Genomic DNA, 114,991 nt, shown 5'->3' with positions numbered 1-114,991 from the left:
CGGTCACCTCTGTGACCACCTTGCCGGGCCAGAGTCCGGAGGCATCCACGTCGGCGATCGTGTCCTCGGCGACGCGTCGCTGCTCGTCGCTCGTATAAAAGATGGCCGAGCGGTAGCTTGCTCCGATGTCGTTACCCTGCCGGTTCTTCGTCGACGGGTCGTGGATCTGGAAGAAGAACTCGAGAAGGTCGCGGTAGGACGTCTTCGACGGATCGAACACGATCTCGATCGCTTCCGCGTGCGAGCCGTGGTTGCGGTACGTCGCGTTCGGTACGTCGCCGCCGGTGTATCCCACGCGTGTGGAGATCACACCCGGCTGCTTACGCACGAGTTCCTGCACACCCCAGAAGCAGCCTCCGGCCAGGACGGCGGTCTCGGTGACGTTCGACATTGTCCGTTCCCTTCATCGGGGCGCGAGTACACCCCGTGTCGTCTCTCCCCCTCCACAACACCGGCCGTCCGCATCTATTCCGCAGCGAGGTGCAGTCTGCTACGGCCCGGCGCCTTCCACAGCGCTTTCCAACTCGTCCAGGAATGCCACCTGTGCGGCGATCAGTCTGATCCGCGCCACTGCGACGGAACACCACTCGACCCGGTCGATCTCGGGGAACGACGTCAGCCGGCCCGATCGAGGCGGCCACTCCATCTCGAATTCGTTGCTCACCGCGTCGGTGAGGTCGAGGTCGCCGCGCACAGCAAATGCGCTGACCACCTTCCCCGCCCGTTGCCGGACCGGAGCAAGAGGAACTACCGCACCCTGCGGCGGATCGAGACCGACTTCCTCTCGAAATTCCCGCTGCGCCGCAGCCCACGGGTCTTCGTCGACGGCATACTCCCCCTTCACGATCGACCACGCTCCTGCGTCCCGCCGAGCCCACAACGGACCACCCGGATGGCAGATCAACACTTCGAGCACACCGTCCCGGATGCGGTATGGGAGCACCCCCGCACTCTGCTTCGCCACCACACCAGCATGTCACGGACGTGTGACGGCGCTGCGAATGTTCGGCCACACCCACGAGCTTCTTCTCCCGTTCCGCCGTAGCCGGCAGCCGGGGTGAGGTACGTATTGGGAGGACAGGGGGCCTGGCGATCGAGGAGGAGTTACAGATGAGCGATCAGGAAACCGGTGCGGTGACGGGAACGAAAGACAAGGATTACAACTTGATCTGGTTCGTCGAAGCGTCGCTGAGTAACGCTCTGCGTCTGGACGGCTACATCCGGGACGCCGAACGCGCCGGAGACACCGAGCTCATCGACTTCTTCCAGCGAGCAAAGGCCGTGAGCCTCAAGGGTGGCGAACTCGGAAAAGGACTCCTCGCAGCCCGGCTCGCTCCCAAGGACAGCTGACTCCGGCCTCGGAGACGGACATCGTCGCCGATTCGGGATGAGAAGTCGGTTCGAGGAAGGTGCGACCCAGGACGTACGGGACGCCCGCGCCCAGTGACCGGGGTCACCGCGTGCAGACGCCCGTCGGCGCTGTGAGAGTCTGTCACTCGTCGTACCGCATAACCGACCGAGCTTCCGTCTCCGCGGGGTTCTGTCCTGGAAAGGTCGCACAATGAGTGTGAACGCCGAAATTACCGAGGGGCCGCTGTCGGGACCGATTCTTCCGGAACCGGTCGGGCGAAGCCGGCCGGTCTTGCCGGGGGACGACCCCTTCTACGTCCCACCCGCCGGTTTCGCCGCCGCGGCGCCGGGTGCCGTGCTCCGCAGCCGCGAAGTCGAACTGGCTCTCCTCGGCGTCATCCCACAGAAAGTGTCGGCCTGGCAGCTGCTGTACCGCAGCTGTGACCTGCACCAGGCTCCCGAGGTGGCGGTCACCACCGTGCTGCTGCCGTTCTGCGCCGACCCGGACGAGGAGCGGCCGCTACTGGCTTACCAGTGCGCGATCGACGCCATCGCCGACAAGTGCTTCCCGTCGTACGCACTGCAGCGGGGTGCGTTCTCGCCCGGCAGCCTCCCGCCCCTCGAGATGCTGATCATCGCCAATGCGCTCGAGCGGGGCTGGGCCGTGACGCTGGCCGACCATGAGGGCATGGGTGGCTACTTCGGCGCACCCCGCGAACCCGGTTACCGGGTCCTCGACGGGATCCGTGCGGCGCTCAGTTTCCCGCCCCTCGGACTCGACGCCGCGACCAGAGTCGGCGTGTGGGGATATTCCGGCGGCGGCATGGCCTCGTCCTGGGTAGCCGAAATGGCCCCCGAATACGCACCCGAAATCGACATCGTCGGCGCAGCCCTCGGCGCCCCGGTCGGCGACCCGGGCGAAACCTACATCCGGCTCAACGGCACCCTCCACGCCGGCCTCCCCGCGCTCGTCGTCGCCGGACTGCGCCACCTCTATCCCGGTCTCGGGCGAGTGATCCGCGACCATGCCGACGACGAAGGAATTCGGCGACTCGACAAGATCGAAACGATGTCGACGGTGGAAGCTGTTGCACGTTTCGCCCGTGACGACTTCGACGACTACACCGACATCCCCCTCGCCGATATCCTGGCCACACCCGAGGTCCTGGAGGTGTTCGACGACATCCGGCTCGGCGGACGCATTCCCGAGTGCCCTTTACTGGTGGTGCACCCGGTCCACGACCAGATCATCCACATCGAGGACGTCGACGGGCAGGTCGAGCGGTATGTCGAGGGCGGCGCCCACGTCACCTATGTGCGGGACCGATTGAGTGAGCACCTGTCACTGATGGTGATCTCCGCGCCCGCCATGCTCGAGTGGCTGACGGACCGATTCGCCGGCACACCGCTCCCACCGTCCGGGACCACAACCGTGTGGTCGATCGCGTCCTCTGCGTTGTCCCCACTTCACGGGTTGCTCACCGTCGGACGGACCGCGGTGCGGGTGCTGTTCGCACGACCGCTGGGCCCGAACTGACCACAGACACCGGCAGCAATCCCCGGTGCCCCGACGTCGGAGCGCACGGCCGCCTAGGGTGGACGAAGGGAGACGGTTGCACGGCTGTCTCGTGACGGCGTCGACGGACAGAGGAGGCTGTGATGAACGGTTCGGGGAGCGGCGACATCGTCCGCACCATGGCTGACCTCGCACGCAGTTTCTCCACGCCGCGCTCGATCGAAGACAGTCTGTCCACCGTGACTGCCGCCGCTGTCGACTTGATGCCGACGGAAGCGTGTGCGGGCATCTTGATGGTCTCCGGGGGCGGGAAGAAGTTCGAGTCGGTTGCCCCGACCTCGGACCTCCTGCCCAAGCTGGACCACGTTCAAGAGGAACTCGGCGAGGGCCCCTGTGTCGCGGCGGCTGTGGCGAACCTGGTGGTCCGCTGTGACGACTTCCGCTCCGACGATCGATGGCCGAGATTCGCCGCCGCCGCCGTCGACGTGGGCATCTACAGTTCCATCTCCTTCCAGCTGTACACATCCGAGGGCAAGATGGGTGCGCTCAATCTCTTCGCCTTCGAACCCCACGCCTTCGGTCTCCAGGAAGAGTCGATGGCCGAGGTTCTCGCGGCCCACGCCGCGTTGGCCCTGATGGCCGCGCGCACCAAGGAACAATTGCAGTCCGCGCTGGTCTCCCGGGACATCATCGGCCAGGCCAAGGGCATGATCATGGAACGATTCGACGTCGACGCCATCCGCGCCTTCGAGATGCTCACGCACCTCTCACAGGAGACGAACACCCGCCTCCACGCCGTCGCGGAGCAAATCGTCGAACGCGGAAAATAGGGCACTCCCCCGGGAATATCCGGGCTACCGCCCTCGTTGAGAGTGTCGACGGTGTCCGACCCAATGCCCCGGGTACCACATTAAATATGTCGCTGCGAGCGACCACTTGCCGAGAGGCGCACTGGCGGGCACCGTCACCTTCCGCCGGGTCAGACCTACAGTGCGTAGCGTGCCCGACGCGAATGCGAAGCCGCTGACACCGACAGGTGCCGGCGGCTTCTCACGTTTCGATGCCTTCGCTCAGGTCGACAGAAGAGACAGTGGCCCGGGTGCGGCGGCGATGGCACTATCGGTTCTATGCGCAGACACCGGTGGCCGGCGCAGCCACCACCCGCCACCGGCGGGACCCAGGTGCACGGTCCGACAGTCCTGGCCGCCCATCAAGGCCTGACGCTGCAATTGAACGACATCACCGCCTATCAGAGTGGGATGCAATTGCGCCTCGTCCTGACGGCCACGGGGAGATGCGCCGAACTTGCCCACCACGAGACGCGCTCGCTGACCGACCCCGAGGACTACTCCGGACACTGGTCCTATCTGTCCGTGTTCGTCACTGTCGGCGACATCGAAGGGGAAGCAGATCCCTACCACCCGGTGACCAGATCGATCCGCGCGCGTCCTCCGACCGAGTATCGGACGCTGCCGCACTACTGGGTGGGGACCTGCCAGGATTCGGGTGCCCTCACCCTGACCGCCGGGTGGGAAGCGGTCGGCCTTCCGCCCACCACCACGACCATCGAGCTGGGACCCAACCCATATCTACCCTCGACCAGCCGCTCCGAGTGAGGGCCGTCATTCGACGCATCGAGAACCAAAAGAAATCGCATCAACGCCGCGAACGGCACACGGCCGAACGAACTGCAGGTCACATACCTCGACCGAGCGACACTTGCTTCTGAAAGGTTGGCCATCACCGCAAAGGCAAGCCCGACGGGTGCACGTCGGCCGCATCGATACCGTATTGTTAGGAGCTTCAAGCCGAGACACCAGCTGTGTAGCAGAGCGCAGACTTGTGTGGCCGGTCGTGGGGCAGTCGCTTCACGATCTTTCACAGAGACGAGACGCCCGTGCCCCTCGCCCATGCTTTCACCAATCGCTACGCAGATGAGCTCATGATGCTCGCTGCGGCCACCCATCGTCCCGCCAGCATCGTCAACATCGGTTGCGGCTACGCCATTCGCATCGATTTCGAGTACCAGCACTATCTCCTCGCCGTCAACGCCGAGGGCGTCCTCGCTGATCAACCAGATGCGGCCGCCCTCTGGCGGGTTACTCTCTTCAAGGAGAGCGACTCGGCCGAGTCCCCCGACCAACTCATCGTCACCGCCGAGTCCAGTTGGCTCGTGGACGCCTTCGACCTGGCCTTCGCCGAGGTGAAAGCCACCGGTCAATGGCCGTCGGCCGACCTCGCGTTCGGCTCCTTCAACCCTGCGGTGACCTGACCGCGCCGATGTCGGCGCGGTGAACCACACGAGCCTCCGCCAGTCGAGCGCCGAGATACGGCGTCACGCCTCGGCGACATTGGGTATCTGGTCCTGGACCACGAAGCTCGCGCGGGTATGGACAGGCGCGCCCGGACGACGGATGTAGGGAACGACGCGGAAGTCGTTGCGCCATAACTGATGGTCCAGCTCGACTCGCACATATCCCCGCTGAGCGTTGAAGAATTTCATGTCGGGATTGGCCGCCAGCAGGCGGCGCCCCGTGTCATTCATGTCGGCGCCGTCGCCACCCGAGGTGATCGACGTGCCCGAGAATTCCGACGCGACGACAGGTGATTCCGGGTCGGCATAGTCCCGGCGCAGGTCCGCGACGATGTTCTGGTGACGATCGCCGGTGATCACTACCAGATTGCGTACGCCGCGATCCGCTGCGCCGCCGAGAACGGCGTTGCGATCGGCGACGTAACCGTCCCAGGAGTCGGAGGAGAGCACCGCGTCCGAGCCTGGGTCGTTGTCGGTCTCACCCATCGCCACCTGATTGCCGATGATCTGCCAACGCGCCGGTGACCCGGTGAATCCGTCGAGCAGCCAGTCCCGTTGCTGCGCACCCAGTATTGTGCGGTCGGTGTCGAGCCGGTCGGTGCAATTCGCCGTCACGTTACCCCCGCACGCCTGCCGGTCCCGGTATTGCCGGGTATCGAGCATGGTGATGTGCGCGAGATCGCCGAAGCGGTAGCGGCGGTGTAGGCGCATTCCCGGCCCGGAGGGTCGCTGAGCGAGCCGCAGCGGCTGGTGCTCGTAGAACGCCTGGAAGGCGGCGGCCCGGCGCCGACGGAACAGTGCGGAGATTCGATAGATGTCGATGCCCAGTCCAGGCGCCTCCGCGGCCCAGTTGTTGTCGACCTCGTGATCGTCCATGGTCACGATCCAGGGGAACGCAGCATGTGCGTCGCGCAGTGGCTGCTCGGCTTTGTACTGTGCGTAGCGCAGCCGGTAGCCGGGCAGATCGACGGCTTCATCGCGGTCGACGCCCATCGACATGCCCTCGCGGCCGCGCCTCCACCCGCGTTCGTAGATGTAGTCGCCCAGGTGGACCACCACATCGAGGTCTTCGTCGCTCAGGTGCTCGTATGCGGTGTAGAAGCCGGAACTCCACGACTGACACGAGGCGAACGCGAACCGCATCCGCGCCGTGGGCTGTCCCGAAGCCGGGGCCGTGCGGGTCCGGCCCACCGGGGAGATCGCCGAGCCGGCACGGAATCGGTAGAAGTACCAGCGGGAGGGCTCCAGGCCGTGGATCTCCGGATGCACGCTATGGGCGAGTTCACGCGTCGCAACAGCCGTACCGCGCGTCACCGGGTGTCGAAAGTTCTCGTCGTGCGCGACCTCGTATTCGACGGTCACCGGATCCCAACCCATGCCGCCGCGACCACCCGGGGCAAGGGGATCCGGTGCCAAGCGTGTCCACAAGACGACACCGTCCTCTGTCGGATCTCCGGAGGCCACGCCGAGTCCGAAGGGGTCATCGCCTCGCCACCGCGGCGCAGGCAACCGCTCGCTGCTCACCGCTGACGTGCCCACCAGCACCGCAGCCGAGCCGGCCATACCTACTCGCAGCAACTGCCGACGGGAGAGGCGCATACACCACGGTATATCCGGCGGGGCGCGGTCGGGCCCCCGATCCGTCATCCGGCCTGCGCCCGCCGATATCGCTACGCTGACACGGTCGGTGCAGTAGACCTTGGGAGGAAGCGGTGGTAGCCGTACAGATACAGGTGGGTGATCTGGTGCAGGCATCCGGTCACGCAGGACCGTGGCTGGTGGTGGAAATCAGCAAGGGCCTCGCGTCACTGCAGCATCCCGACGGACACCGACTGTCGGTCAGGACGACGGCGCTGTCGGTGGTGCACAAGGCAACCAGCCCGGCCGGCGAGGTGAAGGCCGGTGACGGTGAACGGACCGGGACGGCCGCCGACGGCGAATCGGCGGGAGACGCACCCACACTCTTCGACTAGGCGCCGCCGGAACCCGGCGGCGCCTGATCGACCGAGGTCGGGCCGAGTATCACCGGCCTAGACGTTGGCGGTGCGCACGATCCGCCGACGCATCGCTTCCAACCCCACGACGATCGCGGCCGCGACCACGACGTGCATCAGTGAGAGTGAGATGGTGCTGGCAGCGTCGAAATCGGCCTGGATGGTCAGGATGATCGTCGCGAGCGCGAGAACGACCCCGATCACCTCTGCGGGACGGATGATGGCCGGCAATTTAACGGAGATGAGCGCGGCGAGTGTCATTCCGATGAGAAGGGGAACGACCGTCATGACGATAACGCCGCCGGGTGCCGCACTGGTGGTCTTCCCCGCATCCGTCATCTCGAACGACGCACCTGCGGGAAGTGCGAGCAACCACAGCACCAGGTTGGGGACGAGTGCGATCACGGCGGTCCAGAGCACGGCGGCGGGACGGCTCAGTTCGAGGGTGAGCGGATTGAACTTCGTGGCGGCGCTCGTCGCGGTGGCCGTGGTTTCGGTGCTCGACATGTTCGTTCTCCTTCGGTGAGATGCTGACTGACCTTGCTGACATGATCTTGCAACCTCAACCTTTGTCGAGGTCAAGGCATGGGCGCCATGGTTCTTCCGTCGAATCTGAAAGGTAGACCCGAGAGCAGCAGAAAACTCATCGGCGGCGGCGCGCGCACCCTGCCGCTGGGGGATGATGACGGACATGAATGCCGGTTCCTCGTCCTCCGCGCAGCCCCCTCGGCGCCGCAATCCTCTGGTCGCGCTCGCCCGTTGGCTCGGGACACAGGAGTGGGTCATGCGGCTGGCGCCGGTCATCATCTGGCTCGAATCGCATCTGCGCGCGTGGACGGGCAACCGGGTGAGCCTCATTGGCATCGCTGGATTGCAGTCCGTGCAGGTCACGGTTCCGGGACGCAAGAGCGGCACCCCTCGGACCACCGCGCTTCTGTGCATCCCGCACGGCGACGGGTACATCGTCACCGGTTCGAACTGGGGACGGCCCGAGCATCCGATGTGGTCGGCGAATCTACGGGACGCCCAGCAAGCCCGCGTAAGGGCGGGGTCGCACGAGCGCCGGATGAGCGTCCGGATGGTGACGGGCGAGGAACGCGAGCAGCTGTGGGCGTTCGTCACCGAGTACTGGCCCGGCTACCTCATGGAACACGCGCGGTCGGGCGGACGCGAGTTCCGGATTTTCCTCCTCCAACCCCTCTGACCCAAACCCTCCCGGTAGTTTCGCTGATTGCGGCGTGCGATATTGACATTGACGTCAACATCAATCAATACTGTGATCGTGACCACAAGCCAGGCACAGGAGCGGGCACGCACTGCGCGGAAGAACAACGACGGACCGCGGCGGCGGGAGCTCATCCGCGCAGCGGGCGCGTGCTTCGCTGAACTCGGCTACGACCGCACCACCGTCGAGGTGATCACCGGTCGCGCCGACGTCTCACGGGCGACGTTCTACGCGTACTTCTCGTCGAGGGACGAAATGTTCCATGCGGTGGCGGACGAGGTGTGTGAGGAGTTCCTCGAATCCCAGCACGTGGAAGGTCCCGCCAGCGAGGATTTACGTGAAGTCCTGCACACCACAACCAAAGCCTTCGTCGAGGCGGTGTACGCCAACGGACGTGTCCTCGAGCTGATCGAGCACCGCGCGCGTCTCGATCCGGAGGTCGGCCGAACATGGTCTGCCGTGCAGACACGGCTGATTCGTCGGTACACCCGCTTCATCGAGCGGATCAACGAGACCTGCGACGTAGTCCCGTGCGCGTCACCGGCACGGATCGCGCAGACACTGGCCGACGCCCAACTTGCCGGTGCCGCCCGGCTCGTCGACGCCACGCCCCGGGAGCGGCGTCGCTACACCTCCGACGTGACCGCCATCTCCGAAAGACTCATCGGCTTCATCTGAGCCGGAAATATCCGCACAGAATCGGGAGTTCGGTATGCCACCTCCACCTTCGAGTGACCATGCGGTGCTGGAAGCAGCCCTCGCCGACCTTCGCGCAATCCAGGATGCCGCCTGGCCACCGCAGGTACCGAAAGCCGTCGATTATCCGATCGAGGATCGAACGGTCGTCGGCTACCTACGCCATTGGGCGACACGGCGTCCGGACACCGTCGCAATCGATTTCTACGGACGCCGAATCACGTACGCGGAGTTCGACGACCTGTCCGATCGGTTCGCTGGTTGGCTGCTCGAACAAGGGGCCACAGCCGGTGACCGCGTCGGCGTGCACCTCGCGAACTGCCCGCAGTTTCACATCGCAATGCTCGGCATACTCAAAATCGGTGGAGTCCATGTGCCGATCAACCCACTCTTCCGCGAACACGAACTGAGCTACGAACTCAACGATGCCGGGGTCGAGATCCTGCTGACCCAAAACACTTTCGCGCCCATGGTCGAGTCGGTTCGGCGCGACACTCCCTTGCGCCACGTTGCGGTGACATCACTGTCCGACCTGTTGCCGCCCGTACCGAGCGTCCCTCCCCCCTTCCCTGTCGCCGACCCCGCGACCACCGACTGGGCCGAGATCATGGCGTCGCCCCGCGCGGAACCGGTTGCGACCGACCCCGACGCCCTCGCGGTGTTGAACTACACCGGGGGTACCACCGGAATGCCCAAGGGCTGTGAGCACACTCAGTGGCACATGGTCTACACCGCGGCTACCGCGACCGTCGCAGGCGGACGACGAGTCGGTGAGACACCACCGGTCGTTCTAGGTTTCCTTCCCATCTTCTGGATTGCGGGAGAAGATTTCGGAATTCTGTACCCGCTGCTCAACGGCGGCACCGTCGTCCTCCTCACCCGTTGGGATCCGGAAGCCGCGGTGACGCTGATCGAACGATGCCGAGTGACCTCGATGGTCGGGACGGTCGACAATTACGTGGAACTGATGGGTCTTCCCGGATTCGCCGACCGCGATCTGTCGACACTCCACAACGCCATGGCGGTGTCGTTCGTGCTGAAACTCGATCCGGCGATTCGTGCCCGTTGGCGCGACGCCACCGGACACGTGTTGCGAGAAGCCAGCTATGGGATGACCGAAACCCACACCGCCGACACCATCACCCTCGGCTTCCACACCGGCGACTTCGACCTTCTCAGTGAACCGGTGTTCTGCGGGCTCCCGGTACCCGGCACGGACATACTCGTCGTCGATGAGGCAGGCGTACCGGTTCCGATGGGCGAAGCTGGTGAGATCATCGTGCGCAGCCCATCCCTGCTGACCGGTTACTACGGAAAACCCGAGGCCACGGCTGAGGCGCTGCGCGGCGGATGGCTGTGGACCGGTGACATCGGCAAACTCGACGACAGAGGTGCTCTGCACTATCTGGCCCGCAACAAGGAAATGATCAAGACCAACGGTATGAGCGTGTTTCCCTCGGAGGTAGAGGCACTGCTCCTGCTGCACCCCGCCATTCAGTGCGCTGCCGTGGTGCCCAAACCCGACTCGGCGAGAGGTCAGGTTCCTTTCGCTTTCGTCCAACTACTGGCTGATCAGGACGTGTCGGGTGACGAACTTCGAGAGTGGGCAGCCCAGAACATGGCCGGCTACAAGGTGCCCACCGTCGAAGTCCTCGACACTCTGCCCATGACGGCGACAGGAAAGGTCCGTAAGGCCGACCTGTTCACCCTTGCCGAGGAGTACAAGTGACACTGCTCGTCGCCAACCGTGGCGAGATCGCGCTGCGCATCATCCGCTCCGCCGCCGAGATGTCGATCGAGACGGTGGCCGTCTACGCAGAGGACGATGCGGATTGCCCTCACGTGCGGGCCGCGACCGATGCGGCGGCGCTGAGCGGATCGGGCCCGGCCGCCTACCTCGACCACGCCGCACTTCTCGCAGTTGCGGAGAAATTCGGTGCCACCGTGATACATCCGGGGTACGGGTTTCTCAGCGAGAACGCAGAATTCGCCCGCAAGTGCGCACAGGTCGGCGTGAACTTCGTGGGCCCGAGCCCCGACCTGCTCGACGTCTTCGGGAACAAGTCGGCGGCCCGGGATGCAGCCGTCGCGGCGAAGGTGCCGGTGTTGCCGGCAACCAACGGCGCCACCGATCTCGACGGCGTCCGCGCCTTCTTCGCGAGCCGGCCCCAGGGCATCATGATCAAGGCACTTGCCGGTGGCGGTGGCCGCGGAATACGCGCCGTGCACAGCGCCGACCACGTCGACGACGCCTACCGGCTCTGTGCGTCCGAAGCCCAGCTCGGTTTCGGCAACCCCGCCGTATTCGCGGAAGCGCTGCTGACGGGCGCGCGGCACATCGAGGTTCAGGTGGTGGCGGCGCCGTCGTCCGAGGGCGGGCGCGCGCTGGCACTCGGCGATCGTGACTGCAGCGTCCAGCGTCGACATCAGAAGTTGATAGAGATCGCACCGGCACAGGGCCTCGACCCGACGTTGCGCACCGAGCTACACGAGGCGGCCGCCCGCTTGTGCGCCAGTGTGGGGTACCGAGGACTTGCCACCGTCGAGTTCCTCGTCTCTGCCGACGGGTTCTACTTCCTGGAAGTGAACCCGCGAATCCAGGTGGAACACACCGTGACCGAAGAAGTGACCGGTGTCGACCTCGTAGCGACGCAGCTAGCGATCGCCGCCGGCACCGATTTCGAGTCGTTGCTCCTCCCCCACGGAATTACCGCCATCGGGCTCGACACCTCCGGTGAGCCTGCCGCGTCCCGGGGTATCGCCGTGCAGGCGAGGATCAACATGGAGACGATGCGTTCCGACGGGCAGGCCGTTCCCGCCGCCGGCACCCTCACCGTGTTCTCCCCACCGACCGGACCCGGTGTTCGGGTCGATACCTATGGGCGGCCGGGACTCTCCCCGAGCCCGCGTTACGACTCCCTCCTCGCCAAGGTGATCGTCCTCTCCCGCGGACCCGCGTTCTCTGCCGCCGTTCGGAAAGCGGAGGCGGCGCTCGCCGAGTTCGAGATCGAAGGCGTCCCCACCAACATCGCGTTCCTGCGTGCCATCCTCACCGATCCGGATTTCGGCAGCGGGGTCGTCGGCACCGATTATCTCGGCGAGCGAATGAGCAGGCTGGTCGAGGACGCGCAGGCCCAGCAGGGTCCGCACGTTCCGTCCACCGCCGTCGAGTTGCGGGCCGGCGAAGAAGTGTTGCGGGCGGAGATGGCCGGAACCATCGTCGAAGTGGTCGACGAAGGCCGTAACGTCGACTCGGGCGCCGCGTTGGTGGTACTCGAAGCGATGAAGATGCAACACGCGATCGCCAGTCCCGCGGCCGCGATAGTGGAACGACTGCTGATCGCTCCGGGACAGACTGTGGCTACCGGGGATCCACTTGTCGTCATCCGCCGCACCGGCGCCGATTCAGCCCAGATGGCAGACATTGCCGTCGAGCTGGACGGTGCACGCGAGGATCTGGCCGAGATCCGGCGCCGGCACGAGGTAACCCTCGACGCCGCCCGTCCCGCAGCCATGGCCAAGCGGGCGAAGCTCGGTCGCCGCAGCGCCCGGGCGAACATCGAGGACCTCGTCGACCCCGGCAGTTTCGTCGAATACGGTCCCCTCGTCCTCGCGGCTCAGCGCAGCCGTCGCTCCGAACAGGACCTGATCGACAACACACCGGCAGACGGCCTGGTCGCGGGACTCGCGACCATCAACGGCGACGTGTTCAGCGCGGCTGCGTCGGAGGCGGTGGTGCTGTCGTACGACTACACCGTCCTCGCCGGTACGCAGGGGATGCGCAACCATGCGAAGACCGACCGGGTGATCGGATTGGCTGCGCGTAAACAGATTCCGTTGGTTCTGTTCGCCGAGGGCGGCGGTGGCCGGCCAGGCGATACCGACGCCGGTACCGCGGCCGGACTCGACCTCGACACGTTCCGGTCGCTCGCGGCCCTGAACGGGAAGGTGCCGTTGATCTCGATAGTGTCGGGCCGGTGCTTCGCAGGTAATGCCGCGCTGGCCGGGGTCTGCGACGTCCTCATCGCCACACCCGACGCAAATATCGGCATGGGTGGACCAGCCATGGTGGAGGGCGGCGGGCTGGGTGTGTACCGGCCGGAGGACATCGGACCCGTCGAGGTGCAACGACGCAACGGGGTGATCGACCTCCTTGCCCGGGACGAAGCTCACGCGGTGGAGCTGGCCAAACGGTATCTGTCGTATTTCCAGGGACCGCTTGCACAGTGGTCTGCCCCGGACGAGCGGATTGCCCGGCACGTCGTTCCCGAGAACCGGTTACGCGCGTATGACGTTCGCACTGCCGTCGACGCGATCGCGGACGTCGACTCGGTACTCGAACTGCGACCCGACTACGGGGTCGGCATCCTGACGGCACTGATGCGGGTCGAAGGGCACCCGTACGGAGTGGTCGCCAACAGCAGTCATCACCTGGGCGGCGCCATCGATGCCGTCGCGGCAGACAAGATGGCCGACTTCCTGCGACTGTGCGAGTCGTTCGGTCTTCCGGTGGTCTCTCTCTGCGACACACCGGGATTCATGGTCGGACCGGATTCGGAGAAGGACGCAACCGTACGCCGGTTCGGCGCACTGTTCATCGCGGGCGCGCGAATGACCGTGCCTTACGGCACGATCATCCTGCGCAAGGGCTACGGCCTCGGAGCGATGGCCATGGCGGGCGGATCGTTCCACGCCTCACAGTTCACGGTCGCCTGGCCGACCGGCGAAATCGGGGCTATGGGTTTGGAAGGTGCCGTCCGACTCGGATTCCGGAAGGAACTCGACGCGATCGACGATCCGGCCCAGCGCAATGCGGCGTTCTCTCAGCTGGTCGATGCGGCGTACCAGCAGGGCAAGGCACTGAACGCGGCCACGATCTTCGAACTCGACGATGTGATCGACCCCGCCCAGTCCCGCTCCTGGATCGTGCGCCTCCGCCGCCCGTGAGTACTTGTCAACCGCGCGATGTCAATAAGTACTCACGGGGGCGAAGCCCACGACGGCACGGCCCGAGTAGGACCCGGCCCGCACCTGGTCGATCACCGATACCACCTCGGCGATCGGGACGTCGTGGGTGATCGAGTCGAGGTGCGTCGGCGCCAGATCGGTGGCGAGACGTTTCCACAGGCGGCGGCGCTGCGCGATCGGGTACTGCACCGAATCGATACCGAGCAGGCTGACCCCGCGGAGGATGAACGGCAGCACCGTGGTGTCGAGGCCGGATCCACCGGTGAGTCCGCTGGCCGCCACCGAGCCGCCGTACTCAATGGTGCTGAGCACGTGTGCGAGGGTGGCACCGCCAACGCAATCGACCGCGGCCGCCCACTGCGTTTTGCCCAGCGGGCGAGGCTTGGTGTCGGGTTCGGGTAGCCGGCCGATCACCTTGCTCGCACCCAGGCTGGTCAGCAGCTCGGCCTTCTCGGGTTTCCCGCTCGATGCCACCACGTCGAAGCCGGCAGCGGCGAGAAGATCGACGGCAACCGTTCCCACACCGCCGCTCGCGCCGGTGACCAGCACCGGACCGTCGCCCGGTTCGAGTCCGCGGGACAGCAACGCCTCGACGCTCATCGCGGCCGTGAAACCGGCTGTCCCGATCGCGGCCGCGGTCCGGGTCGACATGCCGTCCAGACGCACCACCCAGTCGGCCGGGACCCGGGCGAACTGCGCGTACCCACCGTGGCGGGCGGTACCGATGTCGTACCCGTGCGCGACTACCTTGTCGCCGACCGCGAACTCCGACGACTCCGAGTCGACGACGGTGCCGGCGAGGTCGATGCCGGGCACGATCGGGTATGCGCGTACCACTCCGCCTTTCGGGGTGAGCGCAAGAGCATCCTTGAAGTTCACGCTGGAGTACTCGACCTGAATGGTGACCTCACCCGGCGGGAGAAACGACTCGTCGACCGTGTCGGGGGCGAGTTCGATCGTGCCCTCGTTCTCGCGAGCGATCCAGGCGGTGAAGTCCTTCATCAGTTGATCTCCTGACCTCGAGAATGGTGACGGTTCACTCACGGTACAGAAGCGACAGCGATCGGTCGGCGTCGAACAGTGCCTCGCGGTCGAACGTCGATGTGGACGCGAGAAGCTCATCCGCGCCGGTGCGGGCGAACAGGGAGTCGAGCTGCTCCCGCACCTCGTCCGCCGTTCCGTGGATCGACGACTCGATCGACGCGTCGATCTGTTCACGCATCCGCTGTGTCCACGGCCGATCGCGCAAGACCGAGACCGGTTCGAGGGCCGGAAACTCACCCGTCCGGCCCGACGACGCCAGCGCCCACGCCTCCGGTAGCAGGAGTTCGCGCGCCGCGTCGGTGCTGTCCGCGATCGTCACCTCGAGCGAGATCACCACGTACGGCTTTCGGTTCCCCGGTGAGGGCACGAAGTCGTCCCGGTAGCGATCGAGCTCTGGAATCCTGCCCTCTGTAGCGCCCAGTATCGGCCCGCCGACAACTACCGGCAGTCCGGCGCGCGCGGCGAAGTCGAGCCCCCGCCGGGTGGCGAGCACGAACATCGGGGGTGCTGCCTCCGCCCGGGGTCGTGCGGTGACCGGCGCCGCCCCCTCCAGATACCGCCGCAGCTCGTCGAGGTCGTCCGCGAACGTATCGGGTGCAGTGCGGTCGCGGCGCAGAGCGTCACGGACCGGTCTGGTGAATCCCAGTGACCGCCCCACTCCCAGATCGATCCGCCGCGGGTACAGGGCTTCGAGCATCAGGAATTGTTCCGCCACCACGAGCGGCTGATGATTGGGCAGCATCACGCCACCTGATCCCAGCCGAATGCGGTCGGTGCGGGCTCCGATTGCGGCGAGGAGTACCGGCGGGGAGCCACTCGCGATCCCCGGGACCCCGTGATGCTCCGCCACCCAGAACCGGTGGAACCCGAGCTGCTCGGCGTGCACCGCCCTGTCGATCGTCCCCGTCAGGGCAGCGGCATCGGGCACGCCGGCACGCGTGCGGGATCGGTCCAGGATCGACAACTTCACCCTCGACGCAACCGTCGCTCCGACCCAACTATTTCCCGCAGCTACACCGCGGACACTTGCGAAGACCGGCTGTCGCGCATGCTTCGGGACGTGAGGACGCCGACGAGCAGCACGACTCCCGCAGCCGCGATGAACCAGCCGGTGCGGTGCAGTCCGTCGTCACCGATGATGTGTCCGGCGGTGGCCTGGAGCACCACCGCCGACAGATTCGCACCGATGTATTGGACGGTGCGGTACATCCCGATTGCCGTGCCCACCTCCTCGACCGACGTCACCGAGCTGATCAGATTCTGGTTGCCGATGTTGTTGAAGCCATTCGGTATTCCGAGTACGGCGGCGACGAGCAGCAGCACCACGATCGGTGCGGTACTTCTCTCGACCGAGGCGAGGAGCAGGCCACCCAGCAGCAGCGCACACGTGCCGACGGCGAGTGTCCGCCGGGCGCCGTGCCGCCGGTAGATTCTCGACGCGAGCATCGTCGAGCCGATGCCAACCACTGCGACGGGCAGCATTGTCAGGCCCGCCTCGGTAGCACTCATACCGCGTGAATATTGCAGCCACTGCGGCACTCCGAAGAAAACACAGTAGAACGCCGTATAGGTCAACAGTGTGCGCGCAAGGGTCGCGCCGAGTGCGCGGTTACGGGTGAGCGCCCGGACGTCGATGAACGGTTCCGTCGCCCGCCGTTCCCACTGGACGAATGCGGCGAGAGCGAGCGCCCACACCGGCAGCAGCCACCAGAGCGGTTCCGACGTCGACGACAGCAGGAACAGCATCGTCGAAGACACCAGCACCAGGAACAACAGCACCCCGGCGAGGTCGAGTGAGCGCAGCAACTGCCGGTGACCGACCGACGAACCGCCGACGAACCCGACGTCGGCGAACCGCACAACGGCCAAGGCACTGAAGGCGATGATCGGGAGATTGATCCACATGATCGCCTGCCACCCGAAGGCGCCGACGAGCAGACCACCCAGCGTGGGACCCAGGGCGACGACCGCCTGACTACAGATGGCGAGTGTCGTGATCGCGGTACGCGGCTGCGCGTCGTACTTCTCCGCGTAACCCCGGATCATCGTCATGGCATTGGGATACTGTGTGGCAGTTCCAATTCCGACGAGTATTCGTGAGAAGATCAGCCAGCCGACCGACGGCGCCAGCAAACCCGCGATCGACCCCAACGCCACCAGCGCGAGACCGCCCAGATACACCCGCCGAGCGCCGAGCAGCGAACCCAGCTTGCCCGCCATCGGGGCAGTCACGGCGGTCGCGATGTAGAGGGCGGAGATCACCCAGGCTATTCCGGATGAGGGGCCGAACTGTGCGGCGATACCGACGATCGCGATGGCGATCATCGACGAGTTCAGCGGCTGGAGAATGCTGCCGGTTGCGACCGAGCCGCTGACCCGGAACGGTACCGGGCGGGCGTCCTGTGTCGGAGTGGCGTCGGTGACCGTCACGGAGTCATCAGTGACTCCTCACGCGAACCCGGCCTAGCAGAGTCGGGAAGCCGGCCCCGATCCGGGACGTCGGCGAGCCGCCTCAGCAAGCGGCCGGCGATGAAGAGTAAGTCACGTTCGGCGTCCGTGCAGGTGTCAGCCAACGCCGCCGACAACCATTCACTGCGTTGGGCCCGGTCGGCGGCCAGCATCCGATGCCCGGACTCGGTGATTGCGATGAGACTGGCGCGCGCGTCCTGTGGGTCCACCGTCCGCGAAACCATGCCCGCGCCTTCGAGCATGGTGACCGTGCGGGCGATGGACTGGGGAGTCACCTGCTCGAGGTCGGCGAGCGTCTTGGCGCTCATCGGTCCTTCTCGATCGAGGTGGGCGAGCGCCTGGAGTTGCGTGGGCGTAAGCAGGTGGCCTGCCCGTTTGGTGCGGATGCGCCTTGTGAACAGCACTATGTCTTCGCGGAGCTGATCTACTCGCTCGTCCATTGCGGCCTCCCTGCTTCAGTGTCATTAGCCAGTCTAGCTGTCTAATGAACCGTCGGCCAGGTGAGTTTTGTCTCGATGAAGTGAAGGGATATGGGACAGTTACACAGCAAACCTGGATAATTCAGGCTGAGACCGGCATGCGGCCGGTCCACCGCTTCAAGGCCACTCGCCACCCATCGGACGCACTGTCGCCCGCCCACGCGATGTACCCGTCGGGCCGCACGAGCAACGCGGGTCCGTCGCCGAGCCGGGTCACGGCGTGAACCCCGGAAGGCACGGGCACGTCCCGCTCGGCTATCAGGACGAAACCGCCGGAGCGCAGTACCTCGTGCAACCTGCCGGCGGCAGTCGGAATGTCCTCGGCCCGCCTGCCCACCAGTTCGCTGTCGCCGGTTCGGTGCTCGTACCGGATCCCGATACCCGAAAAAGTCTCGGCGACAGCACCACCGGTCGGCGGAAACCGCAGAAGAGTCGCGACCACCACATTCCGGATCTTCCGCAGCACCCACGGCCGGAGCGTCATCATTCGCATCGTGGTGCCGCTGGTCCGGAGAACCATCCTTCCTACCGGATGCCGTTCGGCGTGATAGGTGTCGAGCACGGAGTCGTCCGCCCCGCCGAGCACCGCGGCGAGCTTCCATCCGAGGTTGGCGGCGTCCTGTATGCCGGTGTTCATCCCCTGCCCACCGGCGGGTGAGTGCACGTGCGCAGCGTCGCCGGCAAGAAACACTCGCCCCGTCCGGTACTGCGGGACCTGCCGTTCGTCGCTGTGGAACCGCGACTGCCATTGCACCGCACCGAGGCCGTGGTCCGTACCCATGGCGCTCTCGATGACGTCGCGCAATTCGGCCCGGTCCACCGGAGCGCTGTCGTCCACCTGATGTCGCCGGTTCCAGGCGATCACCCGGAAGAGGTTGCCGCCGTATGGGGCGAGGAAGGCGAATCCGTCGCGCACCGCGTTGACGGTCACGATGCTGTCGGGCGGATTCCGGAGTTCGACGTCGGCGAGCATGATCGAACGGAGCACCGCCTTTCCGGGAAACGGCTGACCGATCATCTGCCGCACCGCACTGTGTGCGCCGTCGGCCCCCACCGCGTACGCCGCGCGAAACGCGTGTTCCACTCCCGACGTGTCCCGCCCGCGCACTGTGACACCGTCGCCGTCCTGGTGCACCCCGATCACGGTGATGCCGCGGATGATCTCGGCACCCTGTTCACGGGCGTGCCGCTCGAGGAGGGAATCGACATTTCGCTGGGGAGTGATGAGTACGAATGGGAATCGCGATGAGAGGCCGGCGAGATTCAATTCCGCACCTCGCCACATCTTCAACCCCGGAGACGGCGCGCCCGAGGCGACCAGCTCGTCAGCGAGTCCACGTGCGTCCAGCAACTCCAGGGTGCGGGCATGAACACCGAATGCCCGACTGAGCGGTGAGGGTACCGGCCGCTTGTCCAGAACGGTCACCGATCTCCCTGCGGCTGCCAACTCCCCGGCAAGCATGCATCCGGTGGGCCCTGCGCCGATCACCACGACGTCGGTGTTCTTCATGACGGTCCTCCGATCGAGCTCCGAGTCAACGCCTGTTGACTTCTACGGTAAGCGCCTTCGATCGCCAAGTCAACAACTGTTGACTACACTCGGAGAATGCCCGAACGACGTACCCGCTCCGCTGTCGCCACCCGCGCCGCGATCCTCGACGCGGCCCGCGCCCGATTCGGTGCCGAAGGCTACGACCGCACGACGATGCGGGCTGTCGCATCGGATGTCGGCGTCGATCCCGCCCTTGTGATCCGCTACTTCACCAACAAGGAATCGCTGTTCGCGGAGGCGGCCGAGTTCGAACTCCACCTTCCCGACCTCCACGACGTGCCGGTCGACTCACTCGCCACCGTGCTGATGCCGAGATTTTTCGCCGTGTGGGAGAACGACGGCGCGTTCCTCCCGCTGCTACGGGCGGCGTCCACCAGCACTCGGGCCGCCGAGACGATGCTCCAAGTGTTCGCCCGGCAGGTGGCCCCGGCACTCGCGGCGGTCGCGGTGGATCGGGCGGCGGAACGCGCGGCCCTGGTGGGATCGCAGATCCTCGGACTTGCGTTCGCGCGCTATATTCTTCGTGTTCCACCGCTGGCGGAGATGACACATGAGCAGTTGGCGCGGTGGGTCGGGCCAGTCCTCGAGCACTACTTGACCGCCCCGCATCTGCGAGACTGAAGACGAATGAGGGTCCCGCGGACGCAGCGACAGGCGGGCAACGCAACCGACTAGGAGGCGCTCGTGAGGTCACCGTCCGCGGAATGTGTCCAGCAGCTGAAAGCGATTGTGCCCGATCGGGTGCATCTCCCGGATTCGCCCTCCTACCGAAATGCGCTCGGGCGAGTCTTCTTTCCCGACGCCGCGAGACGGCGTCCAGCCTGTGTGGTGCAGCCGGTTTCCGCTGCGGAGGTCGCGACGGTCATGGCCATCGCGCACCGAACGGGCGGTGCGATCACCGTGCGGGGCGGCGGTCTCAGTTCCAACTGCGTTGCCGACGGTGCCGTCATGCTCGACCTCTCCGCACACCTTCATACCGCCCGCCTGGAGGGTGATCGCGTCGTGGTCGCGGGCGGCGCCACCATGGGAACGATGCTCGACGCCCTCGCGCCCGCCGACCGTGTGGTGCCGGTCGGCATCGTCCAGCACGCCGGCTTCGGGCTCGCCACTCGCGGTGGCTTCGGCTACCTCACCCGCAGCCTGGGCCTGACGCTCGATCATCTCGTCGAGGTCGAACTCGTTCTCCCCTCCGGTGAGATTCTTCAGCTGTCCGAGGCCAGTACCGGCGACGAGGCCGATCTGTGGTGGGCGGTGCGAGGATGTGCGCCCTGCTTCGGCGTCGTCACCTCAGCGGTGTTGCGCACCCATCGGGCGGGCCCGGTATGGGTCGACCGAATGATGCTGGGACTCGACGCCCTCGCCACCTACTTCCGTGTGGCACGGGAGCTTCCGCGCGACACGACCATGGGCGCCGTCCTCGGTTACAGCGACGAGTCAACCGACGAACCGGTCTTGTTCGTCTACACCGCCTGCGCGAGCCGGGACGAGACCACCATCGCCCGCGCCCGCACGTCGGCGTCCGGCGTGGCCGCGGCGTCGAAGAACGTGCTCTACCGCTCGGAGATGTCCGGTCGATACCTCGATGGTTTACCCGAGTTCACCCCGCCCGGTCTCGGCGGACGAGAACCCGAGCCGATCCGTCTGCCAATACCGGGCGAGCCGCGCGGATCCTTTTTCGGCAAAGCGGTTTTCACCGGTCCGACCCTCGATTCCGACCTTGCCGAGGCGCTGGCCGCTCAGATCCGCGGTGCTCCGACCCGTCAGTGCCGTATCGACTTCCAACACAGCGGCGGTGCCCTCGCCGACGTGGACGACACCGACACCGCGTTTTGGGGCCGCACCGGCGAATGGAACGTCCCCCTCAACGCGGTCTGGTCCGACCCCTACGACGGCGCCGCCTGCCTGGCGTGGGCAGGCGGTGCGCTCGACGCGCTCGCACCGCACACGATCGGCGTCTACAGCGTGGAAGTGCGGCCGGGGTTCCCCGAGACCGGCGTCGAGATCAGCGCGGCCTACGGAGGAAACCTCCGGCGACTCCGGACGCTGCGACAAACCCACGATCCGCGTGGAGTGCTTGCGCACTATCCGCTCTGAGCTGTGGAAGTGCCGCAGTCATCTACGGCAGCCACCCTGTCGAAACGTGCTGCGAGGAAATCGATCGCACCTTCGGCACCGGTGATCAACATAGTGTTGTGGCTTCCACCTGAGGGACGCATCACCTGCACGGTTGCGCCCGCGGCACAGGATTGACGGACGAACTCGTCGTGGACCGCGACGGGCACCAACTCGTCCTCTTCCGCGTGATGCTGTAGATCGGTGCGCTCGTCCCGACCGCGGTCGGACTGTTCACGGTCAGGGCGTCGCGCAGCGCGGGAAGGTCGAAGGGCCGAGGGTCGATCGTGTAATCGCGAAGCGACCGGAATGCATGTGTCGCAATCAGTTCGACGGCGCACGCTGCGCTACTTGCCTGCATTGCCGCCCGACCCTCGGGGCTGAACAATTCGCCCAGTCGCTTCTCGGGATATGCGCGGTCGATACCGGTCACTCCGCCGAAGGTGAGACCGAAACGGTACCCACCGTCGACGTTTCGCATTGTCGCTTCGAGATCGGCCGGTAATTCACCCAACGCCAGTGCGTCGACGCCTAATTCGGGAGCATGGAACTGCTGTAGCTGGGCAGCCCAGGCCGTGGCGAAGGCACCCCCGGAGTACCCCCACAGCCCCGTCGGCGCGTTCACGTCCAGTCCTGCCGGCTCGAAATTACGAGCAGCGCGGACCCCGTCGAGAACTGCGTAGCCGGCTTGCGGACCCGCGAGGACCCGGACTCCGGGAGGCGGAGCCCGTCGCCCGTCCACGGCGTTCTCGGTACCAGCACCGTGGCGACGTCGGCCACAGGTTCTCGGTGCGAGTCGAGCGACTTGTAGAGCAGCTGCCAGGAATCTACTGGGAGTGGCACACTCAGGGCTGTCGCGGTCACCGGTCGCGACCGCAGGATCGTCCCGTCCGGCCGCGCTTCATAGCCGGCTGGAGCTCCGTAGAACGGATCCTCGGACGGCACCGGCATGTCGGCGGCCGCAGGACCGGCGACTCCGACCACGCCGCTACTCAGCGACGTCACCAAGGCAAGACACACGAGCCACCCTGCTATGCGCATGGAAAACATGCTACCGTGCGAATGGTACGACCGAAAGGACTTTCAGTGGATGCCGTGGTACTACGCGAATTCGGGGAGCCCGACGTCCTGCGACTCGAGTCGGTCCCCGATCCTGCCCCGAGCCCGGGCTGGGTCACCGTCCGCCTGAAGGCGGCCGCACTCAACTGGCATGACGTGCTCGTCCGCCAGGGTAGGTATTCGTCACCCCTGCCGCACGTACTCGGCGCCGACGGCGCAGGCGTGCGCACCGACACGGGCGAAGAAGTTCTTGTCCTCCCGTCGCTGTGGTGGGGCGATCGAGAGGCCGCACCCAGCGCACAGTGGGAGATTCTCGGTGATCACCAGCGAGGCACGTATGCCGAGTCGGTACGAGTTCCCGAAGGATGCGTCGCCCCCAAACCACATGGCCTCAGCTGGGAGCAGGCCGCTGCGCTACCTCTGGTCGGACTCACCACCTATCGCGCCCTGTTCACGCGCGGGCGTCTGCGGGCCGGTGAGAACCTCTTGGTTCTGGGCGCCGGCGGCGGCGTCGCGACCATGGCCGTCATGCTGGCGTCGGCCGTCGGCGCAAACGTGACCGTCACATCGTCGTCAGCCGACAAGATCGCGCAGGCGCAGGAACTCGGTGCGGCCAACGGGGTGCTCTACACCGACTCGGAATGGCCGGCGGAGGCTCGCAGCCTCACTCCGAACGGGCAGGGTTTCGACCTCGTCCTGGACTCGGTGGGGACTTGGGAACCGTCCATCGCAGCACTGCGACCAGGTGGCCGGTTGGTCGTGCTGGGCGCGTCGCGGAGCGAGCACGCCACCCTCGACGTCCGCCGCTTCTACTTCGGCCAGTACGAACTGATCGGAACCACGATGGGCAGCCCCCGGGACTTCACGGGGCTACTGACCCTTCTGGACACCGAAACCGTCCCGCCCGTACCCATCAGCGCGGCGTTTCCGCTCGCCGAAGCAGCCGCGGCACACAAGTACCTGGAACAGGGAGGCGGGTTCGGAAAGATCGTCCTCACGCACTGCTGACCGCCGTTTACTATCTACCTCGACGCGGTTCGGTGACGACGAGAGGACGCCCAGTGGCGAGTGAACTCCCGATGTCGGCCGGCGATCATGGACACGACGTGGTCGACTGGATGCGAGCCGAATGGTCCGAGCGGCGGGATTCGGCCGACCTGGAATTCGGAACCACGATGGCGCTGCTCCGTGCCCATCAGTGGGTGGTGCGTGCCATGGACCAGGAACTGCGCTCACTTCGCTTGTCCCGCAATGCCTATCTCATTCTGATGTCGTTGCAGCTGTCAGAGCAGCGAACCCGCACGCTCGGCAAGTTGAGCAAGTACCTCACGGTCCACCCCACCACCGTGTCGATGGCGGTCGACCAACTCGTGAAAGCGGGCTTCGTCGAACGTCACGCCCACGCGACAGATCGCCGCACCGTTCTCGCAACCCTCACCCCCGCCGGCCTCGAGGTGGTCGAAGACGCGAATGATCGCCTTGCTGCGGTGCGCTTCGGCCTTGCGTCGGTCGACACCGAGACACTGGAAGCCTTGATCGAACAATTGCAACAGGTACGTCGCGCGGTCGGCGACGTCGAGACCGGGCTCTGAGCTACCGGACACGCTCTCGCGCAGTACATCTACCCGGCACACCCCCTGCATTATCTACCCGGAACACCCCTTGCACCGTGAGCTTTGACGCCCTACTATTCAAACCTAGAATAGTTTCCTGCGGCGAGGAGCGGCCGTCCGGCCTCCTGCACGACAGCACTCCCTCGCCGTGATCATCGATCCGAGCCACGCACAGGAGCACACTCCGATGGTTTCATTTGCATTCACCGACGAACACGAAGAGTTCCGAAAGACGTTGACCTCGTTCAGCGACCGAGTCCTACTTCCCGGCTATCGCGACCGCGCAGCGTCGACGGACTTCCCCTTCGACATTATGAAGAAAATCGGCGACCTCGGCTTGCTCGGCATCGGCCTGCCCGAAGAGTACGGCGGCACAGGAACCGAAGATCCTGTACTTCTCGGGATCGCCACCGAAACCCTCGCCTACGGTGACGTGAACATGGCATCCGCACCCGTCCAGATCGGCCTGGTGGCCTCTCAGCTGACCCTGTGCGGGAACGAAATCCAGGAGCGATACCTCCCACCCCTCATCAACGGTGAACAGACCATTGCCATCGCATTGACCGAGCCCGGGTCGGGCTCCGATGCCAGTGCGCTGACCACCACCGCAACGGCCGTCGAGGGCGGATGGCGCCTGAACGGCGAGAAGACGGCCATCTCCTGGGCGATGAACGCCACTGCCGCGCTCGTCTATGCGCGCGAGCCGGGCTCCAGCCGTTCCCGGGGCGTCAGTTGCTTCGTCGTACCGCTCGATGCGGACGGCGTCAGCGTCAGCCACATGCCCGGCATGGGATGCCTTCCCCTGGGGTGGGGAAGCATTCATCTGTCGGACGTGTTCATTCCGGAGTCCCACCTCGTCGGCGAACTCGGCAAGGGCTTTCACTCCGTCATGGATCACTTCGACTTCAGTCGAGCCGCCCTCGGACTGATGTGCCTCGGCGCAGCGAAACAGAGCCTGGAGGAAGCCGCCGCGTACGCACAGCAACGGGAGACGTTCGGGCAACCACTCTCCGAACACCAGGGACTTGCATTTCAATTCGCCGAACACGCAACGTACCTCGAAGGCGCACGATGGATCTGCTACCGGGCACTATGGCTCCGCGAGACCGCCCAACCCCACACGGCGCTGGCGTCGATGAGCAAGTGGTGGCCGCCCGTTGTAGCAAAGAACGCAATCGAGTTCGCCATGCGTGTCCACGGAAACCTCGGGTACTCCACCGAATCGCCTCTGCAGCAACGGTACCGGGATGTCACAGCCTACCTCGTGGCGGACGGCACCGCCGAGATCCAGAAGCGCATCATCGCTAAGGACATCTTCGCCCGCGGCACAGTATCCCTCTGACCCACATCACCCTGAACGGACCAGACAATGGGAACGCAAGAAATTTCACCACCGAAAGAACTGAAGGACAGTAGTGGTCTGATCGTGGGCGGCACCGCCGGGATCGGGCTCGCAACCGCCGTGGGCCTCGCCCAGGCCGGGGCACCCCGCATCATGGTCGTCGGACGCAATCCGGAACGCGGACAGGTCGCCGCCGAACGGATCTCGTCCGCCAACTCATCGTGTGAAGTGACCTTCTTGTCAGCCGACGCAACCACCGTCGACGGCGCCGCACACATCGCATCCGAAGCCGAGCGGATCCTCGACGGCGTCGATATCCTCGTTTCCACGACGGCCGCCGACACCCGGCCGGAACTGTTCGCGAACATTCCTACCGACGACATCGCGCGCATCTTCAATCAACTCGCGCTGCCGTGCATGTATCTCGCGAGTGAAATCGTTCCCCACATGACGGTGCGGAAGAGTGGCGTCATCATCAACGTCGCATCGGACGCAGCCAAGACCGCGACACCGGGCGAGTCCGTCATCGGAGCGGCGAAGGCGGCGATCGTCATGTTCACTCGCACCCTCGCAATCGAGGCAAAGCGCAATGGAATCCGGGTGAATGTCCTGACGCCGTCGCTGGTCGCGGGCACCGGGTCGACCGAACGCATCACCTCCGACGGATTCAGCGCGAAGCTGTTCGCCAAGGCAGCACAGCAGGCGCATCTGGGCGTCCCAGAATCCGAAGACTTGGCTGCGCTGGCCGTCTTCCTCGCTTCCCCCGCCGCACGTCGGCTGACCGGGCAGGCTATCAGCGTCAACGGGGGAATCTCCGCGGCCTGAGATCTGCCTTCGAACCGGGGGCGAAACCCCTCGTCCGGGTGACGCATGGGTGCCGTTCATGCGACCACGGGGACACAGTTGCCCGCCGCATCCACGCCTCCGAACATCACTCATCCCAACGGGGCAATTTTCCCGCCGTGAAGGATGAGTACGCGTTCGATTCCCTCCTCTGATCACCTTCCCAGACGGTATTATGGTTCGACCAAACCTTTTGTCCTCCTCCTGCCGAGGCAAGGCACCTGAAAGCAAGGATCCGCACATGGATGTCATGGAAAACGCGGGAGCAATCCTCCCCGAGGACCGATACAGTGCGAGCACCCTCGAGTTGTTCCGTTCGAACGGATACTGGCGCGACGAGACCCTGGCCCAGCATGTGGATCGCTGGGCGACGATCGACCCGGACTTCGTCGCTGTCACCGACGGCTACGGATCACTCACCCGGGGTGAGTTGCGGGCCCAGGCGTACCGCCTCGCTTCCTCACTGAAGAAGCTGGGCGTCACGCGCGGGGACCGAGTGCAAGTCCAGCTGCCGAACTGGAACGAATTCGTCGTCATCTATGTGGCGCTCGCCAGAATCGGCGCCGTACTCGTACCCACGATGCCGGTCTACCGGCACGACGAGGTTCGCTACGTACTGGAGCACTCCGGTGCGAAAATATCCTTCGTCACAGAGGAATTCCGGAACTTCCGGTACACCGACATGCTGGCCGAGGTCCGTCCCGAGGTGCCCGGACTCGAGCATGTGGTCGTCGTGCGCGGGACGGCGGGGGCCGACGAAATCGCGTTCGATTCCTTGACCGCCGGCGACCACGTCCCCGGTGACGACGAACTCGGGCCGCCGCCGTCTGCCGATGCCGCCCATGCCATCATCTACACCTCAGGAACCGAGTCGCGACCGAAGGGCTGCCAGCACACTTTCAACACGCTCTCCTTCACCGTCTACGGGTTGGGTAGGCAGGTGATGGGACTGAGTCCTGACGACATCATCTTCATGCCCTCCCCCGTGACACATGCGACCGGGCTCGCCGTGGGCGTGACGACACCATTGATTCTCGGAAGTGGGATCCACCTTCTCGACGTGTGGGAACCAGGCGAGGGCCTGCGGCGTATCGCGAAATTCAAGACGACGGTGAGTATGGCCGCGACACCGTTCCTTCAAATGGCTCTCGGGGCCATCGAGGCCGGTGCCGACCACGATGTCAGCTCGATGCGACTCTGGGTCAGCGCCGGCGCACCGATACCGGAAACGCTGCTGCAGGAATGGAAGAAGGCGCTGCCCGACTGCACGCTCCTCCCGGTGTACGGCAGCAGCGAAGGCCTTCTGGTGACGGCTGTCCGTGTCGACGATCCCGTCGAAAAGGTGCTTTCCTCCGACGGGCGGGCCTTCGATGGTGTCGCTCTCGAAATCCGCGACGAAGAGGGTGCTGTGGTTCCAGCGGGCGAGGAAGGCCAGATCTTCTACGGGGGACCGGGCATCTTCCTCGGATACTGGCGTGACTCCGAACGCACGGCCGCATCGGTCGACGACCGTGGGTTCCTCGCATCGGGTGACCTCGGCCGCGTCGACGAAGCCGGCTACCTCCGGGTCACCGGACGGATCAAGGACTTGATCATCCGCGGGGGCATGAACATCTCGGCACGGGAGGTGGAGGAACACCTCTTGGCGCATCCGCAGATCATCGCGGCAGCAGCTGTGTCGATGCCCGACGCCCGTCTCGGCGAGAAGGTGTGCGCCTTCATCGTCGTCAACGGACCCGCGCCGACCCTGCAGGAACTGGCGGACTTCCTCCGAATCGAGCGGAAAGCCATGATGCAAAAAATTCCCGAGAAGCTAGTGTTCGTCGATCAACTCCCCACCACCGCGACCGGGAAAATCCAGAAGTTTATTCTCCGGAAGCAAGCGGCAGAACAGGTCGCCGACGCCTAGGTCCGGCCGAGGCAGCAGCACCGCTGGACCGCATATGCGGCGTCGATATCGGTGACCCCGAGTAGGTCTGGCCGGTGACGTCCATGTCGGCGAACAGCACACCGAAATCGGGTTGATTCACACCGAGTTGTTTCTCGACCCCGGCACGCAGATCGGTATCCACGCCCACGAGAACCTCTCGCTGTCGGTGGCCAACAGCGTCGTCGCCGTCGAAGAAGGCGTCACCCGCGTCGACGCATCCCTCGCCGGGCACGGCGCGGGCGCCGGCAACTGCCCACTCGAGGCATTCATCGCCGTCGCCAATCTCCAAAGGTGGAAACACCGCTGCGACCTGTTCGCCCTCCAAGACGCCGCCGACGACCTGGTTCGCCCCCTCCAGGACCGGCCCGTGCGCGTGGACCGAGAAACCCTCACCCTCGGCTACGCCGGCGTCTACTCCAGCTTCCTCCGCCACGCCGAAACCGCCGCGAAGCAATACGGAATCGACGTCCGCACCATCCTCCAAGAAGTCGGCAAACGCGGACTCGTCGGCGGACAGGAAGACATGATCACCGACATCGCCCTCGACATGACGGCCCTGTAGGGCGGGTTCGTCATGACGGAGATCGACTCGCGCTGCCGTGCACGTATGTCGCGAGCGATACCGTTCACGGACGCGCCCTTCAGTTGTCGTCCGACGGACGGATCTCACTGATCGCAGGGGAAATCCTCCGAGCGGTCGCTCGCATCTGTGCGACGAGACCGGACCCGAGAGCGGCGTGGAATCGGATTGTCGGCATCGCGACGACCAGTGCCCCGAGGACCGCTCCATCGCCGTTACGTAAACAGATTGCCACAGAGGAAAGTCCGACCTCTACGGAGTCGACCGCTGTCGCATAACCGTTCTCGACTATCGTCCGCAGCTCCTTCTGAAGTAGTTCGAACTCTGCGGCCGACATGTGATCGGGCGCGAGAGCGTAATCCGAACGGTATAGCTGGGCGAGCGCATCCTCGTCGAGTTGGGCAAGCAAAATCTTGCCTCCGGCAGACATCCGCGCTAGCGGCACATGTCCTTGACGGTTTCCGACCCTGAGCAGTTTCTCGGATTCGACGGTACCGATCACACGGGACTCGACTCCGGTACGAACCACGAGATTTACTGTCTCGCCGGTGCAAGAGGACAATTGGTTCATCGGCTCGAGGCAAGCATCGCGGAACGTTCGAGTCCAAGACGAGCCTGTGGGGCCGACCCCTATCGACGGACCTGGAAGGTACCGTCGAGACTCGTCTTGAACGACGAAACCGTGATAGATCAGCATGGCCAGCAGGCGATGCGCCGTCGACTCGGCCACACCGATCTCCTCGGCAGCATCCTTGAGTCGGAGACTGCCATGGTCGCGGACGGCACTCAGCAACAGTAATGCGTTGTGCACGGATTCGATCATGTAAGTCGGCTTACTGATCGGCCTCGTCTTCATATCAGGATGGTAGTCCGACTTCGCGCCGTCCGGAATGTCTGCATACCGATCGACACCACCGGTCGACCGCTACGCTCAGACTTGAACGAGCCCTCGAGTCTCCGACTGCAACCGCCCGAGACTTCGGTTCAACTCGGACAGGTGCCGGGTACTCATGACGACTCCATATCCGTCGCGGTCCGCACACGTCCAGCGCATGAGTGCGTTGTGCACCATCGCGGTTGGAGCCGCGATCCAGGGTGCTCCAACGTGTGGTGTTGCTCGAAGCCGAAACTTCTTCCCGCGAATATCAGTCACAGTCATATCGATGCCGGTACACACCATCCCGAGGTGATTACTGGTCATCTCCAACTCGTCGGTGAGCCCATAAACCTCACTGTCCTCCATCACGTAGCCGTGGGAGAGCTGGAACGCGTTCGGATTTGCCACACCCGGATTCCACGGGCAGATCATGTGGAAGGCCAGATCCTCACCGAAAGTCGCGGATACGATGTGATTCGGCTTGCCGGCCTTCATCGGATCGCGAGGGCCCCAACTGCGATCCATGCGCTCGATGGAATCGACAATGTACTCCCGACCTCTGACGATCATCGTGCCGGTCGCCCGTCCAGTCGCGTCCGCATGACCCACGACCTGCTTCTTCCCTGACTCCAAGTCTGCGTGGATATCGAGGACCGAACCCGCCTGGGGGCTGTGCGTCGGATCGTGAATATCGAATGGGTCCATCAAATTCGTCCAGTCGACGTGAATCTCCGTGCCGTCGTCCGCAACGTAGTCGATCCGGAACTTACGCGGGGCGTCCACCGCATCGATCGACAGGCCGATCGGAGAGTCGATCCGACTGAATCGCACCGGCGCGGGTAGATGCGGATTCTCGTTGTAGTGCAGTAGTTCCGCACGAGTATCGGTAAGCGATCCGCAGACCATTACCTGGTTCCACATCACTCCTAGGCCAGGGCGCACGTTCGTGTAGATCAATGCATAGAGATCGGCCTCCGGAACCACGATCGGGAATAGGATCGTCTCGACCCACAAGTAGTCTGCCTCGGGCGGGTTCTGATATTCGAAGTGCTGAGCATCGAATGCCATTGTCGTTTCACTCCTCAGTTGTCGGTCGTTCGGTCAGTTGGGTCGGGGTTTCGCCAAGGTCCGGGCAGCGATAACGCCGGCGACGACAGTGATGGCAACGACACCGATCGCGTAGAAGGACGGTGCGGTCGCCCCACCGAGTCCGGCGATGGCCGCAAGGATGATCGGCGTCGGACCCGCGAATATCGTTGTGGCCGTCTGCCATCCAAGCGACAGTCCCGTGTATCGGGTGTCGGTCGCAAACATTTCCGACAGCAGTGGGGTCACCGCGGCGATGTTCGCCGCAACCACCGGGGTGACAACCACCATTGCGGCAACCGCAAGGGCAAGCACCCCACTAGACAGAAGCACGAGGGACGGGTAAATGAGCACGATCAACGTTGCCGAGGAGGCGAACAGGAGCGGGATCCGGCCCACCCGGTCCGACAGTCGCGCAAACGGTAAGACGGCGGTGCAGTAGGCGACCAGGCCGACGAAGGTGATCAGTTGAGCATCCGCAGACGAGAAGTCCGTGAATTCCTTCAACGCGGAGGGCAAGTAGATGAAGTACAACGCCATCATGCACGAGTTCGTCGCCGCGATGCCGATCCCGATCAGAACAGAACGGTAGTCTCGGCGCAGCGTGGTCAACAGCGGCGACTTCTGCACGCCACCTTCCCGGGACAGCACGGTGAACGCCGGTGTCTCCTCCAGCTTGAATCGGATGTACAAACCGATCAGCCCCAGCGGCAGCGACAGCAGCAATGGTAACCGCCACCCCCACTGCGACATCGACTCGGCCGACAGTGTCCGGGTCAGCACCATCGCCGTCCCCGATCCGAACAACATCGCCCCACCCACGGTCAGTGAGATAAACCCGACGAAGAACCCCCGCCGGGACGGCGGTGCGAACTCCGCAACCAGCGAGGCGGCTCCCCCGAACTCACCGCCCGCAGAAATACCCTGTACGAGGCGCAATACCATCAGCAGAATCGGTGCCGCGACACCGATCTGGTAGTACGTCGGCAGGACCCCGATTCCAGCCGTCGCGAGCGTCATCAAGAGAATGACGACGGAAAGGACGGTCCGCCGGCCGTACCGGTCCCCCAACGGTGCGAAAATCACCGCACCAAGTGGACGGGCCAGGAAGCTCACCGCGAACGCGCCGAACGTCAGCAGCAGGCTCACGAACGAGTTCCCGGTCGGGAAGAATGCCTGGGCGATGAACGTCGCCACATAGCCGTAGATGACGAAATCGTAATACTCGACGAAGGTTCCGAAGCTGGCAGCCACGATCGCTCGCCGGCGAACAGCGGTCGCGACCGTACTATCGGGTGTGGTGATCACCGCTGATGGCATATCTCCTCCTGATGCATGCGTATGAACGACGGGGCTAGTGCGCACTGTTCGTGGCTGTCGGGGCGCCGAGTAGGGAGCTCAGGGGCGGAACTGCATCCGGGTCCGGATCGACTCCCTGGGGAAGAAACCACGACCGCTGCATCTCCACGAGCGGTCGCGAGTGGTCGAGAACGAGCCGAGAGACCTCGGCGAAGATGCCCGAATCGGAGGTGTGTGCAGATCTCACGAAGTCGGAAATCGCTCGCGTCAGAGAGTCTGTCACCCGATCAAGAAGTCCATACTCCGGAATCGCGACTTGCTCAGCGGCATAAGCTTCCTCGAGTACATCGGCGAGCCGGACTCGCGCGCCATGCTCGACGTCATAGCAACTGAGGCACTCTGCCAGAACGCGATACGTCCGAAACTCGTACAGCTTCCGTGGATACTCGTATTGCGCCCGGTCTCGATAGAAATCGAGAACGCCGGTGATCACCCGTACCTGCTCGGCGGCCAGCGAGTTCGAGCCACCCAACGCCGGCGTGACCGTCAGGCGCAGCGAGCGAGAGGCGGCATCGAACGTGTTCGCAGATTTGTTCACCATCACAAAACCTCCTCGAGATCCTTACCGAGTTGAAGAGCCATCAGGTATCCGGTCGCCTCGAGCCCAGTCAGCAGTACGTCCTGATGTGTCTTTCCAAGCTTCGAAACGCGGTAAGCCGACCCCAGGGCGGTGACGACCGACTGGTACTCGTTCAAGATCCGGTAGAAAGTCAACTTCTCGGGATCGACGGTCAAGCCCGACGCCTTCTCGTACCGTTCGAAGAAGGCGGTGGTCGGCAGCAGCCCTGTAGCCAGGAATTCGGAGCCGTCCTCGGTCGGGTGGCCGAACGGGTATAGCGTTGCCCACGCAAGGTCTCGGTGGCGATCACCGAGGAAGCTGCGCTCCCAGTCGAGGATTGCGGTTATCCGTCCGGTGTCTTCGTCGAACAGGAAGTTCCCGCCGCGGTAGTCACCGTGGACGAGACTGACATGGTCGAGGGCCGGAAGGTTGTCCATGAGCCACCCTGCTGCCACATCGAGAAGCGGAAGATCTTCACCGCGATCCTCCTCCCACACCCGTCTAGCGCGGTTCACCTGCCATCGGGCACTTTCGCTGCTGCCGACGCTCGGCCATTCGTAGTGATCGAGCGACACCGACTCCAGGTCGAATGTGTGAATACGCGCCAAGAGGTCGACGAACTGTGGCGCCAGCGCGGCCCGCAGATCGGCACCGTAGTTGATGCCGATGCCGGCGATCCGGCTTTGCGCGCGACTCGGCTTCGCAGATCCAGGTACCCAGGTGTAGACGAGGGCGGGTTCGGGGAACCATCGACCGTCCTCGTCGACCCAGCGGACTGTAGGAACAGGCACTGTTCCTGCGAGGGCGTTGATGACCTCGAACTCGCGCATCCGACTCGTGGCGTTCAGAGACTCCGGCGGTTCCATACGGAGCACCAGGTGTTCGGTGACCGGACCGTCGTCGGGACCGTCATAGGTCAGAGTAAAACCCACCTGGATCTTCGAGGCACCACCGGTCAGCCACCGTAGGTCCTGAATCTCGAATTTCGACGGTAGAACGTCTCGCAGCATGGCTTCGAGTGCCTTCGCGAGGAGGCCGAGATCGTAGTTGCGAAATCCCGCCCCGGTCCGGCGCTCCATTTTGCGCGTAAGCATCCGGTCGTATTCGGTTTCCGTGGGAAACCGCGCTCGAATCCGCTGGATGAGATCCGGCATGGGTTCGTCTCGATCGGCGTCCGAGATCACTACGGGAGCGTGCCGATCCCAATTGACGGTTGCACTCATAAATTCCTCATCGCGCTCAGGGCGGGAAACGCCGTGATCGGAGACCTGCGTTTCGGCTCCGGGAAGTTGGCCTCGCAAGTCGGACGGTGATCGCCTCGACACACGAAACGCTAATGTGACCGGCCCCACAGGTACAGAAGGTTCTGCTGTGCAGAAGATGGGAGACCGGGCACTTCCACCAATCCGAAGGGCAGCAGCTCAATTGGAACTCGCCGGTTCGCGTAATCACGAACGGGCTCCGCCGCGAGCATCCACCAGCGGCAGTCCTTAACTGGACATGACACGGAGCATGCGTGCGAAGTAAAGAATTACTCTGGTGTCGTCCGCCTGATCTCCGAAGTGAGTCGGATCGACGGCCGATACACCCCGCACGCCTATCGGCGACCCCTCGTGGAGCGTTATCTGCAAATCATCGCGGTCCTTGCAACGGCCGTCTGAGCAGTTTATGGTCAGTCCATTCGCATGAGAGGAGATCAGCGTGTCGATCAGAGTGGGGTTGTCGGTCACTGATGCACTCCTCGTCCCGAAACCCGCAGATCGGCGGCTTCTTCTCGATTCCGCGGCCGAAGCCGGGCTCGACCACATCACCGTCGGTGACCACATCAGCTTCCACGGCGGTACCGGGTTCGACGGCATGGTGTCGGCCACAACCGTCCTGTCCAGCCACGACACTCTGTCGGTGATCATCGGTATCTACCTGCTCGGCTTGCGGCACCCGATGCTCGCCGCCCGTCAGATCGCGACGCTCTCGCAGATCGCGCCCGGACGGTTGGTCGTCGGTGCCGGCGTCGGCGGTGAGGACAGATCCGAGATTTCGAACAGCGGGGTCGACCCCAGCACCCGCGGCCGTCGGCTCGACGAAACCCTCGAGGTTCTGCGTGCCGTTCTCACCGGTGAAGAGGTCACCCATCACGGTGAGTTCTTTACCCTCGACCAGGCACGAATCTTGCCGGCGCCGCGGCCCGCGGTCCCGATCCTCATCGGCGGCCGAGGTGAATCCGCCATTCGCCGCACCGCCCGCTACGGCGACGGCTGGCTCGGAATCTTTTGCACACCGCGACGGTTCTCCGAGACGCGTACCGCAATCCTTGACGCCGCCGCACGGGAGAACCGCGCTCCCGACTCGTTCGGCGTGAACGTCTGGTGTGGCCTCGACACCGACGCCGATGTTGCGGATCGTCTGGTGGGCGAGAAGATGCAGGCGTTGTATCAGTTGCCGCGCGACAAGTTCCGTCACCTGGCACCTTCCGGAACATCCGAGCAAGTGGCCGAGTGGCTGAACTCGTTCGTCGAGGCAGGTGCCGACAACATCACCCTGGTCCCGGCAGCCACCTCTATGGAAGCGGCGATCGAGCACACGGCCTCGGTCCGTGCACTACTGCTCGAGCATCACAGCTGACCGGGCACACAGCACCACTCGTCCCACGACTACGCGACCATCCGTCGCTACACAGGGAAAGTCGTTGCGTCGAAACGAAGGAACACACGGTTCCACTTCCCGACGAACGGAGATCCGCATGACCGACCCGCACCGCCGCAAGGCATTGGTGACCGGTGCCGCGCGTGAGGGTGGAATCGGCGAAGCCATCGTCGCCCGGCTCGAGGCCGATGGGATGGAGGTGGTTACCCTCGACCGTGCACCCGGGTGCACGTACCAGGCCGACATGTCCACCGACGAACTGCCCCCGCTCGACGACATCGACGTCTACGTTGCGAATGCCGGTGTGACGACGATGTTCGGGGCCGCACACAGTATGTCGATCGACAAGTGGCGGAAGGATCTCGACGTCAACCTCACCGGGACATTCCGGTTGCTTCAGCAGTGCCTGCCCGGGATGCGCGAACGACGGTATGGCCGCGTCGTTGTCATCTCCAGTACCGCAGGCACGCAGGGCATGCCGGCTCAGGTGTCGTACAGCACCACCAAGGCAGGGTTGCTCGGTCTGGTCAAGACGGTCGCGGCAGAGAACATCGCTTTGGGCATCACCGCAAACGCTGTCCTGCCCGGAATGACCGCCAGTTCCGGAATCCTGTCCATGCCGCAAGACATCCAGGACGCCTGGCTCGCGTCGATGCCCAACGGATTCGTCGCCCCCGCCGACATCGCCGACGCCGTCGCGTTCTTCGCCTCCCCCACCGCCCGCAGCGTCACCGGCCAGTTCCTCACCGTCGATGCAGGTGACAGTCTCAACACCCGAACGGTCACCTCCTCGGTTGCACAGCACTGACGGAGTGCGCGCACGCTGACCGGCCATAGAACGACCTCTACCGCGATCTCAGGGTGCCCCGATTAACCCACTGCAGGCGTTCCTACCGTCCCACGCGTCGGTTCCCGACTCGGAGGACGCTTCGACTTCCCGCGCCGTCGCATGTAACCCCTTTTGGACAGTCCTTTACATTGGACTATCCATATGGTGTCATCTGTGACAGGCGCCACCCGGAGGGGGTCTTCCTCCGCGGCATCCCGCCCCCATTACAGATTTCGATCGACAGGAGCTTCCATGAGCGCAGTCGGCACGACTGGGTTGCAGGCGCCCACGCGGCATCTGAACCGCTGGTGGTATGTAGTGACGGGCTTTCTGACTCTGTTGTTCGGCACGACCGCGGTGAATGTCTTGTTCAACATCCTCGGCAAGCCGATGACCGAGGAATTCGGCTGGGAACGAAGCGTCATCAGCAACGGTCTGTCCATCGAAACGGTGTTCGTGGGTATCAGCATCGTCATCTTGGGCTTCCTCGTCGACCGGTACGGTCCCAAGATCCCGTCGGTTCCGATGTCGCTGGCATTCGGAATCGGTTTGATGCTGATGTCCGTCCTGCCGAACAACCAGCTCGCGTTCTATCTGCTCTGCGTGGTGATCGGCGCCGGAGCGGGCGCCGTGAATCCGGTGGCGCACTCGACCGTGGTGAGCGCGTGGTTCCAGGACCGTCGCGGTATAGCGCTGGGCATTCTCATGGCCGGCCTCGGCTCGTGCGGGGTGCTCATGCCGTATCTGGCCAACTGGGTGCTCGGGTTCGGCGGCTGGCGCATGGCGTTCCTGGTCATCGGCGCCCTCTGCACGGTGATCCCGGCCTCGGTCTACGCGTTCGTCACCCGGATGCCAGCCGAACACGAAGCCGAGCGTAAGGCGGCGCGTTCAGAGGGGCGGATGGCCGGAGAATCGCTACTCACCGTGGCGAGGAAGTACCGGCAATTCTGGCTGCTGTCCATCGCGATCTTCCTCGTCTCCTCCGCAACGTTCGGCCTGATGTCCCAGGTCGTGCCCATGACCACCGACAAGGGCATCAGCCAGGGGACTGCGGTCTCCATTCTGTCCGTCCTGAGCCTGGCGTCGATCGCTGCACGACTGTTGGTGGGCTACCTGCTCGACCGGTTCTACGCCCCTGCCATCGGCTCGATCATCTTCGCGCTGTGCGGGGTCGGGGTCTTCGTCATGATCTCGTCGTCGCAGACCGGCCTGCTGTTCGTCGGCGCGGCTCTGATCGGCCTGGGCCTGGGGTCCGAGGGTGATCTCGCCGCCTACATGGTGAGCCGATACTTCCCCAAGCACTCCTACGGCCGGGTGCTGGGATTCATCTACTTGCTCTACGCGCAGGGGTCGGCGTTCGGCATCTTCCTGCTCGGACAGGTGTACAGCGCCACCGGTTCCTACAGTGCCGGCGCGCTGCCGATCATCGTGCTGGTCGGAATCGCCATCGCCTGCCTGCTGATGATGGGTTCCTATCGCTTCACCCTGGACCATCGCGAGATCGGCGCCGACAATGTCACCGTCGAAGAAAAGGAGCACGTATGACCGACGGATTTCATGACGCCTTGGTGACTCGCGCCACTGAGGACATGCCGGAGAAATTCTTCGACCGATTCATGTTCAATCTCCATCCGGACGGAGATACCGCGCCGTCGGTGATCCTCGGTGCTGGCGTCTATCCGCCGCGAAACGTCGTGGACGGTTTCGTCGTTCTCACCACCGGGACCGAGCAGCGCAATCTCCGCTACTCCACCGAACACTCCGAGACCGACGGCGCCTCCGTCGGACCACTGAGGTGGGAGACGGTCGAAAACAATCGCACCTGGCGAATCCAACTCGGCGAGAACAAGACCGGACTCGAACTCAATCTGCTGTGGCATGCTCGCGCACCGTATTGGCTCGGGTCGGTGGACGTGGAGAACACCGACGGGAACGTCACCTCCTTCGATCACCTGTTCCAGCCCGGTCGCTACGAGGGCACGCTCACCCTCGACGGAACCACTACCGACGTCGGGGGCTGGTACGGACTGCGGGACCGCTCTCGCGGGGTACGCACGATGTCCGGGGGCCAGGGTCTACATATCTGGTACCAGGCCCAGTTCCCGGACCGCACGTTCGGATTCTTGCTGGTCGAGGACCGCGAAGGCGGCCGAATCCTATTGGAGGGCGCCGTCATGCACGACGACGGACGACTCGACGACGTCATCGACGTCCGGCACGACTTGGTGTTCACCGCGGGCAACGACCTCGCCAGTGGCACGGTGGAGGTCGTGACTGCCCGCGGCGCGACCTACCGCATCGATTCGGACGCCTCGGCCGGCGGCGGTTATATGGCGGGCGGCGGCTACGGCGGCCATCACGGCAAGGTCCGTGGTCGCGACCACGAAGAGTTCGACGTCTACCCCCTCGACGGATCCGTCGGCCCGAAGACTCTCGACTCCGCCCTCACCGACCGTTGCTGCACGTTCGGATGGAACGGGGAGACCGGCTACGGAATCTTCGAGTTCGCCCTGTCGCGATCGTCGTCGTACACCTACCGCGCCACGCTGACGCGCTGACCCACGCCGGCCACTGTCCCTGCACCGACCGAAAGGTGCAGGGACAGTGTTATTCGGGAGCAGAGCGCTATTGACGGAAGGCGTCCAGGCCCTCGGTCGCCATTCGCACCATGTGGTCGGCGAGCCCGGCCGTACGGGTCACCTTGGCGGGCCAGTACGCGATCGAGAAGATCATGCCCAAGCACGACTGGGTGGCCACGGAGACCTCGGCCGGTGACGCGGCGGGGATCGCCCGCGCGACCGCAGTCTCCCAACCCTGGACGTACTGCTTACGCCGGCGGTTGATCGCCTTCCGCCACGGATCGACCAGCGACCGGTCTTCGCGCTGACTGACGTTGACAAGGTGGCGGTGCCTCGCCGCGAAGAGCGCATGATGACGGATCATCCGCTGAAGATCGAGGTCCGCGTCGTCGAGTACCGGCTCGGTGGCGCCGATCAGCTCGTCCATCGCCTCACCGAACAGAGTAGCCAGGATCTCGTCCTTGCCGGAGAAATGACGGTAGATTGCGGGGCCACTCAGGCCGGCCCGCGACCCCAATTCGTCGACACTTGTGCCGTGAAATCCCTTCTCGTAGAAAAGCTCTGCAGCAGTGTCGAGAATCTTACGGTTACGGTCCACCGAGCCATTCTAGCACCGGACTGTGAACGATCGTTATGATGTGTCGATGACGTCACCAGCAGAAATCCCCTCCTACGTTCAGGTGATAGCACTGCCCCGCGAGTGTGGGCCGGTGCCCATCCCGTTCGCCTACGAGGACGAGAACGGCCATATGAATATCCGCCACTATTTCGATCTCGAGGCGCAGGCGATCGCCGTCGTGTTCGACAGAATGGGTATCACCGACGATTATCGCGCTACTCGGGAACAGGGCTTCTTCACCGCCGAGCACCACATCCGGTACTACGCGGAGGTGCACGTCGCCGACCAGGTGTCGGTTCACGCACGAATCGTCGAACGTTCCGACAAGATCGTCCACGCCATGGCGTTCCTCGTCGACGACACCACCGAACGCCTCGCGAGCACACTCGAGGTCACCGCGACCCACGTCGACCTCACCACCCGCCGGGTCGTGCCCTTCGCCGACGACGTCGCGGCCGCCGTCGACCAGGAACTCAACCGCACCGACGTCGACTGGCCCGCCCCGGTGTGCGGTGCAATGGGCATCCGAACCCGCGCCTGACCCACATTCCTTACGCAGCTCCCCTTTCACAGCGTCGGGGGCAGACGCCATCTTCTCGGTTCACGCACGCGTTCTAGGGGCCAAAACCGGTGCGTCTACCGACATCATGCGCGGCTGCAGATGCGCGGCTGCAGCAAGACGCGACCCGACGACAGCTCGGCGATCCGGCTGCGGACCCATCAACATCCGGCCGTGTTACCCCTTTTGCAGAGAGATCAGAAATCATCGTCGCAGGTGAAAGCCTTTTTCGCCATCACTCTTGAAAACGCTCGTTATCAGCGCTACCTTCGTCATAAGGTAAGACCAAAGCGAATTCGCGGACGGACTCCGCTCCGCGTGCAACACGAAAGGACCAACAGGTCGATGAGTGACTTCACGAGTGACTTCACGGATGTGACGTACGAGGTCGAGAACGGACTCGCCTGGATCACGATCAACCGGCCCGATCGGTACAACGCGTTCCGCGCGCGCACCGTCGACGAGTTGGTGAAGTCGTTCAAGAAGGCGTGGGGCAGCTCCGAGGTCGGGGCGATCGCGCTGACCGGAGCCGGCGAGAAGGCGTTCTGCTCGGGTGGCGACCAGAAGCAGCGCATGGAGACCGGCGACTACGGCCCGTCCGACAGCGGACTGTTCGAGGTCGAGGCGCTGCACCGCGTCCTCCGGGACGTTCCCAAGCCTGTGATCGCCGCGGTCAACGGTGTCGCAGTCGGCGGCGGCCATGTGCTGCACCTGCTGTGCGACCTGTCCATCGCCGCGGACCACGCCATCTTCGGCCAGAACGGTCCGCGTGTGGGATCGTTCGACGCCGGACTCGGCACCGGATACCTGGCCCGAGCGATCGGCGAGAAGCGTGCCCGGGAGATCTGGTTCCTCTGCCGCCGCTACAGCGCCGAGCAGGCCCTCGACTGGGGTCTGGTCAACAAGGTGGTGCCCGGTGACCAGCTGCGTGCGGAGGTCCGCGCTTGGGCCGACGAGATCCTGCAGCTCTCACCGACGGCGCTGAAGGTGCTCAAGCAGTCCCTCAACGCCGACACCGAGCACTTCATCGCGCAGGGCAACATGGCCTACTCGACCCTCAAGCTGTTCGGTGAGTCCGCCGAGGCCATCGAGGGCATCAGCGCGTTCAACGAAAAGCGCAAGCCCGACTTCTCCAAGTTCCGCGGCGCCTGACCCTGAACTTCCGGACGGCGGGGCTGTCTTCCGCCCCGCCGTCCTGCAACTCACTCCCCAGGACCCGTCACAGAGAGCAGTCGCCCACATGCGTTTCACCCGGGAGCAACAGGATTTCGCGGTGGCTGTCCGTGAACTCTGCGACTCCGAATGTAAGACACTCCAGCAGCGTGACGCCCTGACCGAGGGCGGCACTGTGGCCAACAGCTCCGCCCTGCTCGAGAAATTCGCCGGCCTCGGCTGGCTCGCCGTGTCGCTGCCGGAAGAGTATGGCGGGGGCGGCGCCGGAATGGTCGAGGAATGCATCTTCCTCGAGGAAACCGCGCGTGGGCTCGCCCCGATCATCGCCTATTCCACGGGACTTACGGCCGCACAGACCTATTTGCGCTACGGCACCGAGGAACAGAAGCGCACGATCGTGGGCAACATGGCATCCGGAAAGATCGAGGCGATCGCCCTCAGCGAGCCCGGTGCGGGTTCCGACCTCGGTGGTGTCCGGATCAAGGCGGAACTGGTCGACGACCACTACGTCATCAACGGTCAGAAAACGTGGATCTCCGCGGCACACGTCGCCGAGCACATCCTCCTCCTCGCCCGGACCGACGCGTCCGGGAACAAGCACCAGGGTTTGACCCTTTTCATGGTGCCTGCCGATTCGCCCGGCCTCGAGATCCACGGCATCGAGACCATGGAGGCCCGCACCTGCAATGACCTGTACTTCACCGATGTCGCCGTGCCCGCAAGCGCGGTGGTCGGTACACCGAACCAGGCGTGGCGTCACCTCATGCGGGGACTCAGTGTCGAGCGCCTCATCATCGCGACGATGGCGCTCGGCGGGGCCCAGCGCTCACTCGACGACGTCATCGCCTTCGTCACCGAGCGTGAACAATTCGGTCAGAAGATCAGCAGCTTCCAGGCCATCCGTCACCGCATCGCAGATCTCGCCACGGAGATCGCCTTCGCGAAGTCGTTCGTGTACGAGGTGGCCGAACGGATCGATGCCGGGGAGGAAGACAACCTCAACCGCGAGGGGTCGATGGCTAAGCTGAAATGTACCGAAATCGCGAAGAAGACCGCACTCGAGGCGATGCAGATGATGGGCGGCTACGGCTATACCCGCGAATACGGCATGGAGGAACAGGTTCGCCGCTCTCTGGCTCCGCCGATCTATGGCGGTACCAACGAGATTCAGCGCGAAATCATCAGCAAGAGCCTGGGCCTGTAGCCCTCGTTCCCGACCAGAGGACCATTCCATGACCACTTCTCCCTTCACTCCCGACGCCCTCGCGGGCAAGCGCGTGCTGATCACCGGCGGCGGCACCGGGCTCGGCCGCGGCGTCGCCCGGCACCTCGTCGATCACGGAGCCGAAGTCCACCTGTGGGGCCGTCGGCCCGCTGTCCTCGAGGAAGCCGCGGCGGAGGCGTCCGTCTCCCGGCCGGGCTCGGTCCACTGGCAGACCGTCGATGTCCGCAAGGCAGACCTCGTATCGGCGGCCATGGACGAGATCTGGACCCTTCACGGACCACTGACCGGCGTCATCAACAACGCCGCCGCGAACTTCATCGCCCCCACCGAATCGCTCAGCGCACGCGCCTTCGAGGCCGTCACCTCCACCGTGATGAACGGGTCGTTCAATACCACCCACGCCGCGGGCCGCCGCTGGATCGAAGGCGGTAACAAGGGCGTCGTACTGTCCACCCTGACCACCTGGGTGTGGAGCGGATCCGCGTTCGTCGTTCCCTCCGCGATGGCGAAAGCCGCCGTGCACTCGATGACGATGTCACTCGCGGTCGAGTGGGCCCGTTACGGCATCCGCCTCAACGCACTCGCCCCCGGACCGATCCCCACCGACTACGCATGGGAAATGCTCAACCCCACCGACAAGAGTGCAGTCGGCGCAACGCAGGCCGACCAGGTGCCGATGGGCCGAATGGGCACGATGGAAGAACTTGCCAACCTCACTACCTTCCTCCTGTCGGACGCCTGCGACTACCTCACCGGCCAGACCATCGCGATGGACGGCGGTCAGATGCTCGCCGGACCAGGCACTTTCGCCGGTCTGACATCGATGACCAACGAGGACTGGGCCACCGCCCGGGAAAAGAGCAAGGCCGCGAGCGAAGCAGCAAAGGCGCAGCGCGGAGTCTGACCCCACCTACGAGGCCTGCCTGCCGGTGACAACGAGGTCCCGGCGGGCAGGCCTCTTCTGTGTGAACTCGTTCCACTTCGCACCTACCGTCCAGGAGAGACCTGATGATCGAGAACATCACCGCCCCTCCGTTCATCGCGACCGGCGTCGAAGCGCTGTTCCAGGTAGCACCCGTGACCGGCGACGGCGCCCACGGCAGGTCGGAAATGCCGACCGGACCGTGGCTGTCCGACCACCGCGGACTGCCCTGCCGTGGCGCTCTCGGTGTTCTGATGGACGACGTGACAGGCTATCCGATCACCGCGCGATGTCCGGCCGGACACTGGTCCGTCACAACGGAATTACACATCGACTTCACCTGCAATCCACCGCTCGACGGATCGATCCTGCGCGCCGACAGCCAAGTCGTCACGACAGATCCGGTCGGCGGTCTGGCGAGCGGCCGAATCGTAGACGAGAGCGGGCGGATCGTTGCCCTCGGAAGCGCCCGCTTGCGATTCGTCGCGGCCGCCTCACCGTCGGGATCCGTATCCGACGACGTCATCCGATCTCGAGCGAACGCATCCTCGATCATCGAACTCCTCGGCGCCCACCAGCGCCGAGACAACGCTTGCGCCGGCCTGGAACTGGATCCGTCGGATTCGCTCTGCAATCCGCTGGGCAACGTTCACGGCGGCGTCCTTCTGTGTGCATCCGAGATCGCCGGCCACTCCGCGGTGGCGCCACACGCCGATTTCCAGACGACGTCGATTGCGATGACATTCGTACGGCCCAGCCCTGGAACCGAGCCGATCACCTTCGCACCCCGAGTGGTCTACCGCGGCCGCAGCTTTGCCGTCATCCACGTCGTCGGACGCAATCGAACCGGAAAGACCTGCACCACAGCGACGCTCACGTGCCATCGCACCTGATCCGATACGACTGAGGCGGTCGGTACTCGCGTACCGACCGCCCCAGTCTCGGAGTCACACTACCGACGGCGCCAATCCCGCTGCGCGGTGGGCGGCGCCGAGGAACGCACGCACGAGGGCCCCGTCTCGGTAGTACTGGTCGCCGACTCCGGCGACAGCTCGACGACGTCCGTACTCGTACAGCACCGCCAGCTTCCACAAGGCCAGCGCGGTATACCAGGGCAGGTTCGACAGGTCGGCTCCCGTGGCGGCCGCGTACCGCTGCGTCAGCTCGTCGCGGGTGGGATACCCCTCCTCGAGCACGGCTACAGCGAGATCCTCGGTCGGTGTGCGTTCCTCCCCCTCGACGGGATACGACGCGAGGAAGTATCCGAGGTCGAACAGGGGGTCACCGATCGTCGCCAACTCCCAGTCCAGGACTGCAGCAATGCGTCCTGGCGAATCGGGAGCGAGGATGACGTTGCCGATGCGATAGTCGTTGTGGATGATCGCCGCACCGGACTCTGCGGGCACGTGAGCGGCGAGCCAGGAGTCGATCTCCGCAAACTCCGGCGGCGGTGTTCCGTCCTCCGCTGCCACCAGTTTGCCCATGCGGCGCAGGTGACGCTCGTTGAACCCGTCGGGCCGGCCGATGTCCTCCAGACCGGCCGCCTGCCAGTCCACTGCGTGCAGTTCGGCGAGAGTGTCGACCAATGCCTCGCCGATCCGGCGACGATCCGCGGGGGCGCTCAACGCCGGCGGTGTCTCGGTAGTGACCACCGGACCGGGAAGGTAGTCCATCACGTAGAACGGGACGTCGAGCACGTCACCGGACTGGCCGACGGCGAGGACGTCCGCCACCGGCACGCCACTGCCGGCGAGGGCGCCGACAAGGCGCGCCTCCCGCAGCATGTCGTGGGCGCCCGCCGGGACGGGTGGTGGAGGCGGTCGTCGGACGATCACCTGACGAAACCCGTCGGAGACAAGGAACGTCAGGTTGGAATGCCCGTCGCCGATGCGCGCAGTCGTGAGCGGTCCTTCGGTGATCCCGCGCTCGCGCAGAAACGTCTCCAGCGCGCCGAGCGTGTCGGGCGTCCATTCCCAGGTCATGCGCTCGCCTCCATCCGTGTGGTCATTCGTCGATTCTTACTGTCCCGTGAAGCGCGGCGCCCGCTTCTCCTTGAAGGCGGCGAGCGCCTCCGGCATGTCGGCGCAGCGGGTGAGCAGCGCCTGACCCCGGTTCTCCAATTCCAGTGCCGCCGCATACGACGTCACTTCTTGGTTCCGCTGCAGCGCACGCTTCGACATCCGAATGCCGCCAGGCGAATTCGAAGCGATCGCCTCGGCCACCGCGATGGCCTCGTCGAACAGATCCTCACTGGGGACTACCCGGTTTGCCAGCCCGATCCGGGCAGCCTCCTCGGCGCCGACGAAACGCGCGGTGTACGCGATCTCCGCCGCCCGGCCCGGTCCGACGAGCCGGGTGAGCTTCCACGACGTGCCGAGTTCCCCGACGGACAATCCGACCTTGACGAACGCCGCGTTGAACTTCGCGGTCGGCGCCACGAGGCGGATGTCTGCGGCGAGCGCGAGAGCCAGCCCACCGCCCGCCGCGGCACCGTGAATCGCCGCGATAACCGGGAACGGCAGGTGGTACAAAGCCGCCAGCCCACCGGTCGCGGTCTCCTGGAACTTCAGGAAATCACGCACACCCATTTCGGTGATGACGTGGATTTCGTCCAGGTCGAACCCGGCACAGAACGACTGCTCGCCCGCTCCCCGAATGATCAGCGCCCGCGCATCGGTGTCGCGCAACGCGTACGCGGCAGTGTTGAACTCAGTGAACATCTTGACCGTCATCGAGTTCATTCGGTCGGGTCGATTGATCGTGAGGACCGCGATCTTGCCCTCGAGTACTTCGAGGGTGAGGGTCTCCAGCTGCGGCGGCTCGTAGTTGCTCAGCACCGCCGTATTCTCCCGCACTTCGGTCTGCGTCATCTGGCTCACCTTCCCGTGAACTTAGGGTTGCGCTTCTCTTTGAACGCAGCTAGTGCCTCGGGCATGTCCTCGCCACGGGTGAGCAGTGCCTGACCCCGGTTCTCCAACTCGAGTGCCGCCGCATACGACGACACCTCCATATTGGCGTGGAGCGCACGCTTCGACAGCTGCACTCCGGCAGGGGAATTCGCGCGGATGAGGCGCGCCATTGCGAGCGCCTCGTCGAGCAGCGACTCGGCGGGAACGACCGCATTGAGCAGTCCGAGCGACTCGGCCTCGACGGCCTCGATAAAGCGGCCCGTGTAGGCGAATTCCGCGGCCCGCGCCGGACCGATGAGCCGGGGCAGGTGCCAGGAGGCGCCTAGATCACCGGCGGACAGGCCGATCCGTACGAAGGCCGCGTTGAACCGTGCGGCCGGTGAGCCGATCCGGATGTCGGCGGCAAGCGAAAGGGACAGCCCTCCACCGGCGGCCGCACCGTTGACGGCCGCGATCACCGGGACGCGAATGCTGCGGATTGCCGAGAGCGCCCGCGCGGCCAGTTCCTGCTGGTCGAGCATGCCCATCGGTGTCAACGACGACAGTCCGTCGGCATCGTCGAGGTCGAAGCCACCGCAGAACGCCTTGCCGGCGCCAGTGAGGATCACGACGCGGAGGTCGTCCTCCTGATCCAGAAGCAGCGCCACCTTCTCCAGTTCGACGAACATGGTGTTCGTCATCGAGTTCATGCGTTCGGGGCGATTCAACGTCACGACGGCGATGCCGGGTTCCGGCCGCTCGAGCGTGAACGTTTCCCATGTCGTGGGCTCGGTCACGAGTTCACTCCTTCTCCAGTTCGGCGATCCCAAGCGATCGCCCTCAGTGCGTGGCCGGACGCGGCGCGTCCGGATGGTCAGGTCTCTGGGGAGGTCTTTCAGCACCGCACCCGCATCGGCTACCCGCCTCCGCTCGCTTTTTGGTCTGATAATAATACCTTGAATTCGGCCGCGGAGGAATCCTCCCGACCTCGCGTCCGGGCATGCGCACTGACGACCAACACGACAGACACAAGAACGATCGCTCCCCCGATCATCAAGGCGGGGGTCACGGGTTCGGAGAGAACAACGGACCCGAGTGCCACAGCCACCACCGGATTCACATAGGTATGCGTGGCCACCAGCGACAGAGGAGCGTGATGCAAAAGCCACGCGTACGCCGTGAAACCGATGATCGAGCCGAAGACGACGAGGTAGCCGAACGCTCCCCATGCCCGGGACCCGATCGCCCCGTCCAGCCTTTCGCCAGTCGCCACCGACGCGAGCGACATGGCCGCTCCGGCCGCCAGAAGCTGGTACGCCGCAGTCACATACACGTCCCCCGGCAACCAGACCCTCGGCTTGATCCACGACCCGAACGACCACGACAGGCTGGACAGCACGATGACCGCCACCCCGATGATGGGAAGACCGGACTGCCCACCACGGTGCGGCAACACCAGCACGGCGAGACCGATCAGCCCCACGCCGACACCTACCAACTCGAGCACCCGCGGGCGGTCACAGCCCAGCGTGCGATAGAGACAAATCCACAGCGGCACCATGGCGATGAGGAGCGCCGTCACGCCGGAGGGCACGCCGTGCAACTGGCCGACCGAGGTCAGGCCGTTCCCACACGCGAGCAGGAGCACTCCCAGGAACGCGGCTCCTGCCGCCTCGCGCCACGTGAGGCGCAGCCGCCCCCAGCCGCCGCGACAGGCCAGGAAGGCGGCCATCAGCGCACCGGCAAGGAGGAACCGCGCACCCATCGAACCCAGGGGCGGCACTTCCTCGATGACCAGACGGATCGCGAGGTAGACCGATCCCCAGATCACATAGACGAGGAACAGGGCGAACGCGATCGGACCCCTTCCGACACTCCCGGGCGACATGGCGCTCAGGAGAACCGCGGAGCGCGCTTCTCCAGGAAGGCCGTGATGCCCTCCTTCGCCTCTCCGTTCTCGAACAGATCCTGCTCCTGGGCCACCTCGAATCGGAAGCCCTCCTCGAGTGGCGTGTCGAACGATGCGTCGACCGTGCGGATGACGGCGCGCTGCGCGGGCGGCGACATCGTGCACAACTCGGCGGCGAGTGCCAGCGCGGCCTCCGTCGCGGCGCCCGCCTTGACGAGGCGATCGATCAAGCCGATCGCGTGCGCCTCGGGAGCGAGGACCTGGCGGGCACTCAGCATGATGTCGAGTGCTCGGCCACGGCCTACCAGACGCGGAAGGCGCTGCGTCCCACCTGCTCCGGGAATCAGCCCCAGTTTCACCTCGGGCAATCCGAACTTGGCGTCCGCACCACCGACCCGCAGGGTGCAGGCCATGGCGAGTTCGAGGCCGCCGCCCAGCGCGAGGCCGTCCACCGCGGCGATCGAGATGCGGTCGGCCGAGGCGAGCCGGTCCAGAGCACTCCGAAGCCGATCGCCGTACGCGGTAAACGACTCCGCGTCGACGGACGCCATGTGCTTGATGTCCGCGCCGGCCGCAAAGAAGCCGGGAATATCCGAGCGAACGACGACCACCTTCACGGAGCCGTCGGCGTCCGCCGCATCGAGTGCAGCGTTCAGACCGTCGATGATCGGCAATCCGAGAGCGTTCGCCGGCCTGCGCTGCAACGTGATCGTCATGACGCCGGCCTCGACGTCGCTCCACGCGACTGCGGGCGTTGCGGTTTCCGACATGCACACCATCCTTCTCGGTCCTGTATTGACCCAACCATACTAATTGTCGGACCGAAATGGAAGATCAGGGTCTACGCGGGAACTTCTCGAACTCGGGGCGCCGCTTGGCCTTGTACGCCTCGCGGCCTTCCTTCGCCTCGTCCGTAGAGTAAAAGAGCAGATTCGCGTCGTGCGCGAGCTGCTGAATACCGGCCATGCCGTCCTCGGCGGCGTTGAAGCTCGCCTTCATGAGCCGCAGCGCGAACGGCGAGAGTTGCAGCATCTCGCGGCACCACTGCACGGTTTCCCGCTCCAGGTCGGCGAGAGGGACAACGGTATTGACAAGGCCCATCTCGCGTGCCTGCTGCGCGTCGTACTGCCGGCACAGGAACCAGATCTCCTTGGCCTTCTTCACCCCGACCAGTTCCGCGAGCAACCCCGCGCCGTAACCGCCGTCGAACGACCCGACCTTCGGGCCCACCTGACCGAACCGGGCGTTGTCCGCCGCGATCGTGAGGTCACAGACCAGGTGCAGGATGTGCCCGCCGCCGATCGCGTAGCCGGCGACCATGGCCACCACCGGCTTCGGCAGGCGTCGGATCTGAATCTGCAGATCGGTGACGTGGAACCGTCCGACGCTGCCCGCCTTACCGGGCTCGGTGAGGTAGCCGGTGTCGCCGCGCACCCGCTGATCGCCGCCCGAGCAGAAGGCGTCAGGCCCCTCCCCTGTCAGCACGATCACGCCGACCGAGGAGTCTTCGCGGGCGTCGACCAGAGCGTCGGAGATTTCCATCAGCGTCTGTGGCCGGAACGCGTTGCGTACCTCCGGACGGCAGATCGTGATTTTCGCAATCCCGTCACCACTGTGTTCGTATCGGATGTCCTCGAACTCACCGACTGCAGTCCAGGACACGAAATCCGTTGTATCACCGTTGTTCATCATAGAGCGATCATAGGCACACGCGCTAACGATCGTTATCGGCCGAGCCTGCGAATGCCGAAGGTGCGACCCGGAAAACCGAGCCGCACCTTCGCGTCCTATATCCGCATTTCTGTCAGGACATTGTCAGGCCACCGCTGACGGACAGCGTCTGGCCGGTGACGAATTCCGCCGCGTCGGAGGCGAAGTAAGCCACCGCCGCGCCGATGTCTTCCGCCTTGCCGAGACGCTTCATCGGCACGGCGCGGGTCATGCCTCCGATCACCTTGTCGGCATCCTGGCCTGAGCTGTCGGCGAACTTGCGCAGCGCCGGAGTATCGGTGGGGCCGGGGCACACGGTGTTCGCGGTGACACCCTTGGTCGCGACCTCACGGGCGAGGGTCTTGGTGAAGGCGATGATGCCACCCTTGGCGCCCGAGTACACGGCCTCGAGCGAAGAGCCGACGCGGCCCGCGTCGGAACCGATGTTGATGACACGGCCCCAGCCGCGCTCGACCATGCCCGGGACAGTTGCCTGAATAACCCGAAGCTGGCCCTTGAAGTTGATGTCGAGGATCCGGTCCCAGAACGCCTCGTCCGTCTTCAGGAACGGCATGAAGTCGTCCCAGCCGGCGTTGTTCACGACGATCTCGACCGGGCCGAACTGCTCGGCGACCTGCTTCACCGCTGCCTGCACCGACGCGGTGTCGGTGACGTCGACGGGAACGGCGATCGCCTGTCCACCGGCGTCGCGGATGCCGGCCGCGGTCTTCTCAGCGACCTCCAGGTTGAGGTCGGCGACCGCGACGCGGAAGCCGGCAGCACCCAGTGCGTCGGAAATGCCCTTGCCGATGCCCTGCGCACCGCCGGTCACGAATGCAACTCGATTACTCATGTTCTTCTCCGATTGTGTGTGTCGTTGTTCGAGGTCCGGTCGATTTCAACGCAGGCTCGATGCCCACTCGATGGGGCCTGCGACGATCGAATGACTGGTGAGCTTGCGGCCGAGCACACTCTGCGCTTCCCGAGCCGCGTCGATGACGCGAGGAAGGTCGAGGCCCGTCTCTACGCCCATTTCGTGGAACATGCTCACCAGGTCCTCGGTGGCGATGTTGCCGGTCGAGCCCGCCGGAACGGGGCAGCCGCCGAGCTCCCCGAAGCTGGATTCGAAGCTGGCACAACCTGCTTCGAGGGCCGCGTAGGCATTGGCAATGCCCTGACCGCGGGTGTTGTGGAAGTGGGCGGTCACCTCGACGCCGGGCAGCCGATCGAGCGCTGCCGAGAAGAATTCCGAGGCATACGCCGGGTTGCACATGCCCGTCGTGTCGCCGAAGCCGATCTCGGTGGCGCCGGCTTCCGCGAACCGTTCGGCGAGGTCGAGCACCCGGGTCAGGTCGACCTTGCCCTCGAACGGGCAGCCGAACGACGTCGCGATCACGGCGGCGCAGTCGAGGCCCTCGGCGACGATCCGTTTGGCCATGACGTCATTGTCCGCCATCGTTTCGTCGACCGTCCGATTGACGTTCTTCTTGTTGTGGGTCTCCGACGCGCTGACGAAGATCGCGACCTCGTGGAACTTGTCGCGAACCTTCAGGGCGTTCTCGAGGCCCTTGCTGTTGGGGACGAGCACCATCAGCTTCGTCTCGTCGGGGACCTCGATGCGCTCTAGAACCTCGACGCCGTCCGCGAGCTGCGGAATGACGTCCGGCCGAACGAAACTGGCCACCTCGATCCGGGTGAATCCCGCCCGCCCGAGAGCATTGATCAACCGCACCTTGTCGTCGGTCGGGATGTGTTCCGGTTCGTTCTGGAAGCCGTCACGGGGACCGACCTCCCGGATCTGGACCCGCTGGGGACGCGTCATGGCGTCGACTCCTTTCCCCTCACTCCGCTGTGGATGCAAGGTCGTACTCCTCGAGATCGAATTCCAGGGTGGCGCGGTGCTCGGGTGCTGCCACGGCAATCATGCGGCGGGCGCGTTCACCGAGAGAACATCCGCGCAGTGCCGCGGCACCGTGCTCGGTGACCACGAAGTCGACGTCGGCGCGGGCGGTGGTCACCGCGCCGTACTCGAGGGCTGTCTTGATCGTCGACTCCCCGCGAGAATCCGCGCGCATCGCGATGATGGAGCGGCCGCCGGTCATCGCCGCGGCCCGGGAGAAGTCGACCTGGCCCCCGACCGCACCGGCGTAGGTCGTGTTGCGGAGCTCCGCGCCGACCTGACCGGTGAGGTCGACCTCGATCGCCGAGTTGATGGACACGAACGACTTCAGTTGCGAAAGAATCTGCGGTGCATGGGTATAGCTTGCCGGCCGGAACGCCACCGGAAGTCCGGGAAGCCGGTCGTAGAGTGTGGCCGTTCCGAGCGCGGCTCCCGTCACGTGCAGTCCAGGGTCGATCTCTTTCCGCGCCCCGGTCAGCACTCCTCGGTCGATCAGTCGCAGTGCCGCATCGGAGATCATGCCGGAATGCAGTCCGAGGTCCTTGTGTCCCGCGAGAGCGGTGAGGACGGCGGACGGCAACGTTCCGACGCCGATCTGGATCGTGTCGCCGTCCGCCACGAGATCGGCGACGTTCCGTGCTATCGCCAGTTCCACGTCCGCGGGCTCGCGGTCCGGTGCCTCGAGCAACGGCCGGTCGGTCTCGACCACCGCGGCGAACCGCGACAGAGAAATCTTCGGTGCGCCGAGAGTGACGGGCATGCGCCGGTTGATCTCGGCGATCAGGACCGGCGTGTGATCGAGGGCATCGGCGATGTAGTCGACACCGACCCCGAGCGAGCAGTTTCCGGCCGAGTCCGGCGGTGACACCTGCACGAAGCCCACGTCGCACGGCAACCGCCGTTCAGCGAACAGCCGCGGGAGGGCCCCGTAATGGCAGGGCACGACCTCGAGGTGGGCAAGGCGGCGCAGTTCACCGAGGCCACCATAGGAGACGATGGACAACTCGTCCGGCGGTTCGCTCGTCAGCCGCCGATTCCAGGTGAGCCCCACAAAGGCCCGGACGGGGCCGATCGACGGCACCTGGTCGAGTAGGGCGTGGACGAGCGGGGTGGGTTCCGCGCTCGTCTGGCTCCACCAGATCCCGTCGCCGGGCCGGATGTGCTGCGTCAGGTCGATCATCAGTCGATCCGCTGGATCAGGGTCGCCGTTCCCAGGCCGCCGCCGCAGCACATGGTCACCAGGCCGATTTCGGCGTCGCGCCGCTCGAGCTCGGCGACGATCGTGGCGATGAGACGCGCACCCGTCGCGCCGACGGGGTGCCCGAGCGCGATCGCGCCGCCGTTGACGTTGACGCGGTCCATGTCCGGCTTCAGTTCCCGCTCCCAGGCCAGGACGACCGAACTGAACGCCTCGTTGACCTCGAAGAGATCGATGTCGTTGATGCTCATCCCGTTGCGGTCGAGCAACTTCTGGGTCGCCGGGATCGGGCCGGTCAGCATAATGATCGGATCGACCCCGACTGTGGTCTGATCGAGGATACGTGCCCGCGCACGGAGTGCGTGGGTATCGACCGCCTCCCGGGAGGCGAGCAGCACACCGGAAGCCCCATCGGAGATCGGCGACGAACTGCCCGCCGTGATGCGACCGTCCTTCCGAAACGCAGTCTTCAGGCCCGCGAGGCTGTCGAGAGTCGTTCCTGGACGGACCGTCTGGTCGGTGGCTCGTGTCTCACCGGCGAGGTCGAGAGGAATCATCTCGGCGTCGAAGCGACCGGCCTCGATGGCCTCGGTCGCGAGACGATGTGACCGGACAGCGAACTCATCCATATCCTGCCGGGAAATTCCCCACCGATCCGCGATGAGTTCGGCGCTCTCACCCTGGTGTACGAAGTCGTAGCGCTCACGCAGCGCTTCCGGCCATGGGTCGCCGTACAGTTCGGAAATCTTCGCGGGTGAGGTGATCGGCACGTGTCCCATGTGCTCCACACCACCGGCGAGGACGACGTCGTGGGTGCCGGAGCCGACCAGCGCCGCGCCCATCTCGACCGCGGTCTGCGCAGACCCGCAACGGCGGTCCAGCACCACGGCCGGGACCTCCGGCGGGTAGCCCACCTGCAGCCACGCGTTGCGGCCGATGTTTCGGGACTGCTCGCCGAACGGTGCCGTGCAGCCGATCACGAGGTCCTCGACGACGGCCGGGTCGAGCCCGCTGCGGCGGATCAGGTCCGTGTAGACGGCGCCAAGCATGTCGTTGGGGTGGGTGTCGCGGAACCAGCCACGCTCGGGGTGCGACTTGCCCATCGGAGTGCGGGCCGCTTCCGCGATGATCACTTCGCGGGCGGAGCGCTGGAAGGGGTTGCGCTTCTCAGCCATCAGATCACCGTTCCTCCGTCGACGGGCAGCACCTGGCCCGTGATGTACGCCGCGCCGTCGGACGCGAAGAACACGAAGCTGGCCGAGATCTCGTCCGGTTCCGCCCAGCGGCCCAACGGGATCCGTGCGAGCGTTTTCGCGGCGAGCTTCTCGTTGCTGCGAATGTTCTCGGTCATCTTGGTGGCGGCCAGCGGGGCGAGCGCGTTGACCGTCACCTGCTTCTTGGCGAGCTCACGCGCCAGCGACTTCGTGAGACCGATGATGCCCGCCTTCGCGGCACCGTAATTGGCCTGCCCGACGGTGCCCACCAGGCCCGCGGCGGAGGTCACGTTGATGATGCGGCCGCTGCCGTCGGACGGCAGGTACGGCAGGGCGGCCTTGCTGCAGACGAAGCTGCCGACGAGATGAATGTCGACGATGCGGCGGAAGTCCTCTTCTTCGAGGTTCGGGAACATCGCCGGCGCGATGGCACCCGCGTTGTTGACCAGAATGTTCAGGGTGCCGTCGTTCAGCGCAGCGGCCTGCTCCGCCGCAGCCGCCGCCTGATCGCCGTTGCGGACGTCGAGGGCCGCGGACTTCGCGGCACCGCCTGCTGAGGTGATCTCCGCTGCCACGGCCGCCGCGGCATCGGCGTCGACGTCGGTGACGAGCACCGCCGCACCTGCTCGCGCGTAGGCATGCGCCACCGAGGCGCCGATTCCACTACCCGCACCGGTGACGAGTGCGGACTTTCCGGTGAGTTCGAACATCAGTAGCTCCTGGGGAGGCCGAGGACATGCTCGCCGAGGTAGTTGAGAACCATCTCCTGGCTGAGCGGGGCGATCTTGGTCAGGCGGGCTTCGCGGAAGTACCGGGCCACGTGGTACTCCTCCGAGTAGCCCATGCCGCCATGGGTCTGGAGGGCGCGGTCGGCGGCCTGGAATCCGGCGTCGGCGCACAGGTATTTGGCCATGTTGGCTTCGCGGGCGCACGGCTTTCCGTTGTCGTAGAGCCACGTCGCCTTACGCAAGACGAGTTCGGCGGCGTCGAGGCGAGCGAGGGAATCCGCGAGCGGGAACTGCAGACCCTGATTCATGCCGATGGGGCGACCGAACACCTCACGCTCATTCGCGTACTGGACGCCCCGGCGAAGAGCGGCCCGGCCGATACCGAGCGCCTCGGACGCCACCAGCATGCGCTCCGGGTTGAGGCCGTCGAGAATGTACTTGAAGCCCATGCCCTCCTCGCCCACCCGATCCTCGACGGGAATCTCGAGGTTGTCGATGAACAATTCGTTCGACGTGACCGCGTTGCGCCCCATTTTCTTGATCGGGCGGATGTCGACCTTCGAACGGTCCAGGTCGGTGAGGAACAGCGTCAGGCCGTCCGTCTTCTTCTTCGCATCCTCGAACTTCGTTGTGCGCGTGAGGAGAAGGATTCTCTCCGACTCCATCGCCTTGGAGATCCAGACCTTGCGGCCGTTGACGATGTACTTGTCACCCTCGCGTCGCGCGAAGGTGGTGATCCTGGTGGTGTCCAAACCGGCGCCGGGCTCGGTGACACCGAAGCAGACGTGCAGGTCGCCGTCGACGATCCGGGGAAGGGTGCGCTGCTTGAGTTCCTCCGAGCCGTGCACGATCACAGGGTGCATCCCGAAGATAGACAGGTGCATCGAACTCGCACCGTTCATGCCGGCGCCGGAAGCGGCCACTTCCTCCAGCAGGATCGAGGCCTCGGTGATACCCATACCGTGCCCGCCGTACGCCTCGGGCGTGGTGATGCCGAGCCAGCCGCCCTTGGCGAATGCGTCATAGAACTCGGTGGGGAACTCGTGCTCGCTGTCCTTCTCCACCCAGTACTGCTCGTCGAACTTGCCGGCCAGCTCTCGCACCGCTTCTCGGATCGTTGCCTGATCCTCGGTCAGATCAAAGTCCACAGCACGTCCCATCGTCGTCGAAACTGTTTGGACTTAAGTTACTAAAGGACAGACCAAAAAGTCAACGGTAAATCAGACGGCGGGCAACAGCGGCAGATCCCGCGCGAGACGCTCGTTCCACACGTCCGGGCCACCGAACAACTTCTCGTCGAGCTTGGCGCGCTTGTAATACAGGTGCAGGTCGTGTTCCCACGTGTAACCGATCGCGCCGTGCATCACGAGAGCACTGTCGGCTGCCTGCACCGCATTTCGCGGCACCTGCGCCTTGGCGACCGCGGCATGCATCGCGCGATCACCGAGACCGAGATCCACCGACGCCGCAGCGTAGTAGGCAATGGACCGGCCGGCCTCGACCGAAACGAGAATGCTTGCCGCAGCGTGCTTCACGGCCTGGAACGAGCCGATCGGCACGCCGAATTGCTGGCGTTGCTTGCTGTAGTCCACCGCGAGATGGAGCATGCGATCCATCGCACCGAGCGCATCCGCGGCCACGAGCACGGCCGCGCGGAGTCCGGCGTCCTCGAGGGCCGTCGCCGCCTCGACGTCGAGGCGCTGTCCGGCGACGCCGTCGAACAGGACATCCGCGGCAGCGCGGGACGGATCGAGGAAGCGCCGCGACTTCACCGTGACGCCAGGGGCGTCGACGCGCACAAGGTAGAGGGCAACCTTCCCGTCAGCGTCCACCGCCGGGACGACCAGAAGCTTTGCTCGTTCTGCACCGAGCACCACCGCGACACGACCGGTCAACGTGCCACTCGAGTCGGCGCGCACCGAGTCGGTCACACCGAACGGCCGGGTCGAATCGACGGCGACCGCCGCGAATCCCTCCCCCGACAGCACGTCGGTGGCAACATCGGCGGGCAGCAGGGGGGCCGCGAGGACGGACGCGGTCCAGGCACTCGACGGCGCGGCGTACCGGGCCAGCGCCTCGGCGGTCAACGCCAGTTCGAGTAATCCACCGCCCTGACCACCGATTTCCTCGGCGAGGCCGGCGGAAAACCAGCCCTCCTCGACAAATTTGTGCTCGAACTCGGCAGGATCGCCCGATTCGCCCCACTTGCGGACTTGTGCCGGAGCAGCGAACCGCTCGAGCCAGCCGTCGAGGGCTTCGGTGAACATTTCCTGCTCTTCTGACAGCTCCCAGCGCATAGAACTGGTCCTCCCGATGAGACGAAGAATAGGCTGCAATACGAACGCAGCGAGAACCCAATGGTATATTAGGTCTGACCGTTAGACCAGAGAGGGCGGGGAGCCATGCCAACAGCCGTGCCGAACACCACCCGGAACGGACGTTCCTCCATCCAGTTGACACCGATGGCGGTACCGAAGGCGTCGGACGTCCTCGCGAACGAGCTGCGCGAGCGCATTCTCAGCGGGGACTACGTCGAAGGCACACCGCTGCCGCCGGAGCGCGAACTCGTCGTCCAGACCAAGATGAGCCGCACCACCGTCCGCGAAGCCCTCCGCATCCTCGAGGTGCAAGGACTCGTGCGCATCAAGGCGGGACGAGCCGGAGGCGCCTTCGTTCAGCGGCCGGGCGAACAATCCATGGCGGACACGGTGGCTCTGCTCATCCGCGGCCGCCAGATCCGTCTCGCCGCACTGCTCGAGACCCGCGAGGCGATCGAGCCCTTCTGCGCCCAACTCGCCGCCCGCCATCGCACCGACGAGGATCTCGCTCGACTCGATGCCGCCAACGAGGATATCGCCGGCGCAGGCGACAGCCTCGATGCCTTCCTTCAGGCGAACATCGACTGGCACGTCGCTGTCGCGAGCGCCAGTCACAACGAACTGTTGTCGGGTCTGATGATCTCGCTGTCCCGCGCCATCTACGCCGCCACCGAGAACGAGGGCTTCATCGACGACAAGGTTCGCGAGATCACCGTCCGGGCCCACCGCTCGGTCACCAAGGCCATCCGGGACAAGGACGCCGATGCTGCCGTGCGGCGCATGAGCCGGCACGTCCACTCGTACGCCGAGTCGATCAAGGACTTCGAGGAGCGCACCGACATTCTGCTCGACGAATGAACATCGCTGCATAATTTCATCCAGTAGCGAGGAGGGCCCCACACCGTGTGCCGGTGTGGGGCCCTCGTCGCAGTCACGTCGCCGAACTGCCGGTCACCACGGCGCGGATCTCGTCCACGGCTTCCGGGTTCTCCGCACCCGACAAGTCACCGGGATCGGTACCCAGCGCGGCGGCGCGCACCGCGCGGCGCAGGATCTTCGCCGACCGGGTCTTCGGCAACCGCGATACGCGGTGTACCACACTGGGCGCGAAAGGTTTTCCGAGTTCGGCAGCCACACTGGCGATCAACTCGGCCGAGATGTCCGCCGTGTCACCGACCTCGTCCGCGCGAGGCACCCAGAACGCCCACACCGCCTCACCCTTCTTCGGGTCCGGGACGCCGACCGCGGCCGCCTCGGACACCGCCGGATGTGCGGTGAGCACCGCCTCGACCTCCGCGGGCGCAAGCCGCTTCCCGGCCACGTTCATCACGTCGTCCGAACGGCCCCGGATGTACCACTGGCCGTCGTCGTCGACGAGCGCATAGTCACCGTGCCGCCACATGCCGGGGAACGTCGACCAGTACGCCTCCAAATAGCGTTCCTCGTCCTTCCACACCCCGCGCGTCATCGATGGCCACGGCTGCCTGCAGACGAGTTCGCCCTGTTCGCCGCGCAGCGAGCGTCCCGCGTCGTCGACGACGTCGACGTCCATACCCAGCGAGGGCCCGCCCAGTGAACAGCTGTGGATCGGCTCCACCGGGTACGGCGCGAGGAACGACCCGCCGACCTCCGTGCCCCCGGAGAAGTTGATGACCGGTACGCGCCCACCGAAGACGTCCTTCGCCAGCCAGTCGTACGAGTCCGGGTCCCACGGCTCACCGGTCGACCCGATCGTGTGCACCGAGGACAGGTCGTACCGCGCCGCGACATCCGTCTCCCGTCCACGGAGGGTGCGGATCAGCGTCGGAGAGACGCCGAGCATCGTCACCCCATGCCGCTGCGCGAGCTGCCACAGCCGGTCCGTGTCCGGTACGTCCGGGGAGCCTTCGTAGAGAACGAGAGTTCCGCCGTTGGCGTGCGTGCCGACGATCGACAGCGGCCCCATGATCCAGCCCATGTCGGTGATCCAGCAGAAAGCGCCGCCAGGCTTCAGATCGAACGAGTACGCGACCTCGCTTGCCGTCTTCACGAGGAAACCGGCGTGGGTGTGGACGGCGCCCTTCGGCTTGCCGGTCGTGCCGGACGTGTAGGCCAGCGCGAACGGCTCACCTGCGTCCATCGCCTCGACCGGACCCGGGTCACCGCCGTTCCCGAGAAGCTTGGCCCAAGCAATGTCGCGGCCGGTGGAAGCTACAGGCGCACCGACGTTCTCGACCACGACGACCGATTTCACCGTCGGGCAGACGGCCAGGGCTTCGTCGAGCGCCGGCTTCATCGTGACGGTCTTGCGCCGCCGCACCGTTCCGTCCGCGACGATCACCACCTTCGCGTCCGCGTCCTGGATGCGGGACGCGATCGCGCTCGGCGCGAATCCGGAGAAGAGCGGCACGAGGACCGCACCGAGCCGCGCGACCGCGTACACCGAGACGACCGCCTCTGGAATCATCGGCAGGAACAGGGCGACGGCGTCGCCCTTGCCGACGCCGAGTTCGCGCAGGCCCGCGGCTGCCCGCTCGACGTCCGCTGCGAGCTCGCGGTACGACAGACTGCGGACGGTGCCGTCCTCTGCTTCGTGGGCCACGGCCACCCGATCGGCGGCGGCCGGGTCGGCCAGCCAACGCTCCAGACACGCGTCGACGACATTCGTCCTGCCGCCGACGAACCATTCCGGATGCTCGATCCCGCGGGAGGTATCGAGAACCTCGCGGTACGGCGACTGGAACGGCAGACCCAGATCTCGGACCACCGCGTCCCAGTACCACCGCACATCGGCGACGGAGCGGGCGCGGAGCTCGGCGAGGCCCGAAAGGCCGTGGGCGCGGGCGAGCCGCGTGACATTCGCATTCTCGACGTAGTCGTCGGTGGGGTGCCAGGTGTAGTCGGACACGGTCAGCTCCTCGGCATGTCGAGCATGCGCTCGGCGACGATGTTGCGCTGGATGAAGGTGGAACCGCCGGCGATGGCGGTGCCGCGTGCCTGATAGGCGAGCCGGAGCCACCGCGCGGCCTGCTGTGACTCCTCGTCCAGGCCGAATTGCCCGCCGGCCGGCTCGAGAGACAACCGGAAATCGGCGAGTTCCTCGACGAGGGGGCAGAAGAACAGCTTGCCGATAGAAGTGACAGGGCCGGGTGGGCCGTCGTTCGCCGCGAGTGTGATGACACGCTGACCGATGAGGTAGTGCATGAGGGCTCGGCCGTACAGGTCGGCGACTTTCTGCCGGATCACCGGATCCTCGCCGAGTGGGCGGCCCATGTCGTCGGTCATTCCCGCGATATCGGTGACGATGTCGTCGACGGCCCGTTTGGTGTTGACGCGGCCCGTCGCGATCGCCACCCGCTCGTAGGCGAGGGTGCCCATCGCGACCTTCCAGCCGCCGTCCACCTCCCCGACCACGAGGTCGTCGGGAATGAACACGTCGTCGAGGAACACCTCGTTGAATTCCGCCTCGCCGAGCATGTGCGCGAGCGGCCGCACCGTGATGCCCTCACTGTCCATCGGCACCAGGAAGAACGTGATGCCCTTGTGCCGCGGGCCGCCGCCGGTGCGGGCCAGCAGGATTGCGTGGGCCGCGATGTGCGCGCGACTGGTCCAGATCTTCTGTCCGTTGACCTTCCAGCCCCCGTCCACCTTCGTGGCCTTGGTGCGGAGCGAGGCGAGGTCCGATCCGGCGTCCGGCTCGGAGAACAGCTGGCACCAGATTTCCTCGCCGGTCAGGATGGGCCGGAGGAACCGTTCCTTCTGGGCGGGCGTCCCGAAATCGATGATGGTCGGGCCGGCGAAGTCCTCGCCGATGGTGTTGAGTCGCTCCGGCGCTCCCACCCGGTCCATTTCTTCGGTGAAGATGGCCTTGCGGATCGGGTCGGCGGCCTGACCGCCATATTCCTGCGGCCACGACATCCCGCCGTAGCCGGCGTCGAAGAGCAGTCGCTGCCATTGCTGCCAGAACGGCACCTTGTCGACCAAATCAACCGGTTCCGGCCATGGCAGCGTCGGGACAGCCTTCTCGGCCCACCCCCGGACTTCTGCACGGAATGCGGCCTCGTCTGGGGAATCAGCGAGCTCCATTACACCCTCCTCGAAAATTTCTGGCTCAATGATACTATAGGTCAGTCCAAAAAGGAGGACTCGATGACAGATTCACACCCCCCTGGCGTCGTCGACCGCGTCGAGTACGACATCGAACGCGGCAAGATTCGCGAGTTCACGCGCGCGACGTTCGTCACCGATCCCGTCCACACGGATCCGACCGCGGCGCGCGACGCCGGATTCGGCGATGTGCCCGCCACCCTCACACACACAGTTGTCGCCGGACACCAGCGCGACCAGCGCGCCTTCGTCGACGCACTGGGTTTGGCGCTCGAGCGCGTGGTGGTCGGCTCAGTCACGTGGACGTATCTGCGACCACTCACCGCGGGCGACCACGTGGTCGGCACCCGCCGCGTAGTCGACGATGTGCGGCGAGAAGGCAAGCGCGGCGGCACCATGCGCCTCGTGACCCTGGAGACCGAGTACGTCGACGCCAATGGCGAGCCCGTGGTGCGGCTCGAAGAGGTTTTGATCGAACGAGGAGAACAGCGATGAGGACACCGGCCAAGGTTCGTGTCGGCGACGCCCCCGACACCCGAGCGGTCGGCCCGGTAAGCCAGACGGACATCGTCCGGTTTGCCGGCGCTGGAGGCGATTTCAATCCGCTGCATCACGATCCCGAGTTCGTGGCCACGTCGGGGTTTCCGGGTGTCATCGCGATGGGTCAGATGCAGGCGGGCATCCTGGCAGGCTGGGTGTCCGACACGTTCGGCGTCGAGCACGTGCGCTCTCTCGGCGTGCGGTTCGTCGCCCCGGTCTTCCTCGGCGACACTCTGACCGTGGGCGGCACGGTGGCGGCGATCGTCGAGACGGACGTGGAGTTGCTTGCGACCATCGACCTCGTTGCGTCCGGGGACAAGGGCCCCGTCGTCACCGGGTCTGCGACCGTGGTGGTGGCGGCGACCTGACCCACCCTGTTCACACCGCCGAAAGGGGGCGAAGCCGATCGGCTTCGCCCCCTTTTCCGTTCGGTCAGACGACAGCCCGGGCCTCTCGGTCGGCCGCCATCTTCTCCGCGATCTGCGCGCGCAGCAGGTGCTTCTGGATCTTGCCCGTCGCCGTCGTCGGCAGTGCCTCGACGAGCTCCAGCCGCTCCGGAACCTTCTGGATGGCCACTCCCTGCTCGAGCAGGTAGGTCTTGATCTTCTCCAGAGTGATGTCGCCGTATCCCGGTGCGGGAACGAGGTAGAGGCATACGGCCTCGCCGAGCCGTTCGTCGGGCATCGCGACCGCAGCGACACCGCGCACCGCGGGATGCGCCGCCAGGAGATCCTCGACCTGACGGACGCTGATGTTCATTCCACCGCGGATCACGATGTCCTTGGTGCGGCCGGTGACGCGCACATAGCCGTCCTCGTCCATCCGGCCGAGGTCGCCGGAGCGGGAGTGGCCGTCCGGCGTGAAGAGCTTGGCTGTCTCCTCGTCGTTGTGCAGGTAGGCGAGCATGTGCATGGCGCCCTTGTACGCAATGTCGCCCTCCTCCCCGCGCGGAACCTCGTCACCGAGTTCGTCCACGATCTTCACCGACTGCATCGGCAGCGGACGGCCGTCCGAGGTGACCGACCGCTGGGGATCATCGTCGACGGTGCACATGGTGGTGGTGACGTTCTCGGAGCGGCCGTACAGGCTGAGCACCTGCAGATTCGGGAACTGGTCGGCGGCCTTGGTGACGAAGCTCCCGGGGATCGGGGAGCCGGCGGCGACCCACAGCCGCATGCTGCCGATGTCGTGGACTGCCGGGTCGTAGGCATCCATGAGCATTTGCAGGAACGTCGTGGCGCTCACCGCGACGGTGCATCCACGTTCCTTGATCTGCTCCATCCCACGAATCGGTTCCCACACCTCGATGAGATGCGACGCCGCGCCGTGAATGAGTGGGAGGATGATGCTCGTGACCAGTCCGGTGGTATGGGTGATCGGCGAGGGGCCGAACTGGACGTCGTCGGGCGTGTAGGCGAACCCCTTGGCCAGCAGACGCGACCCACAGGCCATCGTGTTGAACGTGTGGATGCAACCCTTGGGCCGGGACGTCGTGCCACTGCTGTAGACGATGACGAACGGCTCGTCGGGTCCGACACCGGGACCGAGTTCGGCAGTCGCCTCCTCCGGGCTAACATCCACCGACAGCGACTCGAACGACACTGATCCGTCCGGCAACTCGCCGTTACCGCGGACGACGGCGACATCTTCGAGCGAGTCGACGGCATCCAGGAGTTCGGTGTACATGCCGGCGTAGTCGAACTTCCTGAAATGCTGCGGCGTGATCGCCAGCCGGACCCCGGCATTATTCAAGATGTACTCGACGTCGGCGCGGCGGTAGATCGGCATGATCGGCACGAGAATGGCGCCCAGTCGAGACAACGCGACGGAGATGACAGCGAACTCGATCCAGTTCGGAACCTGCACCGACACACGGTCACCGGCGGTGATGCCGTGACGCCGGAGGCCCACCGCCACGCTCAGAGCCCTGTCGCGCAATTGCCGGAAGGTGATGCCTCCGCTGGTGTCGTCGGTGAGGAAGATGCGGTCGCCCCGCTCGGCGACCTGAGCCTCGAGCAGGTCGAAGAACGTGTCACGGTGCCACTGCCCGGTGGCATAGAACTCTCGGATCTGTTCGTCCGAGTAGCGATCGGTGACCGATGCGAACGCCATGGGAAGCCTTCCTCTGAGCGCAGATGTGTAGAGGGCGTAACACCCTGTGTTGGTCCTCACAATATAATGGTCGGACCGAAAATGCAACGGATTGCCGCTTCCGCTCTTATCGCATCGTCCATACAGGAGAACGCTTTTCGCGAAACGCAGTAACGCCCTCGGCGATATCCTCGGTCGTGAACGCGAGCGCAAGCTGGGATTGCAGCGCCGTGAGGGCGTCGGGCAGAGACATGTCGCGGGTGTTGTTGATCGCGTCCTTGCCGAGACGCATAAGGAGCGGCGACTTGCTCGCAAGCCGGCGCGCCCATTCCTGCACTGCGGTGTCGAATTCCCCGTCCGGAATGACCCGGTTGACGAGCCCCAATTCGAGCGCTTCCGCGGCGGTGATCGACTCGCCACACATCATCAGCTCGTTCGCCTTGAGCCGCCCGACATTCCGGTAGATCAAGGCGGAGATCATGAACGGGAAGACGCCGACATTGATCTCCGGGCATCCGAACGTGACCGACTCCTTGGCGAGCACGAAGTCGCACGCGAGCGCGAGACCGAACGCGCCGGCGAGCACGTCCCCTCCCGCCGCGCAGATGACCGGCTTCCCGAGGCCGCCGATGAGTTGATACAGCCGCGGGAAGCGATCCAGCCCGGCGAATTTGACGATTGTCGGCGTCTCGCTCGCGAACGCCTTGAGGTCGCCGCCCGCTGAGAAGATCTTCTCGTGCGACGAGGCCAGCACGACGACCCGCACGTCGTCGTCGTCCCGAGCGCGTTCGAACGCGGCGAGCAGCTCGTCGAGCAGGTCGTCGGACAGCGCGTTGCGGGTTTCGGGGCGATCGAGAGTGAGGACGGCGACATGCTCGTCGAGGTCGTATCGGACAGGCTGCCTCATCGTGCGAATCCTTCCACTTTGGTCGTACCATTCGACCCTAGTACTCGGTCACTACTGAAAACAAGAACCGGTGCGATTTTCCCGAAGTGGGTGACGAATTTGGACTGACCATATACATTGGTGAGGAGGCTCGCGGCGGCGATGAAACGCCCAGGTGACACCGATCTATACTGTGCTGCGTGTCACAGGGCGTGCGGCAGCGTCGTCGCCGTCCGTGCGGCAGCCGCGGCGCAAGGAGTAGTGAGTGGTCATTTCGACGAGTCCGTTCGAGCTTGCCCAGCAAGCAGTTGCCGAGTTGCATGAGCTACTGGGGAGCGAACCGAACCTCGTCCGCTTGGCGGACGGCGAGCCGGATCTGACAGTGATCCGCGCGTTCGCGGCCCGGAAACTGCGGGAAGGCCCCGAGTCAGCCGAGCTAGCTGTGCGCCTCGCGGAACTCGTGACACGACTCGACACCGCGAGCCGTGACGACATCGCTCGCCGGCTACACGTCCATACCGAGCAGTTCGAGGCGTTGCAGCAGGTGGTCCGCGCCATCGATGCCCGCGCCGACCACATCGCCCGGACAGTGACGCAGGAATTGTGCACGAGCCTGGGATACGGCAAGGCGATGTTCTCCGTGGTTCGCGGTTCCACCTGGTCTCCCATTGCGCTAGCGGTCAACCCCAGCCTGACCGAAGACTTCCACGAACTCGTCACGGCGATCGACGGCCGGGAGATCTCGCTGCGCGAGGCGCCCCGCGAAGCCGAACTGGTCCGCCGCCGTCGGCCGTATGCCGTAGACGGCGTGGACACCTACCGGCACACGTACCGCCCTCTTATCGACCTGTCACGTCCGGCGGGATACATTGCGGTCCCCATCGTCGTCGACTCACGCACGGTGGCAATGATTCACGTGGACCGCCAGAGCGACAGCCTGACCGACACCGATGTCCATATCGTCGGAGCGCTGGCAGGTGTCTGCGCGTCGGTGAGGGAACGCGCCGACCTGCGGCAACAAATCTCTGCGCGCAACGAGCACGTCGACGCCGAGATCCAACGCCTCACTCGCGCACTGCGACATCTCGAGCAGGCACCCGTCACGATGCCGGAACTGGGTACCAGCGAACCCCCCGCAGGCGCGCCGAGTACGGATGTCAATGCGCAAGCACCCGCCATCCCTCGCGCGCACACGCTGACGGCCCGCGAGCGTGAGGTGTTGACGCTGATGGCGACGGGCGCGACAAACGGCACCATCTCTCGGCGGCTGTGCATTTCCGACGGCACCGTCAAGTCCCATGTCCAGCGGATCTTCAAGAAACTCGGCGTCTCGACGCGAGCCGAGGTGGCAGCGCTGTGTGCCCATGCCAAGACGGGTGCCCATGCCAAGACGGTGAACGGTGGCTGACGTTCCCCGCTCCGCATCGCAACCCGGCGAGAACACTGCGGACGACGAACTCGATCGCGCCATCTCGGACATCCTCACCGAAATGCGCACAGCGAGTTCGGAGCACGCCGTCGAACTCGGCCGGCGTCTCGTCGACCTACTCGACCGCAGAAACACGCTCGCTTCGACGCGGACCGCCGAGATCGATGCCATCGCGAGGAGTATCGATCGCGCCGTGCACGCACTCGACGATGCCGCCTCGAGTGCGGAACTCATGCGGCGAGCGTGTGAACGCGTCGCCGAACTCTGCACCGCGGACAAGGTGGTCCTCTCCCGCCTCGATGGCGACCGGATCGTCCCCGTCACCTCGTTCAGTGCCGCCCCCGAGACAGCACCGTCGTTCCCCGCCGAGTTCGGTCTCCTGGCAGGCTCACCCGAAGAGCACGCCCTCGAGACGAACGCGGTCACGGTCGGCACCCACGTTCGCGCCGAGCTTCGAGAGGCGCTGGGCGTCAACGGATTCACCGTCGTCCCCGTCGTCGTCGACGGGATCGCTGCTGCGCTGCTCCACGTCGGTACATCACTCGACGGCGCGAGGCGCCACGCCCTGGGAGTGTTCGCCGAGGTGCTGGGCGGGTGTTTCGAGCGGGTCGGGCTCGAATCCCGCCGCGACCGCCAGGACGCCCTTCTCCGAGAAGGTGTCCAGCGGTGGACCGGCGACACGGACTTCGACGCGGTGACCACAGGTTCTCCCGACCTCGCGTCGGCCGGGACCGAGCAGGACGACGCCGATCGGCGACTGCTCGACCCGCTGACCGAACGCGAGGCGGACGTCGTGCGGCTGATTCTCACCGGCGCGTCGAACTCCACCATCGCCGCCGAACTGTTCATCACGGTCGATACGGTCAAGTCGCATGTGAAACACATCCTCCGCAAACTCGGCGCCACCAACCGCGCCGAATTGATCGCGAAGTATCAGTCCACCACCCGGTGACTCCGACGTCAGGCGTCCGAGGACGGGACGGTCACCGTGACGGTATCCACATCCGGCCTCAGCACGAGCTGGCACGCGAGGCGAGAACACGGCTGTACGCCGTCGAGGAACTCGAGCAGGTCTTGTTCCTCCAATGTCGGCTCCTCGAACGACCCGCAGGAGTTTTCATCGAGGTACACGTGACAGGTGGCGCACGAGCAGCTACCGCCGCATTCGGCGACGATGCCGGGAAGGTTGTTACGCACCGACCCGTCCATCACGCTCTGGCCTGCTGGAACGTCGACGGACGAGGTCGAGCCGTCGGGCAGCTGGTATACGACGGTGGGCATGGCAATCTCCTTCGGGGTGATCTGTGAACGTCTGCGCGGTCTCTCTCGCCGAGTGGGTTGCCGTCCCGGGATTCGGCCGCGTTCTGTACCAATTGTGTCGCGGGTCACTGAACCGCACATCACCACTTCGACGTATTACCCCCCTCCAGTGGGGTGAAGTTCCGCGGCACGAGACCGCCACCAACTGCGTGACTCAGCACACGTACCCCATTAGGTAGACAACTTTCCATCAATGGTGTGATGCCCCTCACTCTCGTGACTGACAGGCTGATGTCACTCCAGTCGGCGAGGGCGCCGCGACACCCGGCGCCGGAACTCACTGCACCACGAAGGGGAATTGATGAGCACCACAGAACAGGTCACGGAACTGATTCCGGACGCCGTCGCCCGTCAAATCGTTCTTCCCGAAGGACACCGGGACAACGACGCTTTGTTCGAGGCCTACCGCTGGTTGCGGGAGAACAATCCCCTCGGCCGCGCCGAGGTGGAGGGCTACGACCCCATCTGGCTGGTGAGCAAGCACGCCGACATCATGGAGATCGAGCGCCAGCCCGACATCTTCACCAGCGCTGGGGGTGAAGACAAGGGGTCCGTCAATCCGATACTGGCGAACCAGGCCGGTGACGCGTTCACCAAGAGCATCAACAACGGCAGCCTCCGCATCCTCGAGACCCTCACCTACCTCGATCCTCCGGAGCACACCGCGATCAAGGACATCGCGCTGGACTGGTTCCGGCCGACCAACCTCGCCAAGTGGGAAACGGTTATCCGCGACCTGGCCAAGGCCGCCGTCAGCAGGCTCCTGGAGACGGATGGGCGGATCGATTTCGTCAAGGACTTCGCACTCCACTACCCCCTGCACGTCATCATGAGCCTGTTCGGGGTACCCGAATCGGACGAGCCTCGGATGATGGCGCTTACGCAAGAATTCTTCGGCACCGCCGATCCCGACGCCGTCCGTGAGGATGTCGAACCGCTCACCCCGGACGCCGCCGCGAAGCAGTGGGTGGCCACAATTCAGGACTTCTACGCCTACTTCGAGCGACTGCTGGAGGACCGTCGAGCCAACCCGCGTGACGATCTCGCGACGATCATCTCGGTGGCGCGCAACGAGAGTGGCGAGTACTACCCCAACGAAGTGGCGTACGGCTACTTCATCGCGATCGCCACCGCGGGACACGACACCACGTCGAGCACCCTCGCCGGCGGCATGCTCGAACTCGGCCGCAACCCCGACCTGCTGGCAAAGGCGAAAGCGGACCTGGCGCTCGCTCCACACATCGTCAACGAATCGCTGCGCTGGGCATCGCCGGTCAAGCACTTCATGCGACAGGCAACCCAGGACTACACGCTCCGCGGTCGCGACATCAAGAAGGGCGACCGATTCATGCTTCTCTACCAGTCGGGCAACCGTGACGCCGACGTCATCCCGGATCCCGACCGCTTCGACCCGACCCGCCGGCCCAACAAGCACATCGCGTTCGGCTACGGCCCGCACATGTGCATCGGGCAGCACCTGGCGAAGCTGGAACTCAAGATCATGTTCGAGGAGTTGCTCCCCCACATCGAGTCGCTGGAGCTGGTGGACGACACCAAGATGATCCAGACCAACTTCGTCGGCGGACTCAAGAACATGCCCGTCCAGATCCAGTTCACCAGGTAGCCCAATGTCGCACCCAGCACCCACCGTGGTGATCGTCGGGGCCGGGCATGCCGGCGGCACCCTCGCCGGCATGCTGCGGCAACAGAAGTTCGACGGCCGCATCGTCCTGTGCGGCGACGAAACTCACCCGCCCTATCACCGCCCGCCACTGTCGAAGAAGTACGCCGACGACGAGTTCGTCCAGTGGCTCAAACCGGAAGCGTTCTACGCCGACAACGCGATCGAGACGCTGCTGGGAGACTCGGTGGTGGGTATCGACCGCGACGCCCGAACCGCGACGACGGCGTCCGGCACAGTACTCGAGTACACGACACTCGTCCTCGCGACAGGCGCCGCGCCGCGAACCTTGACGTTGCCGGGGAGCGATCTCGAGGGCGTGCTCAGTCTGCGCACGCTCGCCGACGCCACGCTGCTGCGCGACGCCGTGCACACCGGATCGGCACTCGCCATCATCGGCGGTGGTTACGTAGGGCTCGAAGTCGCAGCGTCGGCCCGGGCGCGCGGATGCGACGTCACGGTGATCGAACGGGAAGACAGGGTGCTGGCGCGGGTCGCCAGTCCCGAATTATCCAGCGTGCTCACCCAATTCCATCGAGACCGTGGAACTCGCATCATCACTGGCGCCGAGGTCCGCGAGATCTCAGGCACGGACGGACGGGTCGAGGGGGTCGCGCTGGGGGACGGAACCGAAATCCCCTGCGACATGGTTCTGGTGGGTGTCGGTGCGATCCCGAACGACGCGCTGGCCAGGGAATCGGGTATCGAATGCCTCGCGGGTATCGTCGTGGACGGTTCGGCACGCACCAGCGACCCGCACGTTCTTGCGATCGGGGACGTGACCTACCGACTGCACGACACCCTCGGCAAGATGGTGCGACTCGAAAGCATCCCCAGCGCAGTCGAACAGGCGAAGCAGGCGGCGGCGGTAATCATGGGTGGGCCCATGCCGCCGCACGAGGTACCGTGGTTCTGGTCGGACCAGTTCGACCTGAAAATGAAGATGGCAGGGATGGTCGGTCCCGACACGAGAGCTGTGCTGCGTGGCAACCCCTCCGAGTCCTCCTTCACCCTCTTCCATCTGAACACCGACGGCATTCCGGTCGCCGTCGAGACCGTCAATGCCGCAGCTGAATTCATGGCGGGCAAAAAATTCATCGGCAACCGCACCAAGATCGACCCCGCCGCGCTCGCAGATCCCGTTATTTCTTTGCGGGAAGCCGTTCTCTGAGCATTTCGATTTCGGCCGGTCTCACGTGCCGGCCTTCAAGACATGGAGTAATGACGATGGAAGCATTCGCAGCAGTCGCGAGAGAACCGCGCACCGAGTTCACCCTCGAGCCGATCACCATCGAAGGCCCTCGCGCCGGTGAGGTACTCGTGGAGATCGAGGCGGTCGGTATCTGTCACACCGACCTCGCCGCCCGCGACGGGGCCCTGCCGACCGCACTGCCCGCCGTCCTCGGACACGAAGGATGCGGCATCGTCAGGGAAGTCGGTGACGGTGTCACCAAAGTCGCCCCGGGTGATCGGGTCGCCATCACCTTCAACAGTTGCGGTACCTGTCCGTCCTGCACCACCGGGGCGCCCTCGTACTGCCACCAGTTCATGCACCTCGCCTACGACGGCGTCCGCGACGACGGCACCGGACCGATCACCACCACCGACGGCGAGTCCCTGACCGGCCTGTTCTTCGGCCAGTCCTCCTTCGCCACCCACAGCATCGCGTTCGAACGCAACGTCGTGAAGGTCCCGGGCGACGTCCCCGCCGAACTCCTCGCACCCCTGGGCTGCGGGATCCAAACCGGCGCAGGTGCGGTGATGCGCTCACTGAACTGCCGACCCGGATCGGCCGTGCTCGTCGCCGGCGCCGGTTCCGTCGGCCTCGCCGCCGTGATGGGCGCTGTCGTCCGCGGCTGCGCGACCATCATCGCCGTCGAACCGCACCAGTCGAGGCGTGATCTCGCCCTCGAACTCGGCGCCACCCACGTCATCGACCCCACCGCCGGGCCGGTCGCCGAGCAGGTCCGGGCCATCATCCCCGCCGGGGTGGACTATGCCATCGACACCTCCGGCATCCCCGCCGTGATCGAATCCCTCGTCGGCGCCATGACCTTCCACGGCAAGATCGGTCTCATCGGCGTGCCCGCCGACCCGGAGTCGTCGGTGCCGCTGAACATCATCAACTCCCTCGCCATGGGGCTGACCATCACCGGAATCATCGAGGGCGACAGCGTCCCCGACGACTTCATCCCCGAACTGGTCGAGCTGTACAAGGCGGGCAGATTCCCCCTCGACAAACTCGTCACCACTTTCCCCTTCGCGAAAATCAACGACGCGATCGACGCCCAGCACCGCGGCGAGGTCCTCAAACCCGTCCTCGTGCACCACTGACCACCCACTCCGAACCTCATTGACGAAGGACACCCAGATGACGATCGACTACCCCGATCTCTACATCCGCGGCGAATGGGCACGGCCGTCCGGCGATGCGACCATCTCGGTCATCTCCCCGACCACCGAGCAGCAGATCGGCTCCGTGCCGGAGGGCACCGACACCGACATCGACGACGCCGTCGAGGCCGCCCGCACCGCTCTCACCGACTGGGGGTCCCGGACCGCGGCCCAGCGCGCCGAGGTCCTCGGCCGCTTCGCCGACGAACTCGAATCCCGCGCCGAAGACACCGCGACCCGGGTGAGCAGCCAGAACGGCATGCCCATCACCCTCGCCCGGCAGTTCGAGGGCGGCTTCCCGCCCGTCCTGCTCCGCTATTACGCCGAGATGGCGGCGAAGCAGGAAGACGAGATCCGGCCCGGCATGCTCGGCGGCTCCACCCTCGTCACCCGCTCCCCGATCGGCGTCGTCGGCGCCATCGTCCCGTGGAACGTGCCGCAGGCCATCACGTTCCTCAAACTCGCCCCCGCCCTCGCCGCCGGGTGCACCGTCGTCCTCAAGCCCTCCCCCGAGACGGTGCTCGACGCGTTCCTCATGGCCGAGGCCGCCATCGCCGCCGGACTTCCCGCCGGGGTACTCAATATCGTTCCCGGCGGCCGAGAACTCGGCGCCTACCTCGTCGCTCACCCCGGCATCGACAAGGTGTCCTTCACCGGCTCCACCGCCGCCGGCCGCGCCATCGGCCGCACCTGCGGCGAACTACTCCGCCCCGTCACCCTCGAACTCGGCGGCAAATCCGCTGCCGTCATTCTGGACGACGCCGACCTCGCCGCCAACCTCGAATCCTTCTATGCAGCAACACTTCTCAACAACGGACAGATCTGCTGGCTCGGCACCCGCGTCCTCGCACCGCGCTCCCGCTACACCGAGATCGTCGACACCATCACCGACCTCGCCAGAGTCATCTCGGTCGGCGACCCCCTCTCCGACACCACCCAGATGGGACCACTCGTCTCCGCCCGACAACGCCACCGCGTCGAAAGCTACATCGACAAGGGCCGCGCCGACGGCGGACGCGTCACCACCGGCGGCCGCCGACCCGACAAACTCGACCACGGCTGGTTCGTCGAACCCACCGTCTTCGCCGACGTCGACACGGGCCACACCATCGCCCAGGAAGAAATCTTCGGCCCCGTCCTGTCCGTCATCCCCTACACCGACGAGACCGAAGCCATCACCATCGCCAACCACTCCGACTACGGACTCGGCGGCTCCGTCTGGACCGCCGACCCCGAACGCGGCGCCCAATTCGCCCGCCACATCGCCACCGGAACCGTCGGCATCAACGGCTACACCAACGACCCCACCGCCCCCTTCGGTGGCATCAAGAACAGCGGCCTCGGCCGCGAACTCGGACCCGAAGGCCTCGCGAGCTACCAGCAGCTCAAGAGCATCTACCTCGACGTGAGATGACCCGGTCGGGTGCGGCCGTGCGAGGAATCGCATGGCCGCACCGGCTTTCCAGGCAGTGGGCACCGGAGACGCCGAGACCATAGAAGAGCTCGCCATGCTCGATTCCGCCGTGAAGTGGGCACGCTTTGGGGGCGGGGGCGAACATATCATGCCCGAGTTCAGCTTCGTCCCTGCCGTGTTCACGGCCAGACCGTCCTTCTCATTGGGGGGCGCGGCGATTTGGGATCTCAGACTTGCCATGGAACGCAGCTCCATCATGACGGTGCTCCCGCCCGCGGATACCACGGCAGCGACAAGACGGTCCGCCGGTTCCTGCAACCGCGGCGGGATGCAGTGGGTTCGGCCGACACCACCGGACGCGCGGAGTGTCCGGCAGGTTATTTCGGCATAATCGGCAGTTTCAAAGTCCTATCGCCGCTGGCGGTGGTCGCTTCGAACCATGTCCCTGACTCGAGATACGAGGTCACCGAGTGCCGCATCGGCGGGGTCGTAGATTAATGACGACGTGGACTCGGGTTCGGTGGGTGCTGATGTGGACAGGCTGCCGTCGGGGTGGAGGTGACCGGAGTGACCTTCAGGACACGCAGTGACGCGGAGAAGGTTGCCATCGCCCAAGCCCTTCGGCAGGAAAAGCTTGGTCGATTACCACTGTCGCGGCCGCTCCTCCGGGCGCAATGTGGCTCTCCCGCTCAAGCTGCCGTGACCGCGTCTGCCTTCCGAGCCGGCGCGCCATCCGGCTCGGGCGTAGCAAACGGCCGAGGAAGAAACTTACTCGCGCCGTTTACCGCCAGAGTGCACAGCGTCATGGTGAGCAGGGTTGCTGCCCAAACTATTCCGCTAGAGAATTCGGACTCCTCGAGATGTAGCGCGATGATGATCGGTGCGCCGAGGCCGAAGTTCGCACCGAACATTGTGACGGGGAAGACCGCTAAGAGGCCGATGAGGCCCCACGCAGTGGACACCCGCCGCCAGAGCTGCACCGCCAGTACAGTAAACAGCACAACCTGGGTTCCCTCGAGTACACCGATGACCAACGGATAGTTCCAGATCCGCAATTCGTACGGGCCGTAATAGGTATAGACATTCGTACCGGTACCGATGATCTCGAATACGCACGAGGTGATGATCTCGGCAACCCAGATGAGGAAAAGGTGCTTGCGTCGCAGGCTCCCCTCGTACATGCGGCGGCCCGCGTAGAGGCAGGCGCTCGCGTACAAGATGATGTAGCCGCTATGCGACCAGTTCGGCTGAACGACGCCGAACGCAGTGAAGTGGGAATACATCGCTCCCGGCTCTCCGTTGTGGACGTCGTAGAACCAGAGGTCAAACGCTACATCGTAGAGCGGTTCAGCGAAGGCCGCGATACCGGCCGCCAGACACGCCAGCAGATAAAAGGGAGTCCGCTGCCGGACGCACATTCGGAAGGCAATGGCCAGCATAATGGCGACTATGACCCAACTCAGCCAGGTGAAAATACTCTGCCAGAGCATGTCGAGTTCATGCTGCATGACCTCGGATGGCATGCGCCCCATAGCTACTCCTAGTCCAACATCTTTGCACGAACCGCCAATCCGCGGCTGGTAAGCCAACGGCCCCTCGAGGGTAGGTGCACAACGCGATGTCACACATCTCCCCAGGGGGGTAGGGAATCGCACTTTGGGGGTAGGCGTCGGCCGCAGGGGAAAGGACCAATGCCGGGGTGACCTCGCCGGGAGGAGCGAGTATCGAGGATCGAGGGACGAATAGTCTCGCGAGCGGTTTTCAAGTCGAGCAGTCCAGAGTTAGAGTCAACCACATGAGTGATAAGCGAATTCGTATTCGTATGGGCGACAGCGGTGTAGCGATTGTCACGATGGTCCGTGCCGACAAGCACAATGCGTTGGACAAGGCTATGTTCGAAGGGTTGCTCGAGGCCGCAGATCGCCTCGCTACAGATCGCACGGTGAGAGCGGTTGTGCTTCATGGCGAGGGGCGCAGCTTTTGTTCGGGTTTGGATATTTCGAGTTTTCTTGCTGATTCAGCGGGGGGCATCGACGCCCTGTTCGTCCGGGAGGACGGCCGGCTTGCCAATTTCGCCCAGCGGGCGGCGTATGACTGGTCCAGAGTTCCTGTGCCGGTGATCGCAGCGATCACAGGAAATTGCTTCGGTGGCGGTTTGCAGATCGCGCTCGGTGCCGACATCCGAATCGCTGCGCCCGACGCCCGGTTGTCCCTCATGGAGGTCAAGTGGGGACTGGTGCCGGACATGGCTATCACTCAGTCCCTACCTGGTGTTATGCGCGTCGATGTGGCGAAGGAACTAACTTTCACCGGACGTATCGTTTCGGGTCTGGAGGCGAGATCGTTAGGGTTGGTTACTCGCACGGCGGATGACCCGCTCACTGCAGCACTCGAATTGGCGGATGACATCGCCGAGAAGTCGCCGGATGCGATCCGGGCGGCAAAGCGACTCTACGATGAGACCTGGAGTGGCGGCGACACAGCGGGTGCGCTGGCCCTGGAGTCCAGGCTTCAATTGGGACTTCTGGGTACACCAAACCAGGTCGCCGCTGTCGCTGCGGGCGTCTCCGGGCGCGCCGCCTCGTTCATCGATCCGGAATGAATCACGTTCTATTGAAGCGTACTCCGCGCTTCGGGTGCACTGGAGGATCCCCGATCTAGCCGTCCACCCGATAGCCCACCGCGTTCAGTGCAATGGCGCCGTATTTCTGGGCGACGGCGTGGTGTTCGGGCGGACACTCGACGTACCAGCCGGCAACGGCATCACACATGTCGAGCAATGCCCTAGTGATGAGCACGGGATCCGCGACAGTGAATACCCCGCGCCTGCGCCCCTCTCGTACGATCCCGAGGAGCAGACGTTCGATCCCCGTTCGCACACGCTCGAAGCGGTCGCGATTCGGTGCGCTGAGAAACCGAATATCCGGCTTCAATGCCACCATCCGGGGGTTGGTGAGAGTTCCGAGGAGTATCGATTCGACCACATAGGTCAGTCGGACCTCCGGCTTGCCCCCGCCATCGTCCCGCGCGGCGTACGCGCGGGCGAGGACATCTTTGGTCGCACACTCGAGCAGTGCGGTAAAGATGCCTTCCTTGTTCCCGTGATGGTAGTACAGCGTGGGCATCGTCACGCCTGCGCGTTGAGAAATCTCCCGCACCGTCGTTCCGCGAAACCCGTTTTCGTAGAAGGCGTCCAGGGCTCCGTGGAGAATGGGTGACAATGCTGGTTGCGCCGCATATCGCCAATCCGGTTCGTCGAGCACCGCTGTTGCCTCGTCGACTACTGCTGACGGTACTCGGCGCCGTGAAGCCATTGGTCCTGCCTGGGTCGGTCGTCTGTCGATGTGGGTTCGCAGTTTTACAATGGAGGGAGGTGGCCTCTAAGGAGTAGCCATGCAATCGCGGTGACGAGGTTCTGGATCGGGTCTACCAGGTCGATGATCATGTGATCTCTCTTCTTCGTGAGTTTATCGGGGTTGGTCGGAGCTAGTCGACCGCGTACATCTCGTCCGTGATGACGGCCGGAAATTCTTCTGTGATCGAGGTTGATTCGAAGCTTTCCTGGATCGCGAGCTGGGCGCTGAAGGGCAGAGTGTCCATGATCTCGCGCACCCTTTCTTGCCTGCGGGCGACGGCTTGGCGGAATGGCATGCCGGGGGTGGCCTTCATCTGCGGGACGATGCCCTCGACGTCGTCGACACCGCCGGCGTGGTGACCCGCGTCGACCATGGCCTGCTCCGCGGCCATCTGTGCGTCGTCCTTCTCCTCGGACATGCCGATCGGGCCGATCATGGTGCCGTTGAGGAACTGCTTGACCACCGGCTCCTCGCTCGTGAGCAGCACCTCGCGGGGTCCGAACATCACCAGTTGGCGGCGGAAGAGCATGCCGATGTTGTCCGGCACCGTGCGGGCGAGGTTGATGTTGTGCGAGACGATCAGGATCGTCGCATCGATCTCGGCGTTGATATCGATCAACGTCTGGGAGATGTAGGTGGTGCGGACCGGGTCCAGGCCGGAGTCGGGCTCGTCGACAAGGATGATCTGCGGGTCCAGCACAAGGGCCCGGGCCAGGCCGGCGCGCTTGCGCATGCCTCCGGAGATTTCGCCGGGCAGTTTTGTCTCGGCGCCGATCAGTCCGGTCAGCTCGAGCTTTTCCATCACGATCGCGCGGATCTCGGACTCACTCTTCTTGGTGTGCTCGCGCAGCGGGAAGGCCACATTGTCGTAGAGGTTCATCGACCCGAACAGGGCGCCGTCCTGGAACAGCACGCCGAACAGCTTCCGGATCTCGTAGAGCTCCTTGGTCGAGCACTCCAGGATGTCGGTACCGTCGATCACGATCGATCCTTGCTCCGGGCGGAGCAGACCGATCAGCGACTTCAGGAACACCGACTTACCGGTTCCCGACGGGCCGAGCAACGCGCTGACCTCGCCGGGCGGAAGCGTCAGCGACACGTCCTGCCAAATCTTCTGCGAGCCGAAGGACTTCGTCAGATTGGTGACCGCTACCTCGACACCCATTGTTTTTCCTCACTCTCACGGCCTAGGGATTGGTGCTACGCAGCGGTGGCCACTATCCGCTGCAGTGTTTGTCAGAACAACGGCTCGAATCGGCTGATCAACCAGGTCTCGTCGACGCGGGTGAGTCCGATCCGAATTGCATTCTGTGACTGCGTCGTTTCGGGACTGCTTGCCGTCGTGGTGCTCTGATTGATGTAGACGAGAACCGATGCTTGGTCTGCGGACACCGATTCGACCGCAGAGCCTGCTGCGGACGCCTGCATCGTTACCTGCTTGTCTCTTGCCGTTGGCGCGACCACATCCTTCGCCAGCTTTGTGTATGTTTCGAGGAAGTCGCCGGTCAGCACGCCCCTTGCGGCGTCCAGATCCTGATCGACGGTGTCGGGCTTGTACGACAACAGCGCTACAGCGCCGTCGGAAGCAACCCGCGTCACGGATCCGTGCGCTGCCACGACTTCCTGGTCACCGGCGCGTTGGACGAAGAATTGGACCAGGACGAGGACGAGGAGTGCACCGAGCGGGATCATCGCTGCGGCCGTCAAGCCGAGTCGGCGCCCACGGCCGGCTGGTCCCCCGGTATCGGACGTCCTGACCACTGATCTGGCGATGTTGTCGGCGAATGTGCGCCGCTGTCCCCGTTGGAGTGGCCAGAACCGTCCGATCAGGAACAAGATCCCGTCGACGGGCAGGCACGCTACCCGGATCGTTGCACGGACGATGCCGATCGGAGCTCCCGTAGTGACGGATACGGTGCGGAGGCCCTCGAGGTACTTGCCGGCAGTTCGCCCGGTGCGTCCCTGGCAGATGACGCTGTTGGCGACGATGAAGAGCCCGGACACGGCCACGATGCCCCAACACAGGACGGCCCATACCTGCCCCGCCAGAATGTGGGACAGCACCCCAGCAGTTGCCGCCGCGGCGAGGGCCGGGCACATGTCGACTGCCAGTGCCCGGGCGCGGCGCACAAGAGATGCCCCCTGCTCCCCCGCGCTGCCGCGGTTGGGTTCCGCGTTCTCTTCTTTCACCTGGGTATCGATGTTCAGTGTCGTCATTGGACGAATCCCACTTTCGACAATTTGAGTTGCCCGTCGACCTCGACAACGTCCACGCGCAGTTGGTACTCCTGTGGCTCGATCGTCGCTGTCATACCGGGATCACTGCCCGACGGCTGGGCCTGATCTTCAGCCGCTCCAGTGGCAGGGTCGGCGGAACCGGACCCGGCGAGCGGTATGTTGCCGTCCGCCGAAGCGGCCACCAGGACAGTGGTGCTGCCGTCGTCATTTCGTCGCTCGATGCCGCTTTCGACGGCGTGGCCGACGGTGACGTTGCCCGCTGCTTTCATGGTGTCGAGGACGGTCTGTTTGCGAGCATCGAAGTCGTCGTGCCACTGGCCGGCCGCGTTGTCGAGGATGCGTCGCACGTAGGCGTCGGGATCATCTTTGCTCGTCGAAATTAGCTCCACCACTGCGCCTTCGGCAGAATGCATCAGGGCCTGGTCCGCCGAATCGTGTTGTTCGACCGCACGGTGATCCCACCATGCCTTGACCCCGGAGGCGGATCCGGCGAGGGAGGTCACAACGAGGAACGCGACTGCGGCGCGGTAGGTCGTTGTACCCCGGCGCCCTCGCAACGCACCACTCCGGCGTGCCGGACGCTGCGGCTGCTCGTGGGCAGCCGGGTCCGGGGAATCGTCCCGCAGACGTGGTTCTGCCGCTTTCGCGGCGCGCTCGGCGGCAGCAAGTGCGGCCTCCGCGGCCGCGCGGGCTTCGATTGCGCGAGCGCGCAGGGTCGTGGTGTCGTCGTCGACCCGCGATCGTGACGTGTTGGTGGATGTCTTCGTCATCCCAGCCTCCTTGGACGTTTCAGCACGGGTATCTCACAGGGGCTCGAGTTGGGAGATGAGCCACTGATCGCCGGATGCCTCGAGCCGTACTCGTACACTGCTGAAGAGGTACGTCGGATCCGGTTTCGCGGCGCTGGCCGTGGTGCCGCGGAGGAAGACGAGTACCACCGCAGAGTCGGATTCTGCTGAAACCACCGACGTTCCGCTCGCTTCCCAATGCGTCTCGACCTGCCCTTGCTTCGCCTGCGGGATTATGGTCTCGGCGGTGAGAGTTGAGTACGAGTCCAAGAATTCGCCGGTCAGTTGGCTTTTGGCTCGGGCGACGTCGTCCTCGACGGTGGCTGCCTTGTAGGTCAGCACCCCCGCGGTCAGTTCACCGGCCTTCTCGGCGACAGCGGCCCGTGTTTGTTCGGTGCGTTCGCCGGGGACGGTGAGGTGCAGGTGTGCCACGGCGGCGAAGACCACCGCCGAAGAGGCCAGGAGCGCCACCACAACCAGGGTGCGCGTGCGCCGCCCTCTGATGGTGGCTGAGCGGGTGAACGCCTTTTCACTGCGGTAGGTCAGAGCGCCGATGGCGAGGACACCGACTGTGCCCGAAAGGATGAACCAGAGGGGGAACTCGAGAACAGCCCCGGTGGCCACGAGGACACTGAGTGCGACCGCGGTGAGTCCGCATCTGAGGAAGACGGCCTGCCGGGCGGTGGCCGGGTTCGATGCGGCCGCGGCGGGCGGTTCCTGTGTCGGTTCCGCTGCGACATTTCTGTTCTCGAGTTCACAGGTCATGGCACGACCTCCACTTTTGACAATTTGTAGGATCCGTCGACATCGACGATGCCGACTCGTAGACGCCAGGTTCGTGGCTCGTCCTTGGCGCCGGCGGCGTTGCTTACCTTCGACACCGCCGATACCAGGACGGTCGTGCTGCCGTCGTCGCTTCTGCCCTCGATGCCGGCACCGAGAATTTCGCCGCTCGACTCGGTCTTCGACTCGGCGATGGCGGAGACGAACTGATCTTTTGTGCCTTCGAATTCGGTGAGCCACGATCCGGTCGCGTCGTTGATGATCCGATCCGCGCCGGCCGCGGGATCCTGCGAGCTCGGGGAGATCAGGTTGAGGACTGACTGCCGGGCAGCGCCGAGCATGGCCAGATCCTGATCGCGGGCGTCCTGGCTGTCCTGGTGCGCGCGTGCGAGGGCGCCCGCGGTCACCAACAGGCCCACCAGGACGACCGCGAACAGCGCCGCGGCGAGGGTGTTCCATCGGCGGGCGCCTGGTCTGGGGCGCCGCGGATCGTGGCGAACGGCTGGTATGTCGCCGGTGTCGCCATCTTCCTGTGCGGCTGCCGCGGCTTCCGCTGCCTCGGCCGCTTCGACGGCTGCCTCGGCGGCCTGCCGTGCGTCGAGTGCGGCGCGGACGGCAGCGACAGCCGACACGGTGTCGGATTTACGTCGGAGCATCAGTGGCCTCCTGTCAGAATCGCCTGTACGGGCGACGTTTCACTGTGGAGAGATCCCGTGCGGCTGAGATCTGTTTGCGTGTATGTTCTGCCGTCGCTGCCCTGATACTGGCCGGACCGTGGGTTGTAGCTTGCCGTCCCGATCTGAGGGGCGGCCGGCTCTTGTGTGTGGGACGCGGGGGTGACCGAGTTGCCGGTGGTCGGTGTCGGGTCCCCCACCCAGGGATTGGTTCCCGACGAGGTGTACGGCTCGTCGCTCTTGCAGATCTCCACGGTGGGGGCGCGTTTGCCGGGGTTGTCCATGCACGGCAGGTTCCGTGCGCCGCGCACGGCGACCGACGAGTCCTGCGGCACCGCGCAGAAGATCGGGTCGGATGTGCGCGTCGGAGCGTCGACGGCAGAGCCGTCGCGTCGTTCGGACGCCGGGAGAAACCCGGTCGTGCAGGGCGGCGGTGCGTTCAGATTCAGGTTGAAGTCGAGGAATGCGCCGTTGGACGTTCCCTGATCGGGGACGTTGATCGTCTTGAGGGCGCTGACGCTGGCGGGCAGCAGGACCAGCAGCTGTTCCAGTGATTGATTGTAAGTGACCGCAACCTGACCGAGACTGGTCAGGTTGGCCGCCAGGAGTGGGGCGGTGGGGCGTAGTTGCTGGAAGAGTGCACTGGCCTCACTGGCCGCGGCGGGACTGGTTTCCAGGATGTGCCGGACGTGCTGGTCATTCGCTTCGGCCTGTTGGACGGTGCCCGCCAGGTTCGCCACCCACTCGCGGATCGCGGGGCTGCTGACCTTTTGGGAGTCCAGAAATGGTGCCGCGTCGTTGATCAACGTGGTGGTGGCGTCGGCGTCGGTGTAGGCCTGGTCCAATACACGGTCGGATCCGTTGAGGATCCGTTGCAGCGAGGGGCCGGATCCCTCGAACGCCGTGTGAGTCTCGTCGATCAGTGCGCTCAGCTGTTGCTGCGGGATCGATGTGAGGCTGGCGTTGAGGGTGTCGATCATCGGTCCGATGTCTTGCGGCACACTCGCTTGGCTCGCCGGGACGACCGCCCCATCCTCGAGGAACGGTCCCTCGAGCGAGCTGGGAACGAAGTCGAGGTACTGTTCGCCGATCGCGGACCTGCTGTGCACCTGGGCCTCGGCTGAGACCGGAATGCGGACCGAGCTATCGAGATTCAGCGTTGCACGTGCCCCGCCGGCGGTGGGGGTGACATCGGTGACGGTACCGATGGTCGACCCGCGATAGGTGACGTTCGCGCTGCTGTACAGCCCACCACTCGTCGGAAGTTCGACAGCGACCGAGTAGCGCCCGACGCCCACCAGCGCGGGCAACCGCATGTACACGACGCTCATCGTGATCAAGGCAATCACGGTGAGGACGGCGAAGATGATCAGCTGAATCTTGACGAATTTCGACAGAATCATCGGGTACCCCTCATCGCAACGTTGTCGAGTCCGGCCGTCAGCGGGTTCTTCGTCGAGACCGCCGGAATTCGACCCTCCGTACGACCAAGGGCGGTTTCGGCGTTCGTGAGCGACCCCTCGAGGGGTGTGCCCTGCAGCAATCCTCGGTCGAGGCGACCCATGGTGAGATCGACGGTGGCGGAGAGGTTACCGGCGTCACCTTTGAAGAACTTCGGAATGTTTTCCAGCGGCCACGGATACGTGGGGAGCAGACCCAATGCCTGGGTGAGGTCGGAACCGGAGTTGCCGAGCTCACGCAATACCGGCTCGAGCTCACGAACGTTACCCTGTACGTCTTGCGAGCTTGCCGTGACAACCCGGTTCGCCGAGTCGGCGAAGTTTCCGACGGAGGTCACTGTGTCGGTGAGCTTCCTCTGCTGTTCGTCGAGGATGGCGAGTGCGGGCGGGATCCGTTCGAGCGCGCCGGCCAGTACGGCGTTCTGCTGGTCGACGGTCGAGGCAAGGCGATCGAGGCCTTCGGCGGCGGTGATGATGTCGTCGCGCTGTTCGTTCAGACTGCCGCTGAACGTATCCGCTTGATTGAGAAGGTCGCGGACTTCTCCCTCGTGCCCGGACAACCCGGCGTTGAGTTCACCACTGATTTCTTGGATCTGTGCGAGGCCTCCACCGTTCAGCACTGTCGACACCGACGCCAGTGTCTGTTCCGTGGTCGGATAGGTGCTGGCGTTGTCGATCGGGATCGTGTCGCCGTCGCGGAGTTCGCCGGCGGGTGGTTCCGTCAATGGTGGTGCCAGTTCGATGTGCAACGAACCGAGCAAACTGGTCTGCCCCACCTTCGCTGTCGCGTTGCCGGGGAGTCGGACGTCGGGCTCGAGTGAGACCGTGACGACGGCGTGCCATCCGGCGAGGTGCACATCGTCGACGTTGCCGACCGTGACATCGCCGACGCGTACCCGACTGTTCCGCTGAATCGATGTCACATTCGGCATCTCGATCTTGACGGTGTACGAGCCGTCTTCGGAACCTGCGGTTCCCGGCAGCGGCAGGGAATTGGCGCCTTGCCAATCGCACCCCGACACCGTGAGGGTGAATCCGCCGACGAGTGCCACGATGGCACCCCGGGCGAGTTTGTTCTTGGCCATTATCGCCCACCTCCAGCGGGTGCCGGGATTCCGAGTAGCCCTGCCAGCCCGGCAAGTGCGCCGACGGGCTCGACAGCTGCGGGAGCAGGGACCGTACCGCGCAGCCAATCTTCGCTGTAGTCGATCTGCTCGGGTCTGACCTGTTTGCCGGCCACCGGATTGATTCCGACCGGCGGGTAATTCATCTGCACGAGCTGCAATACCGGTGCCAGCTGTTGGACACACAGTTTCGCCGCCTCGGCCGCACCCAGCTGACTTGCCGCCTGGATCGCACCGCAGATGAACTGCACCGGGTTCTGGAGCTGGGTGACAGCCAGCGCGCCGGTGAACGACCCGTGCGCGGGTTCGTAGATGTTGTAGAAGTTCTGGATCGCCGTCGGGCCGACGTGCAGGAGTTGCTCGATGTCGGGCCGGATCTCGTTCAAAGACGTTGTCACGGCGGCGAGGTCGCTCACCGATTTGCTGAGCCCGTCGCGGTTGTCTTTCACGAACTGACCCAGCCGGCTGGTCATCGCATCGATGTTCTGCAATGCGGTCGCCAGTTCTTGATCGGAGTTGTCGAGCACCGATGACACCGAGGCGACGTTCTGATTCAGCTCGACGATTTGATCGTCGCTGGCGGCGAGTGCGGTCATGAAGGCCTGGAGGTTGCGAATGGTGGCGAAAAGATCGTCGCGGCCGTCCGACATCGTCGACATGGCATCGGAGAGTTTGGTCAGTGTCGAGTTGATGTCATCACCCTTGCCGGTCAACGACTCGGCTGCCGTGTCCACGAAATCGCCGAGAGAGCCGGCCTTGTTGGCCTCGGTCGGGCCGATCGATTCGGCGAGATGTTGCAGCTGTTCCCGAAGGTCGTCCCATTCCACTGGCACCGCGGTGCGTTCGATCGGAATCTGTCCGCCGTCACTCAGTTCGGGGCCGCCGGTGTACGCGGGTGTCAGTTGGATCGCACGTGAGGAGATCAGGCTCTGTGACAGTACCGCCGCCTTGGCCTGCTGAGGGACCTTGTAGTCGGCGTCGTAGTGGAACCCCACCCGCATCCGCTCGCCGTCCGGATCGATTGAATCGATCACTCCGACGTCGACGCCGAGGATCTTGACCTTGTCCCCGACGTACAGACCGTTGGTGTTCTCGAAGTACGCGACCGCGGACCTCGTGGTGACGCGGTCGTACGCGCGCCACGCGAGCCCGAGTGTTCCGGCCACGAGTACGGCGACGATGGTCAGGATTGCGATTCGCCATCGGGTCGATCCGCGTGCCATCAAAGACGCGAACATGGTCATCCTCCCAATCCGGGTAGCGGCGGAAGTCCAGGCAGCTGCGGGAGTGGCGGCAGGCCAGGCAGTGCGGGCGGTCCGGGCTGGGCCGGAGCGGCTGCAGGAGCGGCGGGGACGCCGGGTTGGACGGGGCAGGTGCTCGGATCGGGAAGCGGCGTCGTGTGTCCCGGCGGAGTCAGCCCAGGGGCCGCGTTGTGTCCACATGTCACCGGGAACTGGTTTTGCCCGTTGAGCGTGCCAGGGTTGACGCCTTGCTCCCGGAATGCCGCGTCGATGAAGGGCTGCAGGAACTGGCCGGGAAGTAGATTCATGACGTACGCCTTGAAGAACGGGCCGGAGGCCACCGATTCACCGAGCGAGGTGATGTATTGGCTTGCCGGCAGGATCGCCTTCTTCACATCATCCTTACGTTCATTCAACAGTGCTGTCACACCGTTGAGTTGATCGAGTACTGGCCGGAGTTGGGCTTCGTTGTCATCGACCAGCGACGCCACCTGCGCGGTGACGGCGGAGAGGTTTACCAGAAGCGTGTCGATTGCCTGTCGGCGCTGATCGAGCGCGGTGAAGAGGGTGTTGCTGTCGAGGAGCAGCTTGTTGATCTGCTGGCTGCGGCCGCCGAGGACCTTGGTCAGTGACTCCGCGTTGTGGAACAGGTCCTTGACCATCTGATCGCGGGTGCCCACAGTGTCCGAGAGTCGGGAGACCCCGTCGAGCGCGGCACCCAGGTTCGGTGCGGTCTGATCGAGGGTTTGGCTCAGTGTGTCCAGTGCGTTGGTGACCTGGTCGGTGTCCAGGTTGCTCACGGTGGTCGTCAGGTCGCCGAGCGCATCGGTCAGGTGATAGGGGGTGGAGGTGTGCTCGAGCGGGATCGGTTGATCGGGTGAGAGCACCTTGTCCCCCTTCGGCGTGACTTGCAGGAACTTTCGTCCCAGCACGGTCAGTGTCTTGATCGATACCTCTGAGTCCACGCCCAGAGGCGGTCCGTCCACACTGAATGCGATCCGGACCTTGTCGCCGTCGAGGTCGATGTCCTCGACATCCCCGACGTGGACGCCGGAGAGGAACACCTTGTCGCCGGTCTCGAGCCCGCCTGTGTCACCGACGTATGCGGTGTAGGTCAACGACGAGCTCAGTGTGGAGGCGATACGGTCGAAGTTGACCGAGATCAGCACCAGGGCCGCGACCACCAGGACGCCGATCAGACCGGTGCGTACCGTGTTGGATTGCTGTGTTCGGCTCACTGTGCTGTACACCTTCCTGCCCGCTGCCCGATGATCGGAATGAGGGCGGGATTGCCGTCAGGGCCATTGACTTTCAATGTGACATCGCAGAGGTAGAACGTGAAGAAGTCGCCGTAGAGTCCGAGTCGGGCGAGGCGGCCGTACGCATCGGGGAGCGCGCTGAGCGCCCAGTTGACGTAGTCCTTGTCCGCATTGATGTTGCCGGCGACTCGTCCGGTCTCGGTGACGTCGTTCCTGATAGCCGGGCGGGCGTTCACCAGGAGGTCGGCGACGGAGGCGGACGCGTCGTTGATGCGGACGAGGGCATCACCGATCGGGTCGGACTGCTCGGAGAGTCCACTGATGACTTGCTGCAGCTTGTCGATACCTTCGTCGAACTGCTTGTTGTGTTCGTCGACGGTGCCGAGTACGCGGTTGAGGTTGTCGATCACCGAGCCGATCAGCTGATCGCGGTCGGCCAATGCGGAGGTCAGTTCGCCGGATTGTTTCAGGAAGTCCGATACCGTTCCACCCTGTCCTTGCAGAACATTCACCAGTGAGGTGGAGAGCTTGTTGACCTGGTCGGGGTCCAGCGCCTTGAACAGTGGCCGGAAACCGTTGATCAGGGCATCGAGATCCAGCGCGGCCATCGTGCGATCCGCCGGGATGGTCGAGTCCTCGGGCTGTGCGGTGTTGGACCCCGGGCTGTCGAGCAGTTCGAGGTAGTGGGCTCCGATGAGGTTCTCGTACCGCACGGCGAGCTTGGTGGACTCGGTGAACGGCACGGCCTTCGTGAGCGAGAACTCGACCAGGGCGGTGGCCTCGTCGACGATCTCGACCGACTTCACCTTCCCGACCTCGACGCCGGCGACCCGCACGAACTCATCCGACTTCAAACCGGATGCGTCCGCGAAGGCTGCCTTGTACGTGCGTTCGCTGCCGAACCGCACTTGCGAGAAGACCACGACGACCGCGGCAGTGAAGAGGACCATGATCACCGCGAAGAGCGCCAAGCGCGCAATGGTTCCAGTGATTTTCATTAGCGTGCAGGCCCTCCCACGATGTTTCCGAACAGATAGTCGACGAAGAACGGGGAACCCAGACGGGGGCTGGTCGCATCGGCGATCGAGGCGCCGGTGTCGGTGTCGGTGACCAGTACGGGCGACGGATACATGTCTTTGGTGATCATTGGATAGCATCCCGGTTGCCCGCCCGGCCCGCCGGAGGCCTCGACCTTCGGTAGGTTCTTTGGATAACGATAGGGGTCGTCACCGGGAAGGAACCCGACATCGAGGTCGAGAGAGTAGCCGGTATTGTCACCGAACGAGTTCGACAGGACGTCGCGGGTGTCGACCGATTGATTTAATAGACAAGTGATTTCGGGGCTGTACTTGGACAGAAGGCCTGTTGTCGGCAGCAGTAGCCGCATCGAATCGACCAGCCCGCGCTCGAGGTCATTGGTCAGCGCCGCGCCGTCGTTGCCGAAGTTCACCGCCGCGGTCAACGTCGAATCGAGCTGTTCCTCTCTCTCGACGACCGAATCCGACGTCGTGGAAGCGAATTTCAGCAGCTCCATCAAGGTCGGCGCGACATCCGCATAGGTGTTGACGACGGTGGACGTGTCGCGGAGGTCGTTCTGAAGCTGCGGCAGGACTGGGTTGAGTCTGGCGAGTACGGAATCGGCCTTGACCATGGTGTCGCCGAACTGCTCGCCGCGGCCGCGCAGACCCTCGGCGACCGCGCCGAGTGCCGAGTTCAGCTTCGCCGGGTCGACATGGTGCATCACCGACGTCAAGTTCTCGAAGACGGTGTTGATCTCCGTCGTAACGTTGCCCGACCGGACTTCACTTCCCGCGGCGAGGTGCCCCAGCCCTGAGGCGCTGGTCAGCGCGACATACTTGGCGCCGAATGCCGTCGTCGCCTTGATCTCGGCGGTAGTATCGGCCGATAGCAGGTCGAAGCGTGCCGAATCGATATCGAGGCTCAGTCGCGAGGTGCCGGCCACCTGCTGGACCTCCTTGACCCTGCCGATCTCGACACCATTGAGTTGGACCTTGGCCCCGGGTTCCATTACCAGGCCGGACCTGTCGGCGACGACCGTCAGCGGCACGGTTTCCTCGAAGGCCCCGCGAAAGGTCTGCATACACAGCACCAAGGCCGTGATGACGCCGACCAGCATCGCGGCACCGGCGACCCGCAGCGGTGGCTGTTTGTAGTGTGATTTCGTGCGTGTTCCCATCAGCGCGTCCCCCGTCTAACCGGCCAGGTTGAAATTGCCGGATGTTCCGTAAATGGCAAGTGAGGCAAACAGAACCACCATCACCACCGCGATCAGTGATGTGCGTACGGCCCGTCCGACCGCCTCGCCTACGCCGGCGGGGCCACCGGCGGCGTTGTAGCCGTAGTAGCAGTGGATCAGCATGACCACGGTGGCCATCAGTAAGGCCTCCAGGAAGGACCAGAACAGGTCGCTCGTCCGCAAAAACGTGAAGAAGTAGTGGTTGTAGACGCCGGCGGACTGGCCGTAGATCCCGGTGGTCGTCACCTGCGCAGCGAGGAACGACATGATGACGGCCATGGAGTACAGCGGGATGATGGCGACGATGCCGGCGATGGCCCTGGTCGAGACCAGGTAGGACATCGACCGGATGCCGGTCACTTCGAGTGCGTCGATTTCCTCGCTGATCCGCATCGCACCCAGCTGGGCGGTGGCGCCTGCACCGATGGTCGCTGCCAGCGCGATACCGGCGACCACAGGTGCCATGATCCGGACGTTGCAGAACGCTGCGAAGAAACCGGTCAGTGCCTCGACGCCGATGTTGCCCAGCGAGTTGAATCCCTGAATAGCGGCGAGGGTTCCGCCGGCGAAGGTCATGAATCCCACGATCGCCACGGTGCCGCCGATCACCGCCAAGGCCCCGGATCCCATGCCGATTTCGGCGATCAGCCGGAGGGTTTCGCGCGAGTATGTCTTCAGGGCGTGCGGAGTGAACCGGATGGTTCGCCAGAAGAAGACTGCCTGTTCACCGAGGGATTCGAGGAAGCGCAGCGGCGCCGCCGCGACCTTCGATGCTCGTCGTTTTCCAGTCAGGCTGTCGGTCACGGTCATCGCCCCGTTCCGTACTTCACGCCGATGGCGGTGACAATCACATTCACCGCGAACAAGGCCATGAAGGCGTACACGACCGTCTCGTTGACGGCGTCGCCGACGCTCTTCGGGCCGCCCTTCACCGTGAGCCCACGGTGGCACGCCACGAGACCCGCGATGAGTCCGAACAAGCACGCTTTGACCTCGGAGATGATGACCTCCGGCAAACCGGTGACGAAGGTCAGCGACGACACGTATGCGCCCGGGGTGACGTTCTGGAAGACGACGGAGAAGAAGAAGCCTCCGACGATGCCGATCGTGATCACCAGCCCGTTCAGGAGCAGCGCCACCAGGGTGGAGCCGAGAACTCGGGGTACCACCAGACGCTGGATCGGGTCGATGCCCAGTACTTTCATGGCGTCGATCTCCTCGCGGATCGTCCGGGCTCCGAGATCGGCGCAGATCGCGGTGGCTCCGGCACCGGCCACGACCAGAACGGTCACGAGCGGGCCGATCTGGGTCACCGCGCCGAGTGCAGCACCGGCACCGGACAGGTCGGCAGCGCCGAACTCGACCAGGAGGATGTTGAGCGTGAAGACCACCAGAACGGTGAACGGCACCGCGACAAGCAGGGTAGGCAGCAACGCGACGCGAACGATGAACCAGGACTGCAGAACGAACTCTCGCCACTGAAACGGGGGCCGGAACAGCGCACGGAATGTCGCCGCGCACATCTCGAAGAATGCGCCCAGGGGCCGCAGTGCCGATTCGGCCCAGCTCCGAGCCTTCCCGGGCTTGCGGACAGGCGCGTCACGGCCCGGTGCACGCAGATCTACCGCGAGCGGTGGGGAACCGGTCACCGGTTTCCTCCTCGTCAAATGGAAAATGAAGTGTGTCGAGCGACTGATCGGGCTACTCGGGCCCATCCACAACCAGATATGTTGTGCGCCGTATCACATTTGAATGGTAGGGCTACGTTAGATCACAACACAAGTAAATCGCGATTCACTTCCTCCGTTTGGAGGAGCAATCTCATCCCAAAGTGACAGGAAACTGGGTCAGAGTTCCCCCCGAGGGGGGAGGGGGGAAGGAAAAAGTGATCCGCAATGTACTTACCCATGGGACCTCCCGTAGCGGCGTATGGAATGCCCGACCTGCCCCGCGGCAAGGAGACAACCGCCGGCGACGCGTCTACAGGCCCCATCCGCCCCGCTGTCGCCGCGCGCGGATGGGGTCCTCGACGCGTACGCGAAAAGCCCTCCGGCGTCCTGCTCAGGACAGGACACCGGAGGGCTTTCGTGGAAGCCGATCAGTCGTTGAGCTGCTCGGGCTGTAGAAGATACTCGCCGATGTACGTGCGAGATTGGTCGGAGTTGAGCGGCTGGAACATCGAAGCCGCCGAATCGCGGTACAGGCGCTCGAAGATCGCTCCCTTACGGAACGACGACCCACCGACCATGCTCATGGCATGCCTGGTCATGTGCATGACGTTCTCGGCGACGAAGGTCTTGGCCAGGCCGATGTACGGGAAGCGGAGCTCCAACGGCCATTCGTCGTCCTTCCCGTCGAGGAGTTCCTGGCAGGTCTGGTAAAGGACCCTGCGCGAGATCTCCACGCGCGAGGCCATGTCGCCGATACCGTCGATGATGTGGCCGACGCCGGAGACCTTGGTGTCTTCTGCGACGATGGCACCGAAGGTGGCGCCGAGGGTCTTCTTTGACAGGGTGGCGCGAGATTCCTCGAGAACGCGGTACTGCATACCCAGGTAGATGCTCGCGAACATCAGTGACGCCCACTCGAGGACGCCGAACGCGCCAGAGCGCCACTCACAGATGAACCCGTCTTCCGGAACGTAGTAGCCCTCGAAGTGGATGGTTTGCGTACCGGTGGCATGCATACCGAGAGCGTCCCAGGTCTTTTCGATGCGGATGCCGTCACCTTGGCCGTTCTCGTCGACGTTGAAGTCGCCGATGAAGAAGCTCTCCGCGTTGACGCGCTCCTGGAAGTCCTCCGGGAGATTTCCCTCGGCGTCGGTGATCGTCGCGTTGGTGGTGATGATGTCCGCGGCCTCGCAGAGTGTTCCCCAGGTCTTCTTGCCGTAGAGCTTCCATCCGCCGTTGGGCTGGGGTATGGCCTTCATGTCGGCGAGGCCGCTGAATCCGGCGCGCTGCTCGGAGAAGGGGCCGAAGATGATCTCGCCGTCGGCGACGCGTCCGAGCCAGTACTTGTTCTGCTCTTCACTCATCAGGTTGCCGGCGATGCCGACCATGATGTAGTGCATGTTGTAGGCCAACGTGATTGCGGAGTCGCCCTTGGACAACTCACTGATGACCTTCGATGCCTGCAGCAGGTTGCCGCCTGGTCCGCCGAACGCCTTCGGCACAGGAAGGGATCCGAGTCCGGATTCCTTGAACGCCTTGATGGACGGGTAAGCGAACGTGTTTTCCGCGTCGTACTTGGGGCCGATCTCGCGGAAGAACTTGGAAAGCTCTTCCGCCTTCTCGAAGTAGGGCTGGAATTCTTCATCGGTCATGTCCTGCTCTAGCATGTGCACTCCAATTGCTCTGTCGTTTATGAGTTGTTCAAGCGTGGTGTCAGTCGATCAAGAGGTCTTCTCGGCCGTTTTCCTTCAGAAGCTGCTTGTAGACGTCGAACAGGCCGCCGGTGAGTGGGAGAAGCTTGAGCGCCACCGAGCGTTTGCCGTCGAGTTTGACCTTCCGCTGTGCCATCGCGAGGGTGAAGTTGAGTTTGCCTTGCCAGAACTTGTTGCTGTTGTCCGACGACATCCGCAACTGCACCGTGGACGCCATTCCCTCGGTCGCATCGCCCGTGGTGACCTTCTGTCCCGGGAAGTCGATGATCATTACCGCGTCCGGATCTGTCTGGATCAGCTTGATCACCAGACCGGTCCCCGCGGTCGCGTCGATGAAGGTCTTCTCCTTCGTGGCTCTGTCGAAAATTCCACCGATATAGGTGTAGACCTCGTCGGCGTTGGCGAATGTACTCATGTCGACCCTTCGGTTCCGGTGCTGGATGAACCAAGTGTGGCAGCGGTCACTCGGCGTCCACACCCCTCTGAAGAGGGATTTCACCCCCACGTTGGGGAGATAAGTCGGCGGCGCAGTTGGAGATGCCCGCACGGCCCTGGGGGCGCGTGTGCGCGCCGGCCACGATCTCGCCTCGACAACGAGTTGCCGAGATGAGTTATTTCGCAACAGTTTCAAGCAGAACGACAGTGAGACCGTCGGCGGCTTCGATTAGCAGGCCGGGGTCGAAGGGTTCGCCGGATTCGGCTCGGGGGTGGCAAGCGGCGTAAGTGTGGAGTCGCCGGCGCGCCTCACCCGCGTCCGGCGTCCACGGGCCGTCGGGTGGGGTGGATGGCAGGCGCCCGCCTCCCTGTGGAAATACGGAAAGGCCGCGTCGTCATCGACGCGGCCTACGTGAGCGAGTTCCAGCAGGATCTACCGGAGGGGTGTTCGTGCCAGGGCTGCCCCCCTAGGGGGCGGGTAGACGCCTCGCAGCGTCAACCACGGCAGTGACTCGTTCACAACGTGGTCCAGCACTGAGGGTTCCGACATCGGCAGAAGGGTGACGCCGTCGACGACACCGACGACGTACAGATCCGCGATCAGGCTGGCGAGTCCGATGGGTGTGCCGATGTATTCCAAGGATTCGCTCGGTCGTGGGCCCGGCAGCATGCTGTCGAGCGTCATCAGTTCCTTGCGCGCGGTCCGGGCCTCCGGGGCGATGAGCACCGCAATGTCGACGAGCACCGCGATATCGTCGGGATGGCCGCCCTTGGCCTGGATCTCCGATCGCAGCGTCGCGCGTTCTCGATGAGCTTGGGCCATGTCTGCCGCCTGTATCCGCACAATCGTCGCGTGGTCGCGCGGAAGACCGCCGTCGTCGTCCGTTCGGCGCAGGTCAACCCAGCGAGACTCTGGACGTCCGGTCCGAGGGTCGATGCTGAGTGCGGGGTGGTGGCCGTAGCCGTTGAGTTCCGCGGCGACCCTCAGGGCCGGTCGTGACGTTGTGTTCAGGCTTGTCATGGCACATTTTCTCCAGTTGGGTGCGGGGAGGCAGTGGCCGTGGCGTTCTACGACCCGAACGGTACGGCCCGGTGGTAGCGGCCTTCGTGATAAAGCAGTGGGGCCGCGTCCGAGGTTCCATCGGCGTCATCGATGTGGATTTCCTCGACCGCCCCGATGACCAAGGTGTGATCGCCTGCCTCGATCAGCTGGTGCACGCCGGTCCGCAACCAGCAGTGCGTGTCGCGCAGCAGGGGCTCGCCGGTGGACAATGTCACCCAGGCCGATTCGTCAGCGAACCGCTGATCGGCACTCGCGGAAAAGCGTTGCGCGAGGGGGAGTTGATGGTCTCCGACCAGATGGACGATCAACGATTGTGCCTGGTGTAGGGCACTGATGCTCGACGAGGTGTGGGCGATATTGAATGACACCAGTGGTGGGTTCAGTGACAGAGACGAGAACGAGGTCGCGGTGAACCCGACCGGTCCGTTCGCCGAGTCGAGGGTGATGATCGTGACGCCGGCGGGATGGCGACGAAGTGCCGTCCGGTAGAGATCGGCATCGATAGTGGTGGACGCTCCCGCCCTGTGGGCGGAGTTGTCGAGGGACTGGGACAACGGATTCTCCATTCAAGCGGGAAAGGTTCTCTGCAGCCGACGGCGATCTTCCTCGGCATTTAGTGAAGCCTGGTGTACATGAGCTGAGATTGCCGCTGCGTTACCACCTACGATAGCGCCGAGTCGGGGTGATCTCAAGATGTAAGTGTACGGCGATTCACTTTTGGGTTACTCTGGTCACAGCTTCGATGCTCGCCCTCGTCGGTGAGAGTCCCCAGATCTGACAGAAAGGCGTACGGATGCCCGTACTCGACTCGGTGATCGACACGTCATCGGATACCTATCAGGAGAACCGCAGAGTGCAGCTCGCTGCGGTCGCCGCGCTGAATGAGCAACTCGACCTCGTCATCGCGGGTGGTGGCCAGCGGTACACCCAACGCCACCACGATCGCGGACGCCTACTCGTCCGTGAACGGATCGAACTCCTCATCGACCGCGATGCTCCGTTCATGGAGCTGTCACCGTTGGCGGCGTGGGGAACTCAGTTCAACGTCGGGGCGGCAATCGTGACAGGCGTCGGCGTCGTTTCCGGAGTCGAAACCATGATCATCGCCCACGACCCCACGGTGCGGGGCGGAACGATGAACCCCTTCACATTGAAGAAGAATCTGCGTGCGTTGGAGATCGCTCGCGTGAACCGGCTGCCAGTGGTCTACCTGGTGGAGTCCGGCGGTGCGGACCTGCCGACGCAATCAGAACTCTTTGTGTTCGCCGGCAAGATCTTCCACGATCTGAGTGAACTGTCGTCGATGGGAATTCCGACCATCGCGCTGGTCTTCGGCAACGCCACCGCCGGTGGCGCATACGTCCCCGGCATGTGCGACTATGCGGTGTTGGTCGACAAACAGGCCAAGGTGTTCCTGGGTGGGCCCCCGCTGGTGAAGATGGCCACCGGAGAGGACGCCAATGACGAGGACCTCGGGGGTGCGGACATGCACTCGCGTGTGTCCGGTGTGGCCGACCAGTTCGCCGTCGACGAGAACGACTGCATCAGAATCGGCCGCGACATCGTCAGCCACCTCAATTGGCGCAAGCTCGGACCAGCCCCGTCCGCGGCAGCCGACGACCCGCTGTACGACCCCGAGGAGCTCCTCGGTATCGCCTCCGGGGACCCACGGGTCCCGTTCGATCCCCGGGATGTCATTGCGCGCGTCGCCGACGGCTCGAGGTTCTCCGAGTACAAGCCGCGCTACGGGTCGAGCCTGGTGACCGGTTGGGCATCGATCCACGGATTTCCGGTCGGAATCCTCGCCAACCACCGCGGTGTCCTCTTCAGCGAAGAGGCCAAGAAGGCCACCGAATTCATTCTGTTGGCGAACCAGACCGACACCCCGCTGATTTTCCTGCACAACACCACCGGCTACATGGTCGGCACCGAATACGAGCAGGGCGGCATCATCAAGGACGGTTCCAAGATGATCAATGCGGTCACCAACAGCAAGGTTCCGCACATCACGATCAACGTCGGCGGTTCCTTCGGTGCCGGAAACTACGGAATGTCCGGCCGGGCATACGATCCCCGCTTCATGTTCACCTGGGCCAATGCCAAGCTCGCGGTGATGGGAGCCCAGCAACTCGCCGGTGTGATGTCGATTGTCGGCAAGACCGCCGCAGAGGCTGCGGGTCGTGAATTCGACGTGGAGGCCGATGCCGCACGCACCGCCGCCATCGAGCAACAGATCGAAGCCGAGTCACATCCCTTCTTCATCTCCGGACGCCTCTACGACGATGGCGTCATCGATCCACGTGACACCCGCGCGATCCTCGCGATCGCATTGTCTGCCGCCCATTCCAACCACATTGCCGGCCAGCGTGGCTACGGCGTCTTCAGAATGTGAGTACCGCAGTGTCAACGATCACCAAGCTGCTGATCGCCAACCGAGGCGAAATCGCGTCGCGCATCATCCGGACGGCGCGCGAAATGGACATCTCGACGGTGGCGCTCTATTCCGACGCCGATCGCGACTCTCCGTACGTCCTCGAGGCCGACGAATCCATCCACCTTCCCGGCACCACCCCCACCGACACCTACCTTCGGGTCGATCTGGTTATCGCGGCCGCACACCGAACCGGCGCGAACGCCATCCACCCCGGCTATGGGTTCCTCTCGGAGAACGAGGACTTCGCACGACGATGCAAGGACGAGGGCATCATCTTTGTCGGTCCCTCGCCCGAGGCGATCGCGGCGATGGGATCGAAGATCGAGGCCAAGCGCATCATGGCGGATGCAGGGGTCCCGGTGCTGCCGGGGATGGTGATCGAGAGCGAATCCGACGAAGATCCGGAGCGGCTGCGGTCGGCAGCAGACGACATCGGGTTGCCGGTCCTGGTCAAGGCCGCGTTCGGCGGCGGTGGCCGCGGAATGCGGATCGTCAACGACCGCGACGAGATCGTCGAAGCGGTCCGCAGCGCCCGCCGCGAGGCCCAGTCGGCGTTCGGCAACGGCACCGTCTTCCTGGAGAAGTTCGTCCAGTCGCCGCGGCACATCGAGGTGCAGATCTTCGGTGACAGCTTCGGCAACGTGGTTCATCTGGGCGAACGAGAGTGCTCCATCCAGCGTCGGTACCAGAAGATTGTCGAGGAGTCGCCCTCGACGGCGGTCGACCGGGAGTTGCGGGAAGAACTCGGCGCCGCCGCGGTCTCGGCGGGTAAGGCGCTCAATTACGAGGGTGCCGGCACCGTCGAATTCGTGATGGCACCTGATGGCGCGTTCTACTTCCTCGAGGTCAACACCCGACTTCAGGTGGAGCACCCGGTCACCGAGCTCGTCACCGGAACGGACCTGGTGCGAGGACAGCTCCTCGTTGCCGCCGGCCAGAAGCTGCCCCCCGAGATCGAATCACCGGAGTTCAACGGACACGCTGTCGAGGTTCGTCTTTACGCCGAGGACGTGCCGGCCGGATTCGTGCCGGTATCCGGGAAGCTGACCACCTTCGAGATCGCCGACCTTCCCGGCATCCGCGTCGACGCGGGATTCGCATCGGGGTCCACTGTCAGTACCTTCTACGATCCGATGCTGGCGAAGGTGATCGGATTTGGCCGTACCCGGGAAGAGGCCTGTGACCGGGTGGCCCGGGCCCTGGACGAATCACTCATCCACGGCGTGACCACCAACCGCGATCTGCTGATCGGAATTCTCCGTGAACCCGAGTTCCGCAACGGGCAGACCGACACCGGCTACCTCGACCGGCACTCGGTCGCCGATCTGACCGCCGGCCGCGTCAACGACGACGCCACCACCGCGACCCACGCGCTCGTCGCCGCACTTGCCGTTCAGTCCGAGCGCCGAGCAACGACGGCGACGCTGCCGGGACTTCCCTCCGGCTTCCGCACCGTTCGCAGCGCACCGCAGGCAGTGCTGTTCCGCCACGGCGACAACGACGTCGAGATCGCATACGAGTTTCTCCGCGACCGGGTCAACGCGGCCGTCGACGGCCGCGACATCGAAGGCATCGAGCTCATCGAGACCTCCCTCACCCTGGTCGATGCGGTCATCGAGGGTGTGCGCCGCCGCTATTCGATCGTCCGCGATGGTGCCGCGCATTTCATCAACAGCGCCCTCGGCGCCACCGAACTGCACGAGGTGGAACGATTCCCCGACCCGAGCGATGTGCAGGAATCCGGTTCCCTACTCGCGCCGATGCCCGGCTCAGTCGTGCGGATCGAGGTCTCCGAGGGAGACGAAATCACGGCCGGCGCCGCCGTCGTCGTGCTCGAGGCCATGAAGATGGAGCACACGGTCAAGGCCCCCATCGACGGAGTGGTGACGAAGATTCCCGTCACCGTCGGCCAGCAGGTCGACTCCGGCACCGTGCTTGCCGTGGTGCACGACGGGCAGGAGGGCCCATAGATGACTGACGACACCTCCACCGCGGCGGTCACCTACGAGGTGCGCAATTCCGTCGCATGGCTCACGATCAACCGGCCTGATGCCCGCAACAGTCTCAACCGCGCGGTGCGGGAGGGCCTGTTCGCCGGCGTCCGGCGCTTCAACGACGACGAGTCCGCGAAGGTCCTCGTCCTCACCGGCAGCGGCGACAAGGCGTTCTGCGCCGGCGGCGATCTCAAGGAAATGAGCCAGGACCAACTCACCGTCCCGCCCGTGGACTTCGTTCCCCAGTTCGGCCGCAACATCCAAGTCGACAAGCCGACCATCGCGGCCGTCAACGGTGCCGCCTTCGCCGGTGGCTTCCTGCTGGCACAAACCTGCGACCTCTGTATCGCCTCGAGTACGGCCACCTTCGCCATTTCCGAGGTGAAGATCGGCCGCGGCTCACCCTGGGCGGCTCCGCTGCCGCTGATGGTGCCGCAACGGATCGCGATGGAAATCGTCCTCACCGGCGCCCCATTGACAGCGCAGCGCGCCTACGAGATCGGCTTCGTCAACCAGGTCGTCGAGCCCGACGAATTGACCGAAGCCACACAGAGGTTCGCGGAGTTGATCGCCGCCAATGCCCCTCTATCTGTGGGTGCCGGGAAGAAGACCGCCAAGCTGACCGCCGAGTATGCACTATCGGCAGCGTTCGAGATGGCAGAAGAGATCTGGGAACCGGTCTACCTCAGCGACGACGCGCAGGAAGGAATGCTCGCCTTCAGCGAGAAGCGGCGCCCCTCCTGGAAGGGGCACTGATGGCACTGGACTACGAGGCTCTTCTCGATGACCTCGACGTCGAAACTGTCCGGCTGGTCCTCATTCTCCGTGATCTCACACCGGATCAATGGGAGGTCGATACTCCCGCCGACGGCTGGGCCGTGCGCGATCAGGTCTCGCATCTGGCGTTTTTCGACGATGCCGCGAGAACCGCGGTGGAGGATCCGGAACGGTTCCGCGAAGAATCCGCCGCCCTGATCGCCGGCGGAATGGATTTTCCGGACCGGATCGCTCGTGACCTACGGACGATGCCCCACCGGGACCTGGAAGAGTGGTTCGTCCGCTCGCGAAACGCGTTGCTCGAGACGCTGCGACGAACCGATCCGAAGGCACGGATGCCCTGGTACGGACCCGATATGAGTGCCGCCTCCTCGGCCACCGCACGGTTGATGGAGACGTGGGCACACGGCCGGGATATCTACGATGCCCTCGGCCTACGACACCAAGCCAGTCCTGGTCTGCGCAGCATCGCACACCTGGGAGTGAGTACCTTCGCCTTCGCCCACCAGCTCAATGGGCTGCCCGTGCCAGACCATCCTGTCCGAGTGGTACTACAAGCCCCGCACCCCGAGGCCAGTGCGTGGACGTGGGGACCCGCTGACGCCGAGAACTCCGTCGTTGGTTCGGCCGAGGACTTCGTCCTCGTCGTCACGCAACGACGCAACGTGGCCGACACCCGCCTCGTCGTCACCGGCCCCGTCGCCCACACCTGGATGGGCATCGCCCAAGCCTTCGCCGGGGCCCCCGGCCCCGGCCGACCCAGCCTCGCCACCCCGTCAAACACTGGAGGAACCCGATGAGAAAGTCTGACGGCCCGCGTCGGCCGATCCGTATCGGCAACGCATCGGGATTCTACGGCGACCGGCTCTCGGCCTTCCGCGATATGGTCGACGGCAGCCCGGTCGATGTGATCACCGGCGACTACCTGGCCGAACTGACCATGCTCATCCTCTGGAAGGCCCGCAAGAAGGACCCCGCCACCGGCTACGCGAAAACCTTCCTCACCCAGGCCCGTCAATCACTCGCCGATTGCGCCGCCAAGGGAATCAAGATCGTCGTGAATGCGGGCGGCCTCAATCCTGCCGGTCTCGCCGACGAGGTCCGCAAGCTCATCGCCGATCAGGGGCTCGACCTGTCCGTCGCGCATCTCGAGGGCGATGACATCCGGCCCCGACTCGAATCACTGCTGGCCGACGGGCACGAATTCCGGCACCTCGACAAGGGCACCACGCTGGCAGAGGCCGGCGTGAGCCCGGTGTCGGCGAACGCGTACCTCGGTGGCTGGGGTATCGCCGCAGCACTGAACAACGGTGCCGACGTGGTGATCTGTCCACGCGTCACCGACGCAGCACTCGTTGTCGGCACCAGCGCGTGGTGGCACGGCTGGGGGCGCACCGACTTCGACGCCCTTGCCGGGGCGGTGGCAGCCGGACACATCATCGAGTGCGGCCCGCAAGCAACGGGGGGCAACTATTCACAAATCCGTGAAGTGCACGATCGTCGCTACCCGGGCTCCCCGATCGCCGAAATTGCGCACGACGGGAGCTTTGTCATCACCAAGGACCCCGGAACCGGAGGCCTGGTGTCCGTGGGAACCGTCACGGCCCAGTTGTTGTACGAGATCGATGGCCCCCTCTACCTGAACCCGGACGTCGCCGCGCACTTCGAGACCATCGAGATCACCCAAGAAGGGACCGACCGGGTCCGGGTGGCGGGAACCACGGGAAGCCCCCCGCCGCCCGACCTGAAGGTCGCGATGAACTACATCGGCGGCTTCCGCAACACGATGACCCTGGTCCTCACCGGACTCGACATCGAAGAAAAGGCCGCCTGGGCGGTCGACGAGCTGTTCGAGATCCTCGGCGGGAAAGAAAAGTTCGACGACGTCGACATCCAACTGCTCCGCTACGACATTCCCGACCCGCCCACCGCCGCCCAATCGACAGCGCACCTGCGGGTCACCGTCAAAGACGCCGATCGCGCCAAGGTCGACCGCGCCTTCTCCAACTCGGTCACCGAGATTGCCGTCGCCGGCTATGCCGGTTTCCACACCACCACCCCGCCGTCTTCGGCATCGGAATTCGGGGTTTACTGGCCCTCGCTCATCCCGGCCGACGAAATCGAACATGTGGTCTTCCACGGCGACGGAACCAAGGAAATCATCGACCACTGCCCGCGAACCCAAACGCCGGCAACGACACCGACTTCCGTACCGCCGACTCCGCACGACGACGTGGCTGACACGGTACCGACCACTCGTCTCCCACTGGGGTCCGTCGTGGCCGCCCGCTCCGGCGACAAGGGCGGCAAGGCAAATGTCGGTGTGTGGACCGACACCCCGCAGCGGTGGAACTGGCTGCGCCGGCACCTGACCGTCGCCAAGTTCGTCGAGCTGGTTCCCGAGGCGGCGTCCCTGCCCGTACACCGCTACGAGCTCCCGAACCTTCGGGCACTGAACTTCGTCATCGTCGGGTTCCTGGGCGACGGCGTGGCGTCCTCGACCCGCACGGACGCACAGGCCAAGAGTCTCGGTGAGTACCTGCGCGCCCGGCACACTGACATCCCGATGGCATTGCTCCCCGAGACCAACTGACGCCACCGGCGGCGACCGCCGCCCCCACCGGAGGAACCACCATGGAGTTCACCGAGTCCGACGAGCACGTCGCGATCCGCGAGGCGGTCGCCGACATCACCACCAAGTTCGGTCCCGACTACTACACCCGCCACGCATTAGCGCATGAGCCGACCACAGAACTATGGAAGGCGCTCGGTCACAGCGGATTCATAGGCATCAACCTCCCGGAAGAGTACGGCGGAGGCGGCGCCGGCATGACGGAGCTGGCACTGGTCTGCGAGGAAACCGCCGCCCACGGCTGTCCGCTGCTGCTCCTACTCGTCTCCAGCGCCATCTCCGGGGAACTGATCGCCAAGTACGGCAGCGACGACCAACGTCAGCGATGGCTGCCGGGCATGGCGTCGGGCGAGACCAAAGTGGTCTTCGCGATCACCGAACCCGACGCAGGTTCGAATACGCACCAACTGTCCACCCACGCCGTTCGCGACGGCGAGGACTACCTCCTGAACGGCACGAAGTACTACATCTCGGGTGTCGATGAGGCGGAGGCGCTCGTGGTCGTCGCCCGTACCGGGCACGACGAGGCGACCGGCCGGGCACAGCTGTCATTGTTTCTGATCCCCACCGACGCCCCGGGGCTGATCAAGCACGCCCTCCCGGTCGGGGTCGCGCTCCCCGAAAAGCAGTTCACCCTGCACTTCGACGACGTACGTGTTCCGGCCGACAGCCTGCTGGGAGTCGAACACGAGGGTTTTTCCCAGGTCTTCGACGGCCTGAACCCCGAGCGGATTACCGGCGCCGCGATCTGTGTCGGAGTCGGCCGGTTCACCCTGGGCCGCGCGGCCGAGTACGCCCGGACACGCACGGTCTGGGGCCAGCCGATCGGGATGCATCAAGGACTGTCTCACCCGTTGGCCAAGGCGCAGATCGAGGTGCAGCTGGCCGCCCTGGCCACTGCGAAGGCCGCGTGGTTGTACGAGCACGGAAAACCCGCAGCCGAGGCATCGAACGTGGCGAAGTACGCCGCCGCCGAGGCCGCGGTCGCGGCGGCGGATGCCGCCATCCAGACGCACGGCGGCAACGGACTGAGCAATGACTACGGGCTTCTCCCGCAGTGGGGGCTTGCCCGGCTTCTCCGGATCGCCCCGGTGAGCCGCGAGATGATCCTCAACTACGTAGCCCAACACAGCCTGCAACTGCCCCGGTCCTACTGACAGCGCCCTCCCACGAATTGAGGAACACGATGTCCACCAGCGAAATCGGTTGCAACCTGATCCACCGGATCAACGTCGGTGACAGCCTCACCCGGGCGGCCTGGCGCAGACCCGAGGCACTGGCGTTGGTCGACGGGGACCGCCGATTCACCTACGGCGAGTTCAACAGCTGGGTCAACCGCGTCGCCCACGGCCTGCACCGTCACGGTCTTCGCAGCGGCGACGCGCTCGCCCTCGCGTCCAGTAATCGCGCGGAGTTCCTCGTCACCTACTACGCCTGCGCGAAACTGGGACTCGTGTGCGTGCCGATCAACCTCGGCTGGGGTACAAACGAAATCTCCTATGTTATCGGCCATTCCGCGGCGAGAGCGGTCATCGCCGAGAACGAACTCCTGCCGCGAGTCCACGAGGCTCTCGCCGATACCGTCGACGCCGTTGACATCTTCCTCATCGACGGTGACGGCACCACAGGGAATCCCACCGTGACCGCCTTCGCGGACCTGTCCAACGGCTCACCGGATTCCGAACCCGAGCATGTAATCGCCGACCGCGCCCCGCTGTCATACCTGTACACCAGTGGAACCACCTCGTTCCCGAAAGGTGTGGTGGGAAACCACGCTGCGATTTACCTCGAATCGATGACCATGGCGCTCGAGGCGCAGTTCCGCGAGGACGATCGGTTCGTTGCAATGATGCCGATGTTTCACACTGCGCAACTCAACACCCACTGCACCGCGGCGATCATGGTCGGGGCCACGATTTTCATCGAACGACGCTTCGACGCTCGCCGACTGTTGGCGCTCATCGAGTCCGAACGGATCACCCAGATCTTCGCCCTCCCGATGATGTACGGCGAAATGCTCGAACATCCGGACATCGGCTCCCGCGATCTGTCCTCGCTTCGCCGCGCGCTGTACGCCATGGCACCCATGCCGCGGCATCTCATCGAACGCTGCATCGACGTCTTCGCCTGCGATTTCTACCTGCTGTTCGGCCAAACGGAGATGAGTCCGACGACCACACTGTTCCGGCCCGAACACCAATTGACCCACACCGGTGCCGTCGGAACGCCGGTGATCGGGGTGCAAGCGGCGATCATGGGAACGGACGGCCGGCTCCTGCCCGCGGGAGACGAGGGGGAGATCGTCTACCGAAGCCCGCACACCATGACCGAATATCTGGACAACCCCGAGGCCACCACCGAGGCCTTCGCCCACGGATGGTTCCATTCCGGCGACATCGGACGGTTCGATGAGGACGGCATCCTCTGGTTCAGTGACCGATTCAAGGACGTCATCAAGACCGGCGGCGAGAACGTCTCGTCCCTCGAAGTCGAGCGCGCCATCTATCAGGCCGATCCCCACATCGCGGAAGCAACTGTCGTCGGGCTCCCCCACCACCGATGGAGCGAGGCGATCACCGCGGTCGTGGTGCCGGCCTCCGGCACCACGGTCGATCCCGCGACACTGATCAGCACGATCAAGAAATTGATCGATCCGTACAAGACCCCCAAGTCGATCATCGTGGTCGATGCACTCCCCCGAACCTCGACTGGCAAGATCCAGAAGAACGTGGTTCGGGACAGGTTTGCCGAGCACTATGAAAGAAGGTGATACGACGATGGTGAAGAGTAGTGGGATGATCGACGACAGAACCGAGCCGGTACGAACGCGGGACCCAGCGCGCCGCTACAGGATTTTGGCCGCCGCGGCCGACCTGGTGGCGCGCAATGGCTTCAATGCTGTGTCGATGGCCGACATCGGTGCCGCGTCCGGGATCACCGGTTCAGCGATCTATCGGCACTTCGACAGCAAGTCCGCCGTCCTCGTCGAACTCTTCGACAGCGCGATAGACCGCCTGCTCGCAGACGCGGAGCGCACCCTGGACAGTGGAATAGGACTCGAACAGGCACTGCGTGAGCTGGTCGAAGGACAGATCGAATTCGTCGTCGGAAAACGTGAGGTCGCGCAGGTCTACCACAACGAAATCCACAACCTCCCCGAAGCCGACCGACGGCGCCTGCGGCGAAAGCAGCGGCTTTACATCGAGGAGTGGGTACACCTGGTCGACGAACTGCGCTCGGATCTCGATGACGGAGAGGCCCGGGCGGTCGTGCACGCCGCGATCGGGGCGATTCAGTCCAGCTTGTTCCACAGTGTCGGTTTACCGATCGACCGCCTCCGGCAGATTCTTGCCGATTCGGCACTCGCGGTCCTCGGAGTGAGTTCGACGACGACCTAGCACCGCACGAGTCCTGCGGCGGGCATCGGGATGACCATGCAGGATTCCTCCGATCGAACCGCCGCCGCTGTCTCCGACTCGACATCGTCCACCGCCTGCGCTTCGGACGAAGCGTGGCGCACCGATACGAAAAGAGCCCCCCGATAGCGGCGATCGAACCCGTCGCCACAAGCTCGTCTTGTAGCACAATGATGATCGGCCCGCCGGCCCCGATTCTCACCTTTCGAAGAAGGTGGACGGGAAGACGACGAAGTTGCCGGGCAGTCCGGCTATGAGGCAGAACAGGCATCGGCCCCTGCACGATCCCGAGGGATGAATCGTGCAGGGGCCGTGTCTATCAAGCCGGGTCGATCACGATCGCGAAGGCACGCGCCTCCGGACCCGGAGAGCGATTCAACGAGATAAACTTCGCCTCGGTGTACTCGTCGAGAGCATGGGGACCGCCTTCACGGCCCAGACCACTCTGCTTGAATCCACCGAACGGGTAGGCGGGATGAATGACGTGCCAGTCATTGATCCACACCATGCCGGCATCGAGTTCGCGGGCGATCTCGATCGCCTGTTCCTCGTCGCCCCATACCCCGGCGGACAGTCCGTAATCGGTGTCGTTGGCGATCTTGATCGCCTCCTCGACCGAGTCGTAGGTGAGCACGACCAGGACCGGTCCGAACACCTCTTCACGTGCGATCCTGGCGTCGTTGGTCACACCGACGAAGATGGTCGGTTCGATCCAGTAGCCCTTGTCGAACCCGGGACCGGTGGGAACGCCGCCGCCGATCACGGCCTTGGCGCCCTCGGTTTCGGCGATCGCGAAGTAGTCGAGGATCCGCTGATGCTGGACCTTGGAGATGATCGGCCCGACGCCGGTCGCGGGGTCGAGCGGATCACCGACCTTCAGCGTGCGGGCCCGCTCGACCAGCCGCGAGACGATCTCGTCGCGTTTGCTCGAGGGAATCAGCAGTCGGGTGCCGGCTTCACAGGCCTGGCCGTTGTTGGCCAGGGCCGCGAACAGCGAGCCGTCGATCGCGGTGTCGAGGTCGGCGCTGTCGAGAATGATGTTCGGTCCCTTGCCGCCAAGTTCGAGAGTCACTCGCTTCACGGTGTCGGCCGACTGACGCAGGATGCTTTTGCCGACCGCGGTGGAACCGGTGAAGGCCACCTTGCGCACGTCGGGGTGTCCGCTCAGGTGCGCGCCGGTGGGTTCTCCGTCGCCGGTCACCACGTTGAGCACGCCGGGCGGCAGTCCCGCCGCCTCGAACTCCTTCGCCAGCTCGAGTGCCACCAGGGGCGCATGCTCGTCGGGTTTGAGGACGACCGTGTTGCCCGCTGCGAGGGCAGGGGCAATCTTCCACACGATGACCAGCAGCGGAATGTTCCACGGCACGATCGCCGCCACCACACCCAGCGGCTCGCGCCGGACGAGGCCTTCGGCCGGCACCGGACCGATCTCGGGGCCCGCCGTCTCGAACTCGTACGTGGCGGCCTGGTCGGCCAGGTACTGCATCTGTGCGATCGACAGCCCGATATGCAGGGCCCCGGTGATCCGGATGGTGGCGCCGTTCTCCCGTGTCTGGAGGGCGGCGAGCTCATCGATACGGCCGCCGAGCCTGCCTGCGACATCGTTGAGCAGGGCAGCTCGTTGCGCGGGCGGGGTACGCCGCCAGGTGCCCTCTTCGTGCGCCGCTTTGGCCGCGGCGACGGCCTGGTCGACCTGCGCCACACCGCCCTTGGCGACGGTGGCGACGAGTTCTTCGGTTGCAGGGCTGCGAATTTCGTAGTTCTCGCCGGTATCAACCCATTCGCCGTTGATATAGAGCGAGTAGTGCGGGACGCTCATCGGCGTGCTCCTCTTTCTCTGGTGTGACTAGCGACAGCAGTGCGGTGTCGAACGTTTCGATGGTCAGCTGATCTGGCGGGCCCGCCCTTCCCAGAACGGGGCACGGATCGACTTCTTGTCGATCTTTCCGGCCGGATTGACCGGAAGGGTGTCGACGAATGCCACCGTTTTGGGCGCGTGGACGCTGCCCATCTCCCTTTTGACGTGATCGATCAGTTCCTGCTCGGTTGCCGTGACACCGCTCTTGAGGACGATGACCGCATGTACCGCTTCGCCCCACTTCTCGTGTGGGACTCCGATCACTGCAGTCTGCGCAACTGCGGCATGGCCGGCCAGGGCATCCTCAACCTGTCTCGGAAATACGTTGAACCCGCCGGTGACCACCAGGTCCTTCTTACGGTCCACGATGTAGAGGAACCCGTCCTCGTCGAGACGACCGATGTCGCCGGTGTGCACCCAGCCGTCCCGCAGCGCCTCGGCGTTGCGGGAGACGTCGACGTAGCTGAGCATCTGTCCCAGCTGCCGAGACACGATCTCCCCGGGTTCGCCGAGCGGCAACACCTGATCTGTTTCGTCCTGGATAGTCACGTCGACGTGGAACAGAGGGCGACCGGCCGAGGCGAGCCGCTTGATCCACACCTCGCTGTCCACGCGGTGCTCGTTCTTGCGCAGACAGGAGACGTACCCGGGTTCGGTCCCGGCATAGGCCTGGATGAAGATCGGGCCGAACACGTCCAGCGCCTGACGCAGGCGGTCGGGGGCGATGGGAGATCCCGCGTAGATCATCGTCCGCAGCGACGTCAGGTCGTGCGCTTCGCGGCGCGGATGGTCGAGCAACAGGTAGATGATGGTGGGTACGACGGCGGTGGCGGTCACCTTCTCCTGCTCGATGGTGCTCAGCAGTGTGTCCACGTCCAACCCGGGCAGCATCACGTTGGTGCCGCCCCGCAGGAACGTCGGCATGACGAAGATCTGCGTGTAGTGCGTCAATGGCGCACCGTGCGCGAAGACCTCACCCCAGGCGATGTCGCCGATCTCGAGACCCGCGGTGATGCTGTAATGGCCCCAGGTGAAGTGCGAGTTGACCACACCCTTGGGGTCCCCGGTGCTCCCCGAGGTGAACAGGACGTACGCCTCGTCGTGGACGTCGATCTCCACCTCGGGACGAACCGTCGGCTGCGAGCGGAAGAGTCCGTCGTAGCCGAACACTTCGCCGATCTCGGGGGGCGCCGAAGCCGGACTGCTCCCGATCCGGATCACGGTCTGCAGCTTCGGCAGGTCACCTCTGATCTCGGCGACGACTGCGTCGAACTGGGCGTGATAGATCAGCGTGGTGGCATCGGTCTGCGTGAGACTCGACCGGAATGCGTTGGCAGCATTGCGAGTAGGCATCTGTACCAACACCCCGCCAGCCGCCCAGATCCCATGCTGCGTGGGGATGAATTCCAAGCAGTTGGGCATCAGAAGACCGACGCGCTCGCCCTTCTGCAGCCCCAAAGAGACGAGTCCGTTCGCTACCTGGTTGCGCCAGTCGAGAAGCTCGCGATAGGTCACCCGACGATCACCATCGACGATCGCGACGTTGTCCTTGTAGTAGGTACATGCCCGATCGAGCACGTCCGGCAACGGCCCCCACATGGTCAGGATCCAACGAGAACGGACGGGTCGAATCCCTCGACCCAGTACTCCGGCGTCACGATCGGGATGCCGAGTTCCTGCAGCACAGGGGTGTCGTTCCAGTACGTCGTTTCACGGACGATCTGTCCGTCGCTGTCGAGCTGGTGCCAGGTGATGCCGCGGGTGGACAGCGTCTTACCCTCGGTCGGAACTCCGCGGTAAGTGGCGAGACCGGTGCCCGTCCAGTTCCACAGGATCACCACGGCCGGGTTTCCGGCGACGCCGGCCACCGGGAACGAGTCGGTGATCTCGAAGGAGTGCAGGCCGACACCGTTGGCCGTGTCGGTGTTCGCGTACGGGGCCAGCTTCGGCGCCAGCTCATCTTTGGTGATGGCTGTGTCGGTGACGTGGTCGGAATCGGCGTGGTCGTCGTAGACCAGGTCGTCGGCGTACAGGGCGACTGCCGCCCCGGTGTCGGTGGTCAATGCGGTGATCCAGCGCCGGGCGTGCTCTTCGTGCTTACTCATGGTGTTCGTAGCTTCCTTTCGCAGGGTTCGGTGTCAGACGAGGACAGCGGACTTGGTCACGCTGGACGGGTCGACGGGCTGTCCCAGGTCCGCCACCGCAGTCGCGACATCCCACAGGCTCGCTTCCCGGGTGATGAGGCCGGCTTCGTTGTAGATGTGGAAGGTGATTCCCCGCGCCCCGGGCACCTTCCCGTTGGTCGGGACTCCGACGAACGCGGTCGCCGTGGGCGCCTTCCAGGTCCACCGGTAGATCGCCGACTTCTCGTCGCCGACAACCTCGTCGATCCGAAAGTTGTTGATTCCGATGCCGTTTTCGGTGTCCTTGTTGGCGTACGGCGCGAAAACGCGGAGGAGCTCGTCCCTGTCGGTGATCTTCTGGCCGAGGATCGGATCCTCGAAGAGGAAGCCGTCGGCGTACAACGCCACGACCGCTTCAGGGCTTTCTCGGAAGGCCTTCAGCCACTTGACAGCAAAGGAATGACTCATGAATATCGCTCTCCTCGGTGGTTGTCATGGTCCCCGCGGATACTCGAATATCGATGTGCTCCGCTCACTTCAGGAACACCTTCACGGTATTGCGTAGGTCACACCGACGGCGACTTACTTGGGGAGGAAACCCACCCCTCAACAGGGGGATACTCCGACGAGGAGGCGCTGGGGATCGGGACCACGATCACCGAGCCGGCAGGTCCGGAATGCCGACACGGCTGCGAGCGGTCGTCAGTACCGAAACGGGCGCACCGGGAACATAGGTTGGCGCCGGAATAGAACCGCCGCCCGGCAGAGTGCCGGGCGGCGTGACGCTGATGAGATGGTGCCGAATCGACTACGCGATGCGGTTTCCGATCGACCAGGCAATGGCCTGTGAACGATTGGTCGCACCGAGCTTCCGCAGGATGTGCTTGACGTGCGATTTCACCGTCCCCTCTGTGATGACGAGGGACTCGGCGATGTCGTTGTTGGTCGCCCCCGCCGCCATCAATGTGAATACCTCTTGTTCGCGGGCGGTGAATTCGGCGAGCGGGACCAAGCTGGGGCGCGAGGCGAAGTCCGCCGACGGGTCGATTCCGGCAGGATCGGAGTCTGCCCGGCCGGCCGAGGCCATTCCCGATTCGCACAGCTCGTCCATCGTCGCCACGGTCGAGGAGAGGATTTCCCTGATTTGGTCGCGTTGACTCCGCAACCGCTCCATCAGCGACGTCCGCTCGTAGATGTAGCCGACCCCTTCGGTGAACGCCCACAGGACGTCGCGGTCGATCTCGTCGATCCGGCTCGGAACCGGGAAGTGGTCGGCATGAAGCAAACCGACAACGTTGTTGTCGAGAACTAGGGCGGAGACCACGTACGAGCGTGAGCGACCCGACTCGACGATGATCGGCCGGTATACCGGCGCGTTTTCCGTGTCGTAGACGATCGCCGGCCGATGATCAGTCAGCAGCCGCGCCTCAGGAGCCCGCTCGTCGAACGGTATCCCGCGATCGATCCAGTCGGTGAACCATGAGTCCGATTCATCGCCCTCGCCCAGGTACGCCTTCCACGGTTTCCATGTTCCCGCCTCGACTCGCGACAACACCACCCGCCGGAATCCGCAACGAACGGCCACGTCCTCACAGAGGCGGTCGAGGAGGTCGGAGGTGCTCGGGACGGTCCGCAACCGGTGGAGTCCCGCCGAGCACTCGGCCAGACGTTCGGTCCTGCGGCCCATTTCGTTCAGGTACAGATCCATCGCCACCTGCTGCAAGTCGAGCACAGTCTTGGTCAGCCGCTCCACCTTGGCAGTGTCGGCTCCCGCCGCCCGTCGCAGCTCGTCGACGCAGTGATGCGTCAGGACCGAGATCGCCTCTGCGGAATGGGCGGGACGCTCGTGCCGGATCCCGGGAAGAGTGGTCGAACCGACATCAGCGAAGATCTCGTCCCGGATGGCCTCCAGCCGAGTGATCAGCTCGATGTCTTTGCGTCGCCATCCCTGCAAGGATCCCCGTGCCGTCTGGTGCTGCGTCGTTGCGATCAATGCCTGTGTCATAGCGTCCGTCCCATCGAACGTTTCATCTTTCCGTATCGCGCGATGGCGCTGGCCCTGTTGGTGGCACCCAACTTGCGGAAGATGTGTTTCACGTGGGATTTCACCGTGCTCTCGGACACGGTCAGCTGGGCAGCGATTTCCGCGTTCGACGCGCCTTTCGACAGCAGTTCCACCACATCGACCTCGCGTGCGGTCAAGTGCCGTTCGGGCCGCCCTACGACCGCCACCTCCGACGATCCGCTCTGCGGCCGGGAAGGATCGACCACCGCCGGAGGCAACATCCCGATGGGGGCGTCGAGGGTCAGCGGGCCACCGTGCACGTCGTCGATCATCGCTTCCGTGGCGCTGAAGACCATACCGAGCCGGTCACGCTGCTCACGCAGTCGCTCGGTGAGCACCATCCGTTCGTAGATCGGTCCCAGCCCGTCGGCGAAGAACCGAACGATGTCACGGTCCGCGGACGTCAGCACCCGCCCGGAGATATTGGTGTCGGCATGAAGTAGGGCGACGACCGTACCGTCGACCACCACCGGCGCAACGACATAGCTTGTGGTCCTCGACAACCTGATGAGCGGACGATACGTCCGGGTTTCTGCCCCGGCATCGCTTACCAGCATTGGGATCCGGCGCCGTACGACATCGGCCTCGAGCGGTGACGCGCTCAAGGGGATCTCCAGATCGCTCAGATAGTTGCGCAGCGCGGCGGAGATGGCCTCGGAGACCAGGTGCAGGGTGTGCGGAATCCACATCGAACCCTGGATGCGAGAGACCAGAACCCGGTCGAATCTTCCTGCGGTACAGAGTTCTTCGGCCGAGCTACTGAAGAACTGGCCGGGCCCGGCCGCCGTCGAGCGCAGGCGGGCCAGCGAACCGAGCACTCGCTCGAGACCTTGCTGGGGAGTCAGGCAGGCCTGCTCGTAGAGGACGCCCTGCGCGTGGTGTAGCTCCTCGAGAATGGCGGACAAAGCAGTGGTCTCATCGATCGTGTCATCCGCGTTTCGGGTCTCGGCGGCCTCCATCCCCGCCATTTCTCGCATCGCGGCCGCCATCTCGCTCAGCCGGTGGGCGACGGACGGCGGGGCGGCGGAAGTATTCACTGTTCCTCCATCTCGGGGTGCGGGGCATCCATGGCCGCTATGTCGGCGACGTCCATCCTCGGGATGCTGCGGCACTACACCTGCCTTCAATTCACCACGTCGTGGCTGACGATTTACTTATGTCTGCCATTGTGGTGACCCGCATCACTATTGTCAACGCGGCGACTTTGAATACCCCCTCGTCAGCGGGTATGCGCTGGAATCACGCAGGGTTGCAGTCGCGGCCGATAGTGAATTGCCCTTAACTATGGAGCCGGGGAGTGTCAGCCATACAATACGCGGCGGGCGGCCAGGCGGACACGTTCCTGCACGTTGGGCTTGCAGCGCAACCGTACCGTCCTGGATACATCGTTGACGATTGTCAGAGCAGCGTGAACCCGGAATCGCACCTCGGTGTCGTCGAGTTCGGGCCGGGTTGCTTTCAGGAGTTGGAACCACTGCCCGACGTAGTCGTGCTGCGCGCAGCGCACGGCGTGTCGTCGGGCGGGTGGAAGGCTGAGTACCTCGCAGGTCAGCACGGCCAGCAGGTCGTGGTGGATCATCGCGAACGCGATGTACGCATCGACCGCGGCGTCCAGAGCCTCCTGGGAGGTGTCCGCGGAGAACAGTGCCTGCGACAGCCCCAACTGGAGCGGTTCCGCGCCCCGGTCGATCACGGCGGCCAGGAGATCGGCCTTCGTATCGAAGTGTCGGTACACGCTGGCGCTGTGGACCTGCACAGCGGCTGCGATCTCGTCCATCGTGACTGCTTGGTATCCCTTCGCGCCGAACAGTCTGGTGGCCGCGCCCAGGAGTGCCTCGCGGCGCGATGCCGGCACCATGCCGCCCCGTCCGGGAAGATCGGCAGCCGGTTCAGCTGCACTGTCCAACGGCGCCGCGCTTACATCCACGGCCATAGTGGCGAGCAGGTGGATCAAACGGCCCGGCAGGATCTCGGTGCGGTGATAGCCCGGGCTGGTCAGCACCGCAAGAGTGCACCACGCCAGCAGTTCCGCGTCAGCGGCGCTCACCCCCGGCACGGAATGGCCGAGCACTGCGGAGAGACGCGACACCACATCATGCAATCGCGCGCGCAGGGCCGCCTGTTGCTCCGGCGGCAGGTGTCGAATCTCGCGATTCCACAGAACTCCGAGGTTACGTCGAGTGGCGGCTGTTTCCGCCAGACCGTGCAGCAGCACCGGGAGGTCATCGATTCCGTGCGAGATCAGCAGCTCACCCGCCTGGTCGAAGCTCTCGGCCACCGTGCAGGCGAGCAATTCCTGCTTACTCCGAAAATGCCGGTACAGGGCCCCGGCGGTGATCCCGACGGACGAGGCGATGTCCTCGGTACCCACATTGTGGTAGCCGCGTTCGGAGAACAGGATGCTCGCGGCGGTCAGGATCTGGGCCCTGCGGTTCCGTGGACGCGGAGTGCTCGTGAGCCGAGCTCGCCTCGGGCGCACTAGTTCGTCGATGCTCCTCACCCCCTTCGACGCATTCGATGTGGCTTGAGATTTACTTACTGGGGTTGTAGCTTGATTTTCAACCTAGCATGCGCCAACACCACTTTTTTGGCATTTACTTAGGCGCAAATACCCCTGCCTCTCGTGGTTCTCGCAAGGAGACTGCTGTGTCCATTTCCGAAGCGTTGGCGAATCGATTGACCGTTCCGTTGATCGCCGCCCCGATGACGGAGGTATCCGGCCCCGACCTGGTCATCGCGGCGTGCCGCGAAGGCGTCGTGGGGTCCTTGCCCACCCACAATGCGGCAACCACCGGCGAACTCGACCACTGGCTCACCCGCATCGAGACGGCCCTGAGCGAGGTCCCGAGGCCTGCCCCCTTTGCACCGAACCTCGTGGTGCACCGATCGAACCGGCGACTGCGCGAAGACCTCGCGTGCCTGGTAGATCACGGCGTAGAACTCGTCATCACCAGTGTCGGGTCCCCCGAGCCCGTTATTGCCCCACTGCGCGGGATCGGATGCCAGGTCTACGCCGACGTCGCGTCGTTGCAGCATGCGGAGCGGGCCATCGCACTGGGCGTGGACGGGTTGGTGCTCCTGACCGCGGGCGCCGGAGGCCAGACGGGCTGGGCAAACCCGTTCTCCTTCGTCCGCGCCGTCCGCGAGCGATTCAATGGCACTATCGTGCTGGCCGGCGGTATCAGTGACGGCGTGGCGTTGCACGCCGCCCAGGTTCTCGGCGCCGACCTCGGGTACATGGGAACGAAGTTCATCGCCACCGAAGAAAGTCAGGCCGACCGCGCCTATCGGCGGGCGCTGGTCGAGGCGAGCCTCGACGACGTCGTGCTCTCGACCCAGGTTGGGGGCATTCCGGCGAGCCTGCTCAAGTGCTGGGTCGATCGCCAGGCCGGAGACGCTGCCGCGCATCCCGCATCCGAGGGCTTCCGCCAGGACCGATTGCTCAGCAACCGCACGGCGTGGAGTGGTGGGCACAGCGTGTCCGGCGTGGACGCGGTCCTCTCGGTCGCCGCGCTCATCGAGAAGACCGCCCGGGAATACGAGGAATCCCGCGCCGGATCGGTGGTGCGGGATAACTCCTCCGTACAGCCCGTCACGTAAGCAGTTCTCGCGCCATCAGTTTCCACTCGCGCAGGTGCGGGTCGGTGGCGGGATCGCGCGGATCGAGCGCATAGGTCAGTGCGGCGCCCCGCATCGAGGTGTTGAGTTGTTCGCGTACCAATTCGTAGCGCGGGCGTGCGCACAACTCGCTGCCGAAGAACGCGTCGGTCGTTGCTCTCACGAGTTGGCCCAGCCGGCGCTCCTCCGGTAGCAGCGCTTCACGTAACTTGTCGTTGGCGCGGGAGGCGAGCCACAGTTCGGTCGCGGCCCAGAAATACGGCTGGTGGAAGGTGGGCCACATGATCTCGATCGCCCAGTCGATACGCTCTGTGGGGTCGTGTGGCCAATCTTCGCGATGCCGCATGTCCTCCATCCGCGCGGTCGCGAGATGCTGGACTGCGGCAACGAGCAGCGCTTCGCGGGAGGGAAATTGTTGTAAGAGACGGCCACGGGATACCCCCGCCTCGTGTTGAATCCGCAACGTGGTGGCGGCGGAGTAGCCGTCCCGGAACAACACCGCAACGGCGGCGTCGAGGATCTGCCTACGTGTGATCGCCCGCCGTTCTTGCTGGGTGCGCTTGACCGAGGCGTCACTGATCGACACCGACATCAGCTCCATCCGTTCGGAGAAAAGCCCTCAACGGGGTTGGCACCACTGCCCACAGTGGTGCCAACCCCGATCGTAAATGACGCCGCTACTCGTAGGTCTCTCCACGCTCGGCCTTGGCCACCAGTGAGGCGGGCGGCTCGAAGCGAGTGCCGTACCGGGCGGCAAGTACGCGGGCCCGCTCGACGAACGCCGCGATCCCA

General features: G+C 64.7%; 107 protein-coding genes and 1 pseudogene (2 of these 108 running past the window's edge). 46 read left to right on the top strand and 62 right to left on the bottom strand.

The window, feature by feature from the left end:
• Both msrA and R4P95_RS13820 read right to left on the bottom strand, forming a co-directional pair.
• Nucleotides 1–391, bottom strand: the 5' portion of a protein-coding gene (msrA, locus tag R4P95_RS13825) for a peptide-methionine (S)-S-oxide reductase MsrA (RefSeq protein WP_213576081.1). It extends 128 nt beyond the left edge of the window; only the first 391 of its 519 coding nucleotides appear in the window; it begins with the start codon at nt 389–391; its stop codon lies beyond the left edge, outside the window.
• Nucleotides 392–490: 99 nt separating this feature from the next.
• Nucleotides 491–964 (bottom strand): NUDIX domain-containing protein, encoded by a 474-nt coding sequence (locus R4P95_RS13820; protein ID WP_213576080.1) that lies wholly within the window; start codon nt 962–964, stop codon nt 491–493.
• Nucleotides 965–1,110: 146 nt separating this feature from the next.
• On the opposite strand from R4P95_RS13820, the gene R4P95_RS13815 reads away from it, so the two are divergent.
• From R4P95_RS13815 to R4P95_RS13795, 5 genes are all read left to right on the top strand, one after another.
• Nucleotides 1,111–1,350 (top strand): hypothetical protein, encoded by a 240-nt coding sequence (locus R4P95_RS13815; RefSeq protein ID WP_109335416.1) that lies wholly within the window; start codon nt 1,111–1,113, stop codon nt 1,348–1,350.
• Nucleotides 1,351–1,561: 211 nt separating this feature from the next.
• Nucleotides 1,562–2,887 (top strand): lipase family protein, encoded by a 1,326-nt coding sequence (locus tag R4P95_RS13810; protein WP_317744167.1) that lies wholly within the window; start codon nt 1,562–1,564, stop codon nt 2,885–2,887.
• A gap of 122 nt (nt 2,888–3,009) precedes the next feature.
• Nucleotides 3,010–3,696 carry an ANTAR domain-containing protein gene (locus R4P95_RS13805; RefSeq protein ID WP_213576078.1) on the top strand — a complete coding sequence of 229 codons (687 nt, stop codon included), beginning with the start codon at nt 3,010–3,012 and terminating at the stop codon, nt 3,694–3,696.
• 297 nt (nt 3,697–3,993) lie between these two features.
• On the top strand, nt 3,994–4,482 hold the full coding sequence (locus tag R4P95_RS13800) for a hypothetical protein (protein WP_317744168.1): 489 nt from the start codon (nt 3,994–3,996) through the stop codon (nt 4,480–4,482).
• A gap of 281 nt (nt 4,483–4,763) precedes the next feature.
• Nucleotides 4,764–5,138, top strand: coding sequence for a hypothetical protein (locus R4P95_RS13795; RefSeq protein WP_317744169.1), 375 nt, complete (start codon nt 4,764–4,766; stop codon nt 5,136–5,138).
• 63 nt (nt 5,139–5,201) lie between these two features.
• Here the strand turns inward: R4P95_RS13795 and R4P95_RS13790 are convergent, their stop codons facing one another.
• The gene (locus R4P95_RS13790; protein ID WP_317744170.1) at nt 5,202–6,779 is read right to left on the bottom strand and encodes an alkaline phosphatase D family protein; all 1,578 of its coding nucleotides are present in this window, start codon (nt 6,777–6,779) and stop codon (nt 5,202–5,204) included.
• A gap of 113 nt (nt 6,780–6,892) precedes the next feature.
• Here R4P95_RS13790 and R4P95_RS13785 point away from each other — a divergent pair, with 113 nt between their 5' ends.
• A complete protein-coding gene (locus R4P95_RS13785; protein ID WP_317744171.1) occupies nt 6,893–7,153 on the top strand; it encodes a hypothetical protein in 261 nt (86 codons plus the stop codon).
• Between the two features lie 57 nt (nt 7,154–7,210).
• On the opposite strand, the gene R4P95_RS13780 is transcribed toward R4P95_RS13785, so the two are convergent.
• Nucleotides 7,211–7,681, bottom strand: a complete 471-nt coding sequence (locus R4P95_RS13780; RefSeq protein WP_213576074.1) for a DUF6069 family protein — start codon at nt 7,679–7,681, stop codon at nt 7,211–7,213.
• A gap of 184 nt (nt 7,682–7,865) precedes the next feature.
• On the opposite strand from R4P95_RS13780, the gene R4P95_RS13775 reads away from it, so the two are divergent.
• From R4P95_RS13775 to R4P95_RS13760, 4 genes are all read left to right on the top strand, one after another.
• Nucleotides 7,866–8,378 (top strand): nitroreductase family deazaflavin-dependent oxidoreductase, encoded by a 513-nt coding sequence (locus R4P95_RS13775; RefSeq protein WP_249354336.1) that lies wholly within the window; start codon nt 7,866–7,868, stop codon nt 8,376–8,378.
• Between the two features lie 72 nt (nt 8,379–8,450).
• The gene (locus R4P95_RS13770; protein ID WP_317744172.1) at nt 8,451–9,077 is read left to right on the top strand and encodes a TetR/AcrR family transcriptional regulator; all 627 of its coding nucleotides are present in this window, start codon (nt 8,451–8,453) and stop codon (nt 9,075–9,077) included.
• 34 nt (nt 9,078–9,111) lie between these two features.
• Nucleotides 9,112–10,824 carry an AMP-binding protein gene (locus R4P95_RS13765; protein WP_317744173.1) on the top strand — a complete coding sequence of 571 codons (1,713 nt, stop codon included), beginning with the start codon at nt 9,112–9,114 and terminating at the stop codon, nt 10,822–10,824.
• Nucleotides 10,821–14,042, top strand: coding sequence for an acetyl-CoA carboxylase family protein (locus R4P95_RS13760; RefSeq protein ID WP_317744174.1), 3,222 nt, complete (start codon nt 10,821–10,823; stop codon nt 14,040–14,042). Before R4P95_RS13765 ends, R4P95_RS13760 begins: the two co-directional genes overlap by 4 nt.
• 21 nt (nt 14,043–14,063) lie before the next feature.
• Here R4P95_RS13760 and R4P95_RS13755 read toward each other — a convergent pair whose 3' ends face one another.
• The 5 genes from R4P95_RS13755 to R4P95_RS13735 all read right to left on the bottom strand — a co-directional run bounded on the left by R4P95_RS13755 (nt 14,064) and on the right by R4P95_RS13735 (nt 19,565).
• The gene (locus R4P95_RS13755) at nt 14,064–15,065 is read right to left on the bottom strand and encodes an MDR family oxidoreductase (RefSeq protein ID WP_317744175.1); all 1,002 of its coding nucleotides are present in this window, start codon (nt 15,063–15,065) and stop codon (nt 14,064–14,066) included.
• A 34-nt stretch (nt 15,066–15,099) separates the two neighbouring features.
• Nucleotides 15,100–16,077, bottom strand: coding sequence for an LLM class flavin-dependent oxidoreductase (locus R4P95_RS13750; protein ID WP_317744176.1), 978 nt, complete (start codon nt 16,075–16,077; stop codon nt 15,100–15,102).
• Between the two features lie 41 nt (nt 16,078–16,118).
• Complete coding sequence (locus R4P95_RS13745; RefSeq protein ID WP_317744177.1) at nt 16,119–17,537, bottom strand: MFS transporter; 1,419 nt, start codon at nt 17,535–17,537, stop codon at nt 16,119–16,121.
• Nucleotides 17,534–18,016 (bottom strand): MarR family winged helix-turn-helix transcriptional regulator, encoded by a 483-nt coding sequence (locus tag R4P95_RS13740; RefSeq protein ID WP_317744178.1) that lies wholly within the window; start codon nt 18,014–18,016, stop codon nt 17,534–17,536. The genes R4P95_RS13745 and R4P95_RS13740 overlap by 4 nt, the downstream gene beginning before the upstream one ends.
• Before the next feature lie 121 nt (nt 18,017–18,137).
• Complete coding sequence (locus tag R4P95_RS13735) at nt 18,138–19,565, bottom strand: FAD-dependent oxidoreductase (RefSeq protein WP_317744179.1); 1,428 nt, start codon at nt 19,563–19,565, stop codon at nt 18,138–18,140.
• A 96-nt stretch (nt 19,566–19,661) separates the two neighbouring features.
• Here R4P95_RS13735 and R4P95_RS13730 point away from each other — a divergent pair, with 96 nt between their 5' ends.
• Together R4P95_RS13730 and R4P95_RS13725 are read left to right on the top strand one after the other, a co-directional pair.
• Complete coding sequence (locus R4P95_RS13730; protein ID WP_213576066.1) at nt 19,662–20,228, top strand: TetR family transcriptional regulator; 567 nt, start codon at nt 19,662–19,664, stop codon at nt 20,226–20,228.
• A 63-nt stretch (nt 20,229–20,291) separates the two neighbouring features.
• Nucleotides 20,292–21,701, top strand: coding sequence for an FAD-binding oxidoreductase (locus R4P95_RS13725; RefSeq protein WP_317744180.1), 1,410 nt, complete (start codon nt 20,292–20,294; stop codon nt 21,699–21,701).
• Between the two features lie 121 nt (nt 21,702–21,822).
• Here the strand turns inward: R4P95_RS13725 and R4P95_RS13720 are convergent, their stop codons facing one another.
• A complete protein-coding gene (locus tag R4P95_RS13720) occupies nt 21,823–22,461 on the bottom strand; it encodes a lipase family protein (protein WP_317744182.1) in 639 nt (212 codons plus the stop codon).
• A 344-nt stretch (nt 22,462–22,805) separates the two neighbouring features.
• Here R4P95_RS13720 and R4P95_RS13715 point away from each other — a divergent pair, with 344 nt between their 5' ends.
• The 6 genes and pseudogenes from R4P95_RS13715 to R4P95_RS13690 form a co-directional block, all read left to right on the top strand.
• On the top strand, nt 22,806–23,786 hold the full coding sequence (locus tag R4P95_RS13715) for a zinc-binding alcohol dehydrogenase family protein (RefSeq protein WP_317744183.1): 981 nt from the start codon (nt 22,806–22,808) through the stop codon (nt 23,784–23,786).
• A 53-nt stretch (nt 23,787–23,839) separates the two neighbouring features.
• Nucleotides 23,840–24,370, top strand: a complete 531-nt coding sequence (locus R4P95_RS13710) for a MarR family winged helix-turn-helix transcriptional regulator (protein WP_317744185.1) — start codon at nt 23,840–23,842, stop codon at nt 24,368–24,370.
• A gap of 208 nt (nt 24,371–24,578) precedes the next feature.
• Nucleotides 24,579–25,733, top strand: coding sequence for an acyl-CoA dehydrogenase (locus tag R4P95_RS13705; RefSeq protein ID WP_317744187.1), 1,155 nt, complete (start codon nt 24,579–24,581; stop codon nt 25,731–25,733).
• A gap of 27 nt (nt 25,734–25,760) precedes the next feature.
• Nucleotides 25,761–26,558: an SDR family oxidoreductase gene (locus tag R4P95_RS13700; protein ID WP_317744188.1), complete on the top strand. Its 798-nt coding sequence runs from the start codon at nt 25,761–25,763 to the stop codon at nt 26,556–26,558.
• Nucleotides 26,559–26,817: 259 nt separating this feature from the next.
• Nucleotides 26,818–28,485 (top strand): AMP-binding protein, encoded by a 1,668-nt coding sequence (locus tag R4P95_RS13695; protein ID WP_317744189.1) that lies wholly within the window; start codon nt 26,818–26,820, stop codon nt 28,483–28,485.
• Between the two features lie 133 nt (nt 28,486–28,618).
• Nucleotides 28,619–29,068: pseudogene (locus R4P95_RS13690) on the top strand (4-hydroxy-2-oxovalerate aldolase); the annotation flags it as partial.
• 79 nt (nt 29,069–29,147) lie between these two features.
• Here the strand turns inward: R4P95_RS13690 and R4P95_RS13685 are convergent.
• The 5 genes from R4P95_RS13685 to R4P95_RS13665 all read right to left on the bottom strand — a co-directional run bounded on the left by R4P95_RS13685 (nt 29,148) and on the right by R4P95_RS13665 (nt 34,190).
• Nucleotides 29,148–29,942, bottom strand: a complete 795-nt coding sequence (locus tag R4P95_RS13685; protein ID WP_317744190.1) for an IclR family transcriptional regulator — start codon at nt 29,940–29,942, stop codon at nt 29,148–29,150.
• 75 nt (nt 29,943–30,017) lie between these two features.
• Nucleotides 30,018–31,031, bottom strand: coding sequence for a hypothetical protein (locus R4P95_RS13680; RefSeq protein WP_317744191.1), 1,014 nt, complete (start codon nt 31,029–31,031; stop codon nt 30,018–30,020).
• Between the two features lie 33 nt (nt 31,032–31,064).
• Entirely contained in the window at nt 31,065–32,357 is a 1,293-nt protein-coding gene (locus tag R4P95_RS13675; RefSeq protein WP_317744192.1) for an MFS transporter, read from the bottom strand.
• Between the two features lie 46 nt (nt 32,358–32,403).
• Nucleotides 32,404–32,949 carry a hypothetical protein gene (locus tag R4P95_RS13670; RefSeq protein ID WP_317744193.1) on the bottom strand — a complete coding sequence of 182 codons (546 nt, stop codon included), beginning with the start codon at nt 32,947–32,949 and terminating at the stop codon, nt 32,404–32,406.
• Nucleotides 32,949–34,190: a phosphotransferase family protein gene (locus tag R4P95_RS13665; RefSeq protein WP_317744194.1), complete on the bottom strand. Its 1,242-nt coding sequence runs from the start codon at nt 34,188–34,190 to the stop codon at nt 32,949–32,951. The genes R4P95_RS13670 and R4P95_RS13665 overlap by 1 nt, the downstream gene beginning before the upstream one ends.
• Before the next feature lie 478 nt (nt 34,191–34,668).
• Between R4P95_RS13665 and R4P95_RS13660 the strand changes: the two genes are divergently transcribed.
• From R4P95_RS13660 to R4P95_RS13645, 4 genes are all read left to right on the top strand, one after another.
• The gene (locus R4P95_RS13660) at nt 34,669–35,589 is read left to right on the top strand and encodes an LLM class flavin-dependent oxidoreductase (protein WP_317744195.1); all 921 of its coding nucleotides are present in this window, start codon (nt 34,669–34,671) and stop codon (nt 35,587–35,589) included.
• A 118-nt stretch (nt 35,590–35,707) separates the two neighbouring features.
• Nucleotides 35,708–36,418, top strand: a complete 711-nt coding sequence (locus R4P95_RS13655; protein ID WP_317744196.1) for an SDR family NAD(P)-dependent oxidoreductase — start codon at nt 35,708–35,710, stop codon at nt 36,416–36,418.
• Between the two features lie 273 nt (nt 36,419–36,691).
• Nucleotides 36,692–37,984, top strand: coding sequence for an MFS transporter (locus R4P95_RS13650; RefSeq protein WP_317744197.1), 1,293 nt, complete (start codon nt 36,692–36,694; stop codon nt 37,982–37,984).
• Entirely contained in the window at nt 37,981–38,997 is a 1,017-nt protein-coding gene (locus tag R4P95_RS13645) for a hypothetical protein (protein WP_317744198.1), read from the top strand. Before R4P95_RS13650 ends, R4P95_RS13645 begins: the two co-directional genes overlap by 4 nt.
• 67 nt (nt 38,998–39,064) lie before the next feature.
• On the opposite strand, the gene R4P95_RS13640 is transcribed toward R4P95_RS13645, so the two are convergent.
• Entirely contained in the window at nt 39,065–39,616 is a 552-nt protein-coding gene (locus R4P95_RS13640; RefSeq protein ID WP_109334123.1) for a TetR/AcrR family transcriptional regulator, read from the bottom strand.
• 46 nt (nt 39,617–39,662) lie between these two features.
• On the opposite strand from R4P95_RS13640, the gene R4P95_RS13635 reads away from it, so the two are divergent.
• From R4P95_RS13635 to R4P95_RS13615, 5 genes are all read left to right on the top strand, one after another.
• Nucleotides 39,663–40,178, top strand: coding sequence for a thioesterase family protein (locus R4P95_RS13635; protein ID WP_317744199.1), 516 nt, complete (start codon nt 39,663–39,665; stop codon nt 40,176–40,178).
• A gap of 363 nt (nt 40,179–40,541) precedes the next feature.
• A complete protein-coding gene (locus tag R4P95_RS13630; protein WP_213576001.1) occupies nt 40,542–41,348 on the top strand; it encodes an enoyl-CoA hydratase-related protein in 807 nt (268 codons plus the stop codon).
• Nucleotides 41,349–41,436: 88 nt separating this feature from the next.
• Nucleotides 41,437–42,573 carry an acyl-CoA dehydrogenase family protein gene (locus R4P95_RS13625; protein WP_213576000.1) on the top strand — a complete coding sequence of 379 codons (1,137 nt, stop codon included), beginning with the start codon at nt 41,437–41,439 and terminating at the stop codon, nt 42,571–42,573.
• Between the two features lie 28 nt (nt 42,574–42,601).
• Nucleotides 42,602–43,498 carry an SDR family oxidoreductase gene (locus tag R4P95_RS13620; RefSeq protein ID WP_061700710.1) on the top strand — a complete coding sequence of 299 codons (897 nt, stop codon included), beginning with the start codon at nt 42,602–42,604 and terminating at the stop codon, nt 43,496–43,498.
• Between the two features lie 104 nt (nt 43,499–43,602).
• Nucleotides 43,603–44,409, top strand: a complete 807-nt coding sequence (locus R4P95_RS13615; protein WP_317744200.1) for a PaaI family thioesterase — start codon at nt 43,603–43,605, stop codon at nt 44,407–44,409.
• Between the two features lie 54 nt (nt 44,410–44,463).
• On the opposite strand, the gene R4P95_RS13610 is transcribed toward R4P95_RS13615, so the two are convergent.
• The 13 genes from R4P95_RS13610 to R4P95_RS13550 all read right to left on the bottom strand — a co-directional run bounded on the left by R4P95_RS13610 (nt 44,464) and on the right by R4P95_RS13550 (nt 57,360).
• The gene (locus R4P95_RS13610) at nt 44,464–45,498 is read right to left on the bottom strand and encodes a phosphotransferase family protein (protein ID WP_317744201.1); all 1,035 of its coding nucleotides are present in this window, start codon (nt 45,496–45,498) and stop codon (nt 44,464–44,466) included.
• A 36-nt stretch (nt 45,499–45,534) separates the two neighbouring features.
• Nucleotides 45,535–46,386: an enoyl-CoA hydratase/isomerase family protein gene (locus R4P95_RS13605; protein WP_213575998.1), complete on the bottom strand. Its 852-nt coding sequence runs from the start codon at nt 46,384–46,386 to the stop codon at nt 45,535–45,537.
• Nucleotides 46,387–46,391: 5 nt separating this feature from the next.
• Nucleotides 46,392–47,201 (bottom strand): enoyl-CoA hydratase/isomerase family protein, encoded by an 810-nt coding sequence (locus tag R4P95_RS13600; protein ID WP_213575997.1) that lies wholly within the window; start codon nt 47,199–47,201, stop codon nt 46,392–46,394.
• Between the two features lie 119 nt (nt 47,202–47,320).
• On the bottom strand, nt 47,321–48,292 hold the full coding sequence (locus tag R4P95_RS13595) for an EamA family transporter (protein ID WP_317744202.1): 972 nt from the start codon (nt 48,290–48,292) through the stop codon (nt 47,321–47,323).
• Between the two features lie 5 nt (nt 48,293–48,297).
• A complete protein-coding gene (locus R4P95_RS13590; RefSeq protein ID WP_317744203.1) occupies nt 48,298–49,083 on the bottom strand; it encodes an enoyl-CoA hydratase-related protein in 786 nt (261 codons plus the stop codon).
• A 64-nt stretch (nt 49,084–49,147) separates the two neighbouring features.
• Nucleotides 49,148–50,005 carry a 1,4-dihydroxy-2-naphthoyl-CoA synthase gene (gene menB, locus R4P95_RS13585; RefSeq protein WP_317744204.1) on the bottom strand — a complete coding sequence of 286 codons (858 nt, stop codon included), beginning with the start codon at nt 50,003–50,005 and terminating at the stop codon, nt 49,148–49,150.
• 112 nt (nt 50,006–50,117) lie between these two features.
• Nucleotides 50,118–50,876: an SDR family NAD(P)-dependent oxidoreductase gene (locus R4P95_RS13580; RefSeq protein WP_213575993.1), complete on the bottom strand. Its 759-nt coding sequence runs from the start codon at nt 50,874–50,876 to the stop codon at nt 50,118–50,120.
• Between the two features lie 45 nt (nt 50,877–50,921).
• Complete coding sequence (locus tag R4P95_RS13575; RefSeq protein ID WP_317744205.1) at nt 50,922–51,845, bottom strand: hydroxymethylglutaryl-CoA lyase; 924 nt, start codon at nt 51,843–51,845, stop codon at nt 50,922–50,924.
• A 19-nt stretch (nt 51,846–51,864) separates the two neighbouring features.
• Complete coding sequence (locus R4P95_RS13570) at nt 51,865–53,103, bottom strand: acetyl-CoA hydrolase/transferase family protein (RefSeq protein ID WP_317744206.1); 1,239 nt, start codon at nt 53,101–53,103, stop codon at nt 51,865–51,867.
• Nucleotides 53,103–54,296 (bottom strand): thiolase family protein, encoded by a 1,194-nt coding sequence (locus R4P95_RS13565; RefSeq protein ID WP_317744207.1) that lies wholly within the window; start codon nt 54,294–54,296, stop codon nt 53,103–53,105. Before R4P95_RS13565 ends, R4P95_RS13570 begins: the two co-directional genes overlap by 1 nt.
• Nucleotides 54,296–55,045, bottom strand: coding sequence for an SDR family NAD(P)-dependent oxidoreductase (locus R4P95_RS13560; RefSeq protein WP_317744208.1), 750 nt, complete (start codon nt 55,043–55,045; stop codon nt 54,296–54,298). The genes R4P95_RS13565 and R4P95_RS13560 overlap by 1 nt, the downstream gene beginning before the upstream one ends.
• Nucleotides 55,045–56,211, bottom strand: coding sequence for an acyl-CoA dehydrogenase family protein (locus R4P95_RS13555; protein ID WP_317744610.1), 1,167 nt, complete (start codon nt 56,209–56,211; stop codon nt 55,045–55,047). The genes R4P95_RS13560 and R4P95_RS13555 overlap by 1 nt, the downstream gene beginning before the upstream one ends.
• A 72-nt stretch (nt 56,212–56,283) precedes the next feature.
• On the bottom strand, nt 56,284–57,360 hold the full coding sequence (locus R4P95_RS13550) for an acyl-CoA dehydrogenase (RefSeq protein ID WP_317744209.1): 1,077 nt from the start codon (nt 57,358–57,360) through the stop codon (nt 56,284–56,286).
• A 117-nt stretch (nt 57,361–57,477) separates the two neighbouring features.
• Here R4P95_RS13550 and R4P95_RS13545 point away from each other — a divergent pair, with 117 nt between their 5' ends.
• Nucleotides 57,478–58,239, top strand: a complete 762-nt coding sequence (locus R4P95_RS13545) for a FadR/GntR family transcriptional regulator (protein WP_213577602.1) — start codon at nt 57,478–57,480, stop codon at nt 58,237–58,239.
• 73 nt (nt 58,240–58,312) lie between these two features.
• On the opposite strand, the gene R4P95_RS13540 is transcribed toward R4P95_RS13545, so the two are convergent.
• Both R4P95_RS13540 and R4P95_RS13535 read right to left on the bottom strand, forming a co-directional pair.
• Nucleotides 58,313–60,268 (bottom strand): AMP-binding protein, encoded by a 1,956-nt coding sequence (locus tag R4P95_RS13540; protein WP_213575987.1) that lies wholly within the window; start codon nt 60,266–60,268, stop codon nt 58,313–58,315.
• Nucleotides 60,269–60,270: 2 nt separating this feature from the next.
• A complete protein-coding gene (locus R4P95_RS13535) occupies nt 60,271–61,446 on the bottom strand; it encodes an acyl-CoA dehydrogenase family protein (RefSeq protein ID WP_317744210.1) in 1,176 nt (391 codons plus the stop codon).
• 63 nt (nt 61,447–61,509) lie between these two features.
• Here R4P95_RS13535 and R4P95_RS13530 point away from each other — a divergent pair, with 63 nt between their 5' ends.
• Together R4P95_RS13530 and R4P95_RS13525 are read left to right on the top strand one after the other, a co-directional pair.
• Nucleotides 61,510–61,962 carry a MaoC family dehydratase N-terminal domain-containing protein gene (locus tag R4P95_RS13530; protein WP_317744211.1) on the top strand — a complete coding sequence of 151 codons (453 nt, stop codon included), beginning with the start codon at nt 61,510–61,512 and terminating at the stop codon, nt 61,960–61,962.
• Nucleotides 61,959–62,375: a MaoC family dehydratase gene (locus R4P95_RS13525; RefSeq protein WP_317744212.1), complete on the top strand. Its 417-nt coding sequence runs from the start codon at nt 61,959–61,961 to the stop codon at nt 62,373–62,375. Before R4P95_RS13530 ends, R4P95_RS13525 begins: the two co-directional genes overlap by 4 nt.
• A 64-nt stretch (nt 62,376–62,439) precedes the next feature.
• Here R4P95_RS13525 and R4P95_RS13520 read toward each other — a convergent pair whose 3' ends face one another.
• Together R4P95_RS13520 and R4P95_RS13515 are read right to left on the bottom strand one after the other, a co-directional pair.
• Nucleotides 62,440–64,119 (bottom strand): AMP-binding protein, encoded by a 1,680-nt coding sequence (locus tag R4P95_RS13520; protein ID WP_317744213.1) that lies wholly within the window; start codon nt 64,117–64,119, stop codon nt 62,440–62,442.
• Nucleotides 64,120–64,225: 106 nt separating this feature from the next.
• A complete protein-coding gene (locus R4P95_RS13515) occupies nt 64,226–65,005 on the bottom strand; it encodes an enoyl-CoA hydratase/isomerase family protein (RefSeq protein ID WP_317744214.1) in 780 nt (259 codons plus the stop codon).
• 244 nt (nt 65,006–65,249) lie between these two features.
• Between R4P95_RS13515 and R4P95_RS13510 the strand changes: the two genes are divergently transcribed.
• Nucleotides 65,250–66,392, top strand: a complete 1,143-nt coding sequence (locus tag R4P95_RS13510) for a LuxR C-terminal-related transcriptional regulator (RefSeq protein ID WP_317744215.1) — start codon at nt 65,250–65,252, stop codon at nt 66,390–66,392.
• The gene (locus R4P95_RS13505) at nt 66,385–67,365 is read left to right on the top strand and encodes a response regulator transcription factor (RefSeq protein WP_397517678.1); all 981 of its coding nucleotides are present in this window, start codon (nt 66,385–66,387) and stop codon (nt 67,363–67,365) included. Before R4P95_RS13510 ends, R4P95_RS13505 begins: the two co-directional genes overlap by 8 nt.
• 8 nt (nt 67,366–67,373) lie before the next feature.
• Here the strand turns inward: R4P95_RS13505 and R4P95_RS13500 are convergent, their stop codons facing one another.
• Nucleotides 67,374–67,694 carry a 2Fe-2S iron-sulfur cluster-binding protein gene (locus tag R4P95_RS13500; RefSeq protein ID WP_213575980.1) on the bottom strand — a complete coding sequence of 107 codons (321 nt, stop codon included), beginning with the start codon at nt 67,692–67,694 and terminating at the stop codon, nt 67,374–67,376.
• 340 nt (nt 67,695–68,034) lie between these two features.
• On the opposite strand from R4P95_RS13500, the gene R4P95_RS13495 reads away from it, so the two are divergent.
• The 4 genes from R4P95_RS13495 to R4P95_RS13480 are packed head-to-tail and all read left to right on the top strand — an operon-like array spanning nt 68,035 to nt 73,222.
• Nucleotides 68,035–69,357, top strand: coding sequence for a cytochrome P450 (locus tag R4P95_RS13495; RefSeq protein ID WP_317744216.1), 1,323 nt, complete (start codon nt 68,035–68,037; stop codon nt 69,355–69,357).
• Between the two features lie 4 nt (nt 69,358–69,361).
• On the top strand, nt 69,362–70,585 hold the full coding sequence (locus tag R4P95_RS13490) for an NAD(P)/FAD-dependent oxidoreductase (protein WP_317744217.1): 1,224 nt from the start codon (nt 69,362–69,364) through the stop codon (nt 70,583–70,585).
• A gap of 56 nt (nt 70,586–70,641) precedes the next feature.
• The gene (locus tag R4P95_RS13485) at nt 70,642–71,748 is read left to right on the top strand and encodes an NAD(P)-dependent alcohol dehydrogenase (RefSeq protein ID WP_213577598.1); all 1,107 of its coding nucleotides are present in this window, start codon (nt 70,642–70,644) and stop codon (nt 71,746–71,748) included.
• 37 nt (nt 71,749–71,785) lie between these two features.
• The gene (locus R4P95_RS13480) at nt 71,786–73,222 is read left to right on the top strand and encodes an aldehyde dehydrogenase (RefSeq protein ID WP_317744218.1); all 1,437 of its coding nucleotides are present in this window, start codon (nt 71,786–71,788) and stop codon (nt 73,220–73,222) included.
• A gap of 689 nt (nt 73,223–73,911) precedes the next feature.
• Here the strand turns inward: R4P95_RS13480 and R4P95_RS13475 are convergent.
• The gene (locus R4P95_RS13475) at nt 73,912–74,754 is read right to left on the bottom strand and encodes a hypothetical protein (protein ID WP_317744219.1); all 843 of its coding nucleotides are present in this window, start codon (nt 74,752–74,754) and stop codon (nt 73,912–73,914) included.
• 263 nt (nt 74,755–75,017) lie between these two features.
• Between R4P95_RS13475 and R4P95_RS13470 the strand changes: the two genes are divergently transcribed.
• On the top strand, nt 75,018–75,824 hold the full coding sequence (locus R4P95_RS13470; RefSeq protein WP_317744220.1) for a crotonase/enoyl-CoA hydratase family protein: 807 nt from the start codon (nt 75,018–75,020) through the stop codon (nt 75,822–75,824).
• A gap of 55 nt (nt 75,825–75,879) precedes the next feature.
• Here R4P95_RS13470 and R4P95_RS13465 read toward each other — a convergent pair whose 3' ends face one another.
• The 18 genes from R4P95_RS13465 to R4P95_RS13380 all read right to left on the bottom strand — a co-directional run bounded on the left by R4P95_RS13465 (nt 75,880) and on the right by R4P95_RS13380 (nt 93,848).
• The gene (locus R4P95_RS13465; RefSeq protein ID WP_317744221.1) at nt 75,880–76,536 is read right to left on the bottom strand and encodes a TetR/AcrR family transcriptional regulator; all 657 of its coding nucleotides are present in this window, start codon (nt 76,534–76,536) and stop codon (nt 75,880–75,882) included.
• Between the two features lie 172 nt (nt 76,537–76,708).
• Nucleotides 76,709–77,743 (bottom strand): ABC transporter ATP-binding protein, encoded by a 1,035-nt coding sequence (locus R4P95_RS13460; RefSeq protein WP_213575974.1) that lies wholly within the window; start codon nt 77,741–77,743, stop codon nt 76,709–76,711.
• Between the two features lie 71 nt (nt 77,744–77,814).
• Complete coding sequence (locus R4P95_RS13455; RefSeq protein ID WP_317744222.1) at nt 77,815–78,795, bottom strand: RDD family protein; 981 nt, start codon at nt 78,793–78,795, stop codon at nt 77,815–77,817.
• Complete coding sequence (locus R4P95_RS13450; RefSeq protein ID WP_317744223.1) at nt 78,792–79,586, bottom strand: hypothetical protein; 795 nt, start codon at nt 79,584–79,586, stop codon at nt 78,792–78,794. Before R4P95_RS13450 ends, R4P95_RS13455 begins: the two co-directional genes overlap by 4 nt.
• 33 nt (nt 79,587–79,619) lie before the next feature.
• A complete protein-coding gene (locus R4P95_RS13445; protein WP_317744224.1) occupies nt 79,620–80,369 on the bottom strand; it encodes a hypothetical protein in 750 nt (249 codons plus the stop codon).
• Nucleotides 80,366–81,043 carry a hypothetical protein gene (locus tag R4P95_RS13440; protein WP_213575970.1) on the bottom strand — a complete coding sequence of 226 codons (678 nt, stop codon included), beginning with the start codon at nt 81,041–81,043 and terminating at the stop codon, nt 80,366–80,368. Before R4P95_RS13440 ends, R4P95_RS13445 begins: the two co-directional genes overlap by 4 nt.
• On the bottom strand, nt 81,043–82,464 hold the full coding sequence (locus tag R4P95_RS13435) for an MCE family protein (protein WP_213575969.1): 1,422 nt from the start codon (nt 82,462–82,464) through the stop codon (nt 81,043–81,045). Before R4P95_RS13435 ends, R4P95_RS13440 begins: the two co-directional genes overlap by 1 nt.
• The gene (locus R4P95_RS13430) at nt 82,461–83,606 is read right to left on the bottom strand and encodes an MCE family protein (RefSeq protein WP_213575968.1); all 1,146 of its coding nucleotides are present in this window, start codon (nt 83,604–83,606) and stop codon (nt 82,461–82,463) included. The genes R4P95_RS13435 and R4P95_RS13430 overlap by 4 nt, the downstream gene beginning before the upstream one ends.
• On the bottom strand, nt 83,606–84,883 hold the full coding sequence (locus R4P95_RS13425; protein WP_317744226.1) for an MCE family protein: 1,278 nt from the start codon (nt 84,881–84,883) through the stop codon (nt 83,606–83,608). The genes R4P95_RS13430 and R4P95_RS13425 overlap by 1 nt, the downstream gene beginning before the upstream one ends.
• Nucleotides 84,884–84,885: 2 nt before the next feature.
• Entirely contained in the window at nt 84,886–86,124 is a 1,239-nt protein-coding gene (locus R4P95_RS13420) for an MCE family protein (RefSeq protein WP_317744227.1), read from the bottom strand.
• Nucleotides 86,121–87,143, bottom strand: a complete 1,023-nt coding sequence (locus R4P95_RS13415) for an MCE family protein (RefSeq protein ID WP_317744228.1) — start codon at nt 87,141–87,143, stop codon at nt 86,121–86,123. Before R4P95_RS13415 ends, R4P95_RS13420 begins: the two co-directional genes overlap by 4 nt.
• Nucleotides 87,143–88,342 carry an MCE family protein gene (locus tag R4P95_RS13410; RefSeq protein WP_317744229.1) on the bottom strand — a complete coding sequence of 400 codons (1,200 nt, stop codon included), beginning with the start codon at nt 88,340–88,342 and terminating at the stop codon, nt 87,143–87,145. Before R4P95_RS13410 ends, R4P95_RS13415 begins: the two co-directional genes overlap by 1 nt.
• Nucleotides 88,343–88,357: 15 nt before the next feature.
• Nucleotides 88,358–89,212: an MlaE family ABC transporter permease gene (locus tag R4P95_RS13405; RefSeq protein WP_213575963.1), complete on the bottom strand. Its 855-nt coding sequence runs from the start codon at nt 89,210–89,212 to the stop codon at nt 88,358–88,360.
• Nucleotides 89,209–89,925: an MlaE family ABC transporter permease gene (locus R4P95_RS13400; protein WP_230990442.1), complete on the bottom strand. Its 717-nt coding sequence runs from the start codon at nt 89,923–89,925 to the stop codon at nt 89,209–89,211. The genes R4P95_RS13405 and R4P95_RS13400 overlap by 4 nt, the downstream gene beginning before the upstream one ends.
• A gap of 575 nt (nt 89,926–90,500) precedes the next feature.
• Nucleotides 90,501–91,739, bottom strand: coding sequence for an acyl-CoA dehydrogenase family protein (locus R4P95_RS13395; RefSeq protein ID WP_213575961.1), 1,239 nt, complete (start codon nt 91,737–91,739; stop codon nt 90,501–90,503).
• 46 nt (nt 91,740–91,785) lie between these two features.
• Complete coding sequence (locus R4P95_RS13390; RefSeq protein ID WP_005563683.1) at nt 91,786–92,199, bottom strand: SCP2 sterol-binding domain-containing protein; 414 nt, start codon at nt 92,197–92,199, stop codon at nt 91,786–91,788.
• Nucleotides 92,200–92,652: 453 nt separating this feature from the next.
• Nucleotides 92,653–93,240: a hypothetical protein gene (locus tag R4P95_RS13385; RefSeq protein ID WP_317744230.1), complete on the bottom strand. Its 588-nt coding sequence runs from the start codon at nt 93,238–93,240 to the stop codon at nt 92,653–92,655.
• A gap of 47 nt (nt 93,241–93,287) precedes the next feature.
• Nucleotides 93,288–93,848 (bottom strand): flavin reductase family protein, encoded by a 561-nt coding sequence (locus R4P95_RS13380; protein WP_213575959.1) that lies wholly within the window; start codon nt 93,846–93,848, stop codon nt 93,288–93,290.
• 227 nt (nt 93,849–94,075) lie between these two features.
• Here R4P95_RS13380 and R4P95_RS13375 point away from each other — a divergent pair, with 227 nt between their 5' ends.
• Genes R4P95_RS13375 through R4P95_RS13340 form a run of 8 tightly spaced genes read left to right on the top strand, consistent with a single transcriptional unit; the run spans nt 94,076 to nt 104,517 of the window.
• Entirely contained in the window at nt 94,076–95,674 is a 1,599-nt protein-coding gene (locus R4P95_RS13375) for an acyl-CoA carboxylase subunit beta (protein ID WP_213575958.1), read from the top strand.
• An 8-nt stretch (nt 95,675–95,682) separates the two neighbouring features.
• Nucleotides 95,683–97,686: a biotin carboxylase N-terminal domain-containing protein gene (locus R4P95_RS13370; RefSeq protein ID WP_317744231.1), complete on the top strand. Its 2,004-nt coding sequence runs from the start codon at nt 95,683–95,685 to the stop codon at nt 97,684–97,686.
• Nucleotides 97,687–98,466 carry an enoyl-CoA hydratase/isomerase family protein gene (locus tag R4P95_RS13365; protein WP_213575956.1) on the top strand — a complete coding sequence of 260 codons (780 nt, stop codon included), beginning with the start codon at nt 97,687–97,689 and terminating at the stop codon, nt 98,464–98,466.
• On the top strand, nt 98,466–99,287 hold the full coding sequence (locus tag R4P95_RS13360) for a TIGR03084 family metal-binding protein (RefSeq protein ID WP_317744232.1): 822 nt from the start codon (nt 98,466–98,468) through the stop codon (nt 99,285–99,287). The genes R4P95_RS13365 and R4P95_RS13360 overlap by 1 nt, the downstream gene beginning before the upstream one ends.
• The gene (locus R4P95_RS13355) at nt 99,284–101,080 is read left to right on the top strand and encodes an acyclic terpene utilization AtuA family protein (RefSeq protein WP_213575954.1); all 1,797 of its coding nucleotides are present in this window, start codon (nt 99,284–99,286) and stop codon (nt 101,078–101,080) included. Before R4P95_RS13360 ends, R4P95_RS13355 begins: the two co-directional genes overlap by 4 nt.
• A 41-nt stretch (nt 101,081–101,121) precedes the next feature.
• Nucleotides 101,122–102,276: an acyl-CoA dehydrogenase family protein gene (locus R4P95_RS13350; protein ID WP_317744233.1), complete on the top strand. Its 1,155-nt coding sequence runs from the start codon at nt 101,122–101,124 to the stop codon at nt 102,274–102,276.
• A gap of 29 nt (nt 102,277–102,305) precedes the next feature.
• A complete protein-coding gene (locus R4P95_RS13345) occupies nt 102,306–103,889 on the top strand; it encodes an AMP-binding protein (protein ID WP_317744234.1) in 1,584 nt (527 codons plus the stop codon).
• Nucleotides 103,890–103,914: 25 nt separating this feature from the next.
• Nucleotides 103,915–104,517: a TetR/AcrR family transcriptional regulator gene (locus R4P95_RS13340; RefSeq protein ID WP_213577594.1), complete on the top strand. Its 603-nt coding sequence runs from the start codon at nt 103,915–103,917 to the stop codon at nt 104,515–104,517.
• A 337-nt stretch (nt 104,518–104,854) separates the two neighbouring features.
• Here the strand turns inward: R4P95_RS13340 and R4P95_RS13335 are convergent, their stop codons facing one another.
• The 7 genes from R4P95_RS13335 to R4P95_RS13305 form a co-directional block, all read right to left on the bottom strand.
• Nucleotides 104,855–106,354: an aldehyde dehydrogenase family protein gene (locus tag R4P95_RS13335; RefSeq protein WP_317744235.1), complete on the bottom strand. Its 1,500-nt coding sequence runs from the start codon at nt 106,352–106,354 to the stop codon at nt 104,855–104,857.
• Nucleotides 106,355–106,417: 63 nt separating this feature from the next.
• Entirely contained in the window at nt 106,418–107,992 is a 1,575-nt protein-coding gene (locus tag R4P95_RS13330; RefSeq protein WP_213575950.1) for an AMP-binding protein, read from the bottom strand.
• A 2-nt stretch (nt 107,993–107,994) separates the two neighbouring features.
• Complete coding sequence (locus tag R4P95_RS13325; RefSeq protein WP_213575949.1) at nt 107,995–108,498, bottom strand: ketosteroid isomerase-related protein; 504 nt, start codon at nt 108,496–108,498, stop codon at nt 107,995–107,997.
• A gap of 33 nt (nt 108,499–108,531) precedes the next feature.
• Entirely contained in the window at nt 108,532–108,984 is a 453-nt protein-coding gene (locus R4P95_RS13320; protein ID WP_213575948.1) for a ketosteroid isomerase-related protein, read from the bottom strand.
• 340 nt (nt 108,985–109,324) lie between these two features.
• Nucleotides 109,325–110,521, bottom strand: coding sequence for a helix-turn-helix transcriptional regulator (locus R4P95_RS13315; protein WP_213575947.1), 1,197 nt, complete (start codon nt 110,519–110,521; stop codon nt 109,325–109,327).
• Nucleotides 110,518–111,618 (bottom strand): LuxR C-terminal-related transcriptional regulator, encoded by a 1,101-nt coding sequence (locus R4P95_RS13310; RefSeq protein WP_213575946.1) that lies wholly within the window; start codon nt 111,616–111,618, stop codon nt 110,518–110,520. Before R4P95_RS13310 ends, R4P95_RS13315 begins: the two co-directional genes overlap by 4 nt.
• Before the next feature lie 263 nt (nt 111,619–111,881).
• Nucleotides 111,882–113,060 (bottom strand): TetR/AcrR family transcriptional regulator, encoded by a 1,179-nt coding sequence (locus R4P95_RS13305; protein WP_213575945.1) that lies wholly within the window; start codon nt 113,058–113,060, stop codon nt 111,882–111,884.
• A 167-nt stretch (nt 113,061–113,227) separates the two neighbouring features.
• Here R4P95_RS13305 and R4P95_RS13300 point away from each other — a divergent pair, with 167 nt between their 5' ends.
• On the top strand, nt 113,228–114,181 hold the full coding sequence (locus tag R4P95_RS13300) for a nitronate monooxygenase (protein WP_317744236.1): 954 nt from the start codon (nt 113,228–113,230) through the stop codon (nt 114,179–114,181).
• Here the strand turns inward: R4P95_RS13300 and R4P95_RS13295 are convergent.
• The gene (locus R4P95_RS13295) at nt 114,174–114,800 is read right to left on the bottom strand and encodes a TetR/AcrR family transcriptional regulator (protein WP_213575943.1); all 627 of its coding nucleotides are present in this window, start codon (nt 114,798–114,800) and stop codon (nt 114,174–114,176) included. The two genes, R4P95_RS13300 and R4P95_RS13295, sit on opposite strands and share 8 nt — an antisense overlap.
• 76 nt (nt 114,801–114,876) lie before the next feature.
• A protein-coding gene (locus R4P95_RS13290) for a 3-hydroxyacyl-CoA dehydrogenase NAD-binding domain-containing protein (RefSeq protein WP_213575942.1) crosses the window boundary here: on the bottom strand, nt 114,877–114,991 show its 3' end. 2,036 nt of this gene lie beyond the right edge of the window; the window shows 115 of its 2,151 coding nt (coding positions 2,037–2,151); its start codon lies off the right edge, out of view; its stop codon occupies nt 114,877–114,879.

This window comes from Rhodococcus sp. IEGM 27, assembly GCF_033142305.1.
Classification (GTDB): domain Bacteria; phylum Actinomycetota; class Actinomycetes; order Mycobacteriales; family Mycobacteriaceae; genus Rhodococcus_F; species Rhodococcus_F oxybenzonivorans.
This window is presented reverse-complemented; position numbering and strand designations above follow the sequence as displayed.

What these genes read in the sequence shown, in the direction of transcription:
- R4P95_RS13635 (WP_317744199.1), top strand. Translation starts at nt 39,663, where the DNA reads ATGACGTCACCAGCAGAAATCCCCTCCTACGTTCAGGTGATAGCACTG.
- R4P95_RS13350 (WP_317744233.1), top strand. Translation starts at nt 101,122, where the DNA reads ATGGAGTTCACCGAGTCCGACGAGCACGTCGCGATCCGCGAGGCGGTC.
- R4P95_RS13380 (WP_213575959.1), bottom strand. Translation starts at nt 93,848, where the DNA reads ATGGAGAATCCGTTGTCCCAGTCCCTCGACAACTCCGCCCACAGGGCG.
- R4P95_RS13805 (WP_213576078.1), top strand. Translation starts at nt 3,010, where the DNA reads ATGAACGGTTCGGGGAGCGGCGACATCGTCCGCACCATGGCTGACCTC.
- R4P95_RS13440 (WP_213575970.1), bottom strand. Translation starts at nt 81,043, where the DNA reads ATGCTCCGACGTAAATCCGACACCGTGTCGGCTGTCGCTGCCGTCCGC.
- R4P95_RS13800 (WP_317744168.1), top strand. Translation starts at nt 3,994, where the DNA reads ATGCGCAGACACCGGTGGCCGGCGCAGCCACCACCCGCCACCGGCGGG.
- R4P95_RS13685 (WP_317744190.1), bottom strand. Translation starts at nt 29,942, where the DNA reads ATGAAGACGAGGCCGATCAGTAAGCCGACTTACATGATCGAATCCGTG.
- R4P95_RS13560 (WP_317744208.1), bottom strand. Translation starts at nt 55,045, where the DNA reads ATGTTCGAACTCACCGGAAAGTCCGCACTCGTCACCGGTGCGGGTAGT.
- R4P95_RS13465 (WP_317744221.1), bottom strand. Translation starts at nt 76,536, where the DNA reads ATGGCTTCACGGCGCCGAGTACCGTCAGCAGTAGTCGACGAGGCAACA.
- R4P95_RS13695 (WP_317744189.1), top strand. Translation starts at nt 26,818, where the DNA reads ATGGATGTCATGGAAAACGCGGGAGCAATCCTCCCCGAGGACCGATAC.
- R4P95_RS13665 (WP_317744194.1), bottom strand. Translation starts at nt 34,190, where the DNA reads ATGAGTGCAACCGTCAATTGGGATCGGCACGCTCCCGTAGTGATCTCG.
- R4P95_RS13485 (WP_213577598.1), top strand. Translation starts at nt 70,642, where the DNA reads ATGGAAGCATTCGCAGCAGTCGCGAGAGAACCGCGCACCGAGTTCACC.
- R4P95_RS13730 (WP_213576066.1), top strand. Translation starts at nt 19,662, where the DNA reads ATGCCCGAACGACGTACCCGCTCCGCTGTCGCCACCCGCGCCGCGATC.
- R4P95_RS13515 (WP_317744214.1), bottom strand. Translation starts at nt 65,005, where the DNA reads ATGAGGCAGCCTGTCCGATACGACCTCGACGAGCATGTCGCCGTCCTC.
- R4P95_RS13615 (WP_317744200.1), top strand. Translation starts at nt 43,603, where the DNA reads ATGATCGAGAACATCACCGCCCCTCCGTTCATCGCGACCGGCGTCGAA.
- R4P95_RS13330 (WP_213575950.1), bottom strand. Translation starts at nt 107,992, where the DNA reads ATGTGGGGGCCGTTGCCGGACGTGCTCGATCGGGCATGTACCTACTAC.
- R4P95_RS13610 (WP_317744201.1), bottom strand. Translation starts at nt 45,498, where the DNA reads ATGACCTGGGAATGGACGCCCGACACGCTCGGCGCGCTGGAGACGTTT.
- R4P95_RS13625 (WP_213576000.1), top strand. Translation starts at nt 41,437, where the DNA reads ATGCGTTTCACCCGGGAGCAACAGGATTTCGCGGTGGCTGTCCGTGAA.
- R4P95_RS13445 (WP_317744224.1), bottom strand. Translation starts at nt 80,369, where the DNA reads ATGACCTGTGAACTCGAGAACAGAAATGTCGCAGCGGAACCGACACAG.
- R4P95_RS13495 (WP_317744216.1), top strand. Translation starts at nt 68,035, where the DNA reads ATGAGCACCACAGAACAGGTCACGGAACTGATTCCGGACGCCGTCGCC.
- R4P95_RS13470 (WP_317744220.1), top strand. Translation starts at nt 75,018, where the DNA reads ATGAGTGATAAGCGAATTCGTATTCGTATGGGCGACAGCGGTGTAGCG.
- R4P95_RS13365 (WP_213575956.1), top strand. Translation starts at nt 97,687, where the DNA reads ATGACTGACGACACCTCCACCGCGGCGGTCACCTACGAGGTGCGCAAT.
- R4P95_RS13570 (WP_317744206.1), bottom strand. Translation starts at nt 53,103, where the DNA reads ATGATCGACCTGACGCAGCACATCCGGCCCGGCGACGGGATCTGGTGG.
- R4P95_RS13315 (WP_213575947.1), bottom strand. Translation starts at nt 110,521, where the DNA reads ATGACACAGGCATTGATCGCAACGACGCAGCACCAGACGGCACGGGGA.
- R4P95_RS13765 (WP_317744173.1), top strand. Translation starts at nt 9,112, where the DNA reads ATGCCACCTCCACCTTCGAGTGACCATGCGGTGCTGGAAGCAGCCCTC.
- R4P95_RS13605 (WP_213575998.1), bottom strand. Translation starts at nt 46,386, where the DNA reads ATGACGCAGACCGAAGTGCGGGAGAATACGGCGGTGCTGAGCAACTAC.
- R4P95_RS13705 (WP_317744187.1), top strand. Translation starts at nt 24,579, where the DNA reads ATGGTTTCATTTGCATTCACCGACGAACACGAAGAGTTCCGAAAGACG.
- R4P95_RS13810 (WP_317744167.1), top strand. Translation starts at nt 1,562, where the DNA reads ATGAGTGTGAACGCCGAAATTACCGAGGGGCCGCTGTCGGGACCGATT.
- R4P95_RS13355 (WP_213575954.1), top strand. Translation starts at nt 99,284, where the DNA reads ATGAGAAAGTCTGACGGCCCGCGTCGGCCGATCCGTATCGGCAACGCA.
- R4P95_RS13295 (WP_213575943.1), bottom strand. Translation starts at nt 114,800, where the DNA reads ATGGAGCTGATGTCGGTGTCGATCAGTGACGCCTCGGTCAAGCGCACC.
- R4P95_RS13630 (WP_213576001.1), top strand. Translation starts at nt 40,542, where the DNA reads ATGAGTGACTTCACGAGTGACTTCACGGATGTGACGTACGAGGTCGAG.
- R4P95_RS13335 (WP_317744235.1), bottom strand. Translation starts at nt 106,354, where the DNA reads ATGAGCGTCCCGCACTACTCGCTCTATATCAACGGCGAATGGGTTGAT.
- R4P95_RS13425 (WP_317744226.1), bottom strand. Translation starts at nt 84,883, where the DNA reads ATGTTCGCGTCTTTGATGGCACGCGGATCGACCCGATGGCGAATCGCA.
- R4P95_RS13405 (WP_213575963.1), bottom strand. Translation starts at nt 89,212, where the DNA reads ATGACCGTGACCGACAGCCTGACTGGAAAACGACGAGCATCGAAGGTC.
- R4P95_RS13320 (WP_213575948.1), bottom strand. Translation starts at nt 108,984, where the DNA reads ATGAGTCATTCCTTTGCTGTCAAGTGGCTGAAGGCCTTCCGAGAAAGC.
- R4P95_RS13670 (WP_317744193.1), bottom strand. Translation starts at nt 32,949, where the DNA reads ATGGTGAACAAATCTGCGAACACGTTCGATGCCGCCTCTCGCTCGCTG.
- R4P95_RS13450 (WP_317744223.1), bottom strand. Translation starts at nt 79,586, where the DNA reads ATGACGAAGACATCCACCAACACGTCACGATCGCGGGTCGACGACGAC.
- R4P95_RS13460 (WP_213575974.1), bottom strand. Translation starts at nt 77,743, where the DNA reads ATGGGTGTCGAGGTAGCGGTCACCAATCTGACGAAGTCCTTCGGCTCG.
- R4P95_RS13650 (WP_317744197.1), top strand. Translation starts at nt 36,692, where the DNA reads ATGAGCGCAGTCGGCACGACTGGGTTGCAGGCGCCCACGCGGCATCTG.
- R4P95_RS13390 (WP_005563683.1), bottom strand. Translation starts at nt 92,199, where the DNA reads ATGAGTACATTCGCCAACGCCGACGAGGTCTACACCTATATCGGTGGA.
- R4P95_RS13590 (WP_317744203.1), bottom strand. Translation starts at nt 49,083, where the DNA reads ATGTCGGAAACCGCAACGCCCGCAGTCGCGTGGAGCGACGTCGAGGCC.
- R4P95_RS13740 (WP_317744178.1), bottom strand. Translation starts at nt 18,016, where the DNA reads ATGGACGAGCGAGTAGATCAGCTCCGCGAAGACATAGTGCTGTTCACA.
- R4P95_RS13680 (WP_317744191.1), bottom strand. Translation starts at nt 31,031, where the DNA reads ATGGCATTCGATGCTCAGCACTTCGAATATCAGAACCCGCCCGAGGCA.
- R4P95_RS13790 (WP_317744170.1), bottom strand. Translation starts at nt 6,779, where the DNA reads ATGCGCCTCTCCCGTCGGCAGTTGCTGCGAGTAGGTATGGCCGGCTCG.
- R4P95_RS13655 (WP_317744196.1), top strand. Translation starts at nt 35,708, where the DNA reads ATGACCGACCCGCACCGCCGCAAGGCATTGGTGACCGGTGCCGCGCGT.
- R4P95_RS13525 (WP_317744212.1), top strand. Translation starts at nt 61,959, where the DNA reads ATGAGGACACCGGCCAAGGTTCGTGTCGGCGACGCCCCCGACACCCGA.
- R4P95_RS13375 (WP_213575958.1), top strand. Translation starts at nt 94,076, where the DNA reads ATGCCCGTACTCGACTCGGTGATCGACACGTCATCGGATACCTATCAG.
- R4P95_RS13415 (WP_317744228.1), bottom strand. Translation starts at nt 87,143, where the DNA reads ATGAAAATCACTGGAACCATTGCGCGCTTGGCGCTCTTCGCGGTGATC.
- R4P95_RS13490 (WP_317744217.1), top strand. Translation starts at nt 69,362, where the DNA reads ATGTCGCACCCAGCACCCACCGTGGTGATCGTCGGGGCCGGGCATGCC.
- R4P95_RS13815 (WP_109335416.1), top strand. Translation starts at nt 1,111, where the DNA reads ATGAGCGATCAGGAAACCGGTGCGGTGACGGGAACGAAAGACAAGGAT.
- menB (WP_317744204.1), bottom strand. Translation starts at nt 50,005, where the DNA reads ATGATGAACAACGGTGATACAACGGATTTCGTGTCCTGGACTGCAGTC.
- R4P95_RS13410 (WP_317744229.1), bottom strand. Translation starts at nt 88,342, where the DNA reads ATGGGAACACGCACGAAATCACACTACAAACAGCCACCGCTGCGGGTC.
- R4P95_RS13535 (WP_317744210.1), bottom strand. Translation starts at nt 61,446, where the DNA reads ATGGAGCTCGCTGATTCCCCAGACGAGGCCGCATTCCGTGCAGAAGTC.
- R4P95_RS13400 (WP_230990442.1), bottom strand. Translation starts at nt 89,925, where the DNA reads ATGTGCGCGGCGACATTCCGTGCGCTGTTCCGGCCCCCGTTTCAGTGG.
- R4P95_RS13480 (WP_317744218.1), top strand. Translation starts at nt 71,786, where the DNA reads ATGACGATCGACTACCCCGATCTCTACATCCGCGGCGAATGGGCACGG.
- R4P95_RS13520 (WP_317744213.1), bottom strand. Translation starts at nt 64,119, where the DNA reads ATGGCGTTCGCATCGGTCACCGATCGCTACTCGGACGAACAGATCCGA.
- R4P95_RS13620 (WP_061700710.1), top strand. Translation starts at nt 42,602, where the DNA reads ATGACCACTTCTCCCTTCACTCCCGACGCCCTCGCGGGCAAGCGCGTG.
- R4P95_RS13435 (WP_213575969.1), bottom strand. Translation starts at nt 82,464, where the DNA reads ATGATTCTGTCGAAATTCGTCAAGATTCAGCTGATCATCTTCGCCGTC.
- R4P95_RS13775 (WP_249354336.1), top strand. Translation starts at nt 7,866, where the DNA reads ATGAATGCCGGTTCCTCGTCCTCCGCGCAGCCCCCTCGGCGCCGCAAT.
- R4P95_RS13345 (WP_317744234.1), top strand. Translation starts at nt 102,306, where the DNA reads ATGTCCACCAGCGAAATCGGTTGCAACCTGATCCACCGGATCAACGTC.
- R4P95_RS13700 (WP_317744188.1), top strand. Translation starts at nt 25,761, where the DNA reads ATGGGAACGCAAGAAATTTCACCACCGAAAGAACTGAAGGACAGTAGT.
- R4P95_RS13500 (WP_213575980.1), bottom strand. Translation starts at nt 67,694, where the DNA reads ATGCCCACCGTCGTATACCAGCTGCCCGACGGCTCGACCTCGTCCGTC.
- R4P95_RS13565 (WP_317744207.1), bottom strand. Translation starts at nt 54,296, where the DNA reads ATGGCTGAGAAGCGCAACCCCTTCCAGCGCTCCGCCCGCGAAGTGATC.
- R4P95_RS13395 (WP_213575961.1), bottom strand. Translation starts at nt 91,739, where the DNA reads ATGCTAGAGCAGGACATGACCGATGAAGAATTCCAGCCCTACTTCGAG.
- R4P95_RS13580 (WP_213575993.1), bottom strand. Translation starts at nt 50,876, where the DNA reads ATGAGTAATCGAGTTGCATTCGTGACCGGCGGTGCGCAGGGCATCGGC.
- R4P95_RS13645 (WP_317744198.1), top strand. Translation starts at nt 37,981, where the DNA reads ATGACCGACGGATTTCATGACGCCTTGGTGACTCGCGCCACTGAGGAC.
- R4P95_RS13735 (WP_317744179.1), bottom strand. Translation starts at nt 19,565, where the DNA reads ATGAAGAACACCGACGTCGTGGTGATCGGCGCAGGGCCCACCGGATGC.
- R4P95_RS13755 (WP_317744175.1), bottom strand. Translation starts at nt 15,065, where the DNA reads ATGAAGGACTTCACCGCCTGGATCGCTCGCGAGAACGAGGGCACGATC.
- R4P95_RS13780 (WP_213576074.1), bottom strand. Translation starts at nt 7,681, where the DNA reads ATGTCGAGCACCGAAACCACGGCCACCGCGACGAGCGCCGCCACGAAG.
- R4P95_RS13430 (WP_213575968.1), bottom strand. Translation starts at nt 83,606, where the DNA reads ATGGCCAAGAACAAACTCGCCCGGGGTGCCATCGTGGCACTCGTCGGC.
- R4P95_RS13575 (WP_317744205.1), bottom strand. Translation starts at nt 51,845, where the DNA reads ATGACGCGTCCCCAGCGGGTCCAGATCCGGGAGGTCGGTCCCCGTGAC.
- R4P95_RS13550 (WP_317744209.1), bottom strand. Translation starts at nt 57,360, where the DNA reads ATGCGCTGGGAGCTGTCAGAAGAGCAGGAAATGTTCACCGAAGCCCTC.
- R4P95_RS13340 (WP_213577594.1), top strand. Translation starts at nt 103,915, where the DNA reads ATGATCGACGACAGAACCGAGCCGGTACGAACGCGGGACCCAGCGCGC.
- R4P95_RS13595 (WP_317744202.1), bottom strand. Translation starts at nt 48,292, where the DNA reads ATGTCGCCCGGGAGTGTCGGAAGGGGTCCGATCGCGTTCGCCCTGTTC.
- R4P95_RS13325 (WP_213575949.1), bottom strand. Translation starts at nt 108,498, where the DNA reads ATGAGTAAGCACGAAGAGCACGCCCGGCGCTGGATCACCGCATTGACC.
- R4P95_RS13455 (WP_317744222.1), bottom strand. Translation starts at nt 78,795, where the DNA reads ATGACGACACTGAACATCGATACCCAGGTGAAAGAAGAGAACGCGGAA.
- R4P95_RS13530 (WP_317744211.1), top strand. Translation starts at nt 61,510, where the DNA reads ATGACAGATTCACACCCCCCTGGCGTCGTCGACCGCGTCGAGTACGAC.
- R4P95_RS13360 (WP_317744232.1), top strand. Translation starts at nt 98,466, where the DNA reads ATGGCACTGGACTACGAGGCTCTTCTCGATGACCTCGACGTCGAAACT.
- R4P95_RS13475 (WP_317744219.1), bottom strand. Translation starts at nt 74,754, where the DNA reads ATGGGGCGCATGCCATCCGAGGTCATGCAGCATGAACTCGACATGCTC.
- R4P95_RS13385 (WP_317744230.1), bottom strand. Translation starts at nt 93,240, where the DNA reads ATGACAAGCCTGAACACAACGTCACGACCGGCCCTGAGGGTCGCCGCG.